Genomic DNA, 115343 nt, shown 5'->3' with positions numbered 1-115343 from the left:
GCCGACCATCATGTTAGCAAGGTCTTTCGGAGTGACGGTGCTCGTATCACAGGTATTGACGGTCTTCCCACGGCGAAGAACCTGAACCTTATGGCTGAATTCGATGACCTCATCCATCTTATGGGTAATAAAGATCGCCGATTTTCCCTCTCCAAGCATCTTCATGAGAATCTTGTTCAAATCCCGCGACTCACCGGGGGTAAGGACGGCAGTTGGTTCGTCGAGTATCAGTATATCGGCTCCTCGGTAGACGAGTTTGAGGATTTCGACACGCTGTTGCTCTCCAACGCTGAGGTCATGGATGACCGCATCGGGGTCCACTTGCAATCCATACCGTTGGGAAAGTTCGGTTATCCGAGATCGTATTTCATCAATATTGGGTACGAACGGAAGCTCTCTCAATCCTAGAACGATATTCTCCGCAACGGTCATATTTCCCACAAGCATGAATTCCTGATGGATCATGCCTATGCCGAGGGCCATGGAATCTTGGGGACTGTGGATCTCTGCGAGTTCTCCACGGATATAGATGGAGCCGCTGTCGGGACGATATAATCCGACCAGCATATTCATCAATGTGCTCTTGCCCGCTCCATTTTCACCGAGAAGCGCGAGCACCTGTCCGGGGTAGAGCTCCAGCGAGACATCGTCATTCGCAAGCACTCCAGGGAAATGCTTGGTAATATGCTCCATACGTACGACAGGAGTCTGTTGTGTCTGTTGGTTCATTGTTTGCCCATCCAGGTCGGCACCCTACGGCAATATCCGCTTTGGTGCCATGTTTGTTCGACTCTCAAAAAAGGGCAGACCGGAGTCTGCCCTTCATGAGCTTTTTCAAGCTTGTTACTTTACCGAACCGATTACGCCTTCGACGAACCAGTCCATGGTAAGCATGTCGGAATCGGCCATCTTCTCGCCAGCGTTCTGGCGGACGGTGCCCTTATTGTCCTTCAAGCTACCCCAGAATACATCCCAAGAACCGTCTTCGATCTTGTCATGTACTTTCATGACTTCAGCGACGAAATCTTCGGGAACGAGGGGACTGATCGGTGAGAGGTGGACCATACCGTCATCCAAGCCGCCCCAGTAGGATTGTGTTTCCCATGTGCCGTTGATTGCACTTTCGATAGCGGGAATCATGTAGTTTTCCCAGTTCCACATGGGGGATACGAGCACATGGTCGTCTCCAACGATCTTACGGAAATCGGCATTATAACCGACTGCATATTTGCCACGTTCGATTGCGGCTTTGGCAGGTTCGGTGGTATCTTGGTGCTGAGCGATGACATCTACACCCTGGTCAAGAAGAGCGATAGCTCCCTGACGTTCGAGTGAAGGATCATACCAAGTATTCGTCCACACGACTGTGACTGTAGCGTTGGGGTTGACGGCACGTGCACCGAGTGCGAATGCGTTAATACCACGGACGACCTCGGGAGTATTGAATGCGCCCACATAGCCGAGCTTGCCGGAGGGGCTCATCTTGGCTGCGATCATACCGGAGAGATAACGCATCTGATACATTCTACCGAAGTAGTTGGACATGTTGTCATTGGATAAGTAGCCGGAGCAGTGCTCGAAATAGACATCGGGATTCTCTTGGGCGACCTGCAACATGTAGTCTTGGTAGTTGTAGGAGTTCGCGAAGATGATTTTACATCCTGCATCTATCAATTGTTCCATTGCGCGCATCGATGAATCGTTTTCGGGGACATTTTCCATCCTAATGACTTCGATCTTGTCTCCGAAATATTCCTCAGCGGCGATAGTGCCTTGGTCGTGCATGTACGAGTAGCCCATGTCTCCAGGGCTGCTGATATAGATCACACCGACTTTGAATGGTTCGTCGGCACCAGTGGCAGCTTCTTTGCCTCCCTGTGCGAAGACGAGCGTTGTGGACAAGAGCAATAGTACCAGCAACACGATAAGTTTCTTCATAGAAATCTCCTTCCTTTTGATATCTGTGGGACCGACTGTCCCACGGGAAAAGTGTATGCCATGGACGGGGTGCTGTCAAACAAAAATTGCAACAATTTGCAACTGGTAATGTGAAAATCATCACATAAGGCCTGTTTTTTCGGGTTTCGATAAGAGTTTTATAGCTGGAAGGGATTTGTCCGGTTATCGGAATGCAACCCGGATCAAGATATCCATTATCGAAAATACTACTGTGTGGGTGCGGATGAATGGTATGCTCGCAAGCTTTCGTTGCCTACACTCGTTCGGAAAATAGAGTATTTGATGTTCCCTTTTCACTTACTTCGTTTGACAATTCCTTCGATTTTTCCTATCGGTCTCTTCGCTCGTCAATTTATGATTAGCTTTACTCATCCTGCGATGCGTGGTACTATTCGAATCGTTGAAAAATGCCATGGATTGGAAGGTGCTATGAGGACTCGAAATAGGATATTGCTCACCGTATATGCTTTGTGTGTTGCCTTGTGGATGCTCCCTGCCGCCGATAATGCGGTGATCGTTCGTTCCCCCTACTATGGTAGTGGCACTTCCATGGTAGATTCGGCTTCGATTCCCACTTCATATGCCGCCCAGTTGAATATTACGGCTGTAGAGGAAGTCACTGGTGCCGAATTGCAAACCAAACGTGTACTTTCCGCCATAGCCAATACCGGCTATCCAGTGACACCTGGAGATACCATCAACCTCTTTTATACAGAGGGTAACAATACTATCAATCTGACCCTACAGGTAGACGGTTCTTACCGCATTACAATACCCGCCATAGGTGCAGTTGATGGAAGAGGAAAGACATTCGTCGCCTTTGCGAAGGAGGTGGAACAGCTGGTGCTGACCTACCTTCCGTTCAGCATGCCCCGAGTCACACTGGTTGGTACCGGAGCCTTCTCCGTAACCGTCCGTGGTGAGGTTTTTTCAACCCAAGAGGTGCCCGCATGGGGCCTTAGTAGACTTTCAAGCGTGGTATCATCCGCTACACGTTACGCTTCAACAAGAGAGGTTCGGGTAACAGGTGCCGATGGCACAGCTAAAACGTATGACCTCTATGCTGCATTGAGGGAGGGGGACCTCACGCAAAACCCCCTTGTCCGTGCAGGAGATATTGTCACCTTGGTAGAGGCTCCCCGTCTGGTCACTTTGGTTGGAGAGGTCTCCCGTCCCGGTGTCTACCAACCGCTTACGGATGAAGGCTTGACAGAGATACTACAGCGTTACGGAAATGGAGTTCTGCCTAGTGGCGATGGTAGTGCCGTGCTTGTACGTCGCTACGGTAGTGGCGATTCGGCGAATGTAGATGTTCTCAGGGTCGATAGCGACGATTTCGATTCCTTTACACTCGAACATATGGATACGGTTTTCGTTAGTCCTCTCGCTCCGCTTTCCCGTGCAGTTACGATAGAAGGGGCTGTCAATATGGGCGATGTTCAAGTCCAATCGAGTGCACTCAGCTCCTCTGGTCGGGTCTATTACCAATTTTTCCCTGGAGAGACGATCCTAGAGATGATGCAGAGTATTACCAGTCGTTTCAGTGCTGTGAGCGATCTTTCGGAGACCTACCTGCTGCGCAGCGACCGCCTGATTCCGGTCGATGTACAGAACATACTCATGGGAGGCCCCTCCAATGTGGCGAATCTCGAACTGAAAGAGGGCGATCGTTTTGTGGTTCCCTTCAACCAACTCTTCGTAAATGTGGCCGGTGGTGTATTGAGACCGGGTACATTCCCCTATATTCCCGACAAGAGTGCCTCCTACTATATTAATCTGGCGGGCGGATTCGATCCTGCCAAGAACCGTAACGGAGCGTATACCCTCATGGACAAGGCAGGCAATGAATTGGCCAAAGATGCGGTAGTTCCTCCAGAGGCTGTGGTTACCGCAAAACTGAATACCTTCCAGGCGGTAAATGGAGCAAACCTTGCCACAACAGTGACCATTGTAGGTCTGGTGGCAACGATCCTCACCATAGTCGCGAATGTGGTGACCTTCCCCAACTGACAGAAAGACGATAGGAGAGAGCCTTGTGGAGAACATGAATATCGCACAACAGATTTCCGAAGAAGAGATGCAGGAGGGGATGAGCATAAAAGAGTTGCTCCATATCCTCAAAGTGCGCTTGCTATGGATCATTATCGCATTCGTTCTCGTGGTATCCGCGGCTATCGGATACTTGCAATATGTAACTCCGATGTACGAATCGGAAGTGACCATGCTTGTTGAATCTCTCCAGAACAGTTCCAGCTTTGAAAGTCTCATGCTCGGACAGACTACCAGCAAGATTTCCACCGAGGTGGAATTGGCACTCAGCCGCACGAATATTGAAACGGCTCTCACTAAATTAGACCTCGCACAATACACCGATGTGGAAGGTCGCAGTTATGTAGACAGGAATGTCCGTGGCGATGTTTCCAAGCGGACCACTGTCACGACAGTCAAGGATACCAATATCGTTCGGATTACCGTAACGGACCAGAATCCACAATTCGCTCGCGATTTCGCCAACGCGCTGGTTGAGAGTTACAATGAGTTGTTGGGAACTATTTCCCGAACAAGCAAAACTATCCAGAAAGAGTTTATCCAATCGCAATTACCGATCAATGAAAGACAACTTCAGGAAGCTGCCGATGCACTTGGAGCCTTCCGCGAAGAGAGTAACTATATCCAACTATCGGATAAGAGCAAACTCCTCTCGGAAAAGATAGCTTACTTCCAATTGCGCAGGGAACCTTTGGCTCTCCAGTTACGGGAGGCCGAGCTTGAAATAGAGAATTACCAGGAGACCTTGGCCTCCTATGCCATTCAGACACCCTCTTTCGAAGAGCTCATGCGGGATGTCGATATTGAATCGCTGTTGGTCGCTTATAAAGAAAATAGCCGCGAGTTGATCATGTATGAGGCGATTCAGGAGGGAATTCCCCAAAATTCCGACCGCTTGTTCGTCCTTCGCAGTGCGATAAGCCAGAACACCAAGAAATTGCTTGATCGTATTACCCTTTTGGTAGCTCCTCGTGGTTTGAGTAGCGATGGTTATGTAATGATCGCTGCCCAAGAGATGGCAAAGGCGTATCATCAGAAGATCGTTACATCGGCACAGGTGGAAATCCTTTCCCAAATAGAGGACACCTATACCGAAGAATTGTCCCAGTTGCCAACCTTGGAACGTCAGTTGCTGGACCTCCAACGTGATGTAGAGGTCTATGAGACTCTGCGGATCCGTCTTATGGAACTCCTGGAAGAGGTCAAGATAGCCGAGGCTTCCGTCGCAGGGAATGTAACATCGATCGATCCCGCCGAGATGCGGGTGAATTCAGAAGGTGAACCGGTTCCCGTCAGTCCAAATAAGATGCTCATACTAGCCGTATCCGTACTGCTCGGTGGTGCATTAGGCGTCCTGCTGGCGCTTATGATAGAGATGCTCGATGTCACTATCAAGGATGAGGCCATACTACGCAAACTCTCGGGTCCCAACCGTCCCATGCTTGGTTGGATACCACTGATGAACTTTGATAAGAGTCTAGAGATACCCTCCCTAGTGGTCTACAATGATCCGCTTTCGTTCGAATCGGAACGATATAAATTAATCGCGAACAATATTTCATTCGTTACACTCAATGGGCATCAGCGACTATTCAGTATTACCAGTCCCGGTATGGGAGAAGGAAAAAGTAGCGTTGCAGCTAATATTGCCACCAGCATGGCGATGAATGGATTGAGAGTGTTGCTGATTGATGGGGATTTGCGATTACCTCAGTTGGAAACTTTCTTCAACCTGAAAAAATCGGCTAAGGGGCTCGTCGATGTCGTTACAACAGAGATTTCCGTTGAAGAGGTTATTGTGCAACCATTGGCAAATGTTTCCACATTGCATCTTCTCCCACCGGGATTCTCTCCTCCATTACCCTCTGCTATCTTCAATTCGGTTGAATATGTTCAGATGATCGGGCATTTGATGACCGTATACGACTATATCTTGATCGATACACCACCGTTGGTGTTCGCTTCAGAACTGATGTCCATCGCCAAACACGTTGATGGAATCGCTATCAATATCCGCGCCGGAGTCACCACCAAGGGTGGGCTGAGAGAATTATTGGACAACTTGGAACTTGCCGATGTAAATGTTCTTGGCATTATTTTCAATGGTGTTATCGAATCCAAGATGGGAGGCCACTACTCCAATGGACGCTACTACTCGTATCAGGGTTCAGGGTATGCCAAGCGTTACTATAGTGCCCGCTACAATACCACCGAGGGTGAAGCCAAAAAGGCAGCCCAGAGTACCAAGGTGCGTAATGGATATCGTGCCAATTTCCTCAAGGATCTCAAGCGACGGGAAAAGAGTCGCAATACCGGTACGCGGAATGCCATTCTTCCATTCATGGAAAAACGGGAGCCATTTGAGAACGAAGATACCAAGAAGAGTACATTGAATCCTCTCGCCTCAAAAGCTTTCCGAGAGAAAGAAAAGAAGCAGGATAATCCGATGGATATCCTTGCCGCGATAGAGCATGATCCTAGGGCGAAAGGCAAATCCGAGGAGTAGACAATCGGGCGATCATCTGCTATCGTTTTGCACAGTAAATTGAGGAGGAGCTTATGCGGTTGCCAACGAACATGCGTTTTTCGACAGACCTTGGCCCCCGTGTCTCCGACTATCATACGTTTTCCAAACTACCGGTATTGCACCGGTATTTTTTTTGTACCAATGAGGAGGTTGTATGGGAACAGATGTGTTTACCGGAAGATCGCTGGCGGTCATAGATGACCTGACGATATCGGAACGCCGATATCTATTTGAAAAGACAAGGATCCTCAAGGAGGCCTTGTTGCAAGATAATCAGGATAAGCTATCCGGATTCAGGATCGATGACCCCGATTTCGGTATCTATGAGGTTTTTCTGGAGGACAGCACCCGAACGAGGGAATCTTTCAGGAATGCCGCCAAATTCCACCGCTCCAAGGTAAGCGATCTGGCTACCGACAGCTCCTCGTTTAACAAGGGAGAAAGCTATGCCGATACTTTCAACACCCTAGCAGGTTACCACAATAGCGTATTCATTATCCGCAGCAAGCTGGAAGGGGTGTGTCGATGGTTGGAAGAGGAGGCCGCCCTCTATGCTCAACGCAACGGATTGACTCGAAGACCCTCATTCATTAACGCAGGTGACGGAAAGCATGAACACCCAACCCAGGAGTTGCTCGATGAATTCACATTCCTTGAGGATAATGGATGGGATACCTCTTCAATCCACCTTGCACTCGTCGGAGACCTCTATCACGGAAGGACTGTCCACTCAAAGGCCGATGGAATGCGGATCTTCGACTCGGTAAAGATTGATTTGATCGCACCGGTTGAACTCGCGATGCCAGAATCCTACCGCCTAAGGATGGAGGAGAATGGTTATGAAGTCAGGATCTTCGATTCCATTGATGCATATCTTCAGCAGAAGGATATTGCCGACAAATGGTACTTCACCCGGCCTCAGTTAGAGAGAATGGGAGAACAGATACTCAAACGGCAGGATGAACTACGGGCTAAAGTCACCTTCCGTCGTGAATTCACCGATTCCCTGCCTAAAGGAACCAAGTTCTACCACCCCTTACCACGTCATCGGGTGCATCCCACGATCCCTACATTCCTTGATGATACTCCGCTGAATGGGTGGGAACGCCAATCTATCAATGGTATGTATGTGAGGATTATTCTACTTGCTTTGGTCGCCGGTAAGATTGGGGACGATTTCACCGGAGAGGCGAAAAGACGCGATAGAGTGGATGAAGAGTATATTGTCCAAGTGGAGAGTTCTAAGATCCACGCAAGTGAAAAGGGGGAAGCCTACTCGGAGGGTGTCCGACCGATCCTCAATGGCCTGGTGATAGATCATATCTGCAAGGGAGACGATCCTGCAACCATTCGCCGCCATATGGCCTTGATCAGCAAAGTCATGGGATTGGATGATGGAAAAGGGGGAGAATGGATATCCACCAGCAAGAAGGACTCCGGTATGTATAAGGGAATTATCTTCCGTCCCGGAAGTCATCAACTGGACCGTAAGGACCTTAAGCGACTGGCTGCTGTAGCTGCAGGTTGTACACTGAACATTATTCACGATGGTCAGGTAGTGGAAAAATACCGTACCCACTTACCACCCCGTATCTACAATTTCGACGATCTGGCTTGTAATAATAAGGCCTGTATCAGCCACCCCTCCCATAATGAGGGCGTTCCCGCACGATTCGTGCGGACCCGTGACAACCGCTACAGTTGTTCTTACTGTGGAACGGTACATACCTTCAAGGAGATTTGGAAATGAGCGATATCGCAAAACTCGTGAAACCGGTAGTAGAAGAGTTTGGACCAAAGATTGCCCAAAAGGCATTGGAAATGGAGGCTATCCGCCTCTCCCCAGGTGCCCCCTTTCAGTGGGCAAGTGGCTACCGAATGCCTATCTATAATGATAACAGACGACTATTGGCCGATTCCGAAGCACGGAAGCTGATCAGTGAGGCCTTTTCTGCTATCATGGGTAAACTACCAGTCGTATTCGACAATATTGCGGGAACCGCCACAGCTGGTATTCCCCATGCCACAACACTTGCCGACCGCCTGGGAATGCCACTCTCCTATGTCCGTTCTTCGGGCAAGGATCACGGCTTGAAGAACCTGATCGAAGGCTTGGGGGCCGATGGCTCCTACCACGGGCAGAAAGTACTGCTGATCGAGGATTTGATCTCAACCGGAGGTTCTTCCATAAAAGCAGTACAGGCTGTACGAGAGGCCAATGGTGATATCTCCTACTGTCTGGCGATCTTTACCTACGGATTGCAAGCCTCTGTGGATGCTTTTTCATCACTCGATCCGCTATGTAATGCCATAACACTACTCGATTACGATACGATGGTTGCAACTGCCCGCTCAACCGGGTATGTTGACGACAACGGTGCCGAATTGCTCCGCCAATGGCGAATGGACCCCTTCGGCTGGGGTGAAGCACATGGATTTCCACCTGTCAATAAGGAGTAGGGAATGAAAGGATATAAAGCTCTTTTGCAAAGCAGCGCGCAGAAGGTAGGCAATTGTGCCTGCATGGGACTTGACCCGCAATGGGATGTACTACCGTACCGCAGTGGTCATATACGGGAGGATCTGGGGCGATTCTTTAGCGAATTGTTCCAAGAGATGGTCTCTAGAAGCCTTTCCCCCGCAGCTTTCAAGCCCAATATCGGATACTACCATGCCCTAGATAACCCCCGTGAAGGCGATTTTTCGGGCTCTCTCGCCTTGGCCGATCTGCTTGATGCAATAGAAAGACAGTTTCCCGAAATCCCGGTAATCCTTGACTCCAAGCGAGGCGATATTGCCCGTTCGAGCGCAAACTATGCTCACGAAGCCTTCGATATCTGGCGATGCCATGCCGTTACAGCCAGCCCCTATATGGGGACCGATTCGGTAGCCCCTTTCGACGAACACCATGAAGGTAGCCGTGGAATCTACCTTCTTAACCGGACGAGCAACCCCGGTGCGAAGGATCTGCAGGGGCTTGTGGTGGTCGATGAGGTGGATGAGAAAGAGTTGTACCCACTCTATCTTGCAGTTGCCCATAGGATAGGCCGGTGGGCTGAGAAGATCGAGGGAATCGGTGCGGTGGTAGGTGCCACTAATCTCGATGAGTTGCAAGAGATCGCCCGGTACCACGGCAAGCGCTCCATCCCGCTGTTGATTCCCGGTGTGGGAAGTCAGGGAGCAAGTGCGAAAATGACGATCAAGGCTCTCAAAGAGGTCGATTATCCTATCGAACTGGCAAGAATAAACAGCAGTAGCGCACTCACACATCCCTGGAAGAAGGCTCCAGCACCCACCAATTGGCTCGATCGGTGTATTCAGAATATCGAAAGTTTGTGTGAGGAGACAGCACTGTGAGTTGGAGACAGGATCCACAGCGGGTCAAGAAGCTACTTAGCGGACAGTATCGACGGATAATCGAGGGAAAGGAGAGGGTGGCTCTGGCGACAGTCTCCGGCGTGCTCTCCACAAAGACGCCATTGATACGGTATGTCGACCGACAGTTACCAGCTTTCACTATCGTGACCACAAAGAGTTTTCAAGTGACCCCCAACCCGGGAAACCGCGAGCCGATCATCTGTGAGCCTGAGGCTGGATCGTTCGGTAATTCAGTAGGACTGAAGAATCCCGGTATGGATATCGCCCTCACTGAACTTACCGAATTACGTGCTTCTTTGGATATGCGTACTCTGCTCAATGTCTCGATCTCAGCCTCTACAATAGAGGATTTCATTACCTTGGTACGGACATTCGAGCCGGTTGCCGATATCCTTGAACTCAATTTCAGTTGTCCCCATGCTAGTGCCGGCTATGGAGCATCGATCGGTTGCTCACCTGAGATCTCCGCTCTTTATATGGAGGGAATCAGGAAGGCTTTCCCACGATGCAAAGCACTGATCTTCCCTAAACTCACCCCCAATGTTCCCGATATCGCTGTGATCGCCCGAGAGGTGATGGCAGCCGGTGCCGATGGGATTGTTGCAATCAATACGGTCGGTCCTATAGTCCACATTGAGCCAAACAGTGGAAAACCCATCCTCCAAAACAAATTGGGAGGCAAGGGCGGTAAGAGCGGATTGTGGGTCAAAGAGGAGGCTCTTGCTTGTGTCCGCAGCATCCGTGATGCAGTCGGCCCTGAAGTTCCGATCATCGGAATGGGCGGTGTCAGTACTGGATCCGATGTAGCGGCCATGGTTGCCGCCGGTGCCGATGTCGTGGGAGTAGGGTCGGCTTTCGGGAAAGTTCACCAACGCGATTGGAAAGATTTTTCCGATGCACTGGTCTCCGATGCGATGGCCGTCATAGCGGGAAAAACCGATCCCAAGTCTGCCGCCCGATACTATCGGACTGAGCGAACGATGGAGTATCGACGCCACACTATCGTAAAACGGCAAGTCCATGGTCAGGATACCGTAGTGATCACTTTGGATGGAACCTGGAATTACGATGCAGGCCAATTTGTATTCCTCTGGATTCCCCAGGTTGGGGAGAAGCCCTTTTCTATTGCCGAAGCCGATCCTCTTACCTTCGTGATAAAACGGAGAGGTGTCTTCACTGAGGCCTTATTTGCCCTTCAAGAAGGTCAAGATATCTATATTCGCGGGCTTTATGGTGCTCCCGTCGCAGTCGATGCCTCCAAGCGTGCGCTATTGGTGGCAGGGGGTACCGGAGTAGCCGTACTTCCCGCCTTAGCCAGACGATTGCATCAACAGGGAACCGTAATGGATATCTTTGTAGGCACCAGTGAAGGTGCACCAGCACAGCACGGTGAAGGTCTTTTGGAAAAGAGTCTGTCAGAGTTCGGCCCAGTTACGATCATATCCGATGACGGTAGACCCGGTCGGGTATTGGAGCAGGTTCGCTCCTATCTGGAGCACGGGGTGGAGGATCTGTCATGCTATGTGGTAGGTCCGACAGCATTCATGCGCATAGCTGCCTCCGATATGTTACTTGCGAAGATTCCTCCAGAAAAGATTCACCTTTCCCTTGAACTGAGCACCCTCTGTGGAATCGGCATGTGTGGTGAGTGTCTCTGTGGAGACAAGCTTACCTGCGCATGGGGAACGTTCGTTGACTATGCTTACTTGCAGCGGGAGGCTCCGCAGCTCTTATGATCGATGTACATGTTCATCTTCGCGATGGTGCGCTATCTGCCAAAGAGACAATTGAACACGGTTTGGAAGTTGCAGCTTCCTGTGGTATCACAGCCCTGTTCGATATGCCCAATACTGTTCCCACGCTAACAACAGCTGAGGCAATTGAAGAGCGCTTGGCCTATGGTGACAAGATTGCTCAGCGTCTTGGGAAGAAATTAGGCAAAAAGCTCTTCTATGGAGTCTATGGTGGAGTTACCGCCGATATGGACCAACTGGCGGCATTGGTGGACCTTTATGGAAAAATGCATCCATCGATGGTGGGTTTGAAGATGTTCGCAGGCCATTCGACCGGAAATATGGGGCTGGTTCAAGAGGAGCTCCAACTGGCGGTATATCGCAATCTCCACTCCTGTGGGTATCGTGGGGTATTGGCTGTCCATTGTGAGAAAGAGAGCCTCATGAGAGGATCTTTATGGGATCCGGCGAAACCGGAGACCCACGGACTAGCCCGCCCTGTGGAGGCCGAAGTTGCATCGGTTTCTGACCAGATAGCGGCTGTGCGCGAAAGTGGGTTCGAGGGAACCCTCCATATCTGCCATATTTCCACCGCAGGCGCTATAGCTTTGGTGAAAGCAGCTCGTGCAGAGGGTATGAGGATTACCTGCGGAGCAACTGCTCACCATGCCCTGCTTAATGATGAACAGGCGAAGACGCCTGGAAACCTCTGTAAGATGAATCCTCCATTACGTGGTGAAGAGGATCGCAAGGCAGTGTTCGAGGGGCTTTGCTCCGGTGATATCGATTGGATTGAAAGTGACCATGCTCCCCATACGATCTCTGACAAGCACGAGGGAGCTTCCGGTATTCCCGGATTCGCCGGAACGGCGTTGCTTCTGAGAAGCCTGTATGCCAGTGGGGTGGATGAAAAACAGATGTCCAGACTTTGTGGTGAACGGGCGAAAGAGGTCTATGGATTTGATTGGCCGATCACCATACCACCACTCGCACAGTTAGAGAGCGTATTGCCCTCACTTCGAGACGCTTATCCTTGGGACCCTTTTTCGAGCATTAATCTTTTCCACCCAATGTCATGAATCTGTCTACATCGGTACAGAAGGCGATTCCCGACCCTGGTTCGGCAAGGCACGGTACACTGCGAATAGCATCAAGAACTTTTCCAGTCAATCCTGAGCCTACCAAGATCAGCAATATCTCCTTCTCTGGTACCAATTGAACGCCGAAGAATTTGACATCCTCTTCTTTTCCGGTACCTCTGGCAGCCATGATGGTACCTCCGGTTGCCCCCGCTTTGCGTGCGGCATCCATTACCTCATCTGCAGTTCCTTTGTTTACGATACACGTGATCAGTGTGTGTGGGCTATCCATTATTTTTCTCCTCTGGTCATCGTCAGGATTTTCTCTGTTCTGGACTGATGGACTACTGTGGCGTAGCAGATGGGGTACATCGATGAGCATCGCAATGCCACAGGACAATCGTTTGTTTTTTCGGAACATGGAAAGGTTTTTCCATACCGGTTCCGTCTGTTCCTCGGTAAGGAGGGTGAGGACTATCTCCTTGTGTGAATCTCCTATACCCAGCATATGGAGGATAGCATGGTCGGCCACTCCCTTTCCCACAAGGATGGTACCGCCTCGTGCTCCCGCCAGTTTGGTCTGGTTAACCAGGGATTCGGCGACCCCATTCTGGACAATGCTGAGTAAGAGTTTCCCATGGAGATAGATTGTCTGCTGGGTCTCATTCATTGGTAGATCTCCTTTTATAGATTATACCCAAAAGCTGTATGGTGATAAGTGGTGTCATCGCGATCAAGGCCACGATACCGAATGCATCCGAAAATGGATCCCCTCCTGCCGCAGCGGATGCGCCTAAAGTGAATGCCAGAAGGAATGAGCTGGACATCGGACCGCTTGCCACACCACCAGAATCGAATGCGATTGCGGTGAAGAATGGGGGGGATAGGAACATCAACAGCATGGCGATCGCATAGCCTGGGATGAGAAATAGTGCCAACGGTAAGCCTGAGACGACTCTCAGCATAGCCAATCCTACGGCAATCGAAACACCGATGGAGAAAAATACGAGTACCATGGATCTGTTGATCGATCCACCACTGACATCACGTACTTGGTCCGTAAGGACCCAGACCGCCGGCTCCGCAAGGACTACCACCGCACCAAGAAAGAGTCCGATCGGAATTAGAACCCAAAGATGACTCGAAGCACCGATCGATGCCCCAAGCAGTCTCCCCACCGGCATGAAGGCTCCATTGACTCCCACCAAAAAGAGTACCAGTCCTACACCGGCATAGATGAGCCCTTGGATCATCCTGATCACGGTCCTTCTCTGTTGGTGCAAGAGGGTGATCTGGAAAATGACGAAAAGGAGTGCCAAAGGAGCCAAGGCTTGCACAACCTCAATTGCCGAAGATCCGAGGACTCCACTGAATCCGATTTCCACGGCAGTCTCAGTTTCACTAAAGCCCACGCTAGAGCTCTCAGTTTTTCCTCCCAACCCCATGATGAGGACTGCGGCAATTGGTCCTATGGAGGCAATCCCGACCAGACCGAAACTGTCCTGTTCGCTATTTTTCGATTTTCGTACACCTGCGACGCCGACACCCAACGCAAGGATGAATGGTACGGTCATTGGTCCAGTGGTCGCTCCTCCGGCATCGAAAGCGATTCCGAGGAAGAAAGAATCCACTAGAATAGCCAATACCATGACCATGAGATAAAAGGTGAGGATGAGATACCGATAACTTGTCGAGAAAATGATCCGGGCGAATGAAACGGCAACAAAGAGACCTACTCCCAATGAAATGGCTATGACCAGAGTGTTTTTGTTCACATGGGGCGCCAACAGCGTCACTTGACCGGCAAGGACCTGTACCTGTGGTTCAGCGATGGTGATCACTACTCCGATGATGAATCCTACGGTCAACATAAGGGGGAGATTTCGCTTTTTCACAAGGGCTGATCCGGTATTCTGTCCAACTGGCACTATACCGATCTCGGTTCCCAACAGAAAGAGGCTCAATCCCACGATGATTAGCAGACTGCCGATGGCGAACACACCTACAGCGTCCCATCCGATAGGCGCGATGGTAAGCTGGAGAACTATCACTATGAGCAGAAGGGGCACTACAGACAGGGCTGTCTCCCTGAATTTCCGTACCAGGTCCAACTCGTCTACCTCCTTGGGGTGTCCATTGAGCATACCCGGTAAATGGTTTACTAGCAAGCATAAGAAACAAACCTAGGTTCCTCTCTATGAGTGTAGGAGTGGACTACCTTTTTATCAGCCCCACGTGGAAATACGAAACACAACGAAACACACAAATGCCCTTTGGAATACCTAGTTTCGCTGCTCCACGTGGTGAGGTGGGGTTTTCACCAGGGTAATATTGTTGCCCGTTTTCCCAAGCTATGCTATATTCCATACAAAGAGGGCTGCGAATGTCAAAAACACCGCTTTTCATCAGGATAGCCCGTCCGACATACGGAAAATGGCTAAATTGGTACCATAATATAGAGACCGCCGGATATGACCTTCTGCCGAAAGAGGGTCCCTATCTCATCCTAGCCAACCACACTCACACCTACGATCCCTTCTTCATCTCCTCATCACTCAAGGTTCATGTACGCTGGGTCGCAGGAGCGTATCTGTTCAAGAACCAAGCTTTAAAACTCATGTTGGGCAAGTGGATCGGTGGTATAGCCAAACAACAGGGAAGAAGCGATCTGCAGACCATTCGCGACATATCCGGAGCCTTCAAGGCAGGGGAGATCGTCGGCCTGTTTCCGGAGGGAACGAGGACGTGGGATGGCGAGCCTCTCGGATTCGACCAGGCTACCGCCAAATTGGTGAGGATGTTCAATGTTCCGGTAGTGCTCATGCATATCGAGGGCGGATATGCTCAACGGCCTCGTTGGGCCCGTTATGGTCGCAAAGGTCCCATAACCTTGAGAGTGGTGAATGTGGTCCAACCGGATGAATTGAAACGTATGAGTGTTGTCCAGGCGCATAGTATGCTCTCCGAAGCATTGGCTTTCAGCCATACAGAATGGCAAAGAAAGCAACAGATACCCTACGAATCACCCCATCTCGCTGAGGGATTGGAGAAGATCCTCTATCTGTGTCCATCGTGCGAAGGAAAATCGACTATTGTTTCTTCAGGAAAAGGCTTTGGCTGCAGTACCTGTGATCTGAAAGGAGAGCTCGATCCCTATGATCGTCTCCACCAGGTTTCTGGTGATTTCCACGCAATCGATAGTATTCCTGCGTGGCATCGATGGGAGCGAGAACTACTTGTCCGATTGGCTGACGATGCTCCTTCGGGATCACCGTTGTTTCCCACAGATGACGGCGTATTGCTCCAGAAAGGAGTCGGTAAGAAATTGGTCACACTATCGAAATCCTTTACCGTGACACTCCAGAGCGATCGCATGGTCATTCGCTTGGCAAACGAAACTCTACTATTTGATTTTACCGATATCCAGTCTATGATCGTAAATGCCAAGAGCACCGTCGAACTTTATCACGATGACCAACTGTGGCGGATCAGGGTCTCCCAGGACCGCTCTATCTTGAAGTATGTGGAACTCTACGGTGCCTATAAAGAGGGTCGGGTCGGATTTTTGGCCAAGGAGGAATCCCTATGAATTGGAATTATGTCATCCATGTCGGCATCATCTCTCTATCGTTGTTGGTGGCTGCACTGTTGAGAGCCCGCATCTCGTTTTTTCAGAGATTCCTCATTCCCGCTCCGATCATTGCGGGAATCCTCCTTCTGGTGTTCTACAACTTTGTTGCCCCGCTGTGGGGATTGCAAAGCGATTATCTGGGTGAATTGGTCTACCATCTACTCAATTTGAGCTTCATAGCGATGATGCTTAGGGTCACCGGTAAACGGAAGGATGACCATAATGGCAAGAGGGTAGTAGCCCAGAATGTGACTGCAGTAATCGCTCAGTATGGCATACAGTGCTTCTTCGGACTTGTAGTTACGGCATTACTCATTGCTACAGTAAAGCCTGATCTCTTTCCCGCGTTCGGTTTCACTCTAGCACTCGGTTTCGAGTTAGGGCCTGGACAAGCCTTTTCCATAGGTTCGACTTGGGAGACGATGGGATTCACCGGTGGCTCTTCGGTCGGATTGACGATGGCTGCAATCGGGTTCCTGCTGGGATCTTTCGGCGGGGTGGTGCTGATTAACCAAGGACTCAAACGAGGCTGGATCGGCAAAGAGTATTTGGAGAAGATTAAGAAAAAGAGTATCCGCACCGGCTTCTTCAGCAGGGTTGAATCGGAGCGTCCGGTCGGCTCGTACCTTAGTACGGATGGCGAATCGCTCGATACCTTCAGCTACCATATTGCACTGGTGATGTTCACCTACCTGATCAGCTGGGGTTTTTTGACTCTACTATCGAAGCTGTTGGGACTTATTGGACCACTAGGCTCCGAACTCGCCGATAGTCTCTGGGGAATCAACTTCATATTCAGTGCATTCTGTGCCCTGGCTGTGAAGATGTTCATGAAACTGGTGAAGGTTGAGACTACGATAGACAATGCTACCTGTAACCGTATCAGTGGTCTGTCGGTCGATCTTACCGTGGCTGCCTCCTTGGGAGCAATCTCACTGGTTGCGGTACAAGGATATTGGATCCCGATTTTGGCACTGGTGATCACCGGTGCTCTTATTACGCTGGTACTCCTTCCGGCCTACTGTTCCCGTCTCTATGACGATCATCAGTTCTACCGCATGTTACTTATCTACGGAACCGCTACGGGAACGTTGCCCACCGGATTGGCCCTATTGAGGGTAGTTGATCCCGAATTCGAAACACTTGTCGCTACAGACTATCTCTACTCGGTGGGTATTGTATTCATTCTTGCCATTCCGATTATTCTCAGTGTCAATCTTCCAGCCTTCAGTATCACAAAAAACCGCCCAGAGCTTTTCTGGTTCGCTGTTGGTATCTCAGCAATTTACATGATAGGAGCTTTCATCGCCTACCTGCTATTGGCTAGAAAGCGTTCGTTTGCGAATCTGAACAAATTCTTCCACACGGAGGAGGCATGATCGGTTTTTCCGACAAACTAGTTGAGCGTACGAGGTCTTTCTCGGCAGAGGTCGATTCTCTGTTGTTTTCATTTGATGGTTTTGTCTACAATCCTCTCGATTATGCATGGAATGTTCATGAACGGTATCTTCGGCAGTATGTACATCCAGAGCCCAATATTCTCTTTTTAGGAATGAATCCCGGTCCTTTCGGGATGGCTCAGACGGGAGTCCCCTTTGGAGAGGTTGAGGCGGTAAGGGATTGGATGGGGCTTTCAGGTGTAGTGGAAAAACCTCCAAAAGAGCACGATAATCGACCGATTCGCGGTTTTTCAATCGAAAGGAGTGAAGTAAGCGGGAAACGGCTGTGGGCTCTTATGGCTACTAGATTCGGTAGTGCACAGAATTTTTTCTCACGTCATGCGGTGATGAACTACTGCCCTTTAGTCTTCGTAGATGGTGGAAAGACGGGTAAGAATGTGGTTCCTGAAAAGTTGCCGAAGACGGAAAGAGTTGCTCTCGATGCAGTTTGCGATGCCTATTTGGACGATATGGTCACTCTTTTAATGCCAAAAGCTTTGGTCGGGGTGGGGAAATTCGCACAGAAGCGGCTACAGGGGAGTGCGAATCGTCTCTCCCTAACGCTACCGGTGGTCTCGATTCTTCACCCCAGTCCAGGCAATCCCCAGGCAAACAGGGGCTGGCAAGAGAAAGTGGAGGTCCAACTGCGTGAGGCTAACATATGGTAAGCAAGCCCATGCAGATTAAGGCGCTGGCTCCTGCTAAGATAAATCTCCATCTCTCAATCGGAAAGAGACGAGATGATGGATTCCACTCCCTTCTCAGTATTTTCCAGATGATCGATCTTGCCGATAGCATAGCCATCCGTATTGAGTCTCAAACGTTTGTATCAATTAAAGTCGATATGGATGGTATGGAAGCGGTAGCGAACAATACCATGGAACTCGCTGCCTCACTTTTCATGAAGGAAGCAGGAATAATCGGTGATGTGAAGATCGACTGTATAAAGAGGATTCCACACAAAGCAGGACTAGGTGGTGGTTCAAGCGATGCTGCAACGGTGTTGCTGATGCTCAATCGGGCATTTGGATATCCTGTGGATACCAATCGCCTCAGGGAGATTGGTGCTCGGATTGGAAGTGATGTACCATTTTTCCTAGGAGATTCGGCTGGTGCCTGTGTTGAAGGACGGGGAGAGTACCTCACACCGCTTACCCACAGGAATGACTTGTATGGGCTAGTACTTATGCCTCATGGCGAGGGGGTCTCTACAGCGAAGGCTTTCTCCGATCTTGATGCCTATCGTGATACTACCGGTATTCCTTCTGAATTGTTGTCAAAGGATGAACTGGTTGCCATGTATGCCAATGATCCAATGGATTGGCATTTTACCAACGACTTCCGTCCTGTTATGGGAGACCTTGGTCCATGGTACGATCGTCTGGATGCTCTGGTGGCTGAGTATCCTGGATGTTTTGGAACGCTCAGCGGAAGCGGTTCGGCCTATGCCATTGTTAGTGAAAAGAGGGAAATTTTGATGGCTCTCCGAACAAAATTGGAAATAATGGTCTCCGATGTGACGATTTATGATATAAAAAGCTTGCATCGTAGTCATTCTGGTGATACCGTCATAGTATGATACAACGTAAGGGGTATTCGCATGGAAATTACCGACGTGAGGGTTCGTAAAATAACTTCTGAGGGGAAATTGCGAGCGTATGCGACCATAACGTTCGACAATCAATTTGTCATCCACAATCTCAAGGTTATCGATGGTAAATCGGGGCTTTTCGTCGCTATGCCGAGTCGCAAGACGAAGAGTGGCGAATTCAAGGATGTGGCACATCCGATTAGTAGCGATTTCAGGGCTGTAATGCAAGATGCGATCCTTGAAGCGTACGAGGATGCACCACCTCCTGGAGCAGATGAGACGTACGATGAAGGCGTCTCTGAATGAAATCTGTATCTCTCTAGCCAAACCCACTGGACAAAGCTGAAGAAAACCTGTATTTTTGTGGGCGGCGCCTTGTACTACGTCAAGGCGTTGCCATACATTGATATGTGGGCGTAGGGGTGTAGCCAAGCGGTAAGGCTCCGGTTTTTGGTGCCGGCATGCGTAGGTTCGAATCCTGCCGCCCCTGGTAAGGAAAGTACAAGGAGTTTCTCATGAAAGACACGAATTTGACCGGCATACTGAGGAAGGAAGATTTTGGATCAGCTGGTTCCAGAAGAGTGCTGGCCACGGGTCGTATCCCTGCCGTCATCTACGGTAAGAAGGACCCCGTTCACATCACACTCGATGCGAAGGATTTCCAGAATAAGATGCGGCACTTCTCCGAAGCCACGATGCTCACCATCAAGATTGGCCGCAAGAATTATCATGTATTGATGAAGGATTACCAAGAGAATGTCATGCGTGGAACTGTCCACCATGTAGACTTCTTTGAAGTCACCAAGGGTGAAACCCTTAGGGCTAACGTTCCTGTCGTTCTCCATGGAACTCCCGAAGGTGCCAAGTTTGGTGGTGTTCTCGAGCAGGTAACCCATGAGTTGGAAGTCGAATGTCTTCCCAAGGATCTTCCAGAGCACATCGAAGTCGATGTATCGCACCTCAACTTGAACGAGAGTGTTCACTTGGGTGCCTTGGTTGCTCCTGAAGGTGTCAAGTTCCTGCTTCCGGAAGAGACCACTATTGCATCCGTCAAGGGTGTCAAGGAGGTCATCACCGTTTCCGATGAAGAAGAGGAAGAGGGTGCAGAGCTTGTCGGAGAGGCTTCCGAGGAAGAATCCGAAGAATAGTTTTCCGAGAGAAGGAGGCGATCCTGCCACTTGTATTTGGGCTTGGGAACCCCGGTTCCCGCTATGCTCATAGCAGACACAATGTGGGGTTTGATGCCCTCGATAGTATGACAGCGTTTCTTCATCGCAAGATGAGGAGGCGCTGTTTACGTCTCTACAAACAATGTCTCATGACCGCTGGTGATGGGGCGGTCTCATTGTTGGTCCAACCGCTCACCTTCATGAACAGATCTGGCGAGATCGTTCACCATTTCATTCCAAACAAGTATTCGGTAGAAGATCTGCTAGTCATCTGCGATAACCTTGATCTCCCACCCGGGACTATACGGATTCGAAAAGGAGGCAGTTCGGCTGGACACAATGGTCTGAAGTCTCTTATCAAGCATCTTGGTAGTGCCGACTTCATCCGCATCTATGTGGGTATCGGTAGGCCTCAAGCCCCCACTACAGTAATAGACCATGTTCTTGGTGTACCTGAGGATCCTAGTGAGAGCGATGCTCTCGAATCGGGAATCCGAAAAGCAGCTGATGCAGCAATACGTCTCTGTAACGGGCAGACGGTAGAGGAGGTCTCGCGTGTCTACAACAAGCGAAATGGCGCTGGTTGAAGTACGTCACTTCTTCGAAGAGCAGGCTATCGATCGCGAAAGCAGGGTTCTGGTGGCCTTCAGTGGAGGTGCCGACTCACTTGCCCTTCTGATCCTCCTATCCCGTCTCTTGCCGAAAGAGCACCTTCACGCTCTCTATGTGAACCATAGATTGCGCAGCGAAGAAGAACTGATCATAGAGGAAAAGCTGAATACTTCGAACTGTGCTGCTTTGTCGATTCCTTTTTCGATCGTCAGATTGGAAGCGGACCAGGTAGCCCAACTGGCAAAAGTCAGAGGTAATGGTATTGAAGAGGCAGCCAGAGTCTTGCGCTACGATATTTTAGAGAACAAGCGGCAGGAACTGGGTTTCGACTACATTGCTACAGCCCATACCTTGGATGACCAGAGCGAGACGATCCTTATGCGCCTCATGCAGGGCTCCTCCCCAACAGCATTACAGGGTATTGCAAAGCGCCAAGGTGTTCTGATCAGACCATTATTACAACTGACAAGGGAAGATATCGAAGGCGTGGTGAAGGCTTCTGGCCTCACATGGACCGAGGATTCCACCAATAGCGATACACGGTATCTGCGTAACCGTATCCGTCATGAGTTGATACCGGTGTTTGCCCGTCTGTTTCCCCAGTACCGGCAAGCTCTAGATCAGGTAGCGAATCGTTGTTCTTTCGTGATGGATGCTTTACAGGATCAAATAGACACTGCAATAGCAGAGTCTGTAAGGGAAACAGACGATACAGTCTCGTTGAAACTTTCTGTTTTGGAGAAGGCCTCTCCCATAGTTGTTGAGCGGGTGCTCTATCATGGGTGGAATCTTCTCGGACTTCCTGAAGGGATGCGTCTGCCGTACCGCAATGTGCAGCTTATCTATAATAAAATTTCTGCTGGATGGGAAGAGAGCCAACGAATGTCTGTGAGTGGTACTATATTAGTCCGGAAAAATGACTCCCTAGTGTGGCAAATCGAGGAACCTGCACTAGCCGAAGGCTATGTATCGTGCGTATATTCAGACTGTATCGAACTTGACGGCACCTATCGTTTGCTTGTCGGTGGTGAGCCTGCGGCAATAGTACCGGTAGAAAAGAGGGCAAGGATTGCATCCGAAAGCCTCACTCCTCCGGTTTTAGTGCGTTCATACCAAAGCGGAGATGCCATCCGCCTTGTAGAGGGTACCAAGAAGGTAGTCTCATTGTTTTCCGATTGGCATATCGCGCCGGAGCAGCGATGGCGAATTCCGGTACTCGAGGATGCCAAAGGTATTTTTGCCGTCCTAGGGGGAGCCTATGGGGGTAAAGATCGTGTGGCCGTGCGTTGCCTGAGTGCTCCACTTGCCCGAAATCACGGTACATTATATAGTGTTACGGATAGAGAAGGATAGAATTGTGGATAAAGATTACGAAGAAGAAAAGAGACCGAATACTGACGGAAATGACCCTGGAAAACAGTCCGAGGGCGATAGGAAGAGCCCTGAAGGCGAAAGTCGTGACCAGAAAGGCGATCAAGGAAAGCGGGAAAACAAACCTAAAACCGATGACAGCAACTTCTGGACAGGAAGAAATACTAACCAGGATCCACGCCAGAACCAACAGAAACGATCACCTAACCAACAGGGCGGACCGAAATTCGACTTCAGTCGCAAGAACCGTGTCGCCTTGGGCTTCTTTGTATTCTTGATCGTCACATTCACCTTCATGCTTTTTAGTGAGGAGAACACGATGGGTACCCAAGAGGTCCCCTACAGTGCCTTCATCAACTATGTAGAAGGCGGGCAGGTCAGTGCTGTTGAGATTCAGGACCGCGACCTTATAACCTTCTCACTGAGAAACAATGTCATGGCATCTACCCGTATTCCGTATGACGACGATACTCTCATGGATACGCTCAAGGCGAACAATGTCCAAGTGACTGGAACCGTAAGGGGAATCTCTTTCCTTCAGGTCATTCTGCAATTGCTCCCCTGGTTAATATTCATAGGATTCACCGTAATGCTCTGGCGGCAGACTAAGGGTGCCAATGGCAACGTGATGGCCTTCAGCAAGAGTAGGGCGAAGGAATACATGGAGACCGATGTAAAGATCACCTTTGACGACGTGGCAGGCCAGAAAGAGGCCAAGTACGAGTTGGAGGAGGTCGTTGAATTCCTCAAGCATCCTATGAAATTTCAGGATATCGGGGCTAAGATCCCCAAGGGCGTACTACTGGTGGGACCTCCCGGAACCGGTAAGACTCTTCTTGCAAAGGCTGTTGCGGGAGAAGCCGGTGTGGCTTTCTTCCATATGTCAGGTAGTGATTTCGTGGAGATGTTCGTTGGTGTCGGAGCTTCCCGGGTGCGGGATCTGTTCGAACAAGGGCGTAAGAATGCCCCCTGTATCCTCTTTATAGATGAACTCGATGCCGTCGGCCGTACCCGTGGGTCAGGCCTCGGAGGAGGTCATGACGAACGCGAGCAGACGTTGAACCAAATGCTCGTGGAAATGGATGGATTCGATACCACCACCGGTGTAATCGTTATTGCAGCCACCAACCGACCCGATGTACTTGATCCCGCTTTGCTGCGTCCCGGTCGATTCGACCGTCAGGTTGTCGTGGATATGCCAGATGTCTCCGAACGTGAGGCAATCCTCAGTATCCACTGTAAGAAGATCAAGAAGGCCGATGATGTGAATCTGAATAGGATCGCACGTGCTACTCCCGGTACCAGCGGTGCAGATTTGGCTAATCTCGTAAACGAGGCGGCTCTCTTCGCAGCCCGTTCGGGACGGGCTACGGTTACGATGGATGACTTTGAGAAGGGTCGTGACAAGATCCTTCTCGGTGTCGCAAAGCACTCCAAAGTCATGACACCGGAAGAAAAGCGTGCTACAGCTTATCATGAGTCGGGACATGCATTGCTTCACTACTATTTGAAGAACCTCGATCCATTGCATAAAGTGACGATCATTCCCCATGGAAGAGCTTTAGGGCTTACCATATCGCTTCCCGAAAAGGACGCCTATACCAAGAACAAGAGTATGCTCACCGATTGGATAAAGGTATGCATGGGAGGATACGTTGCCGAGGAGATTATCTATGGTGAGACCACCACGGGAACCAGCAACGATATCAAGCAGGCGACCGATATAGCCCGTAGGATGGTTACCGAGTGGGGTATGAGCGAATTGGGATTCATTGGATTTGGAAAGGACGATGAACCATTGTTCCTTGGACGTGAAATCGCCCAGCATAAGGATTACTCGGATGATACCGCACGGAAAATCGATTCCGCGGTAGCGAAAATCCTGGAAGATGCCATGGCAGACACCCGCAAGATACTCACCGGGCATCGAGACCAGTTGGATCAGCTTACCGATGCATTGGTTGAGCATGAGACGCTCGACGATGTGCAGATCCGTGAACTACTCGGATTCGAAGCGGTGGAGCAGACCACGAAGTTCATCTAGGCAGAGACCAGAGAGAGATACATGGCTAAAAACTCACGTAACATTCGCAACTTTTGCATTATTGCCCACATAGACCACGGCAAATCGACCTTGGCAGATCGTTTTATCGATAAGGCCAAGCTGGTCAGCACCCGTGGTCCTATGCAGCAGCAGATGCTCGACAACATGGATATCGAACGGGAACGGGGAATCACCATCAAAAGTCAGGCAGTAACGATTCCCTACACCGCAGCCGACGGACAGGAGTACGAACTGAATCTGGTCGATACTCCGGGACATGTCGACTTCTCGTACGAAGTGTCGCGCGCTATAGGCTCGTGTGAAGGAGCACTGTTACTCATCGATGCAGCTCAGGGGGTAGAAGCCCAGACTTTGGCTAATATGTACATGGCCATGGAGTTGAATCTTGAGATCATCCCAGTGATCAATAAGATCGACCTTCCCAGTGCCGATATCGAATCCTGTCTTCACCAGATAGACCACGACCTGGGACTCGATCCCGATCTTGCCGCTCGAGTATCGGCAAAAACAGGTGAGGGGATCGATGAGTTGTTTGAGACCATCGTACAGTATATCCCAGCTCCCAAAGGTGACGGTAACGCACCGCTGAGGGCTTTGATCTTCGATAGCCACTACGATGCCTATCGTGGAGTTATAGTCCACTTCAGAGTATTCGACGGCTCGATCCGTGAAGGGCAGGATATTAAGTTATTCTCCACTGGTGCCGAGCATACCGTAGAAGAGGTCGGCGTATTTAAGATGGGTTTGGTACGTACCCAACGACTCGATGCCGGTGATGTCGGGTACTTCATAGCAGGTATCAAGACTATTAGGGATATCCGAGTCGGCGATACGGTCACCGATGCAAAGGTTCCGTGCAAGAATGCGCTTCCAGGTTTCAAAGAGGTCAAGCCGGTAGTATTCTCATCGATCTACCCCGTGGACTCCAACGATTATGAAGAGTTGCAGGATGCTATTGACCGTCTTAAGCTGAACGATGCCTCATTGATTTATGAGAAAGACTCCTCTGCAGCTCTGGGATTCGGATTCCGCTGTGGGTTCCTTGGGATGCTCCACCTGGAGGTAGTCCAGGAGCGCATAGAGCGCGAGTTCGACCTCTCCATCGTATTCACCAGCCCCTCGGTACGGTATATCGTGCATATGAAGGATGGTGAAGAGCTGAAGATCGACAATCCGCTTAGCTATCCCGAACCGATGGGTGTGGACTATGCGGAGGAGCCCTATATTCAGGCTGAGATCATCACACCAGCGACCTATGTGGGAAACGTAATCAGTCTCTGTATGGAAAAACGTGGAGTCCAGACTGCGATGAACTACCTCGATGAAAAGCGTGTCGAACTGATCTATGAGATGCCGCTTGCAGAGGTACTATTCGAGTTCTATGATCGTCTGAAATCGGTAAGCCGTGGGTATGCCAGCTTCGACTACCATGTCATAGGCTATAGGAAGACCGACTTGGTCCGTCTCGATATCCTCGTAAATGGTGAACCGGTGGATGCCTTGAGCCAATTGGTATTCCGCGGTAGCGCCCAAAACCGGGCTCGCCAGGTATGTGAACGGTTGAAGGATGAGATTCCACGCCAGATGTTCAAGATTCCCATTCAGGGAGCTGTCGGCGGATCGATTATCGCACGTGAGACCATAAGCGCCTTCCGTAAGGATGTCACAGCCAAATGTTACGGTGGTGATATCTCACGTAAGAGAAAGCTCCTTGAACGCCAGAAAGAGGGTAAGAAACGGATGAAGATGGTGGGCAATGTGGAAATTCCCCAGCAGGCCTTCCTCGCTGTACTCAAGACGAACGACAATTCCTAAATACAGAGACCAAAATAGTACCAAGGCGGTAGCTCAGCTGAGCACCGCCAGGTAGTAATCGTTCAATGAAGTATTTCGGTAGATGAGCGAGTAAAGCGACTTGAGTACCACGAAATCATCTTCGATCCCCTTCTCCTGTACAAGCTCTCCTAACAACTTTATCGTTCTTAACCCCTCGATTACCGTAGTACTTTTGGGATTATTAGAAAATCCTTTCCCAATAAGCAAACCTAGTGTACGGTTACGGCTCAAGTCGTTTAGGGCTGTAAGTCCAAGATCCCCCAATCCACAATAGTTGAAGATTGTCTTCTCTTCACAACCATAGAGGACCAACATCCTCCTCATCTCACCAACAGCCTTGGTCATAAGAAGGAAGTCCACATTGGGAGAGTTGTAACGACCGCTTACGATTCCGATTGCGATTGCGTACATGTTCTTCAGTACACTCAGGAATTCCACCGCCCGGATATCCTCGGAGTGGTCGAGGGTGATTCCCGTTTCTTTGAGGACTTCTCGCATGTAGGAGAAGTCTTCCGAGGTGCCTCCAAAAGTCATTCCGGAGGGATCTCCATTCATCACCTCAACGGCGAAGGTGGGGCCCTTGAGGGTACCGGTTCGCCTGAAGGGAATCTGTTCAGTAAGGAATGAGCCATCTTCGGCCAATCCCTTGGAGAGATTAACCACGAGAATATCTTTCTTTGCGTGTGGATGGATGGTGCTACAGAATGTCTCTATCACCTTGGATGGGATGGCAAGAAAGAGTACATCGGCGTTATAGGTACACGCGATATCCCCACTGGCGACGATATCGGTATGAATGTGGCGACCGGGAAAGTATTTTGTGTTCTGGTGCCGAGTATTGATATCGTTTATTACATCCTCCTCTATAGTATAGAGGGTGATGGCATTCTCTTCATTCCATGAGAGTCGCTGTGCAAGCGCTGTTCCGAAGACTCCCGCTCCGGCGACTACAATCGATCTTTTTGGCATATTAATCCTCCAGTATTCAAGGCAAGCGGTAACAAGGCATAGGAGTAGCGGTTGCCGTATGTATGACACTATGTGTATATCTGTTTTCAATAATTTTCAACAGGGTTACGAACATTCCCATAGTATTGAAAATATTTTACATGGGCAGTAACTCGATCGATGCTTGATAAGCTCAACTACATGTATATGCTGTTGCAAGTCACTAGATGAATCTCCCTGCATCCACGGAAAAGAGTGAGGAAAAGCGTTTTGCCATCTGACGACTGATCGGTTTGTAATCCCGTTCCATGTCAGAGATGAACTGTTTGGCTACTCCGGTTTTTTCGGCGAGTTGTGTTTGGGTAAGATTGTGGAGCTTACGATAAAAACGGAGATTTTTACCTGGAGAGTTCTCATTGGCAAGACTTTTATACCAGGCCATTTCAGAGACTTGCATCAGAGTCTCTTCTTGCTCAATGCAGAGGGCTTCCCCATACTGCTTCTTGAGCGATTCAATCAAATCCTTTGGAATATTTCCCTCGACACGGAAATCAATAGGGTGCTTTTTCACGACTACCAACATAATACACCTCCACGATGAACGTATCCTTTTCGTTTCGCCAACAGGCAACCCAACGATAACTTAGATGGCAATGATACGTACTGTTACCCAACTTGCTATAATTTCTATAGTAGGGTTGAACTGGCCCTGTCATCATTATATCCCATACCAGAAAGTACTACAAAAAATAGTACATATCAATAGATCATTGATACATTTGATCGAATTGCAAAAAAGAGAGGGGCATGATCATATTCAATAACCATAGAGCTTCGCGATCAATTCGTAACGGCTGCTCACATGGGCTTTCTGGTAGAGACGACGATTGTGATTCGCAACCGTCTTCACCGAGAGGTCGAGTGAGACGGCTATCTCCTTGTCACTCTTTCCAGCGAGTATCAGGCTTAATACCTGCAATTCCCTCGAGGAAAGATTGGCTTCTTTGGCAAATTGCTCGATATGAATCTTTCCCTGGCGCAGCGAACCATGAGGCTGGGGATGCTCCATCTCTTCAAATACCTCCTCAATCCTCTTTCGCATTGCTTCGATATGTGAAGCGATGGTCTCACGATCATGGGCAAGTGTGCGAGATATCGTAGCTAGAAGGACTTCCTCACTGAACGGCTTTGTGATGAAGTGGACAGCCCCTTCCTGGAGACTGCCGATCTTCTCCTCCACAGAATCGCGGGCAGTGAGGAATATCAGGGGAATCGGATGCTCCAATGAACGTTTTTTCAGCTCAGAGAGGAACTGGTGTCCATCCATCGTAGGCATCATGATATCGCAGATGATCAGTCCTATGACTTCGGTATCAATCAAATCCAGTGCCTCTTTGCCATTGTATGCACAGAGGAGGCGGTAGTGATCCTTGAGGATTGTAACGATATAGGAACACATGTCGATATTGTCATCGACCACCAGTACCAATGGTTTTGTAAGATCCTCAAGCTGGTCTTCAGGAGCTACCGATTCTGCAAATTCACTAGTGTAGAGTTTTCCCATGCCACTGGTAACCGCTTTTTGCTGAGTAGAGGATTCCCACTGTCCAACCATTGGAGAAGGAAAGGTGAGGGTGAATCTGCTTCCTTTCACCAATGTGCTTTCCACTGCTACCGAGCCACCGTAGTTCTCCATGATCGTTTTCACCAGTGCCAAACCTAAGCCCGTCTGGGAGTGGTTGCCCTCGCCAGAGATATGGTAATAACGGGTGAATATCGATTGCTTATCCGTATCGGAGATCCCAATTCCTGTATCGCTAACCGTAATCGTCAGATCCTCCTCTGATAGGAGAGCACTCGATACCGTCACTGTTCCACCAGATGGTGTGAACTTGAGGGCGTTGGAGATTAGGTTCATCACTACCGTCTCAAAATCATCTCTTGTCATAGCCAAAGAAATATGACCAGTTGCCTGTTCCTGCTCGAGAAGACAACGAATACTTCTCTCTTCTGCTATGGGAGAAAACTCGTCTACGATCATCTTTAGGGTATCAGAGACAGCAAGGGTCGATTCGTTGCTGTCGGTGTCGGTTTTTCCCATTCTCAGGATATGGTTGACCTGTTTGAGCAGACGAAGGGCATTTCTCTCTATGGTGGCAAAGGTGCGATCGTTGGATCTAATGGAATCGCCGAACTTTCCCTGGCGTAATTGTCGTACCATACCGAGTATGATAGTAAGTGGGGTACGCAGTTCATGGCTCATGTTCATGAAGAATTCGGTTTTCTCCCTATCGATCTCCCGAAGGGAATCCCTCTCTTGCATACTCTGTTGTCTTTCAAGCTTTATCCGGTTGTAACGGTTTCCCATCGCAAGGGAGAAGAGAATGGCTTGTAAAGAGAGTCCTATGGGTTGGTTGTAGGCCATTAAAAAACCGACGAATGCAGCGTAGCGGTCCATGAAGGGAAATATCTGCATCGCATTGATCGATGTGAGTAACGCAGGAGGTATGAAGGCGATAAGCAGGATGATACCTTCGGCTTTCATCCAACGGATCGAGACTATGATGGTGTAGAGGAAGATGATATTGGTGTAGAAGACGAATAGCTCCCTAATGAAATCGATTAAGGTATGAAACTCCTTGGCCTGGGGCAGCAGTGCTTTCGAGAAAAGGAAGAAGATCGTATAGGCCGCGATAACCAGAATGGAGATGCGGTTCACTTGTGAAAGCTTGGGAGCATGTTCGGCCAATCGAAAGAAATCCTCGAAAAAGAGGAGGAAGGTGATGAACAGAAGATGGGTGATTACCGTTACCCGATTGTAGGTAAGGCTGAATATAAAGCGGTCATAGGCTGCGAAGGTCTGCAGGATGGTCAACAGGAGCATGATGATAGAGAAGTAGACGAACATGACCTCACTTGTCGAAATCGCAAGGAAAATGGTGTAGGCCAACAATCCCAATAACACTCCAAGTGCTAACAGACTTATGGTGAAGGCCATATTACCGGTCGATTCATAGCGGGGAACGATCAAATCTCCAGCGAAAAGCCGGATGGGGGATATGAGCATACAGATGACGATGGCTATGGATTTCCTCTGGCACTGGGAATGGCCAAGATTGTTAGTCTGTGAAGGAGGCATGTAGCGGACCCTCCATTGTTAATCACTGTCGCAATTATAACCTATGGAAGGGAATGGTGGTAGATAATTCCACCATGGGTCAATATAAAAGAGAGAGGAGCCATAAGACTCCTCCCTCGGTGAAACGTCATGCTACAGTCTACTAGAGATTGATATCTTGTTCTGTGGTTTCTTCTGCTTCTACGACGATACCGGTATAGGTTGTCGAGTCGATTACCGTGTAGGAGCCATCTTCACCAACTCCTGCGATAACCAGATCGTAGGTGCCGGATGCCAAGAACGGTAGCATGTAGCTGCCAGTAGTGGTATCGACAGATGCACTGCTTGTTGCGTTCTCAAAAGGTATGAAATCGGGATCATCCGTTTCTGGAGGCAAGGCCTCACTATCGGAATATGCTCCGTCTTCATAAACGAAAACTGTATACGAATCATACGTTGAACCGGCGATCAGGAAATCTCCAGCTATGGAACCTGCCTGATTGTTCACAACCAGACGGATAGTCGGTTTTAGGATGTATTCGTCATTGGTTCCCCGCTTGACTACCGATTTACGGACATCGAAGTCTGCGGTAATCTCAACTTCACCATTTTTAGGAATAGTGAAACTTCCGACAGCTTTGTAGCCGGTCTGACCACCGCTGGGTACGAATAACTCCCGTTTTACATCGGAATCATCGATACCATCGGTAGCTCCTTCGGGATCGAACAGGATATAGGCACCTGGATTGGTTCTCCGAGCAGATCCCTCTTTCTGCACATCCATCATAAAACGGATCTGGGATACTTCGCCCGCAGGAATGATCGTGTGTGAAAGCGGAGCGACTACTCCACCGGTAAGATCGAGAAGATTGAATTCCTGTGGACCTTCGAAGCCCGTATCCTCAATCCATTCCCCATTGAGGTTGTATTCAATCGATGTGATGGTGATGAAAACACCTTCCACATCGTTAGCATCGGCGATAGGTGCATCGGTCAGGCTCAATCTGACGGTTCCTGTATCTTCACTTGAGAGTGAACACCCCATTACCAATGCGGTGAGAAACACGACACCCAAGATAATTATGAAAGCGCGATGTACTGGTTTTTGCATTTTCTTGCTCCTTCATGAGAAATAATTTCCCATTGGTTGATATGGAATCCGCACTTTCATGCATCGTTACGGATGCGACAGTGCAGATTGTCTTTCACCGATCACTTACGACCGGCTTACCAACCTATACGCAACAACGGGAAATCGGTTTCAGCAAAATGCAAGTTACCAGCCGGCTCCTGGGGAAAACTCTCCTTGGGGATTGTCCTCGAAGTCGATGTACCCGAAGCGGGTATCCATACCGCTACCGACAGGACTCACCCCTGTATATATCCAGGAGTTATCATCAGGGAAGGAATCGAGGGGATCACGCACATCGTTGTCCGTGTCGTTGATGTTCGTATTGATAATATTGAGGAATGCGGCATAGGTGAGGGTATCATCCTCATCTTGATCTGCCGTTATTCCTGGTGACAGGTGCAATCCATTGTAACGATTGACGGAGAAATCGGAATCGGTGTTCAAGCACATCTGGAACAGATAATATTGCGCCTCGTTCTCATCTTCGTCGAAGATGTTTATCGTATTGGGATTTTCAAGCGGGTTCGGATTCGATGGCGTTGCGTGTCCTGCAATTAAAATTGGGTCGAAAAACGACTCCCATGCATCACGTATGCCACTTGGGCCATCTTGCAAACCATCGGTGGTGATGCAGAAATAGTGTTCACCACTCGTGGAAGGTTGCATCAAATTCCCTGGGGAGACCGTTTTCCGGGAAGTTTCGACTACGAAGGTCAGATCGCCAGAGCTGAGCTTAAAGTAGGGAAATTCCCAGACCGTGCTATCTGGTGTTTTGATCAGCACATCCTTCGCAAGATAGTCACCATGGTCCTGGGTATACCAACGGAGGGAGAAATCCTCCATCTCATATTCGTAGTAGACGATATCCACCAGAACACCGTAGTAGGTTTCTCCGTATGCGGGGTTGGAAGCGGGAGTGTAGGCATCACTTGTCGATGCGGTTACCGTAGTGAAGCTGTCAATCGGCTTGAAGAACCCCTCGGTAGGAATGGTCTCACGATCTTTGATGAACAGACAGTCACCGTCGATATTCTCTTCGTTGGTATCTTCATCAACCATACTGTCGTAGGCTGTACGGGTAGGAAACCATACTTTATCGAAAGCGATCGTGATATCCTTTGGCTGGAAAAAATCCCCTGGTATGCTACTGGAATCCCCACTTGCCGGAACATACCGTGAACTGTCTGTTGCACCTCGGGCAACATCATCCTGTCCTCGGGTGACGAAAATTCTCATGCCCCTCAGACTTCCGGTAATGGGACCGCCACATCCGACACTACACATGATCAGGATTATCATCACCAGGGTAAGAAGAACAAGTCTTCGTTTACTGCCTTTAACATGTTTCATATTCTTTTCCTCCGACTACATGTTGCAGTCGCAGCAGACATATGGCTAAAGGGTATTCTTACCCAAAAGGATAGGTAATTTGCCCCAATGGATCTTTTTTCTGCAAAAGCGTGCATTTTAAGGGGTGGAAATAGTGTAAATCCGTGCAATATTTTAAGAAAAAACTTGTAAAACCGTGTAATAATGTTTATTATATACAATAGATATAAAGAATTATAGAGGTTGTTAAATATGCTTAAAAGAAAGATAGAAAACCGTATGCTTGAATGGTATGAGCTGACTACTGGAAAACCAGCACTCATGATCATGGGTGCACGGCAAGTAGGCAAGACCACCTCTATCCGTTCTTTTGCCAAGCGATACTATCCGGCGGTACTGGAAATGAATTTCGAAGCCAAACCAAGTCTGAAACAGATATTTTCTGGTGATTTGGATGCCGATACTCTTATAGAGAAGATAAGTGTTTCCGGTCTAGGTCGCATCATTCCCCATAAGACTTTGTTATTTTTGGATGAAATCCAAAGTTGCCCCCAAGCCCGTACGGCATTGAAATTTCTCGTGGAAGATGGTCGTTTGGATATCATTGCAAGTGGATCCTTGTTGGGCATCAATTATAGGGAAGTGTCCTCGTATCCCGTTGGATTCGAACATAGGATAGAGATGCATTCTTTGGATTTTGAAGAATTCCTTTGGGCCAATGGGGTACCTGAGGAGACAATAGCCTCGGTGCATCAATCGTTCCTCCTTCGCAAGCCAGTTGATGACTATATCAATACCAGACTGATGGATCTTTTCAAAAAGTATATGATTGTTGGAGGCATGCCTGCTGTAGTGATGGAATACTTGAAGAGTAGGGAGTTTGGAGGGGTTTTGATGCGGCAACGAAGTATTGTCCAGAGTTACAGGGACGATATTTCCAAATATGCCGAAAAACGGAAAGGTGAAGCAAAACGCGTATTTGATTCCATTCCAGCACAATTGATGGAGAAGAATAAAAGATTCAAATTATCGGATATCGATCCAAATGCGAGGAGTCGTACGTATCATGATGCCATTATGTGGCTCTATGATGCTGGAATCGCTACCTTTTGTTATAATGTGACAAGTCCTGAAATCCCCTTCGAATTGAATGAGAAAAGAAATATCTTCAAATTTTTCATGCGCGATACAGGTTTACTCTCATCAATGTCACTCGGTAATATTCAATCAGCGATTTTGGCTGGAGATCTTCAGATAAACGAAGGTGCGATTGTGGAAAATGCAATCGCTGATTTGTTGGTCAAGCGCGGGTATAATCTGCATTATTGGGATGTCAAGGGAAGGTTGGAAGTCGACTTCCTAATACATGAATCCCATGCGGTCTTACCCGTGGAGGTGAAATCGGGAAAAGACTACTCCAAACATCCTTCGCTTACCCACCTCATGGATTTGCATAGAGAACATATACCAGAAGCGATAGTCCTGCACAGGGGACAGGTGCATAAAGACCGTAATATCAGTTATCTACCACTATATATGGTCATGTTCCTCTAGTATTATATTCACCATTGGGGTAACGGATCGATACTCTGTCAATTCCTTCTATCCAGTACGATTGTAGAAGCCAGATAATCATGGATGGCTTGCCTTCTTGGGGTTAGCAGGATAGTGATCCAACCCATTCCGAAGAGCGCTGCAGAAACCAGAAGCGCGAGGTAGCGGATGCATGATCTTCCCACAGATAGCCGTGTTCCTGCAGTGGTTAGCACAATGATACGCATTGCGCGACATCCCAAAGTTCCCCTCAGAGTGCTCCACCCGATTACCAGATAGAGCAGTCGGATGACGAATATCCCCAGCACCAGATAAAGACTGTAACCGAGAAGATAGAGACCGCTTTGGTCGCTGAACAGTCCACGTCCATACCAAATAAATAAGGGAAGCATGAAAAGAAGGCTTACCAGGAGATCGATAAGGTAGGCACCCATGCGCCGGAGAAATGAAGCATATGTCGAACCGTTTCCTATCATGATATCATTCCCATAGACTTCCATTTTCTTTCCCATAGTAATCGATCGTAGGTTCGTAAGAACCAGATGGTATTCCCATGTAATACCTTACCCCACCGGAAACATATCTGGCAACCGTGGGTACAGGCAACTAAAGCTTGCTTGCATGTACTTTCGGCCTCCTTAGAGGATAGTTCATGATGAAGCGACTTTTTGCTCTAGGAAAGATACCAAAAGTACCTATGCCTATGGGTGTTTTTACCTAATTGGCATGTTTTCTTCTATTTTATAGTCTGGCAAATGGTATGGATTGGTAGGGGTGTGGTGATCTAGAAAAAGATTGTAAACGTTTACAAATTTTTCTTGACAACTGCCGGAACCCGTGTGAACATGGGAATATGCAAGGAGAAACGACAGTGAGAGACGTAGTGCTTTCCATGAAAGACATAGATAAGCGATTTTCTGGTGTCCATGCACTCAAGGGTGTCGATTTCGAGTTGCGCGCCGGGGAGATCCATGCTCTTGTAGGAGAAAACGGAGCAGGGAAATCGACCCTGATGAAGGCGCTGACCGGAATTTTCCCCAAAGACTCTGGCGAAATCCATTACATGGGTAAATTGTTCAATCCCCAAGGGCCGAAAGAGGCCTTGGATGCCGGAATAGCGATCGTCCACCAGGAACTGAATATGATGGAACACCTTACGGTTGCCCAGAACCTCTTTATTGGTCGAGAATCGACCAGAAGGGGTAAATGGTTCTTGGACGAGAAAGCCCAGAATCAGCGTGCGATAGAGTTGTTCGAGCGATTGCACATGAATATCGACCCTGAAGAGAAAGTAAGTGATTTGACCGTCGGTAAGCAACAAATGGTAGAGATAGCAAAAGCGGTCTCACACAATCTGAAAGTGCTCATTCTCGATGAGCCGTCAGCCGCACTTACCGAAAGGGAGATTGCCGATCTGTTCGCCATCATGCGCGATTTGGCCACCCAGGGCGTTGGGATGATCTACATAAGCCACCGCCTCGATGAGATTGGCGTGATTACCGATAGGGTAACAGTCCTTCGCGATGGAGAGTATGTGGGAACCAAAGAAACCCAGGAACTGAGCAAAGAAGAGATGATCAATATGATGGTTGGTCGTGTCATCTATGAAAAGCCAAAGAGCAAAAGTAATGTTCCCTCCGATGCTCCTGTGGTACTGAAGGTGGATAACCTGAATGCCGGTCGTCAGGTGCAGAATGTCTCATTTGAGTTGAAAAAAGGTGAGATCCTAGGGTTTGCAGGACTCATGGGTGCAGGACGGACAGAGTCCATGAGAGCATTGTTCGGAGCCGACAAGGCATCTGGCGATATCTATGTGAACGGAAAGAAAGTCATCATAGATTCTCCCATGGATGCAGTAAGAAACGGAATTGGCTACCTGAGTGAGGACCGCAAGCGTTTTGGACTGGCTGTAAAACTCTCAGTCGCCGAAAATGCCGTCATGGCATCGTATGAGGATTTGTCTCCAGGATTCTTCCTTCCCCGTAAGGAGTTGGAGGAAGTAGCCTTAGAGTACGTGAATAAGCTGAAGGTGAAGACCCCCTCGTTGGACCAATTTGTAAACAACCTCTCAGGTGGAAACCAGCAGAAAGTTGTTATTGCGAAATGGTTGATCAAGAACAGCTCCATTCTGATCTTCGATGAACCAACCAGAGGAATCGACGTAGGAGCAAAGAGTGAAATCTATCACCTGATGAACGAACTTGCCGCAGAGGGTAAGTCGATCATCATGATCAGTAGTGAATTGAATGAAGTGTTGCGGATGAGCGATAGGATTGCAGTTATGTGCGAAGGAAAGCTCACCGGATTTGTCGATATCGAAGAGGCGACCCAGGAGAAGATTATGGCCCTGGCGACCCAACGTGGATAGGAGAACCCTATATGGAAGTCAAAGATACTGTCGAGTTGAATGAGAAGCGCAAAGGGCTCAATATGCAGAAACTGCTCGCACCCCTTGCATTGGTTATCGTATATGCATTCTTTGCCCTGTTCGGAAGGAACTTCTTTTCCTATACGACGTTGGTGAATATTCTGGACTCATCCTATTACATTGGGTTCATCGCAATTGGAGTAACGTTTGTAATCATAACTGGAGGAATCGACCTCTCTTGTGGAACGGTGATGATGGCAGCCACCATTATTGGTGGAACGGCATACAAGACTTGGGGTTGGCCAATGTGGCTTTCACTCATATTGATCCTTGTAGTATCCACCTCCTTCGGTCTGTTCAACGGACTCATGGTAAGCCGACTCGGATTGCCTCCATTCATTGCTACCTTGGGAACCATGATGATCAGCTTGGGTACCGGATCGATCGTCTCGAATGTGCGTAGCGCAACATTCCCTGCCCGTGGTGCCGAGGACAGTTGGTTCAAGGGAATTTTCAAATTCATCGCAGAAGACAATTCATCGTTCCCGACAGGAGCCTTGGTCCTCTTCGGTACAGCATTCATAGCCTATGTGATCCTTACTCGAACGAAGATGGGACGCTATATCTTCGCCGTAGGATCCAATAAAGAGGCTGCACGCCTCAGTGGTGTCAATGTGGCAAAGTGGGAGATGATGGCCTATGTGGTCAGCGGTTTCCTCGCCGGTATGGGTGGTATCGCATTCGCTGCAGTCTATACCACAGTCATGCCAGCCCAAGGACAGGGCTTCGAACTCTACGCTATCGCTGGTGCGGTTATCGGTGGAACGAGTCTGAGCGGTGGTGCCGGTAGCGTTTTCGGAACAATGATCGGTGTCTATATCATGAGTGTCTTGAGGGCAGGGCTGCCATCTATGGATCTGCAGTCACAGTACCAGACATTCTTTACCGGAGTAGTAGTACTCGGTGCGGTAATGCTCGATATCTACCGGACCAAGAAGTCTACCGAAGTCCGTATTCTCTCTCCCTCGGCGAAGTACAAGGAAGAGATGATGCAGAAGATCGCAGCCGAATCGTCACCTGAGAAGGTAAACGCATTGAAGGCTGAGATGAAACAGACCTACGCAAAGATGAAGCGGGAAGAGAAGGCCGAAGCCACCGCATTGCGTAAGGCAGAGAAGGGTTTTGAAAAACGGTAACAGCTGTTGTCTGTCCGTTTGAACATACGAAAATTTCCAGGAGCGCATGCTCTTGGAACAAACAGGAGGGTATTTATGAAAAAAACCTTAGTCGTTCTTTTGGCTCTGGTTGTCTTAGCCTCGTTGACCCCGTTGTTCGCACAGGGTACACAGGAAGGCAAGCCGTATATCGCAGTTGTCTCCAAGGGAGAGCAACACGATTTCTGGCAGCAGGTAAAGTTGGGTGCCAATGCAGCCGCTGAAGAGTATGGTGTCGACATCACATTCGAAGGACCTCCTTCAGAGAGTGATGTTCAGATCCAGGTCGAAATGTTGAACAATGCAATGGCAAAGAACCCCGTGGCTATCGCCTTGGCAGCTCTCAATACCAGTGCGGTTCTCGACCAGCTCCAGCAGACCAAGAACCAGGGAATTCCCGTAATCGGTTTCGACTCCGGTGTTCCTGAAGCTCCCGAAGGCTCGATCTGGGCAAATGCATCAACGAACAACTATGCCGCAGCCGGTGTTGCAGCAGAGAAGATGTTCGAAGTCATCAAGCCGAAGATCGAAGCTGCTACCGAAGCCAGACCTGTGAAGATCGTGGTCATGAACCAGGATGCTTCCGGTGAATCGTTGCTCAGCCGTGGTAAAGGATTCCGCGACACCATGGTCAAGCTCATCGATGAGCAGTCCAAGTTGTCAAAGAGTGACATCTCTGTAATCGGTAATACCGCTTACATCGCTGCAGACAGCCCCACATCGGGTAAGAAAGTCTTCATCGAGATGGTCGTTCCCGCATCCGCAGCTATGACCGATGCAACCAATGCCGCACAGGCAGTGTTGAACAAAGTCTCTAGTGACAGAGTTCTCGGTATCTTCTGTTCTAACGAAGCTACCGTAAAGGGTCTTCTTGCCGCAACTAACGATGGTGCTACCTTGAAGAGCAGATCCGAATTGAAAGATGTGGTCGTTATCGGTTATGACGCCGGCGCTGCCCAGAAGAACGCTGTCCGCAACCAGTACTTCCTCGGTTCGATCACCCAGGATCCCTACATGATCGGTTACAAGGCTGTCGAATTGGCTTTCAAGGCCTACAAGGGCGAGTCTGTCGCTGATGTCGATACCGGTGCTAAGTTCTACACATATCAGAACATGGATGATGCCGATATCAAGGGTCTTCTCTACGATTGATGCTTGAGTGACGCCATTTCGGGCGTCCGACTGTGAAACAGACGGGGGTCCCCGGCACCAGTGCTGGTAGGACCCCCATTTTTGAAGGAAAACCATGGTGGAAGATCAAGGGCATGTGACGATAAAGGAAGTTGCGCAAGCGGCAGGTGTGTCGATAGCGACAGTTTCCCGTGTGTTGAACCATAATCTCGCGGTTACTGAGCAGACGCGAAAGCGTGTGACCGAAGTGATGCGTGAACTGGGATACAACCGCAACGAAGTCGCCCGTTCCTTGAAGGTCCGCCATACCAAGACTATCGGTATTATCGCCCCTGAGTTGAGCAACGTCTTCTTCATGGAGGTTGTAGAGGCCATGGAGCGTATACTCGCACCGATGGGATATACGATGATCATAGGATCATCAAACGACTCAGTTGCCGAAGAGAAGCGCAAGCTGCAAGTCCTCATTGAACGCAATGTAGATGGCCTGGTGGTCATGCCCGCCGGTGCCGAAGGTGATCACTTCCTTAGCAAAGCAGTCGCTAACATTCCTCTGGTGATGGTTGACCGTCGGATCCAAGGTCTGGAGGTCGACTCCGTACTCACCGACAACCGCTACGGTGTGCGGCAGATGATCCATGCCTTGAAGGCCGAAGGTCATACGAGGATCGGTTTCATTGGTGGTGATCCCGCTATCCATACCGCAGGAGAGCGTCTGTACGGTTTCTATGCTGCGATGGAGGAATTCGGTCTTTCCGTAGAAGAGAAATTCGTCCTTCACGAGGGTGCCATGGTGCAAAGTGCCGGAGGAAAACTTCTGCAACGAGCTTTGAAAGAACCCGACCACCCTAATGCCTTTTTTGTGGCGAACGATTCTCTCCACCTTGGGGCTACCTCATACGCTATGGAGCATGTACAGCAGGACATCTATGATCGACTGGTGTTCGCAAGTTTCGACTTTCTCGCATATGCTCCCTTATTGAAGCTCTGCCACTATGCTGTAGCCCAGCCACTGGAGAGGATAGGGCAGGAAGTAGCTACATTGTTGCTAAAGCGTCTCAAGGGCGATAGGGAAGGGTTTCCCGAGCATGTCATGCTCCGCCCTGAAATAAAGATTATGACAGCCAATGGCGGCCGTCCATTCGAAGTGAAGCGAGTGGTTGGTGATTGAAATGAAGCCTACTTTTTCGGTTTCCTATCGAAGAAGGCATTCTTTCCCGCTATTGAAAGCGGAATCCCATAGATAATCTTCACATCTTCTCCCAATAGCCCTAACTCAAGAACTGCCATGCCAATGGAGAACATCACGCGATTGTCAACGCGTGAATCCATAGCTACACTCACGGCACTTCCGATAGCAATGCCCAAATCTCCTGTGTTGAAGGCACAGGGGTGGCCGGGATGCAGCAGTTTTTCCTCACAATTGGCGAATCCACAAAGACCACAGGGTTCCAAGCGCATGGGATCTATCTTGGTTCCCAAGAGTATGAGAGAGTGGGATGCTTCCAGGTTATCGGCATCGCGGAGGAAGAAGGCTGCTGCACGACTCTCATTGGCCATCGTTCGCATATGCTCAGCAATAACAAGGCGTGTTTCGTTATCGGCCACAGCCGTAACCAACGTATCCTTACCCCGTGCCTTAGGTGCAGTCCGTGCCGCTGTCAGCATGCGATGGGCAACCTCTTCTGCCAAGGTATAAGTGATACTGGTATCCAATGTGATGCTCATGGTGGCCTCCTTGAATCAAGTATACCATAGATTGCGAAAATTTTGCTCCCATTGCCGATATCCCTGTGCTATAGTTTTTCCATGGCAAGAAATGGAAGAAAAGGTCGAGGGTGCCTGATTACCCTCTTGGTACTGATTATAATCGGACTTCTGCTCTGGTTCGTGGGTGTTCCACTGGCAAACAACAAAGCAGAAGATGTAGTCGATAGTGTCATCCAGGATGCGCTTTCCTCCCCTGGGATGCCGGAGCTTGGCTATCGTGATATCCAGGTCAACGCCCAGAAGGGACAAGTCGATGTTTTCGATTTGGTCTTGCCCTTGGAGGAGGGGAGTTCTATCCATGCAAGCCATATCAAGTTGACCGTGACACCAAGCGAACTCATCTCATTTGGATTGGGTCAGACCGAAGGCCTTACCAGGGCGGATGTAGATCTGCAACAATTCTCATACACAACACATGATACTAAGATTGCCATGGGAAACGCTTTGATAAAACTCGACGGACTCATCAATCTCAACGATGTGGAGAGTTCTGTCATCCGTGATGTACAGTTGACTGCAGAAAAAGTCCAGTATTCTGATCCCAAATCAAATATGGCATTCAACACAGAAACCTTGACCTTAGATGTCACCGGAAATATGACCATGGCTACCTTGGAAAAGGATATCGATGGGATACTCGATGATATTGCCTATGTGGATGTCGAGGCGACTGATGGAAAGCTTGTACCTGATGCGACAATGATGGAGCAGATCGGGATGTTCGCCATGGTTTCTCCCTGGATAGCCGAAACCAATAATTGGGGGTACGACTCTGTCTCATTGGAAGCCCGTTCAATTGCCGACTCGGTCGAGATAGATGCCTTCGCATTGTCAGCTCCCTTGATGGACGCAACTGGGAGTGCGAAGTTACCGAGAAAAAAAGATGGTCCACTCGCACTCGATGTTGACATTGCAGAGTTGAACTCTCAGGTGCGGGCGGAACTCGCACCGATTGCGATGTTCATGGGGCAACAGATTCCCGAGGGCGCCTTCAATTTGAACCTAGATTGGGCAGAAGGAGGTATGCCTTCGTTTACCCTTCGTTGACAACAAATGCGTTGTCGAACATACTGGAGGCCGATGAAGGGTAACCTTCTTATCTCTTGATTGTTTTATACTGAATATGACAAGGAACATGGTAGATACACATGGATTCTGAGAAAGATTATTCCCAATTTTTGTTGAAATTGGTGGTAGATAGTGTTGTGATCCTCCTCTCATGGTTTGGAGCGTATGTACTGCGCTTCTATGTCATACCAGGTGGAATCGGTGAACCGTTGCGTCTTTTCGCTCCTATGTCGGTTCTGGTTCTGGTGCTCTATCTCTACTTTTTGAACCATAATAAATTGTACCGGACCGGACCGAATATTACTTGGCAGACGGAGATCCAACTGCTGCTCTATAGTAGTGTTCAGGTGTTCCTGACCTTGACAGTCATCTTGTACTATCTCTACGGCCGTAGGGTGAGTCGTCTCTCAATCGCAATATTCATGGTTATCGTGACAGTCCTCCTGATTATCGAGAGGGTGATCATCAATCGCCACCTCTATAAACTACGGGCATCGGGCAAGAGGGCAAAGAGAGTCCTTCTGATAGGGTATGGAGAGGGTGTTACACGCTACATAAATGAAGTGATCAGCCATCCTGAGAATGGGTTGCATGTGGTGGGACAGTACAATGCCCATAGACATGGAGATTTGCGCTACGTGCAGTTCCATGGAGAACTGGAGGATGTCCTAGCAACAGCCCGACCTCAGATTGTAGTCATTGGATACCCCACTGCAGAAAGGGAAGAAGAGAAGCGGATGATCAGCCGGTGTTACGATCTAATCCAACGCGTAATGGTGATTCCCGATCTACCGTATTCCATGATCGGGAGCAGAATCTTTGATTTTCATTCGATTCCCGTCATGCAGCTGAACGATGTCTCCATTACCTTCTTCCAACGGATAGGTAAGCGACTGTATGACTTCATCCTTACCTTGGTGGGAACAATAGCCATAAGTCCGTTTCTATTACTTCTTGCGATTCTCGTGAAAGTAACCAGTCCCGGACCTGTCTTATATAAACAAAAGCGAGTGACCATGGATGGCAAGGAATTCATGATGCTCAAATTCCGTTCAATGACAGATCGTCCTCCTGGGGAAGAGGATGGAAAATGGACCACGAAGGATGATCCCCGGGTAACGCCACTTGGCAAGTTTATCCGTAAAACGAGCTTGGATGAGTTACCCCAGCTTTTCAATGTTCTCAAAGGAGATATGAGTCTTATCGGGCCACGCCCTGAGCGACCGGAATTGGTGAAAAAATTTGTGAAAGAGATTCCCGGTTACCAACTACGACATAAGGTGAAGGCAGGAATAACCGGTTGGGCACAAGTGAATGGCTATAGGGGCGACACTTCTTTGGAAGGTCGGATAGAATATGATCTAGCTTATATAAAAAATTGGAGTTTCCTCTTGGATTTCAAGATTTTTATCCTTACCTTTGTAAGAGGATTCGTCAACAAGAATGCCTACTGAGATTCTATCATTGAGGAGATATTCGTGATCTGTAGATTCAAACATATAAGAACCATAGTATCCATAGCAGCAATTCTATTGCTGCCAGCTGTTTTGTTCGGAGCAACCATTGAAGATTTGATGGGTGGTCTTACTGAAGATCAAGTACAAGCATTGCGCTCTGGGGAAATAGTAAAAGGGGAATCATTTGAAGATGATGTGATGCTCTTAGTCCCACAGGGCTCTATAGCGGAAAAACACTTGAGAAGTTCACTTCAGAAGCCCGATAGCTTTTCAGTAGTATCGCTAACCTATGTTCCCTATCCGGATTATATGAAAGGGATGAGTGAAGAGGAGTGGCAGGTGCAGATCTTCAACACCATGCGTGCAATCTCTACCCAAGAGGGAATTACCTACATAAGCCATAGGGCAGGAAACAAACCTAAAGTGCTGATTGAAAAGTCATGGTACCTTGAGGATGAGAAGAGCAGAAGTGGATTGCCCGATCCTGTATCAGATTCGGTTCCTCCGACTGCTGAATATGTAGTTTTCCAACGTGATTCCAGTTTCGGTAGCAATAAATACAGCCATAGTTACCAGACCTCCGATACTGAGATATTCGTGAATGTGAAGAACTTGGAGACCATGCGAGTCTTTAGCATCTTCAAGGCGGTGGAAGAGGGTAAGCTCGCGATTGCGATGGCAACCAACCAACTTGAAGATGGTCTTCTGCTCAGTGCAATGGCAACGATCGAAGGGCGAGACCCTGAAATCAAGGTCTTGGGAATCTCAGTCGACCTTCCCAGTGCCTTTACCAGACGTACTACTGCTCTGGGTGAGTGGTTTATCTCTCAATTGGAACAGAAATAACCTCAACCTTGTTTGCTGTATTTATGGAAACGTTTGAGGTAAAGCAAAAAACCAGGTGCAATTGCTAGGAGTGTCAAAGCATTCCATGAAAAGTAGTTATCTCTTCTTCGAACAATAAAGAAAGCAGAAATTAAATTGACTGCATTTAGAAATCGATGTTTTGGATTTGTAGCCAACTCCATACTTAGATTTTTCAATCTCATATAACTTCGTGGATTCTCGTAGATGACTCTGAAAATATTCTTGGTATAACCATCGCTTTGGTATCCACATATATTGATAACGCGGTCCAATACTATCATTGAATATTTTTGATCGATTTGAAGATATATGTAACTTTCAGTAATAAACTTTTCACCTTTTACAACGTCATAAGAGTAGTTCTTTAGAATTGAGGTTCTAAAAATTAAAGCAGTTTCTCCAGTGAAGCCATGTCTTTGGTATAATTCGGTCAAAGGAGTTCTGACGATGTTATTCGGTAGATTCGATCCCATAGGAGTTGATGAGTCATATCCTTTTAGGGCAATTATTCCACTTATAGAAAAATCATTCCTGTAAGGATCCCAAGTAGTAAGTATTAATTCAACAGCCTCATCAATGAGAAAATCATCTGAATCCACACAGAGAAAAAGCTCAGATTCACAAAGTTCCACCGCAGTGTTGTGAGCTCGTTGCTTGCCACCGTTTTCCTGTTTATGGTATTTGATTACAAATGGTAGTGTCGATTCTTGCCAAGTTTTTATCAATTCTTCAGTATTGTCGGTGGAACCATCATCGATAACCAACCAGAGGAAATCCTTTGAAGTTTGTTTTTTAAGGCTTTCAAACAATGCTGGCAAGATATAAGATCGATTAAAAGTTGGGGTAAATATTGTCAGTGTCGGTTCCATTATTTATTTTCCCCCATAGAAAGATTGGCATATATGGTCTCATATGATCTAACCGCTTTATCCAAATTATGATGTTTCTCGACATATCCAAATGCACCAATTTCTAGTTCATTTCTTAATTTAGTGTTATTAATAAGTTCCGTAATCCTTTCAAGGATTTTCTCAATATCAGAAGGAGTACATAAATAACCAGTTTTTCCATCTTCAATAAGATCCCTATTCCCGATTATGTCAGTCGCAATGATTGCCTTTGCAGCTGCCATGGCTTCAAGAAGCGAAACTGGCATCCCTTCCCATAGAGATGTCTGTAAATATATTTTTGAGCCTTTGACTCTTTGTATTGCTTGAATTCGTGGAACGAAACCCGTGACAGTAATATTTTTTGCAGTCAATACATTTCTTAAAGGTCCATCTCCTATCCATATGAATGAAAGGTTAGGAAGTCGCAATGCAATTTCATTGAACAGCATAGGGTTCTTCTGGGCTGAAATCCTTCCCGTCGTGCTGATATCAAATTTCTGATGATCATAAGCATCAATGGAGGCGATTGATGCAACATCGACAAAATTGTTGATGAGAGTACTATTGTTGGTAATTTTATGGGATTGTTCTAACTCCCCCTTTGAGACTGTAATAATTTTTGCAGGATTCAATTTGTCAAAAATTCTTTCAATTTGGAGGAATGTGTATCTGACTAGTGGTCTTACATCAGTTTTTAGAAATGCGAATCCATGGGGACTGTACAGGAGGTTCGTTTCATACCTTCTTGAAGCCAATCGACCGAGAACTCCCGCCTTGGATGAATGAAGGTGAATAGTGTGGGGTAGAAATGTCACTATTTCTCTTTTCATCTGAGTTATTGCTGATAGAAATTTGGAGGGGGAACTCATATCGATGAATTGGAGAGAAATATTGGAATAGGCAAAGTCAGCCGTATAGTTTTTCGGAGAATCCGCCCTCAATGAGTAGAGAATCTTCACTTCAAATTTTTCTTTATCCAAATTGCAGGCTATGTCACGGATTATGGCATATACGCCGGTTGAAAAGCTCTCGACTATATATAATACCCGTGTTTTTTGATGCAACGATTGTGATGTATCCATGGCCGTAGTATACCTATTGTTTTCTTTTCTGTACAGGAATAATAGGTTTTGGAGTAGTTCCATTTATTGACTATATGAAAAAGAATTATTATCATGAAGCAATATAAGTTTTATAGCAGTCTGTAACAATTGCAGCTCTATGCTTGTTTAGGCTTAAAAGGAATCACTAATTACGATTGTAGGAGCGTTTACGCAACTTGAAAATATTCAAACCATTTTTGGTCATCATACTTTTATTTGGTTTTGCTATTCCCAGTCTATGGGCTGTGGGGGAACAGAGCCTGTATCATATCATCGCCTATTACTCATTCGATATCAAAGGTAAGTCGAGCGAAAAGCAGATTCGCGAGATGATAGTCCCTTCACAGGGAGATGCTCCATTTACAACAGTTGAGGAAATGGAGAAGGTACTCGAGGCAAAACGGAACCAGTTGAATAACATGCGTCTTTTTGAAGAGGTCTCCTATACCTATGAAGCAGTGCATGCGGATGATACCGCAATCCGTTATAGGGTAAAATTTTTTATTGATGATGCTTTTTCATTTTTGGCGATACCCTATCCCAAGTACGACTCCAATTTTGGGTTTCGTCTTGGACTAAAGGCTTATGATAAAAACCTTTTTGGATCTTTTGCTGACCTTTATCTAGTGGTCAATACTACCCAAATTGAGGGCAGCTGGCAGGATTACGAATGGTTTTCAGAGCTCACAATAGATAATATTCCCGTAGCGGATGGTAATATTAATTTGGGAGCCGAGATAAAAGCTATCCAAAATGGGACTATACTAAAGGATGTAATGTATAAGGCGAATATCGATTGGACGGGAATACCTCTGGCACAAACCACTTTCGATTTTCATGTAGATATTGATGAAAATGCAGAGACTGAAGAAGATCTTTTTGATAAGCTCCTTACCGCGAGTATCCAGTGGGATGATCTTCCTTGGTTCAAGTCCGCCCTCCGGGTACGGCCAGCGTTTCAATTCAAACAAAGTGGAAATGACCAACCTTGGGATGTAGATAATGCTTCTTTTCATTCATCAGTCACTCCAATTCGAATCAATGGGGAAGAATATGTTTTTGCGAATACCATCAAATTAAAATTTCCCCATGAGTATGTACAATCTACTACCTCTCTGACTCTTGCGGAAGCTTATCTGTTTGGAATGCCTCTTTCGTTCTGGGTTTCGGCGAACAATTTTTTCCATATGGACAATCAAGAATTCTACGACAATACCTATGCTGTCGGAGGTTCTTTAGGATTTTCTTTACCATTCAGTACATCATACAAAGGTTCGTATGAAGTATCGCTACGCGATGGATTCAACAAGTTTGGCGAGAATTACACAGCTATCGAACATGTCCCCTATTTCTCAACCACCCAGACTGTATCATTCGGCGAGGTCAACTGGGATGGAAACTTTAGAGAAGGCCTCAGAGGAGCTTTATGGGGGAAGGCCGACTATGCATTGTTCTCCCGTGAGTGGAAGGATATCAACTACCTGAACTACAAGGCACAGGCAGAAATCGAAACATTCCTGAAGCTGGGCAACCGAATCGGATTCAGCGCGAGAGGTATGGGTTTCTACTCCCATGTACCATCTTTCAATTGGTATGAGAACCAATCCTTCCCGTCATTCCTGCCGAACAGTAGTACCAGTGCTCCAGAGAAGCTACGCGGTATTCTGGATGATACGTATGAAGAAATTGTCGGTGAGTATGATTACCAGAAGCTTGGAGCTGTAGCAAATATCGATGCCACACTCATGTTCATCAAATTCAAAGGATTTGCCGAGGGTTTCATGAGTGCATTCATGGATATCGGTGTCTTTACCAATACGGTGGATACCAGCAGTGGATCCAACTCTGTGTCACGCGACGATCTCATTGTTCTTAAGACTATTGGCGTAGAAGGATATGGAATCATGGACAAGTTCCCATCTTATCCTATACGGGGTTCCTTAGGTTTCAATCTTGACGATGTGATGGACCACCTAGAGGGCAACTTGGCGTTCTCTGAAATCGAGTTCGAGCTGTCTATTGGAATGGGTCTCCATTACTAGTTATAAAGAATATTTCAATCCAACCATAGTCTGATGGTCCATTGAATAATCATAATCGAACCATCTGTTCACTAAGTAGTAGCTTCCATGGATTGTTATGGAAGTATTTGGAATAACCATGGATCCTGCGGTTCCAACGACTAATGTGAACTCCGGAGTGGGTCCAGAAGGGGAGGGTGTATTGATGTCCTCTACTTTTTGCAAAATGACCTGCTGCTCTTTATTCTCTATAAGGAGACCTCTCTCTCCTTGGACAATAAAGCGAAGGCTTGCATCAATACTGAATTTGTTCTTGTGTGTGAATTTCGATTTTAATGCTAGAACGATTGAATCAGGCCCATACGTATAACCCAACCAGGAAACTCCACTTTTACCGTCTTCCATACTCACAGCGTGCACAAAATCCAAATTATATTCTTCATTTGCATATGTTTCGTCTCCAGATACGTAGTTATGGGTATTGTCAGCCGTTCGAAGATAAACATATGGAGATGTGTAGACTGCCTCCATATAATTCGAATTTCGCCATTCATCCATAACCTTTTCATTTCTGATTCCCACCAAGCCAGCGTATGCATTGGGAGGGATTTCAGCTGTAGTGTCTTGTTCTCCACCAGTTTGGAATTGATCAAGAAATAGTTGGGTATTGAGTAACCAACCGGGAGAAAATAACCACTCAATTTCCAATCCCATGGAATTATTGACTTCACCAAAATTTTGTAAATTATGCAAGAACATCAAAGGACTAAACATTCGCAAGTCCATACGATCGACATAGAATAACGTACCTTCCGTCAAAGAAAATCTTAACCTTGGTGATGGGTTAATTTCAAATCTGTGGGACAAGTATATGCGAGTTAGAGTTCCATGAAAAAGTGTGTGCCAAGAACCTGCAGGATTCAAATGTGGATACCAAGCTTCTCCTAGTTCAGATTCCCCTGACGGATCTATCCTATTCTCAAAAATTTCGCGTGAAATAAGTTCATTCATGGGTAGTGCAAGAAATGTGTATTTAATTTGCTTTCCGGTAACACTAGCCAATAGGAAGTCATGATATGGTGCTTGATCTCCCACCATAAGGTTACCAGTATTACCTCGTCCATAACGTATACTATCTCGACCAAAGACTAGGGTATAAGAATCTCCGCTTGTTCCCATGAAAGCAGTATGGGGAACACTGTTTTGAAGAGCTGAATCCTCGTTATTAATCAAGAATGGATTATTCGATGCAATACCAGAAAAGTCTGCCTCTCTGTAGGCTTTCTGTAAGGCGTAGGAGATCGTCCCATACACACTTTTCCCCAACACAGACTCTACTTCCCCATAAAGTAGTGGCGAGCGATCATTGTAGCGTTGTATCCAATCTGACGGAGCAGTGTCAGATTGCGTGTTCGCATAGATTCCTTGTGAAAAAAGAATTGAATAATCCCAATCCTTATCAGTAAATGGAGTTTGGATATAATCTTCAATTTCCTCATATTGTTGTTTGCTTAGTGGAGAAAGCTTCGAGTAGTCTATCAGCTGGATATGTTTTAGAAGTTCATGTCCTGATATTGGCCCCCCAGAGGATGGAGCATTTACTCCACTTTCAATGCTTAGTTGTACGATTTTTTCAAGGATTGGATCATCTATTTGATAAATACGAGAGAGTGGATTTGCCGAAACGAGAGACAAAGACAAACCCAGTAGAATTAAAACCAATAGACGTTTCATTCAAACCCTCCAAGTTAGCGCCATATGGAGACTCCAATTTGAATAGCATGTGAGTGAGTGGGAGATGACCACGATCCTGTTACTTCATACTGGATTGGGTGAATAGAATCTGGGTCACTAGGATCAGTTGCTTCGTTAGTATTATATATAACTCCACCATTTTGAGCATTAGCCTTGAAATCCCACCAGGCAATTGCTGTGGGCTGATTCCGTTTTGTTGATAATTTATAAAGATAGTTTGCATATAATGATACTGGATATTTATCCAAAGTTTTTGAGATGCCAATTGTAAGGCCAAATGTTTTCTCAAATAGAAAACCGGTAAAATCCTTGTCTTCATAAAGACCTTGACTCGCTGCTCGATAAACCATGTAATTATCTATATTGAATCCATATTGACCGCTTCTTCTCTGATATTTCGCAGTCAGATTTGCTCGAAGACCTTTTGTAAGGTTGAATTGGGTTGAAATGAGAAATTCATCTGAATTCGGTCGCAACGGATATCCTAAGTTTTCCCCTTTATTCACATACATCAATTCATAGGCATAATCATCCAGACCATCATCTTCAATATTCACCGGGTAGTGTGTATAGAAAAATGGGCTGATGTATGTATACTGGAACGTAAATTTACTAAAACTACCTATAGGAACATTGAAATCGATTCCTCCTTGCATGCTCAAAATATTCCTAGGGACCTTGAAGAACCGAGAAGGATTGATTTCATTCATTTCCGTAGTAGCGGCTGTACCATATAGCCGCAATATTCCTGGAAGTCTCCATTGGAAGTCGATTCCTGCCAGCATGTTATCGAAGTCACCGAGTATTCTTTGTTGGAACATGAGTATAGAGAATGGATTCAAGTAAGCGATTTCAAACCGTTTGCGATATACCACAGATTCGTAGATGCCCAATCGAATATTTCCAGGAAGTGCAAGCTCAACACGGTGTGCGCTGAAGTTATTGTCGAGAGTTGTTCCTTGTTGTCCATCGGAGAAAAAGTAGTTTTCGAAGAACTCCTTATTTGCAGGAGAATCCATATTTGAATTGTACTCGAACTTTCCAAGACTTCCGGTAACGAAATCAAATGTCAACCATGGAGCAAATTGCGCAGAGAGTTCGATTCCTTCGAATGATCTTGCCGATCCCGAAAGCATGAGATTGTTTTCTCCTACTCCCCAATCCCTTTTGATAGAAGCCCACCGTAAGAGCAAGTTTCCATCGAGAAAGTAAAATGATAGTTCTGGATGCAAATCCAGACCATAATAAAAAATATGGTCGTCTCCATGATCGTACAATGTATCATAGTTCCCCTCTGATGGGATCGAATAGTCATTCGGTAAAAATAGACTGGCATTGAGATGGTCTAGACGGAATCCAAAATCCATGTTGAAAGAAGCGAAATCAAGAATATCTCCTCGTATGTAAGCACGACCGACATTCCTCGATTCGTATCCTTCAGTCCTTTGGAAAGATGAAGTGAACTCCAACTCGCCTTCAATTCCAACACTGAGACTCGATCCTAACGTTTCAACCTCCGCTGTATAAACTCCTTGCCTGAGGAAGTCGTATAAATTTTCAATTTTTTCAGGAGGTAAAGAAAACTCTTTGATCAAAGATTCAATAACGAGTTTCTCTTCAGCTGTAATTTTATCACTATCTTTGATTATTGTAAGATTCTTGATAATTTCGGACTTGGGATACGGTTTTGCAAGAGGAAGCGGATCGATGATTCCTTTGAGTTCTGATGCTTCAATAATTCCATAGACTTGATGGGATAGTGGAACAGACAAATATTGGGCTGAAAAAATATTCTGAGTGATTAAAAGTAGAAGCAATATTAGTACGGAAGTGGCCTTTTTCATCTAAAGACTCCTAAAAAAATTATGATTAACACGATGATAACTACTATGGATGGAGGTATCCCTAATGTCAAGTATAGCCTATATGTGGTATTCTTATGATTAAATAAATGGGGGCTTAGCGTGGATCCAAATTATAGGCAAATCAATTTATCTTCTGTGCAAAAGATCGAGTTTGAGATCCTTCGTGAATTTTCAATTATCTGTGACAGGCATAATATTCCCTATTATCTAGCATCAGGAACTCTCTTGGGAGCAGTCAGACATAGTGGGTTTATTCCTTGGGATGATGATATCGATGTATTGGTACCTCGCCCATTTTACTATGAATTGGTTGATTTATTGCATAGCGTGATACTTCCTGAAGGCTATAGTGTAAAATCTCTTGGGGATCGAGATCATATATTGCCCTATACAAAAGTATATTTTGATAATAGTTGTGTGATTGAGAAAAAGTTAGAATCAAAATACAAATATTCCAAATTATGGATCGATGTTTTTCCGATGGATGGCCTACCGTCTTCGTCGATTGGAATTAAGTTTAAATTTTTCATAGCGAAACAACTAAGAAACCTTCTATATACTGCAATAGTTAATCCAAAAAAACTTGCTGGAGTAGAGAAAATCGGAACTATTTTATTAAAACCAATTGCAAAAATCATAGGTCCTCCGACTATTGCAAAATGGATAGATGCTTATTCTAGAAGCATTGAATATGACAAAGCAAAGATTGTTGGCAATTTGGTTTGGGGTGATGGATTTCAAGAGGCTGTCGAAAAAAATTCCTATGAGCCTATGATTGACTTACCTTTTTGTAGTGAGCTATTTCATGCACCAGCTTGTTACGATCTCCATCTGAGGAATCTATATTCAGATTATATGCAATTACCTGATGAAAAAGATAGGAATTCTCATCTTGGAGAAGAATATTATATCCTCTCGTAGATAGTAAGTTTTTACTTCTCAGCGAAAGATTTGAGCGTATTACTTAAATCTACATTCTCAGATTCAGTTTTAATTGCAATCCGAATAAACTGTCCTTCGATTCCTTGTTTTCCTGTAAGGCTTTTTATCAGTAGGTTTTTCTCGAGTAGGGCTTCGGCCAAACTTTCTGCTGTAAATGGATGAAATACTTCACACATGATGTAATTTGCTTGCGAAGGTAATGGACGGATAAAAGGAATGCTATCCAATTCCTTAAAAAATGAAGAGCGGATAACACGAAACTGATTCAAAGCATTTGTGTAGTCTGCACGATATTTTTCCCAGACTTGAAGGTAGAATTCTGCAAACGAATTGATGTTCCAAATAGATACATCTTTCTTGAGTTTCGCTATCAGTTTTCTGTCACTAGAAAATGCAACGCCTAAACGCAAGCCAGGTACTCCATACGATTTTGAAATACTTTTTATCAAGACCAAATTTTTGTTTTGTTCCATGAGGTCTCTTGAAATTATTGACATCGTCTCTGGGTAATCTGAAAAATCCATGAATGATTCATCTACAATGAGACGAATGTTATTATTGCTCGTCCAATCCAATATTTTTAACATACCTTCCAATTCAATCAGATTCCCTGATGGGTTATCAGGATTGACTAGAATCAACGTTCTTATTTGTCGATCAGAGTAATACTTTATTAGGTCTTCGGCTGTATACTGATAATCAAATTCGTTTGTGTGGAAATAGATGATATCATTTTTTGGCAATCTATTTGGATATTCTTGGAAAGTTGGGGAAATTATTCCAACCGGGTCTTGTAATAGCCCTGTAATAGCTCTAATTATTTCTGCTGCGCCATTTCCAACGATAGTCATATCTTGCGGAATGGCAAAATAGTTCGAAGCCAATAAAGCATTGATTTCCTGCCCAGAAGGATAGTCTCGAAGCAGTCTATTGAAATTTGCCTGTACCTCATCAACTAGTCTTACTGGAGGATAATGAGGATTGACTAGGTAACAGAAATCGATAAGCTTAGGATATCTCCAATAACCACCGTATCGTCTCATAAGCTTTTCATATTTTTGGTGAGAAGAATCTGTAAATATTGACTCTGCGATATCAAGGTCTTGCTTGTCATCGATTTCATACCACTTTTCGTCATCAAGTATTTTAACTTTGATTTCTGGATTTTCGAGAATAGAGATCACTTTTAGAACTTGCTCGTAATATTCATTATTTCCTAAAGCTTTACAATAAGCTTCAAGAAATGGTACATAATGGGAACTCGAAAAGCGTTTGCTGAATTTATAAATATTTACAGTTTTGTAGTAATTTTCTTTATCACAAAATTTAAATTGTTTCTTGTTTAAAAAATCAGTGATGTTATTCTGGTCATCAATTGTCAGTACTGTTCCATCCATCCAACTCTCATATTTAGCGACTAATGCAAGATTTGGATAAGAGTCCTGCAGTAATCGGTCAATTACAGCTTTCTCAAAGATCAAATCAGATTCCAAGAGAAGAGTATCTTCTTCCAATAAGTATTTTCTTGCTAAAAATAGACTATAAATATTGTTCGTCGAATCGTAAACTGAATTTTCTACTATTTGAATCGGTGTCTTAATATTCAAGGTATTGATAAAATCAACAAGTAGGTTTCCTTTGTATCCAACAACAAGAATAATCCTAGAAAGACTCTTAGAATCTAAAATTCTAACAGCTCTTTCTATTAAAGTAATTCCATTAACTTCAACCATACACTTAGTAGTTTCTGTTGTTAATTCTTTTAAGCGTTTGCCCATCCCAGCGGCGAGAATCATTGCTTGCATATGTTGATCTCCTGAAAATTAATTAATCCTATCATTAATTTTCTGGTGATGCTATGGCAGAAATGTGCCATCTTGAATAATTTCATTTCTATGTACGTAATATGCCTCGTTGTGTTCGGATGAGAACTATGCTATCTTTCCACGTGCAAATATAGCCAAATTTTGATATATAATTTCAATGAAGGGAAAGCTTGATGGGAAATCCCATTCGAATATTACACGTTCTTGGAGGCCTTGATCTCGGTGGTGCTGAAACCATAGTGATGAATTTGTACCGAAATATAGATCGGGAAAAAGTTCAATTTGATTTTGTAGTACATACCCAAAATAAATGTTTTTATGAAGATGAGATAGGCTTACTAGGTGGAAATATATATCGTGTACCGCGATTTACTGGATTCAATCTTCTAAAGTATTGGAATTCTTGGAAAATTCTCTTTAGGGGGAATGCTTCATTCGTAGCTGTCCATGGTCATTTGGGTAGCTCAGCTGCAATATATCTAAAAGTTGCGAAATCATACGGATTATATTCTATTGCCCATAGCCACGGAGCTGGAAACTCTCGTGATTTCAAAGGATTTATGTATGGGTTTTTCTCATTTCCTACTCGGTATGTTGCCGACTATTTTTTTGCGTGTTCTTTACCAGCAGGAATTTCCCGTTTTGGTAGGAGAATTGTTGATTCTACGAATTTTTCTATCTTGAAGAATGCAATCCAGATCCAGAAATTTGTATTTACTCCAAGTATTAGAGGGAAATATAGGGCCGACTTGGATCTGACAAATCAATTTGTGGTTGGACATGTCGGTCGCTTTGATCCCTTAAAGAACCATCCTTTCTTATTGAAGGTTTTTAAAGAAGTACATGATAGAATTCCTAATTCAAAACTTTTACTAGTTGGGGATGGGGAGGAACGACAAGTAATTGAAGAAATCATTAAAAAATATAACCTGAAAGAACATGTGATTCTTCTTGGTTCTAGAGCTGATGTTTCTGGATTATTGCATGCAATGGATGTCTTTCTCTTTCCATCATATGCAGAAGGATTGGGTATCAGTCTCGTTGAAGCCCAAACGACGGGTCTTCCCTGTGTAGTCTCCAGTAATGTGCCACGCGAAGTAGAAATAACAGATTTGATTGAATTTTTATCATTGGACGAATCGATAGAAAGGTGGTGTGAAACGATAGTGAAGATGAAGAGCGATATTTCACGACGAGACCATTCTCAAGAGGTAGAAGAAAAAGGATATGGAATTTTGGGCTCAGCCCAACAGATACAAGCTTTTTACTTGAATAATACGAGTGAAAGAAAAAAAGAGAGCAAAGTATGAAGATCGCTTATATAGATTTCTATGGATTTTCCAAAACAGATAAAGCCTCTAGTGGCGTTGAACGCAAAATCACAGCCCAAATAAAGGCTCTAAGCACTTTAGGAGAGGTCGATAGACATTCCTATGATACGCACACCCAAAGCCGACTGCTACGATATGTTCGAATGATAACGAGGCGACTCCCGTTTCTACCATCAAAGATAGCTTATAAATGTGATGCTTCCTATCAGGGTGTTGATACCTTATATTTCCGACGAACTACTCTCGACTCTTATGCAATTCGCTTTTTTCGAGATTTTAAAAGGCAAAATCCAAATGGAAAAGTTATCATGGAGATACCAACGTATCCTTATGATAAAGAAATGGCAAATTTAATTGAGTTTCCTCGATTGTTGAAGGATATATGGAATAGGAAAAAGCTGAAAAGGTATGTGGACCGAATAGTGACTTTCTCAGAAGATAAAGAAATCTTTGGTATTCCTACTATCCGGACAATGAATGGTCTTGATTTTGCTTCGGTTAAGATAAAGGATGTTACTACTCCATCAGATGATACTATTCAAGCGGTGATGGTCGCGAATTTCGCTCCTTGGCATGGTCTTGATCGCTTGATAGAGGGGCTTCATAGATACTACCTTGAAGGTGGGATGAGGAATATTATACTTCATATTGTCGGTGATGGAGTTGTTGTTGAGAAGGAAAAGAGGCTTATTATGGGTACTCCTCTCGAAAATAAGGTTGTGTTTCATGGTAGATTATCTCTCGATGAGATGGCTCATATATATGATCTAGTCACATTAGCTATAGATACGTGTAATGACGAATATCAAGGTGTACTACTCTCAAGTTCATTGAAAACAAGGGAATATACTGCGAAAGGATTACCTGTGGTTGGGGCAATGGAAATCGATTTGATGAGATATATGCAAGATTTTTTCCTTATCTTAAAAGGTAAAGATTATATCGATATTAACGAAGTAATTAAATTTCATGATAATGTATACCAAAGAAAGGAAGATTATTTGACTGTACCCAAGATTATCAGGGATAGAGCGCAGTCACTTTGTGATATGCAAGTTACAATGAAACCTATCTTGGATTTTTTGATTTCAGAATAACATAGGTGCAATATGAAAAATGAACTATTGGAAAAAATTTCTAACCGAGCTATCAAAGTTGGAGTAATTGGTTTGGGGTATGTAGGCTTACCCCTTGCGGTTGAAAAAGCGAAAGCAGGCTTCCACACTACTGGTTTCGATGTTCAACAAAAGAAAGTCGACATGGTTAATGATGGAATCAACTATATCGGAGATGTCGTACAGGAGGATCTTGCATCTTTAGTGAAGTCTTGCGTACTTCGAGCAACCAGCGACTTCTCATTTGTCAAAGATTGTGACTTCATTGCAATTTGTGTACCCACACCTCTTGATGAGCATCAACAACCGGATATTTCCTATGTACGCGACTCAACCATCGAAATCGCAAAATATTTAAGAAAAGGAACGATTGTTGTTTTGGAATCCACCACATATCCTGGGACAACCGAGGAGTTGGTCAAACCACTACTTGAACAGAACTCGGGATTAGTCTGCGGAAAAGATTTCTATCTTGGGTTTTCACCAGAACGTGTAGATCCAGGTAACCTTATCTATAAGACCAAGAATACACCTAAAGTGGTCGGTGGGATTGGAAAAGATGCAACCGAAGTGATATCTGCGATGTATCGCGCTGTTCTTTCCAGCGATGTTACTGAGGTTTCTAGCCCTGCGGTTGCTGAAATGGAAAAAATTTTAGAAAACACATACCGCAACATCAATATCGGGCTGGTGAATGAATTGGCAAAACTATGTCATGAGATGGGGGTCAGTATCTGGGAAGTGATCGATGCAGCAAAGACGAAACCATACGGATTCCAAGCTTTTTATCCTGGACCAGGTCTTGGTGGTCATTGTATTCCTCTGGATCCCTATTATCTGTCTTGGAAAGCTAGGGAATATGGATTTCATACTTCGATGATAGAAAGCTCTATGATGATCAACGACACAATGCCTGAATATACGGTCGAACGAGCATCGAAAATTCTCAATCGTTTCAAAAAAGCCATTAATGGTTCAACCATTTTGGTGCTTGGAGTTGCCTATAAACAAGACATTGAGGACTATCGTGAAAGCCCAGCCTTGAAGGTAATTGATATTTTGGAAAAAAGGGGAGCAAACGTCTCTTACTTCGATCCTTGGGTTGCAGAGTATCACTACAAGGGAAATTTAGTGCAAGGCTTGAAAAATTTGACAATTCAGACTTTACAGGAAGCTGATTTGGTCGTAGTCACGACAGCTCACTCAAATATTGATTACACTTTCGTGCAACAGCATTCTCGAGTGATTTTTGACACTAAGAATGTTATGAAGAAATTGTCAAATCGCGACAATATAGAGGTATTATAATGAAATATGCACTTATTGGATGTGGACGCATTTCCCCGAATCATCTTGCTGCAGCTTTGGCAAACAATCTGGAAATTGTAGCGTTATGCGATTTGGATCCTCAGAATATGGAAGACAAAGTCGTAAAGTTCGAATTGCCCCGTTCAGTTAAGCGGTATATCGATTATCACGAACTATTGGAAGAGACGAGACCCGAATTGATTTCAATCTGTACCGAAAGCGGAAAGCATGCCCAAATCGCTTTGGATTGCATTCAAGCAGGAGTGAATCTTGTAATTGAAAAGCCCATTGCCTTATCTGTGGAAGATGCAGATATGATTATTCATGCTGCACAAGAACGTAATGTAAAGGTTAGTGCATGTCATCAAAACCGCTTCAACAAATCTGTAGTCAAGATTCGTGAGGCTGTCGAAAAGCGACGATTTGGCAAAATGTTCTACGGTACAGCGCACATACGATGGAATCGTGAACGTGAATATTATGACAGGGCTTCTTGGCGAGGGACTTGGGAGCAAGATGGTGGTGCTCTGATGAACCAATGCATCCATAATATAGATCTTCTACGGTGGATGTTGGGAAATGATGTGGTTGAAGTATTTGCCTATACCGATAACCTTGATCATCCCTACATCGAAGCAGAAGACTTGGGCATAGCTTTGGTAAAGTTTGCAAACGGTGCATATGGGATCATTGAAGGGACCACGGATGTGTATCCTAGGAATCTGGAGGAGACACTCTACCTGTTTGGGGAGAAGGGAACGGTAAAGGCTGGAGGTGGATCTGTAAATATCATCGAAGAGTGGCGCTTCAGCGATATGTTGGACGACCCTGATGAGATAATGGCCAAATATCATGAGAATCCGCCTAATGTATATGGATTCGGCCATACACCGTTATTTGCAGATGTCATTGATTCTATTGAAAAGAACCGGCAGCCACTAGTAACTGCAGAGGATGGCAAGCGTGCTATGGAACTTGTCTTGGCTATCTATAAATCTGCGGCTGAGGGCAAACCGGTACGATTGCCTCTTAAAAGTTGTAAGACAACTGACTTTATGGGGAGGTTCTCCCAATGAATGATTCGTATGTGCATCCTTCTTCCTATATTGATGAGAATGTCATTATCGGAAGAGGGACAAAAATATGGCACTTTTGTCACATCCAAGATGGGGCAATGATTGGAAAGAATTGTTCGCTGGGGCAAAATGTGAATGTATCAAATAACGTGGTCATCGGAGACAATTGCAAGATTCAGAATAATGTTAGCCTTTATGAAGGAGTGACACTGGAAAAGTATGTTTTCTGTGGGCCGTCATGTGTGTTTACAAATGATCTGACTCCTAGGGCAAAATACCCGAAAGGAAGAGATGCATACCTTAGGACGTATGTAAAAGAGGGGGCGTCTATTGGTGCTAATGCTACCATAGTCTGTGGGGTGACTATAGGTAAGTGGGCACTCATTGGAAGTGGTGCGGTGGTCACCAAAGATGTTCCTGACCATGCTGTCATGGTAGGCGTTCCTGCAAGCCAACATGGGTGGGCTTGTGAATGTGGCTCAGCTTTAGATGATAAGAAGCTCTGTAGAAAATGTGGAAGAAGCTATGTTTTGAGGGCATTTGGACTTGTTGAAGTCACAAAGGAATAGACTATGGAATTTCGGGATTTAAAACATCAGTACCAAGTATTGAAGCCACGGATTGATGACTCAGTAAACCAAGTGATGACCGAGTGTAACTTTATTGGTGGATTACAAGTGAGGACACTTGAAGCAAAACTTGCGGATTATGTCGGAGTCAAGCATTGCATCAGTTGTGGTAATGGCACCGATGCTTTGACTATGATGTTGATGGCTTGGGGAATAGGGAAGGGGGATGCGGTTTTTGTCCCTGATTTTACTTTTTTTGCATCAGGAGAGGTGGTCTCCTTTCTAGGTGCGACTCCCGTATTTGTAGATGTTGACCAAAATACCTTCAATATGGACCCCAATAGTCTGGAACAAGCGATCATTGCTGTAAAGGAGGAAGGCGAGCTTAAACCAAAAGTAGTGATGCCTGTGGACCTATTCGGCCTTCCTTGTGACTATGACAGGATTAACGAAATATCTCATCGATACGGTTTGAAGGTGTTAGAGGATGCCGCGCAGGGCTTTGGAGGCGAGTATAAGGGGCGTAAAACATGCTCTCTCGGAGACGCGGCAACTACATCATTTTTTCCTGCGAAGCCCCTCGGTTGTTATGGGGATGGAGGGGCAATTTTCACTAATGATGATCAGGAAGCCGAGTATCTTTGCTCCATTGCTGTACATGGAAAGGGTACTTTCAAGTATGACAATGTGAGGATTGGTTGGAACTCCCGACTGGATACTCTCCAAGCTGCAATCCTACTGGTAAAGTTCGATGCATTGGAGGAATTTGAGCTAGAATCAATAAATACCATAGCCTCTCTGTACACGAAAGATTTACGGGATATGGTGAAGACACCTGAGATACCAAACGGCCTTTATTCGAGTTGGGCTCAATATACTATCCAGGTCAAGGATGAAATCCAACGAACCATCTTACAAAATGAATTGGCAAACCACGGTGTTCCTTCGATGATCTATTATCCAAAACCAATGCATCTGCAATCAGCTTTTCATGGAAATAAAAATTGGGTTGATCTAAGTATTTCAGAAAGTTTATGTAAGACAGTCCTCTCGCTCCCAATTCATCCCTACATGTCTAACAGTGAGCTCAACAGAGTAACTGAAATTATCGGGAAATCAAATGGATAGGCTCTTTGTTATTACTGAGAACTATCCATTTGGGCGAGGTGAAGAGTTCTTTGAGACAGAGATACATTTTCTTGCGAATAGGTTTGATGAAATTACCATCTTTTCTCTGAGTAATGAAACTACTATCACAAGGGAAACACCAAAGAATGTAGTTTTCAATAGAATCGAATTGTACAGTGGAATTCGATCTTATGTTAAATATCTCTTTCGAAAAGATTTTTATCGTGAGCTAAAATGCATAAGAAAATACTACCATAAGAAAATCACGTTCTCCATGATCAAGTTTTTATTGTGGTCACTCTTTAGGGGTGATGAAATCGCTGCAAAAATAAGTAACATTACTTCTAGAATACCAAAGGCTGATAAAGTTTATCTATATTCTTACTGGATGCATTATGGAGCCTATGCTATTGCGAAATTAAATAAATCACATAGATATAAAAAAGCGTTCTGCCGAGCGCACGGATTCGATCTATACTTTGAACGGAATGCCATGGAATATATTCCTCTAAGACATTATATTCTCAGCAATCTTGATTATATTTTTCCCATTTCCCTAGACGGAAAAAAATATCTCATGAATAAATTCCCGCAATATGAATCAAAAATGATGGTATCTAAACTAGGTATTCTTGGAAAGCAACATGAATATATGGTTTACAAAATCGACAGCAAAAAAGTAAAACTTCTGAGCATATCGAATTTCAACGAAGTCAAAAGAATCGGTTTGATAGTTGATGCACTATCTCTTGTAAAAGAGTGCTACATTGATTGGATTCATATAGGAGCTGGAGGGACTTCTGAAAAGGAATCGAAAGACTATGCCAATACCAAGTTGCAGCGAAAGAAAAATATTCGATTTGAATTTAAGGGATACCTATCCAATTCGGGTGTAATGAATTTTTATAGAAATAATACCATTGATCTATTTATTAATGTAAGTGAGTCAGAGGGAATCCCGGTTACTATGATGGAAGCACAAAGCTTCAGTATACCAATAATTGCAACGGAAGTAGGTGGTGTATCAGAAATAGTGAATTCAGGAAATGGTATTTTGTTATCTCCTGATCCCAGTCCCGAACAGATTGCTCGAAAAATTGTCGAATTTTCTTCCCTATCATCTTTTGAAGTGGGGGAAATGAGAAAAGCAGCCTTTGAAAGTTGGGATAACTATTATAATGCTGAAAAAAACTATACCGATTTTATCACCAAAATTATGGAGAGTTCATGAACAGATCTAATGTTAAAAAAGCTTTCAGTATAGTAATTCCCATTTTCAATGCAAAGCGTTTTATCAGTTCCCATTTGAACCTACTGATACAACAAGTATCTGAGGAATTCGAGATCATTCTGGTCAACGATGGTTCGACCGACGGTTCCGATGTAATATGCAATCAGTTTAGAGAAGATTATCCTGATCTGGTGCGTGTCCATCACCAAGAAAATTCAGGTGCTTTTTTTGCACGGCTTTCTGGGGTGAATATTGCTAAGGGGAACTATATTTGTTTTATTGATGCAGATGATTACTGGAATATGGATTCTGCATCCATCATTAAAGAAACTATTAGTGCCCATACTGCTGATGTGTTTCTATTCGGATACAGAGAGATAGATGAGAGTACTAATCATGAAGAACTTCGAGTTCCTTCATTTGAACCAGGTTTATATACCTCAGAATCATGTAAAGAAATACGAAGCAATATTCTAGAAAATGATTATCAAAATATGCTTTGGACCAAAGTTATTAGAAAAGAACTCTTTGATTCTACATTTTCTCAAAATATCCCCTTGAAAAATTTTTCCTATGCAGAAGATTTTTATCAAGTCTTATTAATAGTTGATTCAGCGAATTCCTTTTATGTAAGTCATGATAAAATCTATGATTATATTAAAAATCCATCAAGTACAACCTCAAAAGGAATGACAAATCAGTCATTGGAATCTCTAATCTTTGTCTACACAGAGTATCTGAAGTTTGTCAAACTGTGGAATTTCCCTTGGGAAACAGCAAAAAAAAGACTAGTTGTTCCAATAAATCACGCTTTATATGCGCTTTTATATGGTCATCAACAGCCTGGACCACTTCTGGAAGTGGTGTTTTCTAAAAATTTTTTTGAGTTATGTAAGTCTGCTTCAAAAATTGAGATGAAACTATATTATAGGATTGCTTGTTTTTTCCTCCTTCATGACATGAAGAAAATCTTGCGGTGTTATATTTTCTTTTTCTCAAAAATCAATAGAATGAGATTAAAAATTAAAAAGGTACGAGCATAATGGATCAAATCAAAGTAGGGACGTTACTTTCCTATCTAAAAATGATTATTAATGTTGCTGTTGGATTGATTTATGTTCCTTTGATCCTTAAATACCTTTCAATTTCACAGTACGGACTGTATCAATTGGTAGCCTCGTTGGTAGCATATTTGGCAATCCTTGATTTTGGCCTTTCAGGTACTATCACAAGATTTTATTCACAGAAATTAGCATTAGGTGATGTTGATGGGCAACAAAACGTTATAGCCGTATCTTTAATTATTTATTCAATCATCTCTGTAATTATTCTTCTTTTGGGTACGGGGTTCTATTTTATTATGGATTCACTTTATAGTGGACAATTAACTTCAGGTGAACTGGTTATTGCAAAACAGATGTTGATCTTATTGATCATAGATGTTGCACTTATGGTACCTTCACACGTTTTTACAGCAATAATTACAGCACATGAAAAATTTATTTTCTTACGATTATCATCTATTATTAGAAATCTTCTGCAACCTGTTCTCATAGTTTTTATATTGATGCGTTATCCAACTGCTCTAGCTATAGTGATTATTCAAATCATCCTAGATTTATTGATCATCCTCGTAACCATTCTATACGCATTAAGAGCATTTCATGTCAGAATTAAACTAAATGCTATCGACAAGTCATTGATAAAGAATATGTTATCATTTTCATTCTTTATATTTATTAATATCATTGTTGATCAAGTCTATTGGGGCACAGGACAGTTGGTCCTTGGTGCTGTAGTAGGAACCACCTCTGTTGCAATATTCTCAATAGCGATTCAGTTCAACAACTATTTTAGGCAATTTTCTACTGCTATAATTTCTGTTCTCCTACCAAAAATCACTCGGATGGCTACTGTTTCGAATCGGATGGAAGAAATCAATCAGGAATTTTTTAAAATAAGCAGAATTCAATTCATTATACTCAGTCTTCTATTGTCGGGATTTATTATTTTTGGCAAGACATTCATCAAGCTCTGGGTTGGCAACGAATTCTCTCAAGCTTATCTCATGACTTTGGTTATTATGATTCCCTTTGTCTTAGACCTTGTCACTAGTATGGGGAATTTGATTTTACAGGCAAAAAACCTCCATTCAAGGCGGTCTCTTATTTTGACTATATCTGCTACTATTAATGTTGGACTGTCAATTACACTATCATTTTACTATGGTGCACTGGGTTGTGCTATTGCTATAGGTGTATCATTATTGTTGGGTAATGGTATAACGATGTTGGTCTATTATGAAAGAATTGGGTTGCGAATTACTATGTTTTTTAAAGAATTAAAGCTATTGGTTTTAAGTGTAATTCTATCGACGATAATCGGTTGGATTGGAGTACGTTTAGTGAGAATTAACAGTTGGTTCATACTATTGGTGGGAATACTTCTTTATTGTATCATTTTTTCAATAATTACTTGGCTTATAGGATTGAATCTCTATGAGAAAAAATTATTACGTAGAATTATAAATCCCGCTTGAATTATCATTTTGGGTTCATTGTTTTCTCTTTTTTTGATCACCTGCAATAAGAATAAGCGGTATTAAAGCAAAGTCACCATATAGGAATAATGTATAAAACTCAACCATCGAATAAAGCATGAGAAGTGAGAAAATTAAAGTCAAATTGAATGATTTTGATATCAACTTTTTACAAGTGATTATTAGGACGATAAAAATCGGTAATGCACCAATAATTCCTGATGTGACCAATAATTCAATAAAGGAATTGTGCATGTGAGTGTTTGCTTTATACAAACTTGGTTCAAATCCAAATATGAGTTTCTGTACAGTCAACTCTTCAAAGTAAGATCGATAAATTGCTACCCTTCCACTAGAACTTAAACCATCATGGATCAAGCGAGAGTCCTTAATTAGATAGAACAGAATGAGGATTAAAAGTATGATACCAATAGAGATGATGATTTTTTTGTTTTTGGGAATTTGGATTTCGTGAGTCGCCAATTTAGTAGTTCTATACCTATTTATAATAAGCGTGCAAATGGTGAAAACCAAATACAATAGAGCTATCAATAATCCTGCTCTACTTTGAGTTAATGATTGGGCAAAAACTAAAATCCCTAGGTTCGTGATATCGGAAAAATTAATTTTTTCTCCTCGACTATACTTTAAAATTGTGGGAATTACGGCAAAGGTGAAAATAAACATTGCCACGGCGTTTCTATTAAGCAAGAATAGACCTGAATCACCCGTATTGCTCGTCATGTCATCATTGAATATATACACCGCCATGATTGTTGTTGCTACTGTTATATAAAAAGGAATCATAAAAATAAAAGATTTGACTTTTGTATTGAGCATCAGTAAGCCGATGGAAAATCCTATAAGACCCCAGTAAAAAGCAAAATATAAAAACCAGGGTCTATTTCTGCTCTGGGCGACTAAAACTGTTACTATTAAGTAGAGTAGAAAAAATACCAATTGGAATTTGGAGATTTTGTTTTGCAGAATTATCACGGTAATTACGAAAATTAATACCGAGGTACTTGCCATAAGCTTATTATTGTAAGGGAACTCGAATAGTGCGTTTAGAAAGACATACACTAAAAGTCCTGAAATCATTAGAGCGACACAATTGGTAATTTTGTCTTGGTCTACTTTAAATTGGCTTATATGCAGATTTCTAAACATGAAGAATCCTTTTGAAAATAAATATAATGGAAGATGTTTTATTACTTCCAACAATTATAGACGTTTGATATTTAATACTCAACGTAGAAGTGTGCTATAATTCAGCGATTATTCATGCGAGGAGTTAAAGTGAAATGGATCTTCCAAAACTCTCAATAATTGTTCCTTGTTTTAACGAAGAGCAAACAATAGTTACATTTTATCAAGAAACAGAAAAAGCGCTTGCTTCGATACAAGAGAATTATATTATAGAATATGTTTTTATAGATGATGGGTCGATTGATAAAACGCTTTCAATCTTAAAGGACCTATCGCTGCAAGATGAAAGAATCCACTATATCCAATTTTCTCGAAATTTTGGGAAAGAATCGGCTATCTATGCTGGATTGGAGAACGCTACCGGTGATTATTTAGTCACAATGGATGTGGATCTTCAAGATCCACCATCACTTATTCCCGAGATGTTGGAGGCCGTAATTGGAGGAGACATTGACTGTGCAGGGTCTCGCCGTGTTACAAGAGCTGGAGAGCCTTTGATTCGATCCTTTTTTGCAAGAAAGTTTTATAAAATAATGCGAAACTTCTCTGAGGTCGATATTGTTGATGGCGCACGTGATTTCCGAGTAATGACTAAGCTTTATGCAGACGCTATCTTGTCAGTAAAAGAGAAGAATAGATTTTCAAAGGGAATTTTCCCTTGGGTTGGCTTTAAGACCAAATGGTTTGAATATGAAAATATTCAAAGAAGCGCTGGTGAAACAAAATGGTCTTTTGGAAAACTCTTTCTCTATTCAATGGATGGGATTATTGCATTTAGTTCCAAACCATTGATAATTGCTTCTATACTTGGTTTTTTTCTCGCATTTCTTTCGATTATTATGATTATTTTCGTTATCGTGAGAAAACTTATTTACGATGATCCAGTCGCCGGTTGGGCTTCATTGGTATGTATAATCTTATTTTGTAGTGGTCTGCAGTTATCTGCCATTGGAATACTAGGGGAATACCTTTCAAAGATCTATATTGAAGTTAAAGCTCGTCCATTATATATAATTAAGGAAAAGAGATGAAAAAGAGATTTCTTTCAGCTTCTCACAACCAGTATTATTTTGTTATTATCTTTTCTTTTCTAATAATATTTATCTTAAATTCTCTTACTCCATATGTAGCTGATGACTACTCCTACGCTTTTTCAGTTGCTACCGGAGAAAGGATTGAAAGTATATCCGATATTATCAAGTCGCAATATGAACATTGGCATTCCTGGGGGGGCAGGTCTATCGCTCACTTTCTAGCACAACTATTTATTTTATTGCCGAAGTTCTATTTCAATATCTTAAACTCTCTCATGTATTGTGCCTTTATTTATCTTTGTTATCGACATGCTTTAGGAAGAACACATTCTTATAGGCCAGTTCTATTAATTCTTTTACATGTTTATTTTTGGATTTTTTTACCTGTGTATGGACAAAATCTCTTGTGGCTGACCGGTAGCTGCAATTATCTTTGGACTACGGTTCTGATTTTGCTATTTGTATTGCCTTATAGGGATAATCTGGAAAAGAACATTACAGCTCATAAATCTTTTTTGTTTATGCCCCTGTTGTTTCTAAACGGAATCTTAGCTGGTTGGTCAAATGAGAATAGTGGAGCTTCGATACTAGTGCTTTTAATATTATATTTTTTTTATAAAAAATATTTTTTGAAAGTTAAGATTGAACTTTGGGAAATAGTGGGGTTGATTGGTTTCATGGTCGGATTTTTTCTATTGATTTCCGCTCCTGGTAATTTCAATAGATTAGATGAGTATAATGTTTCGTCCTTCAATATAACAACAATGATAAATAGAATTTATAATCTATTATCCTTCTATTTTAGGATTGGTATCATTTTTCCAATAATATTTACTCTTCCACTTCTGTTTAATAAAAATGATAAGGATATATTATTAGTAGCGTACCCTCTAGGTGCGCTTGTTGCTGTATTTTCGATGATAGTATCGCCTACATTCCCAGATAGAGCGACAATGATTGCCTACACATATTCTGGAATTAGTCTTATTCGAGTACTTGAAGCCTATAAAGGAAAGCATATTTTAGGATACTTCGGATTTGATACTATGAAAATTAAATTGATCGCGCTGTTTTATATCATAATGGTCTTTTCCATTACCAGCATCTTGCCATCGTTCAAGAATATTGTGGAAGTTGGATTGAAGGCTTCATACCGCGTCGAATATATAAAACGACAGAGAGAATCAAACAATGAAAATATAAAGGTGGGATTAGTTTCTCCACATAATAAGCATGTAGGTTTTTATGGGTTGAGTGATATTCGTAGTGATGCAGAGGTTTGGCCAAATCCATATATTGCTAAATATTATTCTGTTGAGAATATTGTTGGAATTGATGATGCTTCTTGGTGGCCAAGTAACATAGAAATGATCGAGAGTTTAATAAGTGATAAATAAAATGAATTTAAGGCTAATCAAATTGTCTAGGGAGATTATTCTCTATATTCTGTTTGGTTTTCTTACAACCGTGATTAATATAGCAATATTCTGGATACTATATGAAAAGTTGGAAATGCAGAATATAGCATCCAATGCAATTGCTTGGTTTTGTGCTGTATTATTCATGTTTTTTAGTTCAAAGTTCATCATCTTTAATTCCCGTGATATTTCTGGTAAGTATATTATTGGAGAATTACTAGTTTTTTTAACAGCAAGATTGTTTACCGGAGTTTTGGATATTGGGCTTATGTATCTTTCGGTCGATATATATGAACTTGAAGCTTTGTACTGCAAGGTGATTACAAATATTATTGTGATAATACTGAATTTTATTGCCAGTAAATTTTTTGTGTTTAAGGATAAGGTGTAAGAAAGATCTCAGTTGATACTGTAAATCTGAACTATATAGGATTCAAAATGAAGTCAATCATATTGAAAAGAATTGTGTATTTTGTTATTTCCAGTTTGGGGTTTTGGCTCTTCATTACAAATTTTGGTCTAGTGAATGTTCCTATTGCCGGATGGAATAATTACTCAAGAATATCTCAAATATTATATGATCTAGGGGTGTATGGATATCGTTCCGAGCTCATTCCAACCATTTTGTTTCTACTAGTATTTTTCTTTGTATATTTTTTATATAGGATATCAGAAAATATTATTCTTGAGGCACAATACTTAAGACATATTAACGTAATTATTTTATGTTTTTCACTTCTTATTATTGTTGGGAATATTGCAGCAAAAAGTTCCTATATTTTTGCTGGTCCATTCAGATCCCTCCTATTTTTAGCAAGTCTTCTTAAGTTTTTTGGTTTATTTTCCGTTTTTGGGAAAACTTTGATAGTTATCTATAACTTCCTATTGAATAACGATCCTAGATTTAAAATTGTAAATGACGACAGGAATTCGTATGAAATACAGTATCTGAAAATTTTGGCAATAATTATTGTTGGTTGGGTTCCATACATTATTCTTAATTTCCCAGGAGTAGTGACAACGGATGGCTTTTATCAACTAAGACAAGTCACTGGTCTTGCTCAGCTTACTGATCACCATCCCGTCCTTCATACAGCATTACTAGCGTTTACATATCGCCTGTCATCTTTGTTCGATTTGGGCAATACCGCAACAATATTTTTGTATGTTCTAATTCAGACTGTTATATTGAGCAATATATATGCTTTCACGATTTACTGGTTAAAAAATAAAGGTATCAATAAAGCTATATTGGTCACCACACTTTTTTATTTTTCGGTTTTGCCTATACATGCGTATAATGCAACAGTACTTTCAAAGGACTTTCTATCTGCTGGTTTTTTGCTATTAACCGTTCTTTGGCTTTATGATTATGTTGCGAGTGGAAGAGTAAGGATGAAAAAATTTTGGAAAATTTCTGGCTTCTTCATACTTATAATCACAGGCCTCCTGAGAAATAATGTTTACTATGCAATTATATTGACTGTTTTAATTTTGTCTGTACTAGTGATTATGAAAAAATTCACATTCCCAAAAATCGATGCAGTATTTTTTATCGCAGTTTTATGTGTGCTATTATCAAAAGGAATGTTACTTGAATCTTTAGATATTCCTAAGTCGCCTCAAACAGAATCTCTATCCATCCCTGTTCAACAAATAGCTCGGACAATTGATATCAACAATGATATCCCTGAGGAGTTGCACGCCGATATAACAAAATATTTCTCATTGGAAGAAGTAAAACTACTATACGATCCCTATATTTCTGATCCAGTTAAATTCAGAATTGCAGATAGAGGTGGAGATTTCCACTCGGTTTTAAAAATATGGAGTAAGTTAGGTGTTAAGAATCCATTGATATATTTAGATTCATTTATCTTTTCCAACTTCGGGTACTGGTATCCACAAATCAATTTTAGTAGTGTCTTATTCCCTTCTGATGAATTAATATATAATGATCATGATATTGCTATACCTTTCGGAGGATATGGTGCTTATGTGAGTGCGTTCATAGTACAATTTTTTCAATTTATTCCAGGGATAAATTTGTTAACCGGGATTGGCTTCATGTTTATATTACTAATAATTGCTTTCGATATGTTATTACTAAAATATGGTATTCGTAGTGTGTTAATCGTATATATTCCTCTACTATTATCTTTTTTTACATTAATAATTGCGGCTCCAATGACAGGCTCACATAGGTATGCACACTTTCTGTTTGTAACAATGCCTGTCTTCATACTTATTCCGTTTATATATAATGATAGAGGTTAATTATACTATAGCCATTGCAATTAGTATAAGTTGTTAAAATTCAGGTTGATAGTATAGAATAATTAAAAGGAGAATCTTCAAGTTGAGTAAAGTTGCCGTATTAATACCATGCTTCAATGAAGAACTGACTATTGGTAAAGTGATAAATGATTTCAGACGGACACTTCCTGAGGCAGATATATATGTTTATGATAATAATTCGACCGATGCAACTGTCTCAATAGCACGTTCAGCCGGAGCGATAGTACGGTATGAACATAACCAAGGCAAAGGAAATGTAATGCGACGCATGTTCAGGGAGATTGAGGCTGATTGTTACGTAATAGTTGATGGAGATGATACATATCCAGCTGATAATGCAAAACAGATGGTGGATTATATTCTAAATGAAAATTACGATATGATTATCGGTGATCGATTATCCTCCACTTATTTTAGTGAAAACAAACGGGCGTTTCACAACTTTGGCAATGTTTTGGTTAGAAAAATTATCAACTATCTTTTCAAATCAGATATTCATGATGTAATGACCGGTTACAGAGCTTTTAGCAAAACATTCATCAAAGGATTTCCTATTCTTGCTAGAGGGTTCGAGATTGAAACCGAAATGACTATACATGCCGTTGATAAAAATTTTGCGATCAAAGAGATTCCTATTGAATATAGGGATAGACCTCATGGTAGTGTCTCAAAATTGCGAACGTATACCGATGGTGCAAAAGTACTTGGAACAATTTTTAATCTGTTTATGGATTATCGCCCTTTGGTATTCTTCGGAGTAACATCTTTAATATTCTTAGTAATGGCAGTCATATTGTTTTTGCCAGTTTTTATTGAGTATCTGGAAACTGGAATCGTTGAAAGGTTCCCTACACTTATCGTATCAGTGACATTTGGTATTTGCTTTCTATTGTCTATTTCGGTTGGAATAATTTTGAAAGTTATAGGTAAAAAGCATAAACAATTATACATGATTCTTATGAATAATATTAAATCAAAGCATTTGTAGCGGTATAGTATGAAAAGTTTTATGCTTTCTTATAAGAAGAATCGTATTGGCATCGTTTTAATGGTAGTTTCAGCACATCTTGTTGCTTTTGGACAATTGTTTTGGAAATTATCGGAAGGTTCCATCAATGTATCTCTTATTATTGGTTTTCTGCTGTACGGTAGTGGAGCAGTTATGATGTTGTTTGCTTATCGAAAAGGTAGTTTATCTGTTCTTCATCCAGTTCTAGCGGTGGGATATATATTGTCAATGTTCTTAGGAAATATATTTTTTGATGAATCAATTGGGATTATAAAACTATGTGGGGTAATCTTTATAATCATAGGCGTCATTTTAATTGGTGGTGGAGACAGTGTTGAATAATTATTTTCTCATCATCTTGATGACTATCATTGGCTCCTTTGCTAGTTATTTCTTAAAAAAATCTTCCCAGTCGATTAGTCAGTCAATCATTGGGATATTTCTAAAACCATCCTTGGTAATTGGTATATTACTTTATTTGATTTCTTCTTTAATAAATATTTATGTATTAAAACTACTTCCTTACAGCATAGTACTTCCATTAACTTCTCTTACATATGTTTGGACTATGATAATTTCTTATTTCCAACTTAAAGAAATAATTACTAAAAGGAAAATTATCGGTGTACTTTCCATTGGTCTCGGAGTACTTTTTCTGGCTTTTGCATAATCGTAACCTATTTACGAAGAATACAACTTACATGTTTTAGAGAGGTATTCGCCAACCGCACGGCTTCCGATTTTTTCACATGCTAATTCATAAGTTTTTTCTGGATCTGCAATTTCTTCATGCCACCATAATGGGTGGGTTAATAGTGTTATTGGATTATTATTCGTAATAGCGTTTTTCAACCGATCCTCATAAAAGAATTTTCTTCTATTACTGTCAGAGACATAGACAACGTTTGAGAAATATTCATCTGCATACGCATTTACCCAGCCTTGAACATGGAGGTTAGCTAGTAGCCCCTTCGCAGGTTTATGAAATGAAAAGGTCTTCGATAAAGGGAGTACTTTTGAGAAAAAGTCAAAGTATCTGTTCAAACCATCTGCTAAATCTTCGAATGAGGAATATTGTGATGCGTCGATATGCAAACCTATTGTATGCTCCCACTCAGAAAGTTGTTTTATGATATCTTTGATTGGATCAGAACATAGATTATATACTGGGCAATCTGGCAAAAAGTACCAAGTAGAAGTTATTTGAAGTTCATTCTCAATTCTTGCCATGGGTAATACTCCATGATAATCAATGTCGACATCGTGTCGCAAAAATAAGACTTTTTTGTTCTCTTGGAAAATTCCTATTGCCTGTGGAACATATTTGTTTTCCATAAGCATTTTTAAAATTTCATGGTATTGATTATAAGAGAATTCCATTTGTTTCACTCCACTTCTAATGACATTTTTTCAAGATATGCTGACTGTGATCATAACCCAAATTGAAAATCATATCCAAAATGGATAGATTGGGAATGAAATCACCCCATAGCTGCTTATAGACGGGATGAATAAAATTTGTATAAGCAAGATTAACATTATGTGTTTGAAATATGATAGGATCTTGATAATGAAGACCACCTTTTCCTGATAAATATGTGTCACCCCCAAATGCTTTCACAATAGATACGAGACGTTCTGTGCCGGTCTCTTGAATATGTAAATCACTTGATCGCTTAATTGAAGTGGAAACCTCCATACGCGAGAGCAACCTGAAAATGATATTTGTATTCAACTCTACTAGCAATTCAGTTTCCTCGTTGATGAGTTCTTGAATATCGTCAAATACAATGGAAAAGTATTCTGCTTTTTTATAGTTTAACTCTAAGGCAATCAAATGCTTTTCTCGCCATCTGATGTGGTTGTTGATTTTAATTTCATCACAGTTCAGAAGATGGTTGTCTCTTACGGTAGGAATTTTTAAGTATTGCGTACCTTGAGGAGTTTTAATGGAATTCCTATCAATGTAGCTATTCTTTATGAATTGGACATCATCCAATAAAACAAAGACATCACTGTGAATAATCTTATAGAAATAACCTGACCAAGGAATATAGTTGGGCTGATGTATACTGATCTCCATTTCCTTCCTCATCTGGCTATTGCTTTAGAAATAGATTTTTGTTTCTCGACTAAATAATCAACGACCTTTATTCCAGCTTCTCCTTGATTATTCCAAGCTTTTGCTTTTGCGATATTTATATTTTCGAAGAGAGTTGTATTATCTATAGTCCTGTAAATCAGATCTTTGATGTGAGAAAAATCTTCTTCTTTTAACTCTACCCCAATCTTTTGAAGTACTTCAAACTTCCAAGGAGTTTCATCAATATCCCAAGAATCGTATGGACGTGAATCGAATTCAACATTCGAATATAGAACTGGCCGTCTAAACAAGAATGTGTAGTCGAATATTACGCCAGAGAAATCAGAAATCATTAATGAAGCTCTAGATAAAGATTTAAGGTTATTTCGTTCAAAATCCCATTCTAACTTAGGTTCTGTGCGATATCTGCTGATAAGAGAGTCGATAATCTTTTGATCATTTTGCAACGTCTGGGGGTGTGGCCGTACAATAATATGGAATCCAGTTTCAATTAATGGTGTCAATAACCTTTCACCATACTTATTTAATAATGAACTATTTCCCCATGATGGAGCTACTAAGATTACCGATGTTGAATCAACAGAATTCTCGTATTCACTCAAGCTGTTATTTAATGAATCAAGATAAGTACTTCCCACAACTATTAGTTCTTTTTCCTTCAAGTTTCGTTGGTGTTCCAGTTGTCTTAAATGTTTGATTTGGTATTCTCCTGAAAGTAATACCGAATCGAAATAATCAAGTCCGAATAGTCTATAACTAGTAGCGTCGTCAACTGCGTGGAGAATATGTGAATAATGCTTTGTCCCTTTTGAACGTTTGAGTTGGTATACATCTAGTCCAGGAGTGGTCATGATACAGACATCGGCTTCTAACAGATTCAATTTAGTAAATGCCTTATTTCCTTTCCCAATATACAGTCCTTGAATATATTCAAATCTCTCATTAAAAAATGGGTCATCTTCTGATGATGTGAGATAGGTTATTTCAATCCTTCTTTTTTCAAATTCATTAATGATCGGTTCGAATACAGTCCAATATCTTTTATCCTCGGAATAAATTACGAAAGGCACATGGTGAGAGTTCTTCAAATCTACCTTTCCTCCACTAATGAAAAACTTAATTTTAATCCAAAAGGCCTTCAGCATGAAAAAAATAATGGCGACTACCCCAATGAGAATGGAGAAAAGCATGCTACCCGTACCAGGATCAATATATAGAATCATGTAAACCCTCAGTCGTAATATTTAGAATATTCACAATTGTTTCCAATTATCGCTATTAAAGATATCTTCTTTAACCTCAAACCCCCAGAACAATTCCATGGTATTACCTGAAAGATTACTAGGATTCCAAGGACCTTCGAAGATTCGAGCTGGATTTTTATTTACAAGTTCTTCCATATTAAGATTCGTAAATGGATTTATGACTGGATATATAATTTCTTTAGTAGCAAGGAGGGGAGTATCTGCGTTTGTCATAAAATTATAATTATATCGAAGAGGCCCTGAGGTATTGAAATCTTTATAAACCAATAATGAATGAAAAAGATTGTACTTCTCGCTTGCCAGAGGATATCCTTCAAAGGCGGGAGAGATTATTTTTTCTCCATGGTCAGAGACTATAATGATCCGAGTATTATCATAGACACCTTGGGATTTAAGATCTTCAAGCCAATCGCCTATCTGTAGTATTGCTGCAGCATTAGCATGATAATGAGCAATAGCTAATGTATTTGACCCAAATACATCATCCAAAGGTGTTGAGATATCTATTGGTTGTAGTTTTGGTTCATAGAGGGGAGCTTCGAGCATTATTGGTGTATGAGTAGTCTCATTGGAGAGGAGTGTAAATGTATTCCCATGTTCTTCGATATTGAATAATTCTTCGAGATAATAAAGAGAGGAATATGAATTAATGAATGATTCCAGATTTGAAGGTTGTTGATCAATAAGAAAATAATATCCATTGTCATAGAATTTGGGACGAAATACGGGAGGCAGTGATTGAAAGATTGAAAATTGATTTAACTTCTTTCTTATTATTGTGGCGATATCGGTACCGTTCGTTTGTAGGTTGTTTATTTCATTATGGTCTTTCTTGTACAACCAAGTATATCGGCCAAGTAGGTTGAATACTTCAATTTTTGGATATTGCACGAATGGCGTGAAATCTGCTTCCCAACGATAATTTGAGAAAGGTGGATTTGAAAGTTTGGTTGAATATCCATGATCTAAAAATATCCGAGGAAGCACTAGTAAGGATTCATTATGCTTTTCAAGCAAAGATAAGTCTTTTCTGCTATTCAATGATTCCGGGATATATTCATATCCTCCCAACATAGCTGGGGCTCCTGTTATTGTATGGGAACCCATTGATACGGTATTTGGATAATATTGAAATCCATCATAAATCTTACTCAATTTTGGATGTTGCTTTATTATATAAGGAAAATAAGAGCTTAGAGCTCTGTCAAGGAAGAGTATCACAACATTTTTACCTTGTCGGGATATTGTGAAGGGAGGATTAATAGAAGTCTTTGTCAGTTCTTTATTTGTATTATTTGAGAATTTGGATAGATTTTTGGTATATATGGTATATCCGTTATTTATATGCCAGATGTTTCTAACGCCAAATATTAAAAAAGATGAACAAAGTATGATTAAAAAGCCTTTAACGAATTCAGTTCGCTTCTTATAAAAAAGGAATATCAATAGAGTAGAAACAATTATAAATATAAAGAATGGAAGGATTTTTTGTAGAATCGTAAGATTTATTAATCCTGTAATATTGTCAAATTCCAAATATGGTGAAAGAGAACCTGAATTTGTTTGAAAGAAGAACACATTGAAAGTCGCATATATTGCAATGATCGAAAAAATTATAACAAGGCTTTTTTTTACACTCTCTTTTGAAAGTTGATATATTATGATTGGCCAGAAAATTAGTATCCCAAGATAAGTCAATAAGGATGAAATGACAAAGCTTGTTGGATGTGTTGATCTTTCACTGATATATGAAAATTCTGGAGGAGAAGTTTGTATCAGATTTGAGGGAATAACGAGTCCCATCAATAGCCAGAGTGTCGATACAGATAAAATGAAAAGCAATACTTGCTGTTTTTTGGGGAGTTGGATATTTCACAAGATATTTACCCAAAATTTTTGCATGTAGGTGCTATATAGAGGGGAAAAAACAAGCAGCAGCCAAATTACGAAGATTACATATTTGATGGTAGTTGATAGAAAGGATGTAAACATCACTAGTGAGAATGCAATTGAAGTAAGCGTTACTTCAAAAAGTAGCATCAATAATATTTTTGGACTTTTTAGCTTAGGAATTAGGTTTTTAACTAGAGAGAAAGTATTATTGAAGATCCAATAGATTACCAGTGCAGAAGGTGAATTATATAGTAATATAAAAAAAACGGCCGCCATTCCAACAATTTGAACCTTTTCTTCTCTCTTTTGTCCATGTGTATAAATAATTCCTGCAATGAGGTTTATTACTGTCATTATTATCGGGAGAATATTGAGATGACTATTCCCGATTTGTAGAAATTGATCAGCAAGGCTGAGATCTTTTATGAATAGAAAAGATTCTCCTTGTAAATTCGGTAAATTTGAAATAAAACTATAAGCTGCAATAAAAAATGGAATTTGAAGAAACAGGGGTAATATGGTTCTTAAACTATAAATAGGGTGATAATGATTCTGTCGATATAGGGTGTTCAACATCATATACTGTTCGTCGCCCCTGAATACAGACTTGATTCTACCAATTTGTGGTTGTAGATGGTTTTTTACATCCCTTTCTTTTTGTTGTGTCTTCTCTGCCATATTGTAAAGAGGTAACGCTAGCAAGTTGATGAAAATACTCACAAATATTATGGATATGCCTGAGGTCTCGAAAATTTTATTGAAGAACACAAATATCATTTCAATGAGCAATTCTATTGGAAATATAATTATACTATATAAAATGGAACCCAAGATCGACTCCTAAATTCACATGGAAGTTGTGTTACCAGTACTTAACACACATATTTCAAGAGATGATACCATGTTTTCCTATGAGGCAAAATAAATAATAAAGAAAAGTTATCATTCTTTATGCTGTTGGGAATTCATTCTTCTCCGATATTGGTTTCATAATTTGTGTGATATACTCAATTCGCTCGAATGATATATAGAGGTAATTGCTGTGAAGAATTCCAATAACCACATAATAATTATCGGAGCCGGGATCGCTGGGTTATCGGCGGCTTCGTATTTGGTCCGGAATGGATACAAAGTAACGGTAGTGGAGCAGCATAGCCAACCGGGAGGACTGTGTACTTCCTGGAAGAGAAAAGGCTACATCGTTGATTATTGTGTGCATTGGTTGATGGGTACAAAAGAGGGGACCGATTTCCATCGTATATGGGAAGAGCTTGGAGCTTTTACCAATGCAGATGGATCGAAGGTTCCTATTGTCAATTTCGATGATTTCACTACCGTATGGCTTTCAAATGGAGAAAAGGTTTGTCTTTATAGCGATCTGGAAAAACTGAGACATGAATTGCTACGGATTGCTCCAGAAGATGTGAAAGAAATTGACCGGTTTTGTATCTCATTGAAAAAACTGGGAAGTGCCAACATGGCGGCCATCACTGAAGAACAGACTCTTTTAAAGAGTCTAGGGAGTATGGTTCGCAATGCTAGCGGGTTTGTCACATTGATGAAACAGCTCATACCGATGGAGACTTTCGCTGAGCGGTTCAAGAACCCCCAATTGAAAGAGTTGTTTCTTACCGAAATTCCCGCCGATTGGAGCGTGGTCTCCCTGACATTGGGTCTTGCCCAGCAACCATTCAGGAGTGCCGGTTATACCATTGGAGGATCATTGAATCTTGCGAAGAATATCGAGAGGTCGGCGATCGAACGGGGTGCAGAAATTCTCTATGGAACCGCTGTTGAAAAAATTTTAGTAGAGGATAATAAAGCCAAAGGTGTGGTATTGGCGAATGGACGTACCATAGAATCCAACTATGTAATCAGTGCGGCCGATGGGTGCCAGACGCTCTATAAGATGCTCGAAGGCAAATATCTTCCCGCATCGGTTAAGAAAGCCTATGATACCTATCCACTGTTTCCGTCGACCGTAATGGTTGCGCTTGGAGTGAATCGCGATTGTACCGATTTGCCTCATGGATTCTCTCCATATTTCTCTAATGCCATCGAATTTCCCGATGGTACCGCTCATAATCGTTTCGCTGTTAATGTCTATAGCTATGATCCTACTCTGTCTCCAAAGGGTAATACGCTGATTACAGTCCTCATAAATACATGGGAAGGGGAAACGTGGGAATCATTGTTCCAAAATGATAAGAAAAAGTATGAATTGGAGAAGACCAGGATAGCCCAAGAGGTAATCGACCGATTGGACATGCTAGTTGGTGACATCTCCGGGAATATCGAGATGGTCGATATTTCAACTCCACATTCAGTTATCCGCTACACCGGTAACTGGCAGGGAAGTTTTGAAGGATTTGCACCTACAAAGGCTACTCTCAGTAAGACACTCCCGAAGACACTGGAAGGATTGGATAATTTCGCCATGATAGGGCAGTGGACAACCCCGGGTGGAGGACTTCCCACAGCTGCTAAGGATGGGCGTGATATCGCTATCCGTCTCTGTAAAGAGGATGGCAAAAAGTTCAATCCAACTCTCTGAATAACACACAGGTGATGGGATACCCCATCACCTGTAAATATTCCGAACTATATTTTTTTATTTCCCAACGAAACGAGGGTAGCGGAACAATTACAATTGGTCCATTACTGAGTGAGAGCAGGAAACGTATGGGAAGATACCCCGTCCCTTGGGGCGGCAGAGGAGGCAAAGCCTCCAGGGTCCAGGGCTTGCCCTGGGGGTAACGATACCATTCATTTAAGCTCTTCATCGAAACAGACAGCAACCTTACCACAAGCGCCGCTGGCCATAAGGCGGTATGCTTCATCTGCTTGGTCCAAACTGAATCGATGGGTGACCAGGTCTTCAGGATGGATTTCCCAACGGACCAGACGTTCCACTAGGTCCTCCATGCGCCAAATGCTAGTTACCCAAGAACCATAGATGGTCTTCTGATCATGGATGATATCGGGACTGGGGTTGAAACTCACCGTTCCGCCTTCACCAACCATGGCAATCTTACCCCATTGGCGGGTTGCCCGAATGGCTAAAGCACGTCCATCGGCATTAGCACTGGCATCCAGAGCTTTCTCAACACCCTTGCCTCCGGTGACTGCTTTGATCTGATCGAGGGTATCGGCACCAGGGGTAAATACATGGTCTACCAGATTGAGCTTCTTCGCCAGATCGATACGTTCCTGTTGGATCTCCACACCAATAAGCTTGTTGGCTCCCATGGCTTTGGCCAACATGAGGGCGGCAAGACCTACAGGACCCAGTCCAACAACCAATACGGCATCATTTCCACTAATGCCAATTTTCTCGATTGCTTCATAGACGGTGCCGAATCCACAGGCTACCTGGGCTCCATCGGTATAGGTGAGTTCATCCGGTAGGAATACCAGATCCTTCTCATCAGCAAGAATGTAAGGAGCCATTCCACCATCACGCTGCCAGCCGTATGCTGCACGATGTTCGCTGCTACAGCTGATCATATAGCCCATGCGACAGTCGTGGCATACGCCACATCCGCTAATGTGATATACGATAACACGGTCGTCCTTTTTGAATCGTTTGCATCCAGGACCAACTTCGACAACCTGTCCACAGGGTTCGTGACCAGCAATTACATTCTGGTATCCTTCGGGACCTTTGCCTAGATGTTCACGATAGATGGCCCGGATATCGGACCCACAAATGGTGGAGCTCTTGGTCTTCACGACTACTTGCCCATGTCCTGGTGTTGGAATGGGGAAATCCTTGAAAGCTACGGTACTGTTGCCGGGCAACAGAGCACCCTTCATCTTCTCGCTCATGGTTATCCTCCTTGCGCATTGGCGCATTGTTATTTTGTAATGGTCCCGTCTTCATCCCACAGGTCGTGCCAGTCATTGGCTCCTTCCCACAGGAACACATGTCCTTTGATCAATCGGCAGTTGCGATCGATTCCATCGATAGCCTGTTTTTCTTCAGATGATAGCGGGTCTGTCGACACCGCTTCCATATTCGACCTGATATTCCTCTCTTTGGTGCTGAAGGGAATGGGTACATGTCCGTTTGCAGCTGCCCACTTGAGGCAAATGGTAGCTGGATGTACACTATGGTCCTTGGCGATCTTTACGATAACCGGGTCTTCCATATCGACCGAATCATCATGTGTCCTATCGCGTTCAGGCCTTCCAGGTGAGCCCAAAGGTGAGTAACCGATTGGTACGATACCGTTTTCTTTACAGAAGGCGACCAAATCGGGTTGTTGGAAGTGTGGATGCAACTCCATCTCATTACAGGCTGGTTTAATACGGGCATCGCGAAGCAAGAGTTCCATTTTTGGTATGGTCATATTGCTCGAGCCGATATGCCGTGTCAAACCTTCATCGACCAATGACTCCAGAACCCGCCAGGTTGCCATATAGCGATCATGATCGTAGGGAATCGCATTTGGGCTGCGGCTGTCGATAGAACACTTCGGTGGATGGTAATTAGGGAATGGCCAATGGATCAGGTAGAGGTCCAAATAATCCAACTGAAGGTCTTTCAGCGATTGTTCGAAGGATGCTCGGGCATCGATAGGATCATGTTTATCGTTCCATAATTTTCCAGTTATCCAGAGATCTTCCCGTTTTACCACGCCATCGGCGAATAGTTGGGAAAGGACTTCTCCAATCTGTTTCTCATTTCCATAGACAGAGGCACAATCGATATGGCGATAGCCCATCTCTACTGCCATTCTGACTGCTTTGGCGATGGCGTCGGGTTCAACATGGTCGCTTCCGAATGTGCCCAGGCCGATTGCAGGTATCTTTGCCTTAGTTTGCGGTATGGTTATATAGGGTGTTTGCATAAGCTTGTTCTCCTTTGTATCCTACTGGCATTGTAGCAACCTCATGGCACTGTGCAATACGTGAAATACGCTACATATATATTGTTTTGCGCAAAACTATCTGATATCATTACCGTATGCCAATTATAGGTATATCATTACGGTTCCAAGATTCATTTGACTCACAAGTCGCTCGGGGTAGCGAGATCACGGAATGACGACATTTTCAACGAAAGGTAGAGATTTTGAAAGATCTGGATGCGGATGGAGTAGAAAAAAGAACCAGAGTGCTTTCATCATTGGAAAATGTGGGTTTATTGGGTATCATGTGATAAAAAATTGATTGGTACGTTAAGGAAGTGATATGGCGAATATTGCGGTGATAGGAACAGGTTATGTAGGGCTCGTATCAGGAGCATTGCTCAGTGACTTTGGTCATTCGGTGATTTGTGTTGATATCGATACAAAAAAAATCGAGCGGTTGGAAAAGGGGGAGATTCCCATTTTTGAACCAGGCTTGGAACCTATAGTTAAGAACAACACCTATTATAAACGATTGATTTTTACTACGGACCTCGCGAAGGCTGTAAAAACTTCCGAGGTAATCTTCATTGCGGTGGGAACGCCACCTGCCGACGATGGGAGTGCCGACCTGCAATATGTCCTGGCTGCCGCAAAAGGAATCGCTGAACACATGGATGACTATAAGGTGATAGTTGATAAATCAACCGTTCCCATCGGAACTGGGCAAAAGGTTAAGAACGCTATCAAAGAAGTGTTGGTAACACGCAAAGTAGATATTCCTTTCGATGTAGTTTCCAATCCTGAATTCCTTCGGGAGGGATCGGCTGTCCAAGACTTCACCCATCCGGATAGGGTAGTCATTGGCGCTGAGAGTGAAAAAGCACTCAATGTCATGAAGGATGTCTACCAAGTACTGTTCATCAATGAGACTCCGTTTGTTGAGACCGATATCGAGACAGCAGAGATGATAAAATATGCCTCCAATGCATTCCTTGCCATGAAGATTACGTTTATCAACGAACTTGCGAATGTCTGTGAAGAAGTAGGGGCAAATATTCAAAAAGTTGCCAAGGCAATGGGACAGGATGGAAGAATTTCTCCCAAGTTCCTGCATGCGGGGCCTGGGTACGGAGGAAGCTGTTTCCCCAAGGATACCAAAGCATTGGCAGAGATTGCCCGCGGTTGTGGTCAGCCAATGAGTCTTATGGATGCGACGGTAACAGCAAATGAGAGACAGAAGCTCAAGATGGTAGAGAAAATTGAAAAGGAATTGGGTAAAGATTTGAAAGGAGCTACTATCGCTATCCTTGGTGTCACCTTCAAACCCAATACCGATGATATGAGAGAAGCTCCTTCTCTAGTCATCCTTCCAGCTTTGGCAAAGAAGGGTGTCAAATTGAGGATATCCGATCCCCAAGGGTATAAGGAAGGTTCTTGGCGGTTTGGTGAAATTGCAGAAAGCATAACTTGGTGCAATGATGCCTATGAGGCTGTCGAAGGAAGTGATGCAACAGTAATTTTGACCGAGTGGAACCATTTTAGGACCTTAGACTTCTCCCGGTACGAAGAACTCGGAGCAAAGAAAATTCTTTTTGATTTGAGGAACATCTTCAAACGTCAGCAGGTTGAGGAGATGGGCTTTGTCTATCATGGAGTTGGAGTATGAGCACCGTCTTGGTTACCGGGGGAGCTGGATTCATTGGATCCCATGTGTGTGAAGCGCTTCTCAGACGTGGGGATTCGGTGGTGGCACTCGATAATTTCAACGACTTTTATGACCCAAAGATAAAGCGATCGAATGTCCATGCTATTAGGAAGACAACAGAAGAACAAAGGGGCTCTTTTGCTCTTGAAGAGGGTGATATCAGGGATAATGGATTCCTCGCAGAAGCTTTCGATAGGCACGAGATCGATGCTGTAATCCATCTTGCTGCTTATGCTGGCGTAAGACCATCGATTGAGAATCCCCAGCTCTATACCGAAGTGAATGTATTGGGAACAACGAACCTTCTCGAGATGATGAAGACGCAGGGTATCAAGAGACATGTTTTCGCATCTTCCTCATCTGTTTATGGGAACAATAGAAAGATTCCTTTCAGCGAGAAGGATCCGGTCGATAAGGCGATCTCGCCCTATGCAGCAACTAAGAAAGCTGGTGAAGTAATCTGTTACACGTATCATCATCTGTACGGTATCAATACAGCTTGTCTTCGGTTCTTCACTGTCTATGGGCCTCGTCAAAGACCTGATCTGGCAATTCATAAGTTCACCAAATTGATACTTGCAGGCCAACCTATTCCTTTCTATGGTGATGGTAGTATGAAACGGGACTTTACTTACATAGATGATATTGTCGATGGTGTCCTGAAAGCCTTGGATTGGACAAATGCAACTGATTCAAGATACAAGATTTTCAATCTTGGGAATTCTACTCCAATGGCATTGTCGGAATTGGTGAAAGCAATTGAAGAAGTTGTTGGTAAAAACGCGATTATAAAGAGACTACCACAACCTCCAGGAGATGTGGATTGCACATATGCCGATATCACCCAAGCTAAGGAAATCCTAGGATATTGTCCAAAATTCGATACAGCAAGTGGATTGAAAAATTTTTATGTTTGGCTAACTTCTACCCAAACAGGCAAATAAAACGCTTATGCCAATTATAGGTATATCATTACGGTTCCAAGATTCATTTGACTCACAAGTCGCTCGGGGGATCATCGAGTATGCGAAGGCAAAAAACGATTGGTCGTTAAGGGGATCGGGTGGAGGTCTGCGTCCTCTCAAATATACCGGTCGCGACCGATGCGATGCGGTTATCGCTAGGATAGAGAGTGCACAGGATGCCGACCGGTATGCCTCCCTTGGTATTCCTGTTGTCGATATCGCCGGAGCCCATACGAGGCATGAGATCCATCGGGTACAGAATGACGACTTCGCTACAGGAAGGAGGGCAGGCGAATATCTGAGGCGGTTAGGGGCTCGTTCATTCGCCTATTGTGGTGTACAGAAGGTGCATTGGTCACGTCAGCGACTACTCGGATTCACTGAAGCTGCTGGGATTTCTGTCGATACCATGCCCCGTTTCGAACGAAGTCTACCGTGGTGGCAACAGAGCACCCCATCGCCAGCTTTAAGATCATGGCTACGTCAGCTACCAGAACCCACAGCTATCTTCTGTTGCAACGATATCGCAGGAGTAAAAGCAATAGCCCACGCCTCGGATATTGCTCTCGATATCCCCTCCCGATTGACGCTTTTAGGAGTAGATGATGAAGATTTGCTATGTACACTATGCAATCCCAGCCTTTCCAGTGTCCGTCTCGATTGTGCGACTATAGGTTTCCGGGGTGCTGCGTTGATCGATACCATGCTTGAATCTGCTCCCATGCGTATACCGAACCAACCCCACATCGTCCTTGTTCCTCCGCAAGAGGTGGTTGAGCGTGAAAGTACCACAGTGGTCTTGGAAAAAGATCCTGTGGTAGCCCAGGCTGTCAGATACATACGGACCAATTTTTCCAAAGCTATCACCGTTGAGGATGTGGTTCATCATTGTTCGGTTTCCCGGAGGAATCTGGAAATCCGATTCAAACAAGCTAGGGGAATGACTATCCATGCCGAAATCGCACAAATGCGCCTCATTCAAGCGTGTAAACTGCTCAAACAAACCGACCTTACCATAGAGACCATCGCATCCGAGTGTGCCTTTCCCAACGTCCAACGTTTCCATGTCCTCTTTAAACGCGCCTTTGGCAGCACACCTGGTAACTGGCGTCTCAGGTAGTGAATATATGCCAAATCTATTGAGCTTATGCCGATCGAACTCTTTACCTCCATAGACATTCGGCTCCAATGAAGGTATAGTGTTGGCCGTACACAATTTGGAAGTGAAATTGAAAAGATTCAAGGAGTTATTGACCATGGAACATAGTCTCTCTTACGTGTTGGTTACCCCCTACACCATAGCCAAGAGCCGCACCGGCGGGGTGTTGTCACGCTTACTTTCTCGACTCGATATCGAACTGGTGGGTGCACAGATGTTTGCCCCGGATGAGCACTTCGTTGCTGAGTATGCGAAGGTTATCCGTCAGCATCCGGATGGCGATTTGAAGAAAACCAACGACTTGTTGGCCGATTACGTGGAGCACAATATGGTGCCTTCTCAAGGACGTCGTCACCGATCAATGTTGCTGATCTTCCGTGGTGAAGATCCCTGTCGAAAACTCAGTGAGATTGTAGGTCCAGTCAACCCCGAGCGCCGGAGTATCGATAGCCTCACCGGTGAGAATATCCGTGATACGTATGCCGACCTCATCATGGATCCAGAGGATCCCCAGAAGGTGACCTATTTCGAGCCTGCAGTCCTTACTCCTCGTTTACAAGAGACGGCCAATCTTCACATGAAGTTATTTGCCGACTGGTTGCCTGATGAGCAGAATCTGGTCGAGAATATGATTTATCCCAATCCTAAGAAGATCCAACGATCGTTGGTAATCATCAAGCCCGACAACTGGAAATATGCCTCGAGTAAGCCTGGCACGATTATCGACATGTTTAGCCGAACTGGATTGCGAATCATCGGAGTGAAGGTTCATCGGATGAGTGTAGCACAGGCATTGGAATTCTATGGTCCTGTCAAAGATGCCCTGAAAGAGAAGCTCTCTCCCGTGTTCGGAAGGAAAGCCAAGGAGCATTTGGAGACCCACTTCAACATTACTCTTACTCCTGAAACAGAGCAGGCATTGGCTGCAAGTGTGGGCGTGGAATATGCGGTAGACCAATTCGAGCAGATTATCGAGTTTATGTCGGGAATCCGACCTAGCGCTTGTCCGCTTGAGGAGCTCAACCAGCCTGGTTCGGTTAAATGTATGATCCTGATCTACGAAGGAGAAGATGCTATCGACAAGATTCGCGATGTCCTCGGGCCAACGGATCCTTTGAAGGCTCCTGGTGGCACCGTACGTCGTGAGTTCGGCAGCAATATTATGGTCAATACCGCCCACGCTTCCGATTCAGCCGAAAGTGCCCAGAGGGAGATGGGGGTAGTGAAGATTCACGACAACTCCTGTGGTGATATCATGCGTTCCTACCTGTCCATGATGCCCAAAAAATAGAGTAATTGGTACTAAAACATTTTGTTGAAAAGGTCTTCTGGGATGAACTCAGAAGACCTTTTCTATCTTAGCATTTTCGATTGTCATCTCTGCAAGAACATGCCGAAAAATGCAGCTCCACGTGGGATTACGAAACACAGCGAAACACACAAATCCCCTCTGGATATGCTGCTTTTGCAGTTCAACGTGGTGAAGTGGAACTTTTCCCAGGGTAACTTTAGACTTCAACCACCTTGATCATATTCGTCATCCCAGGACTTCCGACCGGTACACCAGCGGTAATGACGACGATTTCTCCCGGTTGGGCGAGGTTGTTATCCCGAAGATACTTTGGTGCATAGTCCAACAATTCATCGACAGAATTTAGATTGTCGATCAGCCGAGGCGTGACTCCCCAGGAAAGGGCAAGACGAGTAACAGTGGAAGCCACCGGGCTGAATGCTATGATTGGTGTTCCGGGACGGAACTTGGCAATTCGACGGGCTGTACTGCCACTATGGGTGAAGCAGGCGATCTTCGAAGCCTGTATAGCCATCGCCAATTCACGAGTTGCCAGACCGACAGCATCGGTGATCGTCCTCTTTGTCCGCAGCTCCACGTGTTCCCTGTTAAGCCCCTGATCCAGTACTAGACGCTTGAACTCGGCACTTTTTTCGGTATGGGTTACCACCCGATTCATGATCTCCACTGCCTGCAGTGGATACTTTCCCGCTGCCGTCTCGCCCGAAAGCATGACTGCACTGGTACCATCGAGTACAGCATTAGCCACATCGTTGGTTTCAGCACGGGTAGGGCGGGGGTTGACCATCATTGACTCGAGCATCTGTGTCGCGGTTATCACCGGCAGCCCTGCTTCGTGACACGAACGGATAATCGCCTTCTGTACCAGAGGTACCTCTTCAGGGAACATTTCTACTCCCAGATCGCCTCTGGCAACCATGATTACTCCCGATTCTGCTATGATCTGCTTGATGTCCTCGACAGCTTCAGGTTTTTCAACCTTACTGATGATAGGAATTTCCCTGCCATAACGAGTAAGCATGAGATTACGAAGGGCTTTAACATCGTTGGCACTACGTACGAATGAAAGTGCTACGTAATCGAGTTCGTTCTTGAAAGCGAATTCGAGATCAGCTTCATCTTTTGGAGTGAAGGAGGAGAGGTGAGCTAAGGGGATACCTGGGAGATTCACTCCTTTACGTGGTTTGACCACTCCGCCTTCACTGGCAGTGCAGTGGATATCCTTACCCTCAACCTTGTTCACCACAAGGGCAATAAGACCATCGTCTATAAGTATCCGATTGCCTGGTTTGGCCTCTTCATGCAGAAAAGGATAGTCGATACTGATCCGCTCAGCGGTTCCCAGACACTCCTCTGTAGTAAGAATGATGCTGTCTCCTCGTTGCAAGGTAAAGAAGGGTTCGGCCAATTGTCCAATACGGATCTTGGGTCCTTGCAGGTCTTGGAAAATGGCAATAGGAATCCCTAACTCCTGTGATGCCTGCCGAGCCCGATCAACGCGCACTTGTTGCTCTTGTGCACTGCCATGGCTGAAGTTCAACCGTATGACACGGGCTCCGGCCATTATTATGGAGCGGATGGTCTCGTAAGATTCTGAAGCCGGACCTATGGTCGCCACGATCTTGGTATAATTATTCAACGGTTGCATGGATTTGCCCTCCCTTTGCATAGGGCCATTTTACTGCAAAGGGGGTTCTACGTAAACGGATTTGTTGAATGCCTCTGTTTTGCTCTGTTTCTCGAAAAGGAGATCGGCTGAATACTAAATCCAGGTAATGAGAATTGTGTACCAAGCAAGAACCGAGATAATACTTACGAGGGTTCCAACGAGGAAATATTCACAGAAATCGGTTGACTCAGATAATTGTTTACTCCGAGCGAAGGCTTTTGCAGCGATTACCCAGCCTATGGCAGCTGGTTGGCCCATAAGGACAAGTGCTGCCAATACCAATCGTTCGAGGTATCCAATGGTTTTTCCAGCTCCTTCGATACTTGATATCGACCCTTGCGGTTTGAATCGACTGAAAACCATTTGGAACATGATGGAAGTTGGTTTAAGTAGGATCAATAGATAAACGGCAAGCCTGATGTACTGCGCATTTGTGGTAAAGAGAAGAGCAGTCCCCATATATATCTGAGAAACCCAATATAGTGTAGCTACATGGAGTATTTGGTCCATAACAAATAGCCTTTCGGGTTTGGTCGCCCTCTTCTCAATGGGGAATTTGATTGAATCAAACAAAAAGTGAAGTCCAACGATAATGAAGTAGGCAGATGACTCTGTCTCCATAAGAAGTGGAAGAAAAGCCATGGCATATACAATGGAATGGATCAAGACACCGGTAAACTTCTTTTTCTTATATTCGGCAAGAAGGGTAGGTTGCAGGTAGAAATCTCCGATAATATGCATCCCGAGTAGTAAAATGGTTATTGTTGACATTATGTGATTCCTCCTACGATCTCCTTGAGCGTCTTCTCAGTATACTTTTTCATGTCCAGGTATGCAAAAAACCCCATTGCTTTTATGGTACTGTTCACTTGCTGGACAGAGATCTGCATCTCTTTGGCCAATTGGGTTTGTGGTACTTCTGCATACCCATGTTGTCTAATATACCATCGGGCAAGCTCGATTTGTTTGTTCTTCCACCCAGCGACAAGAAGGTCCTGTCCAACTAATATTTGATTTACGAGTGTTTGTAACCAGCGAAGTGACGGATCTGCGATGCATATATGGATAAAATGGGTCCCATAATAATCCAAATTATCGATAGCTCCCATAGCTTCTCGTGCGCTCCAAAAGGCGGGACCATCTGCAAGTATACTTTGTTTGTAATCGATCTTGGTATGGATTTCTCCTAATCCCAATCCAAAGCGAATTTCACAGAGTCCGATTAGTGAAAAACGGATTTTATCACATATAGCCAGTATAGGAGCAGATGCAAGGAAAATTCCTTGGAATGAGTCTCCAGCATTGATCATGAGTTCGGCTGAAATATGAGAAGAGAAAGCTTCATTAATTTCTCTAATCGATGAAACTAGAGCCTCCTGCAACGCAGATCGATCCTCATGTTTCCGAGAGTGTTTGATGTCGGCTACCAATGCAAAATAATTCATGTCTCTAGTTTCTCATAGATACTGCTATAAATCAATAAAAATTCATTGAAATACTAAAAATAAATAAAACAATATTGAAAAATGATTAATCAATGAAAAAGTGTTGATTTTATGCAAGTGTGTTTTTCTGCCAATTATCTAGTATTATGTATATAGGAAAGAAGTTACATGGGACTATCGGTACCATTTTTTTTCAATAAGATCTCCAGAAGATGGTATAAAAATCGTGAAAAAATTTTGTTGACAAGTGGTTTGGTGGACCGTATCCTAAGTTCAGAGGACGAGGGACGTAGGACGTCCTAGTACATAAGCTTGGAGGAATTGGGTGAACGCAGATACTCTATCGATTTTGTTCGATAATACAGATGGTAATTCTCTCAAACGGGAATCAGTTTCATCTTCCATCGCCAATATGATTGTTGACTATATAACCGCAAAGAAACTGAAACCTGGGGACCAATTACCGACTGAACAAGAGTTTATGACACACCTTGGTGTAGGTCGGAATTCAGTGCGAGAGGCTGTGAAGATGCTCTCTTTCCTTGGCGTGGTTGAGATACGGAAGGGAATTGGCTCGTATATAACTGACAGTATTTCTTCTTCAGCATTGAATCCATTGGTATTGAGCTTAGCCTTTGAACAAGGACTTTCTATGGATCTGCTTGAATTACGTATTCTTATAGACAGCGGAGTGGGTGCTATAGTCATTGATAAGGCAGATGAAGATGGTATCGCTTTACTTGAGAAGACCAATGAACAAATAGGGGAATCAATCCGGAACTTGGACCAAGATACTATTCCCTTGAAAGAACTCGATTTTGCATTCCATCAAGCCATGTTCAGGATAGCTGGAAACTCTTTGGTGGAGAAGATAGGTATGGCTGTGTATAAGCTGTTCAATTTCGCTATGGAAAAATCGATGGTGGCCGATCCTGAACAGGCGTATCAGAATCACAAGCTGATCATTGAGGCTATCAAGGAGCGAAATAAAGCGAAACTGATAGAGAATACCCGTAAATCGTTAGCTGTTTGGAGTAAGTTTGTCTGATCATATCCGAGAATTGTCTTGGAAATAGCTATGCAACCTGAGGAGGTGTAGAATGGAAGTAGTAAAATGTTGGGAAGAACCTGGAGTTACAATTCCCGCTCCGTATGTACGACATATCAAGGTGTTCTTTGCTCCTGACAAGAACAATGTGCCGGAAATGACATTTACGCATGCGTTACTGTATCCCAATAGTAAGACCGATTATCACACACATGATAAACCGGAACTCATACAGATAATTTCTGGACATGGGATTGCTATATGTGATGGAGAAGAGACAAAGATTGGCCCCGATATGGCGCTGTATGTGCGAGCAGGAGAAATGCATCAGGTTATCAATACCGGTGAAGAGACATTGAAGCTTGCCACCGTATTTGTTCCAGGTTTCAATTCTCAAGAAAATTTCGATCGTTGTCTGAAAGCCGCTAAGGAACAGAAGGCGTAAGGAGAACAGATGAAACTGCCAGAGATTGCGGTAAACCTGTTAGTGTTCAATACCGTATCGCTTGACGACGCTTTGGATGCAGTAGGTAAGACCGACAGCCGTTTGGTAGAGTTAGCCTATACTTCTGGATATGCCGTCTTTGATGAAGCTAGTGCCTTTACCAAGGAAGCCTCTGATGGTATTCGGGAGGCGTTGGAAATACGTGGATTGAGGTGTAGATCGATAGCTGCACACATGGACTTAGGGATGGAAGACTCAATTGATCGTTTCCGCCAAAGGTTGCTATTCGCACATCGAGTCGGTGCCACAATTGTTATCAGTAACACCTCCACTATCGATCGACGCCTGCGATTTGAACACAACATTATCGAATTGTCCCACATTGCTTCTGATCTTGGTATGACAATCGGGTTGGAAAACCCAGGAGATGGGAGTGGTAACCTCTTGTCGAATGGGGTTGCTGGAGCAAAGCTCATCTCCTCTTTGGGGTTGGCTAATGTAGGGCTGAATTATGATTTCAGCAATGCCATATCCTATGCAGGGATGAAACTGGATATAGAACTTGATTGTGCCAGTGCCGTGGAGAAGTCCGTCAATCTTCACTTGAAAGATCTGAAGAGTCAGGAGAGTGGACTCGGCTGGGATTTTTGTCCTATTGGAGAAGGCGATCACGATTATGTTGTTCTATTCAAGCATGTGAAGAAACATGGAGTTCCAATTCCCATGAGTCTTGAGCTTCCACTTCACATGCAAAGGGGTCCCGATCTTCTCATGAAGCCGAGAACACATCTTTTAGATCGGGAAGAATGTATAGAGGCAATTCAACAATCAATACAGAACATCAACCGACTTTGGGAGACTGTTTGAAAGGTTGGATGTGATCTACGAAAAAACAATGAACCATAAGGAGGTATTTTATGGTTTCAAGAAAAAAGAAATTATTGTTGGTTATGAGTATCGTAGGATTACTGTTGGTAATTTCTACGACTGGGTTGTTCGCCGCAGGTGCTCAGGAAGCAACCTCGACTGAACAGAAGTCTATGACGCTACGTTTAGCACATATTTCCGATGAGGGACATCCTTCCCATAAGGCATCGATGTTGTTCAAGGAATTGGTTGAGGAAAAGACGGACGGAGTTGTAAAAGTGGAGGTCTATTCCAACTCAAGTCTCGGTTCTGCTCCTGAGTACACCGAACAACTACAATTGGGCGCACTCGAACTTGGTCTCGTGACAAGTGGCCAGTTGCAAGTATGGGTACCCGAATATGGTGCTGTAATGATTCCTTTCCTCTTCGAGGGTTATGAACACGCGCATCGTGCACTTGATGGTGAAGCGGGAGAACTGCTGGCAGATTATGCTGCGGAGCAAGGTTTTGTCGTAATTGGAAACTGGGAGTGGGGATTCCGCCAGCTCTCGAACCGCTTGTTGAAAGTCGAGAAACCAGCTGATGTTGCTCGCCTCAAGATGAGGGTTCCAAATGAAATCCAGCTTGAATCCATGTACAAAGCTTTGGGTGCAACAACTTCAATTATCAGTTTCCCTGAATTGTATATGGCTCTTGCACAAGGCGTTGTCGACGGTCAATGTAATCCATTGTCCACCATCTACTATCAGAAACTATACGAAGTGCAACCTTTCGTGACTATCTTGAACCACGTATACAATACTCAGATGTTGGTAGCAAGCGAAAAGGCATGGAATTCTCTCACAGAAGAAACCAAACAGATTGTGCTTGATGCATCGGCGCAGGCAGGAGCTCTGGCAAGGGAACTTACAGTAAATTCGGAGGAGGAGTTGATCCAAAAACTCGAAGAAGCTGATGTAACGGTGAACTATCCGGATCTCGCCCCATTTAGAGATAAGATGGGACCTGCAATCAAAACGATTGGCGATTTTGCAGGCAATGAATTCACCGACAAGTTTGTCAAGTTGGTCGAACAAGCTCGCTAAGTCAATTTTTACGGAAGACAACCTGCGGAGTATGATATTCCGCGGTTGTTTTCCATCGCATGTACCATTCGCAAAGGAGTGCAGAATTTCAGATGGATATCATACTAGTTTTTAGCGCGCTGATACTTCTCATCCTTCTTGGGATTCCCGTTGCATTCAGTATGGGAATCGCCACATTAATTGCATTTTCTCTCCACGACAGTTGGAGTATGATTGTAGTCATAGCTCAACGGATGTATTCCGGGAGTACCTCTTTTGTGCTTTTGGCGATTCCCTTCTATATCTTATCAGGGCTACTTATGAACGATGGAGGACTCACAAAACGTATTCTCCGGTCAGCAGAGATGCTGGTAGGCAGAGTCCCTGGAGGCTTAGGTCATGTGAATATTCTGGTGAGTATGCTTTTCTCCGGAATGTCGGGGTCATCAGTCGCAGATGCAAGTGGAATGGGTGTGGTTGAAATGGAAATGATGGAGAAAGGTGGGTATGACAAGAAGTTCAGTGCTGCAATAACAGCTGCTTCAGCCACCATCGGTCCCATCATACCGCCAAGCATACCATTTGTCATATATGGCGCACTTACCGGAGTCTCCGTTGGGAAGTTATTTATGGCAGGATTGATCCCTGGAGCATTCATGGGTCTCGCTCTTATGGTAACTGTCTATATCCTGGCAATTAGGAGATCGTATCCACGTTCACAAAACCGTTATAACAAGAAGGAGTTGTTCCTTGGCTTTTTGAATGCTCTGATACCGTTTGGTAGCTTTTTCATTATAATCGGAGGAATCTCCTTCGGAATCTTCACTCCAACCGAAGCTGCTATTGTAGCATGTGTATATGGTTTGCTGATTGGTTTTCTCCTGTATAAGGATATGACTTTAAAGAAACTCCCAGCCATACTCAAAGAGACCATACGTAGTTCTATTAGGGTTATCTTCATCATCGCCGTTGCAGCTGCATACGCGTACGCACTGACAATCATGCGGGTTCCGCAAAGATTGTCTACAGCGCTAGTTTCGGTAGCTGAACGACCATGGCTCTTTCTTATCTCAGTGAATGCACTGCTATTGTTACTTGGTTGTTTCATGGAAACCATCAGCATTATGACTTTGGTTGTGCCAATCTTCTTGCCCATTATACAAGCAATCGGAATAGATCCAATTCATTTTGGCGTGCTTATGACATTGAATCTGATGATTGGACAACTTACTCCTCCCATGGGAGTATGTCTATATAGTGTAGCAAGCATCACAAATTTGACAATCAAAGAGATTTTGAGCGAATTGTGGCCGTACCTTCTCGCACTATTTGTTGTCTTGCTGATTATTACGTTTGTTCCCTCGATTGTTCTGTTCTTGCCAAATCTGATGTCATGAAGGAGTTGATTGTATGATTAAGCAATTGGCGAAAATTGATGAAGCCCTGAATAAAACACTTTTTGTGCTCGTTGAAATCAGCCTCGTCGTACTGTTGATCTTATTATCGGCTCAAGTCAGTGCAAGATATTTTCGCATTCAGGCTCTGGCACCTCAGGACGAAATCATCAATCTGTTTTTCGCCTGGTTTGTGTTCGTCGGTATTGCGCTGCTTTTCCGTGAAGATGGGCATCTGAGAGTTGAGTTTGTAGATGATTTTCTCAGCTCACGTATTACCTTACTTGCATTCTACCAACTATTCTCATTACTAGTGAGGGGAGTATTCATCGCTGTCCTATTCTCAAGTAGCTTGAATCTATATATCTCCTCAGGTCCGAGGACGAGTCCCATGCTTCACTTGCCGCAGAGATTGTGGTATGGAGCGATTTTGTTCTCTGCGATGCTCATGTCGGTGCATTGCATCGTAAAGATAATCATCCAGATCAGGATAGTAGTAGAGAAATTGAAAAACAGGAAGCAAGCGAAATGAAGTTTGGAGTTTCCCCTGCCTATTTCCTCTCTAAGTACGGAGAGCATTTCAGTCCACAGCAATGCATTGCTGAAGTTCCATTGATCAAGAAGATGGGGTTCGATTCAATGCAGCTTGAAATAACGTATGTGCAACACTTGGATGACTGGAGAAGCAGCCAGGTTTCCCAGCTTCAAGCCACCTGCGAAGAATATACGGTCGATATCTCCCAACTAGTAGCCCATTTCTGGATTGAGAATTCCACTACTCCCATAGGTATTTTGAATGGGTATAGTAGGGAAGAGGTTTCTAAACTCCTTGTACTTGCTGAAAGCTTGCCCGGTTGCAGTCTCCTTACTGTTCCCTTTGGGAAATTCCATACGGAGCAACAGGTCATGACGCACGAATCGTATCGGAAAATTGAGCGGACACTTCTCGATAATCTACAGCGTCTCTGCGACATGGCGCAAGCTCATGGAGTCAAGATTGCACTGGAGCTACAGCCCGGTTCGATTATACCGGGACTTGGTGGTGTCCAACAAATTCTTTCAATTCTCCAGTCAGTAGATAATCTTGGGTATAATTTCGACACTGGTCATGCGCATGCTTTCCGCGATGTACTCGAAACCATTCCTGCCCGTTTGGGTAATCGAATTTTCGGCACCCACTTGTGCGATAACGATGGTATGGTCAATTTATCATTGACTCCTGGAGAGGGTACGATTGATTGGGAACAAGTTCTTGACGCACTTCTGTTAAACGGTTACCAGGAATCTCTTGATTTAGAGATTATGTGTCCACCAGAGGAAGTATCAAAGAAATATAAAGAGGGGCTCGACTATATAAGTCAGTACGTTGAAAAATAACGCCGATGGCGTTTGAGCCATCTGCTGTTACGGCACGAAGGAAGCTTCCCTAACTTCAGGTCAAACTTAGTACTCATGAATCGTTATCTACATAGTCGTTCCAATTACTCCAATTATCTCATCTCAGGTGCATACTTCAATACCCACCTCTTGGGTAGTCGGCTACCCATATCCTACCTTTTTTAGCGTAAGGAGTTGCCTTCTATGCTATCTTTGCTATTGGCACGCTTTGTGCATGGTGATGTTTGGTTGTTAACCGATTTCTCGTTTCCATCACGAAAAGGAGTATGTCATGAAAAGAAGTATTATCATGCTATTGGTTGTGCTGACCTTGTTTGGGAGCACATCCATGGTTTTCGCAGCTGGTGCGCAAGAAGCCGCCGATGACGGCAAAATTTCCCTATTGTTCATGCCAGGTGTAGCCGATCCATTCTATTACACTATGGAAAAGGGTGTACGGGCAAAGGCGGAAGAATTGGGTGTCGAGGTAGTCGTGGCCGAATACCCGAAATCTTGGGGTCCTGAAGCCCAGGTGCCTATCTTGGAAGCGACAGCTGCGAAGCAGGATTTCGATGCTATTTTGATAGCACCGACATCGAATGATGCACTGATCGCACCATTAAAAAAGCTCTATGACAAGGGCATGGAGATCATTACCGTAGACACCTTCCTTGGTGATGGTGATTACTCGAAGCAGAGCGATTTCAGCTTCCCGCTCTCTTACATTGGTTCTGACAACTATCTAGGCGGAAAGATGATGGCTGAGAAATTGGCTGAAATGCTTGGTGAGAAGGGCAAGGTTTTCTGTGAAGCGACCAATCCCGATGCCTCGTCTGTCGCTGACCGAGTCAAAGGATTCACCGCCGGTGTAGCACAGTTCCCGGAAATGGAGCTGGTGGGAGTCGAATGGTGTCTCGATGTCCAACAAGTAGCCCAGGAGCAAACCTTGGCAGCATTGCAGAAAGACAAGGACATTGTCGGTATCTTCGGAACAAACGTTTACAGCGCACAGGGTTCGTATCAAGCGGTTGTGAATGCCGGTCTTACCGGAGCTATAAAGATTGCATCATGGGATGCGACCCAAGAACTGATTGGTGCCTTAAAGAAGGGACAGGTCGATCTCGTACTGGCACAAAAGCCGGGTGAGATGGGAACCCTCGGAGTCGAGTGGGCAGTCAAATATCTCAAGGATAATTCTGTCGAAGTTCCCAAGAAGGTCATCCCGGGATTCGAGTTCTTCACTAAGGAGAATGTGAACGATCCCAATATGGCCCAGTTCATTTATCAGTAGAAACAAGTATCAACGACGGCTTCTCCTACTTGGAAGGAGGGAGAGGCCGTCCAATTACGAGGAGAGTTCAATTGGAGGGTGCCCGATGACAACACACACACCGTTCGTTCAGACCAAATCAGGCAGATTGTTGGGTCGCCACTGGGCGTTATTTTTTCTTCTGGGAATGGTGGTGATATTCGCATTCACCGGACCCGGATTCTTCGAAGTTGTCAACTTTCAAAACATTATACATCTGGCTACAATCTCGATACTGCTGGCGGTAGCAGAGACCTTCGTGATCATTACCGGAGGAATCGATCTGTCAATCGGATTTGTGATGGGGTTGTCTTCAACACTGGCAGCACGAATCATGGTTATACTCAGCTCTACAAGTTTGAATGAACCATTGATCATTATCTTGGGAACATTGGCTGGATTGCTGGTTGCCTTCATTCCTGGTTTCATAAGCGGAACGCTTGTGGCACGTTTCAAGGTGCCTCCGTTTATTGCGACCCTAGGAATGTGGGGAATCTGCAATGGAATCACCTTGCATATTTGCGACGGATTTCTCCCCATTGCCGGACTTCCATCGGTACTTCCCCGTCTCGGGAACGGATATCTCATCTATATCCACAAAGGCCAGTCACTCACATTGTTCAGAAAGCCCGATTACATTCCCGATGAACGGGTGAGGGAGCTCATCAGGTTAATCCCCTTCTCATTTGTTCTTATCGCAATTGTCATACTGGTATTCTGGTATGTGCTCCATAAAAGTAAATTCGGACAACATACCTACGCAATCGGAGGGAATATGGATGCAGCCATCCGATCGGGTATCGATGTCGATCGGCATTTGGTAAGGATCTATATGCTATCGGCCTTTCTTGCCGGTCTAGCCGGTGTTTTCAATGTATTTCAGACTGGAATAGGTAATTACACTACATTCAGTTCCATGTATGAACTGTTTGCCGTAGCGGCTGTGGTTATCGGAGGTGCAAGCCTGTTGGGAGGCAAGGGGAGGATCATCGGCTCCATGGTCGGAGTGCTGGTTCTTGCAGTCCTGAAGAACGGATTGGCAATCTCGGGAGTCCAGCCCTTCGTACGATACATAGCAGTCGGCGTCCTCCTTACCTTGGCTGTGATCATAGACCAACTGTTCCCCGATCTTTTCTAAACGGAGTTGCCCATGAATGCATTAGTCACGCAGCGAAAACGGAGTGCACTGGTTACCATAGGACGAAACTGGGTGTTTCTCTTTCTGTTCTTGGAATTCAGTTTCTTCGCCATCCTTACCCGTGGTTTCATGAGCCTGAACATTATCCAGATGATCCTCTTCTATGGTACCGAGGTCTTTCTCTTGGCTACCGCTGAGTTGTTCGTGATAATAACCGGAGGTATCGACCTGTCGGTCGGTTATGTGTTGGGATTCGCGACTGTAATTTCCTCCAAGCTCATGGTGGTATTCGCCTCCAGTGGACTCTCTCCCTTAGGTACCATCGTAGTGAGCATATTGATTACTCTATTCATTGGAGTCATACCGGGTTTCGTCAACGGCGTATTGGTTGCGAAGCTTCGTGTTCCTCCCTTCATTGCGACATTCAGCATGTTAGGAGTCTGCCAAGGGATTTCAGAGTTGCTTATGCAGGGAATACCGGCTAAAAACCTGCCAAGGTTAGCAGGTGCAATCGGTAATGGACATTTTCTCTATATCGCCTCTGGCGAAGGAGTCTCATTCTTACAACGGCCAGATGTAGAACGGGGAGTGAGGGTCATAGAAATTATTCCGAATGTCGTCGTATTTGCTCTCATTTTCATTATCATATTCGCTTTTATCCTCAAAAAGACACGTTTTGGTCAGCACATCTATGCAATAGGAGGGAATATCGATGCTGCTATCAGAGCCGGGATCGATGTTAAAAAACATATCATAGCAGTCTACATGTTCTCATCCTTCTTCGCATCTCTTGCAGGCATTATCTATGTTATGAAGTACATAACCGGTAAAGCCGATGCAGGAGCTGCTTCACTGTTAGATGCGATTGCAGCCGTGGTAATCGGCGGTGCAAGCATGTTCGGTGGGTCGGGCACGGTATGGCGAACCATTGTGGGTTGCCTCGTAATTGCTACATTGGAGACTGGATTACGTATGCGGGGAACTCCGACATTCGATAAATATATTCTGGTGGGAATCATTCTGATTTTCACTGTGGTCATAGAACGGTTTTTCCCCGATATGAAACGGTAGGGCAGGCAGGAGGATACCATGGGATACATCATCGAGACAAAGGGCATAACCAAAAGGTTTGGCGGTCTTACCGCAGTAGACAATGTGAGTATGGGGGTCAATGCAGGAGAGGTTGTCGCCATTCTTGGTGACAATGGAGCTGGCAAGTCCACACTTATAAAGGTTATCAGTGGTGTGCATAAACCCGATGAGGGTTCTATCCTCCTCGACGGTAAGCCCATGAAACTTGAATCCCCGATGGATGCCTTGGCAAGCGGAATAGAGACAATCTATCAGGATCTGGCTCTCGCTGAGAACCTTAATGTCTCCTCAAATATTTTTCTGGGACGTGAAAAAACGAGAAAGTCGCTGGGGATGTTCAATGTCCTTGATCACGAGTACATGCAAAAAGAGTCAAGGAGTGTGCTCGATAGGCTAGAAATCGAGATTCCTTCATTGAAGAATACCATCCGAACTCTCAGCGGAGGTCAGCGACAGGCTGTAGCGATCTCGCGTTCCATCTACTGGGAAGCGAAGGTCCTGATTATGGATGAGCCAACTGCCGCGCTGGGTATTGCCGAACAGAAGAAGGTTCTTGCTTTGGTTAATTCCTTGAAGTCACAAGGAATTGGGATTATCATTATAAGTCACCAGATGTATGATGTATTCGAGGTCGCCGATAGGATCATGGTGATGCGCCGTGGAAAGAATGTAGCGACCCGGCTGGTCTCTGAGACTACTCCCGATGAAATAGTCGGTCTCATTGTAGGATCGGAGACGGTAAAAAGGTGAACATGCACCATGAGGCTTTTCTACAAGACACTCTATCTCTTCATCACCATCATCATCCTGCTGTCCGTTTCAACAACGGTCTTCATTACCCAGGCCATCAATGAAAACCAATCCATTGACGCTTCGCGTGAACTGACAAGGGAAGCCTCGGCAATCTACGATGCATTTAACCACTGGAAACTCCTTTTGTGGCGTTATATCAATCTGTTGGCTGAGGATGAGCAGCTTAACAGCGCTGAATATGCAGAATCATTCGATGATCAGCTCATCTCACGTATTCAAAGGACTGCATCGAGATCTGGTATCGATTATGCTGTGATCCACCGTATTGCGAGCAATGAGAATCTTCAAGTGCCTATCGAGGCAGCTGAACAACCTTTTCTCGATATCGAAGTGTTCAAAAACCGTAAGGAACACCCCTATATCGAGATCATCAAATTACACAATACGCTCTATTTCACCGGTATCGTACGGTTGGGTTCGGCGGAAGCGGGTACAGCGGTGGATGTGTTCCTGATAAAGATGATAGACCGGCCTCTTTTGGAGAGACTCACCTCTAACCAGAGGATAAAGGTTCTACTTGCAAGTGCATCCGAGGTTGTGGAAGGTACCATGGATCTTGAGAGCATTCCTCCTCATTTCCCCAACGGGAGAGTGGAACATGCCTATACGCCTGTTGAACAGGTGGAGATGGGTGGACAGAACTTTCGTGGTATTATCCAGCATTCGGGAACCGTCGCTGCGGGTGAAGATACTGAGATGCTCACCTTGATGGTGTTCCTTTCGCTCTCCGACTACGAGTCGCAAGTACAGATTATCAATCAGGCAATATTGACTATTGCGCTCATCGCAGCACTGGTGACCATCATACTCAGTTCGATCTTTTCTAAGAATCTCACGTATCCGATCCATAGGGTAGTACAGTCCATGCAGAAGATCAAATCGGGTGATTATCAGGTCTCTATTGCCTCTCATCACAGAGGGGAGATAGGTGACCTCCTCGATGGATTCAATGAGATGACCGCCCAACTTGCTCTCGATAAACAGACGCGTGAAGAGAATTTGCAGCAGATCATGCGCTTGAAAGTCTATAATGAGGATATTATCGATGCCATGCCAGAAGGCCTTATCGTGGTGGATAAGGATCTAAAGGTGGAGAAGGTAAACCACGCCTATCTAAAAATGTTTTCTCTCGCACAGGATGATGTTGCCAAAGTTGCCTTGGATACGCTCCCTGGTGAAGTCATCGATGCGGCATTGGTTTCTGAGATCCGGTATGTCCTCTCTAACGGGAAAGCTAGAAAGTCTACATGCAAAAGAGCGGTAGCCGGGCGAACCTATGAATTGAATCTGTATCCGTTGACGGGTCAGGAAGACCTCCACTGTATCGTTGTGATCGAAGATATAAGTGAACGCATAGCCTACGAACAGAAGATATTCCAAGCCGAGCGGCTTGCCTCCATCAGCCTGATGACTGCAGGAATGGCACATGAGATTAACAACCCACTCAGTTCGATTCTCTCCAATACACAGAATCTCATCCACACGGAAGCTGATCTCCAACGAAAGGAGACGCTCAATCTGATCGAGATGGAGACCAAGAGGATTGCCAGGATTGTAAGGGGTTTATTGGATTTTTCAACCACGGATGGAAGCGAAACCGTTGGGGTTCAGGTGAACGAAACCATTGGGGAAATAACACGATTGATCGGTTACAGTCTACAAAAGGAACATCAGATCATACTGCGAACCGATTTCGATGCGAGTTGTCCGCTTGTGGCAATCAGTGGCGATGAGCTGAAGCAGGTGATCCTAAATCTGGTGCGTAATGCTATGCAGTCGATCAGTGGATCCGGTACGGTCTCCATTGCTACAAGGTATCTCAGTAGGTCCGAATCGGTGGAAGTATCGATCACAGACGATGGTTCGGGAATCGAGGCGCACCGGATCCAGAGAATATTCGATCCTTTCTATACGACGAAGCAGGGTGACGTAGGAAGCGGTTTGGGGTTGTCGGTAGTCTATGGTATAGTAAAGAAGTACAAGGGTGAAATATCTGTCAGTAGTACGGTAGGCGAAGGGACACGGATCGCATTCCAGTTGCCGATCGTGTAGAGGTATCCAATGGGTTGTGTACATGGATCGCATATCTTGATCGTGGATGATGAGTCTGGGATACTGAGAGGTCTCTCCGATCTCTTTGAAAGCGAAGGCTTCGTCGTTCATGCCGAACAGAGTATACCGGGTGCCCTCAGGGTAGCCGACGACTTCAATCTCGATATCGCAATCCTGGATATCCGTCTAAAACATGATGAGTCGGGGACCGATCTGTTGGCAATATTGAAAGAACGGGACCCCGAACTGCCTGTTCTGATGATTACCGGTTACGGCAGTGTCGAATCTGCGGTAGAGGCGATGCACGCAGGAGCCGCAGACTACATTCTCAAGCCTGTCGACAATTCCCATATCTTGGAAAAAGTACGCAAGAATATTGAACTGGTACGCTTGCAACAAGACAACCAATACCTGCATGGTGAACTAAGGGAAAAATACTGCTCTTCCGAAATAGTCAGTGCAGACCCCGGTATGCTCGGCCATCTGCAGATCGCAGATCGGATAAAACAGAGCAATGCTCCGGTGCTGATTTGTGGGGAGAGTGGGACCGGAAAGGAGATCATGGCAAGGTATATCCATTTCACCAGTAACCGCAAGGATCGTCCTTTCATCTGTGTAAACTGTGCAGCTCTCTCTGAGTCTCTACTACTCAGTGAGTTATTTGGACATGAGAAGGGTGCCTTTACCGGGGCATTCGAAAAACGGTTGGGCAAATTCGAACTTGCCGATACCGGAACCCTTTTTCTTGATGAGATTGGCGACATGTCACTGGAAGTACAGGCTAAATTGTTGCGCGTCTTGGAACAATCTTGTTTCGAGCGGTTGGGAGGTTCGCGCAGCGTCGCTGTCGATATCAGGATAATCTCAGCAACCAATAAGTCGGTCAAGCAGTTGGTAGAAGAGGGGGAACTACGCTCAGATCTCTACTATCGAATCAATGTGGTGGAATTAGATCTGCCCCCGTTACGTGAACGACGTTGCGACATTCCTCTTTTAGCAGACCATTTTATCCGGATATACAACCGACGATACAAGAGAAACATAAGAGGAATCTCGTCTGAAGTACTGCGCTCTTGGATGAGTTACTCTTGGCCTGGGAATGTGAGGGAATTGCAGAATGTCGTAAATCAAGGGGTGCTGCTCAGTGCATCCGACCAGATTGAATTGTTCCATGTGGATGTTCCCGGCAGTGAAGAGCCTTCCCTGCAAAGAAGACCTTTTGATCCAAGACGGGACGGTTCACTTCAGTCCTATATCAGGCAGATTACCCAAGAGGCAGAAAAGATAGCTATCGAGAAAACACTCACTGCGTGTAACTTCAACCAATCGAAGGCGGCTGCGAGACTCGGTATGACACGTAAGACCCTTGCCAAGAAAATCCAACAACTGCAGATACGAAAATTGTAAAACCCTACAATCTCACCACCTTGCCCTCTTGTGAAGCCGATAGGTAGGCACCATATACGACAGCTATAGTGTCGGCAGCAAGTTGGCTATCGGACTCGAGCGGTTCGGCGCGGGTGAATGAGCGGTAGACGAAATTCATCTCATGCTGGTAGCCGGTAAACCAATCCTCATCGGGGGATATACAGGACCATCCCTGCTTGGTGCCGATCTTCTCCACAACATAGATATCCTTGAAGTTCTCGTCCTTAGGATTGTAGGTCTGCATGGCCGTGTTGGGATTTATGGAGCAGAGTGTCCGATGGTTGTTGGCACACACTTCGAGCCAATTGTGCACCCCTCCGAGAGCTAATTCGGAGGCAAAGATGTCGGCGAAGCTACCATCGGAAAACTCCACATGGACAGCCCCGAAGTCCTCGATATCGGTATAGCTGGTACGCAGGTGTCCCTCATCGCGATACCAATCGCTGGTAGTGACTGCGTGGGTACGCGCCGATACGGCAACAGGTCTTATAGCCTTACCCTCTCGGGCACGTCCTTCGACTTTCTTCAGGTACAATGCTGCAGTGAGGGGGTGGACACCCTTTCCCATGATCGAGCCGCCACCTGAGTGTGACCATTTTCCGTAATACTCGGCGTGTGATCCGCTATGGGACTCCTCCCCGTGCATCCAGAGTACTTGGGCACCGGTTTTTTCTAACAGCTCGCGCTCTTTTTGGATTGCTGGAGCGAATACCCAATTCTCTGCATAGGCTATTGAGGCAGAACTCTCCCGTTCAGCCTCCAGAATACGCTCCACACTCTCCATTGCCTCTTTCAATGCAGAAGCGCGGTCGAACGTGCGCCCATCGAATGACTTAGCTCCATCGCCAAAATATCCAGTGAAAGGTTTTTCGATGATGCAATGTCTACCCATAGCGAGGGCAGCAACAGCAATTTCTTCGTGCGTAGCAGGAGGAGTGCAGACATGAACCACATCACAAAGACTGATCAGTTCATCGAGGCTAGTACAGGCATAAAGGCCCCGCTCTGCGGCAAAGGCCTTACGATTTTCGGCATTGGGGGAGTAGACACCGGTGATTTCCACGTGGGCCTCGTAGACCCGATTAAGGGCTTCAACATGGAAGGCTGCGGAAAAACCGGAGCCTACGATTCCTGCTCGTATATGGTGTTTGTCATTCACAGTATCTACTCCTTACGTTGGTATTATCTCCTAAGCGTGTTTTTTTCCAAACAACGATTTGATTCCCAGCCACATTCTTGCTTTAAAAAGGGAGAACCAGCGTGCCTTGCTTACCAGACTCAAGAGAATGAAGAAGATGAGCACGAGTGAGATGGGTCTGGTGAAGAATGGCTCAAGATTTCCATCGGTTACAACGAGAGCACGTCTGAGGTTTTTATCCAGAATCTCTCCTAGAATGATTCCCAATACCATGGGCGCCACAGGATATTCGAGCTCCTGCATGACATACCCGAGGATACCGAAGATCACCATAATGATGATATCGAAGTGGCGAGATTCAACCGCGTAGGAGCCTATGACGCAGAGTACGAATACGACCGGCATGAGTTTGCTGCGGGGAACCTCGAGAACCTTGACCAGGCCACGGACCATCGAGAGACCGAGTATGAACATGGCCACGGTTGCCAAGAGGAACATGGCAACTACAGAATAGACGAATTGTGGATTCTCTATCATGATCAGTGGACCGGGGCGGACCCCATGGATATACATGGCAGCCAGTAAAACTGCAGCTGGTGCCGAACCTGGAATAGCAAGCGAGAGGACAGGGATAATGGCTCCACCGACGGCTGCATTGTTACCCGTCTCACTGGCGATTAGCCCTTCAATGCTTCCATGGCCGAACTTTTCTGGTTCCTTGCTAGCGCGACGGGCGAAGTCGTAACTCACCCATGCTCCGATATCCTCTCCGACACCCGGAATGGCTCCGGCGAATGTACCGATCAGGCCACTACGAATAATGGTCTTCCAGTGTTTTGCTATAGTCTTGAATTTAGGGATGACCCGATTGATATCACTCTTGATGATCTCCACCTTTTGGTGTTTCATCATACTGATTACTTCAGAGAAACCGAATGCTCCAACCATAGCGGGTATCAGTCTGATACCACCGGAAAGTTCAACCAATCCATAGGAGAATCGGACATGGGCGTGGATTCCCTCCATACCAATCATGGCTATCATGAGACCGAAGAAGCCTGCTATCCACCCTTTGAGCGGGTCTTTCGGGGCTGTGAGTGATCCACTGATGACTACGCCGAATATTGCAAGCCAGAAGAACTCAATCGATTGGAAGTTGAGGGCGAAGTTACCGATAATAGGGGTGAAGAGAGCAAGCATGATCATTCCGATCACAGATCCTAAGAACGATCCTGTAGTAGCTATACCGATTGCCTCTCCTGCACGTCCTTGACGTGAAAGCGGGTGCCCATCTACAGCAGTTGCGGCACTTGCCGGTGTGCCGGGGATATTTAGGAGAATTGCACTCCTGCTTCCCCCATAAATCGATCCGATATACATGCAGATAAGGATTAGAACAGCCTCGTCCGCAGGCATTCGGAAGGTGAGTGTGACCAGCAGCGCGATACCCATCGTAGCTGTCAGTCCAGGTAACATGCCGACGATGATTCCCAGCTGGACTGCCCACAAGACATTGAATAGTGAACCTAAGGTAAGGAACCGGGTGAGCCCGATTCCCAGCATTTGCAGACCTTCTAACATGGTGTGACTCCTATGGCAGACGGATCAGGAAGAGATAACGGAATACCACCGATACCAATACCGCGGTAAGTAGTGCTTCAATAGCCGCGATCACATAGATGCGTATCTGTTCTTTGGCAAGTTTGCTCCTGTCATATTCGAACAGTACGATGAAAATGAATGTGAAGACGAATGTGGCTATCGGGTACCATACCCAACCAACGAGTATGATGGCATACAAGAGACAGAAACCGACGGTCAGCAAGACTCGAATGGTCTCCGGCTTCTTCCAGAAGCTGGGCTTTGCTGTAATTTCGGGTGACGGTTCATGTCTTTTGAGCATCAGGTGCCCTCCATGACGCATGGAGCGGATGAAGAGGGTGATGCTGAAGAATCCCATGATTACTCCCAAGACCGCGGGGACGAGACCGGGTATGGAGTATGGGTTGATATTCCTATGTTCCAGACGCGGCATCCTGATTGATTCTATTAAAACGAAGGCCGAGAATACCATCAATATGATGGATGTAATGAAATCGGCTTTCGGCATTCGGTTGCCGGCAGGTTGTTTCTTATTCGGTGGTGTCTTCACTGGGGACATACGAAAACTCCTCACAGGTAGGTGTGTAGAACATGGGAACCGGACATGCACTGGCATGTCCGGTATCCACAGGTATCATACAGTAATTACGGACGGGGAATACCGACAGCTTCAGGGCTCATGACCGTGTCGCCGGCAGCATGCTTTAGCCATGCGTCAATCTGGACCATGCCAAAAGACTTGTCGAATGCACTCTGGCCATAGGCTGGGTCGAAAACGACTGCGTTCTCACGTGCCCACTGGCGCAATGAGTCGCTGGTCATGACCTTCTCTTCCCAGATCTGGTCGAGGGTATCGAGTACTGCCTGAGGAACATCGGCTGGCACGAAGATGGCGAAATACTGTGCTGCACTCTTGTATTCGGGAATCCAATCCTTAATTGATGGGATAGTTCCTTCGTAGCCTTCGATCTCCAATGGAGCATCGGTAAGAACGACGAGTGGGCGGAGTTTTCCAGCCTTGATCATATCGACCTGTTCAACTGAGAGCTGAGGAACAACATCGGCTTCTCCACCGACGGTAGCGGTAACTGCTGGAGCTCCACCATCATAGGTGATATGGCGATATTTAATTCCTGTGTAGCTTGAGAGCAGTTCCATGGCGGTATGTCCGGCTGAGTTGACTCCAGCAGTTGCGACCTTTACCTGTCCTGGATTTGCCTTGAAGGCAGCCAACAGATCGTCGAATGTCTTATAGGGTGAATCTACGTTTACAGAGATGACGTTCGGCATAGCTACATTGGTGTAGATGCGCCAATCATCGAGTGTGGTGTCCAGTAGTCCCTGGATCTTGTAGACGCCAAGGTCCTTTACAGCACCGGCTGTCCAAGTATAACCATCATGCGGTGCATCCATGGTTGCCTTCGTTCCCAGAGAACCGGAGGCTCCAGCCTGGTTGACGATGACGACACTTGCTCCGAGTGCCTCTTCAACGATAGCAGCGGTTGTACGTGCGCTGCGGTCTGTCGATCCACCGGCACCCCAGGGTACGATCAAGTTGATCGGCTTTGTGGGCTGCCAGGCATAGTCGCCTGCTGCTTCTGCCGCACCTGCTGCACCAAGGGCAGAGAGCGAAAAGAGTGCGAGAATCAGGGTAATCAGTAGTACTTTCGATTTTTTCATGTTCGAATCCTCCTCTAATTTGCGATTCACCGATAGTGTATCACGGAAAAGTTACGAATACAAAACTTTCCTGTTGAAAAATACGTAAAAATTTTTTCCAAGGCTTTTTGTTGACACAGCCAATCGTTAGGGTATAATTTCTGCATGCAAAGATTATTCTCTTGCATGCAAAAGTGACGAGCGACCCCTGGGCCGCCACAGGAGGCCTTCCCATGAATATGCAGAAAACACCCGAAAAATGGAGCACTCTCTTCTCTCCTCTTTCCATTGGACAAAAACGTGCCCCGAACCGTCTGGTTGTTCAGGCGATGGAGGGAAATGACGGAGGTCCGGCAGGGGAGGTCTCCGAGAGGACTCGCAATCGGTATGTACAGCTCGCCCGTGGAAAATGGGGACTGGTAGTGGTTGAGGCTATCAGCGTAGATGAGCGCTCCAAAGCCCGCGTCAATGGCATGGTAATGAATCGAAAGAACCTCGATAGCTTTAAAAAGCTCGTTGATGCCTTCAAGACCGAAAACCCCGATGGGCTTCTGTTGTTCCAACTTACCCATAGTGGGCGCAAGTCGGGTGCTTTCTCCCGCCAGGTTGCCCTATACGATCGTGATAGAGGGAACGCTGAGCTACTTTCCTCAGCTGAGGTGGAGGAGATCCGGCAGATGATGGTAGAGGCTTCTCACCTGAGCCACGAGGCAGGAGCCGATGGAATCGACTTCAAACTTTGCCATGGTTATTTCGGAGCCGAGATGCTCCGTCCATCCAATACTAGGGATGACAAATGGGGCACCTCTTTCGAGAACCGTACCCGTTTCATCCGTGAGAGCCTCAGGGAACTCAAATCCAGTCTCGGAAAGGATGGTTTCATCCTCGGTTCACGGATTTCTATGTTCGAAGGTATCAGGGGAGGGTGTGGTACCGCTTCTCCCGACAGTTATATCGAGGATCTTACCGAGATGAAACGACTGATTGCCATGATGGCGACTGAGGGAGCCGATTATATCAATGTATCGGCGGGAATCCCCGGATGGACGAGCGAGATTACTCGTCCTACTAATCCCTCCAAGTATTTTTACCTGCATCACTTCCGTTACTGCAAGGAGGCCCGGGATGCCATCGCATCGGCAGATGTCCTTTCGGCTATGAAGATCATCGGTTCTGCCTATACGATCTTGCGTGAAGAGGCTCCTGATTATGCTGAAGAGAACCTGGAACATGGTTTGGTCGATATGATCGGTTTCGGGCGCCAAAGTTTCGCCGATCCCCTCTATCCAGAGAAACTACGCACCGGAGAGGCTATCAACTACTGCACCGCCTGTTCTGCCTGCACACGACTTATGGTGAACCAGTTACACGATGGATGTGTCGTCTACGATCCCTATTATAGGGGGATGCTCAAACAGCTGCAGGGGCGCACATGAAGCAGACCGACAAGCGGGTGACCCTACAGGATATCGCAGACGCGTGCGGTACCTCTGCCAGTACGGTAAGTCGGGTTTTGAACAACTCTGTTCTTACCACCGAGGACAAACGTGAGTTGGTACTCGAGACAGCCGAGCGCCTGGGGTATCGTAAGCGCAATATCCGCAAGCAGCAGAGTAGGGCGATCCTCAATATCGTCCTTTTCCTACCCGAGACCCGTAGCGCATCAGTCAATCTCTTTTACGATATCAATGAGTTCATAAAAGGCCTCTACCAGGGATTCGATGATGTGAAGGCCAATGTGATCGTCCGCATAAACCAGAGTGATGACAAGGGGCTCCACCATAAGAAGTTGGGCGATGTGGACGCCTGTATTTTCAGTTTTACGACACCAAAGCCCTCTCTGGTGAAACGCATCCGAGAACGGGGTATTCCCCTTCTTCTGGTAAACCGCTATGCCCCGCGTCACGATTCGGTGATCTACGATAGTGAACAGGCTATGGGAATCCTGGTGGAGAGGATGGTCGCCAAAGCCCGCCAGCGTGTGCACAAGGTGGTCCATCTCTGTTATATCGGTTTCCCACCGGTCGCCTATGTCGACAATGAGCGGCGTAACGGTCTTGCCCACGCATGTGCCCGTTTCGGTATCCCTTTCGATGTGGAAAGCGATGTCTATGAGTTCCAGTCAATCCAGGATATCCCTCACGGCTTTACCCATACCCTGCACGAGAAGGGCTATAATGCGATCGTCTGTTTCAATGACTATGTGGCGATCGATATCTATAACGATGGGATACGCTGTGGTTATTCCTTTCCTAAGGATTTCTTTTTGACCGGTTATGACGATTCCTCGGCGCTCGAGTTGATCGACCGGAGGATCGACACGATCCGTTTCGATACCCACCGCTTAGGTTTGGAATCGGCCAAGGTCCTCAAGCGCCGTATTATCGGAAGATTGGACAAGCCGGTCCATATTCGTCTGGATTGTGACTATGTATCGGGAGATACGCTATGAAGAAAACCATGGATACACGCGCGCAGCATCTGGTGGTAGATGGCATCCCACTTGAGGTCTCAGCTGTCCATACACTCGTCGTCGGTAGCGGCGCTGCAGCCCTTAAGGCGGCCTGTCGACTGAAACAACTGGGAGTGGACGACCTAGTGGTGCTCACCGAATCGGTGAAAGGGGGAACTTCCTACAACACTGGATCGGACAAACAGACCTATTACCGTCTATCGACAGGGACCAAAGAACCCGATTCACCCTATTTAATGGCTCACGATCTCTCTGGCGGTGGAGCAATGCATGGTGATACCGCTCTAGTGGAGGCAATCGGCTCTACCGAAGCATTCCATTATCTGTGTTCTTTGGGGGTACCGTTCCCTACCAACCGTTATGGTGCCTACGCCGGATACCAAACCGACCACGATATCCGTGAACGCGGCAGCTCGATTGGTCCCTACACGTCCAAGCGGATGGTGGAGGTGCTTTTGGATGAAGCCCGACTGCGCAATGTCGATATCCGCGAACAGATCGAGGTCGTCCGCCTCATAACCTGCGACAACCGTATCGTCGGAGCAGTAGCTATAGATCGCAAGCGGGTGGAAGAGTCCTCCTATGGGCTTTGTCTCTATATGGCTGACAATGTGGTCTTCGCAACTGGTGGTCCCGGTGGTATCTATGAGGATTCGGTCTACCCCTCCTGCCACAGTGGCGCGATCGGTCTTGCCTTGGAGATTGGAGCTCAGGCAAACAATCTCACCGAGTCGCAATTCGGTCTGGCTTCCACCAAATTCCGTTGGAATGTCAGCGGTAGTTACCAGCAGGTAATCCCCACCTATTTCAGTACCGACGCCGATGGGAACGATGAACGTGAGTTCCTTCAACCCTTCTTTCCCAGTACGGAGAACCTTTGCAATGCGATATTCCTCAAAGGCTATCAATGGCCGTTTGATGTGAGAAAGATTACCGACCATGGTTCCTCTTTGATCGATATCCTTGTCTACCGTGAGCGGGTTCTTCTGGGTCGACGCGTGTTCATGGATTTCCGTCGTAATCCCTCTTCCGTACATGCTTCCCAGCCTTTCAGTCTTGATGCTATCGGGGCGGTAGCAAGGAGCTACCTGGAAAAATCGGCAGCTCTTGGAGCGACTCCCTATGCACGTCTTGAGCAGATGAACAGTCAGGCAATAGGACTGTACCGTGAACATGGCATCGATTTGGCAAAGGAGCCATTGGAAGTGGCTGTCTGTGCCCAACACAACAATGGAGGTCTCTCGGTCGATACCTGGTGGGAGTCGGTGAATATTTCCCATCTCTTCCCCATTGGGGAGGTCGCCGGTACCCACGGTATAGCCCGTCCTGGTGGATCAGCCCTCAACTCGGGTCAGGTGGGGGCAGAGCGTGCATCACGAAAGATCGTGGGCTCCTATAGCACACCCACCTTAACGTGGGAGATGTTTTCAGAACCTGCATTACTTGCTGCAAAAGAGATCCTTGCCATAGCCAAGACGAGTCTCACCGAAGAAGGCAAAGATGCGGAGGATAATCTCACTGCCTTGTTGGATTATAGGGGAGCGTACCGCAAACGGATGAGCAAAGCAGGTTCCATGGTCCGTAGTAGCACGGTTTTGGCTGAAGAACTCAAAGCCGCTGCAACCCAAGTGCAGGCATTTGCCGATCTGCGAATCGGAACTGCCCATCTGCTGCCCAAGCTATTGCAGACACGCCATCTCGTACTCTCCCATCAGATTTACCTAGAGGCGATTGTCTCATACTTGGAACAGGGGGGTGGCAGTCGTGGCTCGGCACTCGTTCTAGCCCAGAAGGGAGAATCCATCCATGAACAACTGGAGAACTTCTGGTACTACACACCCGAAGATAAATCCTTGCGAAACGTTGTCTTCACCACCCGCTTTCAAAAAGGAAAGAGCATACATGAGTGTATACCATGCCGCCCGATTCCCGATGAGGATTTCTGGTTCGAGACAGTATGGCGTGACTACGTAGAAGGTAAGTACCTTACTTGAATAACAACGGCTATTGAAGTGTTTGGTACGCATTGGGTGACAAGAACGGCCCCTGTCACTCAATAAGCTCAAGATCAGAGTTGAGGAATGTGCATTCCCCCATCCGTATGGATTACCGTTCCGGTCGAATAGGCAAGTGCCCCGCCCAAGATAGCCTCAACCGCTTTTGCTGTATCTTCGCCACTGCCCCAACGGTTTTGGGGGATCAGTCCCTCAGCAATCAGCCGATCGTATTTTTCCTTCACCTTGGCTGTCATATCGGTAGCCACGATTCCTGGTCTTACCTCGTAGACTTGAATTCCTTCGGGTGCCAGACGGGCAGCCCACAGCGATGCAGCCATGGAGAGTCCTGCTTTTGAGATGCAATAATCACCTCGATTGATCGAGACCGTCTGTGCTGAAACACTGGTGACGAAGACTACCTTTCTTCCACTGGTTATCTTCGATGGTTCTTTCGTAGCCAGCCAGCGTTTGGCAAACGCTTGGGTAAGGAAGTAGGGCCCTTGGAGATTGGTCCCTATGATTTCCTCAAAAGACTCTTCGCTCGCTTCGATGATATCAGCGCGTAGGCGGGGAGCCATTCCGGCGTTGTTGACCAGGGCATCGATGGTTCCAAAGTAGTCATAAACCGCTTCTACCAATGCACTGCGACTCTCCTTGCTTCCCACATCGAGTTGGAATGCAGAGAAAGGGATATCCTCATGTGGTGCCAATGCAGAGCACTCTTTGACCGTTTCCTCGGCAGCACTCTTGTTACCCGCATAGGTGATCGCTACGGCATACCCTGCCTTCGCCAACTGCAGCGCTACTGCCTTTCCGATTCCCCGACTACTGCCGGTTACCACTACCACTGGATATCTACACGCTCCCATAGTTACCTCCACGATTCCTCTAGCCATCATACCACCAATGCCCGAAAGGGGCAATTTTTCTCTTTGTCTCGTTATGGTTGTACACGAAAGTGATCAGTTGCGCCCTTTGGCAACGACGGGTATACTTATAGTCTATAGTTGATAAAAAAGAGGTGAAACCATGAACGTAGGAATTATTGGAGCAGGAAAGATAGCCAAGAAGATGGCAACCACACTCAATGGCATGGAGAGTGCAAGTGCCTATGCGATCGGTAGCCGCTCGTTAGAGAAAGCCCAAGCCTTCGCTAGGGAGTTCGGTATGCCAAAGGCCTACGGTTCCTATGAAGAGTTGGTAGGTGATCCCGATATCGGTCTAATCTATGTTGCGACTCCCCACTCTCACCATGCTGATGTCATCAAGTTGGCCCTAGAGCATAATAAGCCGGTTCTCTGTGAGAAGGCCTTCACGGTCAACGAAAAACAGGCCAAAGATGTTCTCGATCTCGCGAAAAGCAAGAACCTTCTACTTGCCGAGGCTATCTGGACTCGCTACTTGCCCATGCGTAAGATGCTTGACGAAGTACTCTCCAGCGGAATCATCGGAGAGATCAAATCACTTACTGCGAATCTTGGATATGTGATCGACAGTGTTCCCCGCTTGGGCGACCCGAAGTTGGCCGGAGGAGCTCTGCTCGATGTCGGTGTATACACGATCAATTTCATGCTCATGGTTCTCGGTGAACACTTTGAACACTTCGAATCGACGGCTATCATGACCGATTCTGGAGTTGACGGCCATAACAGCATTACATTCAGCTACCCTAACCATGTCATGGCGATCTTACATTCGACCCAACATGCCCTTACCGACCGTCGTGGTATGATCTTTGGTACCAAGGGTTTCATAGAGGTGCAGAATATCAACAACCCGGAGGCTATCCGAGTTTATGACCTGGACTACAAATTGGTGAAGGAACTGGCACAACCGGCGCAGATCACCGGTTTCGAATACCAAGTCCAAGCCTGTATCGATGCCATCGCAGCTGGCAGCATCGAGTGTCCACAGATGCCGCATAGCGAAATCCTTCGCGTCATGCACATCATGGACGACATCAGGACACAATGGGGAATGAAGTATCCGGGAGAGTAATGTGCTCCCTGGGA

General features: G+C 44.9%; 97 protein-coding genes and 1 tRNA gene (1 of these 98 running past the window's edge). 66 read left to right on the top strand and 32 right to left on the bottom strand.

Features of this window, described 5'->3' with window-relative positions; translation table 11 throughout:
- A protein-coding gene (locus ACODJP_RS06145) for an ABC transporter ATP-binding protein (RefSeq protein WP_422479565.1) crosses the window boundary here: on the bottom strand, positions 1-729 show its 5' portion. Its footprint begins 813 nt before the window's first position; 729 of the gene's 1542 nt are visible here — the first part of the coding sequence; the start codon lies at positions 727-729; the stop codon falls past the left edge of the window.
- Between the two features lie 114 nt (positions 730-843).
- Positions 844-1938, bottom strand: coding sequence for a BMP family ABC transporter substrate-binding protein (locus tag ACODJP_RS06140; protein WP_422479563.1), 1095 nt, complete (start codon positions 1936-1938; stop codon positions 844-846).
- Between the two features lie 399 nt (positions 1939-2337).
- Here ACODJP_RS06140 and ACODJP_RS06135 point away from each other — a divergent pair, with 399 nt between their 5' ends.
- The 7 genes from ACODJP_RS06135 to ACODJP_RS06105 all read left to right on the top strand — a co-directional run bounded on the left by ACODJP_RS06135 (position 2338) and on the right by ACODJP_RS06105 (position 12725).
- Positions 2338-3969, top strand: a complete 1632-nt coding sequence (locus ACODJP_RS06135; RefSeq protein WP_422479561.1) for a sugar transporter — start codon at positions 2338-2340, stop codon at positions 3967-3969.
- Positions 3970-4003: 34 nt separating this feature from the next.
- Entirely contained in the window at positions 4004-6514 is a 2511-nt protein-coding gene (locus ACODJP_RS06130) for a GumC family protein (protein WP_422479768.1), read from the top strand.
- Positions 6515-6689: 175 nt separating this feature from the next.
- Positions 6690-8285 (top strand): bifunctional aspartate carbamoyltransferase catalytic subunit/aspartate carbamoyltransferase regulatory subunit, encoded by a 1596-nt coding sequence (locus tag ACODJP_RS06125; protein WP_422479559.1) that lies wholly within the window; start codon positions 6690-6692, stop codon positions 8283-8285.
- Positions 8282-8995 (top strand): orotate phosphoribosyltransferase, encoded by a 714-nt coding sequence (gene pyrE, locus ACODJP_RS06120; protein ID WP_422479557.1) that lies wholly within the window; start codon positions 8282-8284, stop codon positions 8993-8995. Before ACODJP_RS06125 ends, pyrE begins: the two co-directional genes overlap by 4 nt.
- 3 nt (positions 8996-8998) lie before the next feature.
- The gene (gene pyrF / locus ACODJP_RS06115; RefSeq protein ID WP_422479555.1) at positions 8999-9892 is read left to right on the top strand and encodes an orotidine-5'-phosphate decarboxylase; all 894 of its coding nucleotides are present in this window, start codon (positions 8999-9001) and stop codon (positions 9890-9892) included.
- Positions 9893-9948: 56 nt separating this feature from the next.
- A complete protein-coding gene (locus ACODJP_RS06110; protein WP_422479766.1) occupies positions 9949-11649 on the top strand; it encodes a nitronate monooxygenase in 1701 nt (566 codons plus the stop codon).
- A complete protein-coding gene (locus ACODJP_RS06105) occupies positions 11646-12725 on the top strand; it encodes a dihydroorotase (protein ID WP_422479553.1) in 1080 nt (359 codons plus the stop codon). The genes ACODJP_RS06110 and ACODJP_RS06105 overlap by 4 nt, the downstream gene beginning before the upstream one ends.
- On the opposite strand, the gene ACODJP_RS06100 is transcribed toward ACODJP_RS06105, so the two are convergent.
- Positions 12700-13395, bottom strand: a complete 696-nt coding sequence (locus ACODJP_RS06100; RefSeq protein WP_422479551.1) for a P-II family nitrogen regulator — start codon at positions 13393-13395, stop codon at positions 12700-12702. The two genes, ACODJP_RS06105 and ACODJP_RS06100, sit on opposite strands and share 26 nt — an antisense overlap.
- On the bottom strand, positions 13388-14869 hold the full coding sequence (locus ACODJP_RS06095; RefSeq protein WP_422479549.1) for a DUF1538 domain-containing protein: 1482 nt from the start codon (positions 14867-14869) through the stop codon (positions 13388-13390). Before ACODJP_RS06095 ends, ACODJP_RS06100 begins: the two co-directional genes overlap by 8 nt.
- A 239-nt stretch (positions 14870-15108) precedes the next feature.
- Between ACODJP_RS06095 and ACODJP_RS06090 the strand changes: the two genes are divergently transcribed.
- From ACODJP_RS06090 to lepA, 11 genes are all read left to right on the top strand, one after another.
- Positions 15109-16314 carry a lysophospholipid acyltransferase family protein gene (locus tag ACODJP_RS06090; protein WP_422479547.1) on the top strand — a complete coding sequence of 402 codons (1206 nt, stop codon included), beginning with the start codon at positions 15109-15111 and terminating at the stop codon, positions 16312-16314.
- Complete coding sequence (locus tag ACODJP_RS06085) at positions 16311-17735, top strand: sodium:glutamate symporter (protein WP_422479545.1); 1425 nt, start codon at positions 16311-16313, stop codon at positions 17733-17735. The genes ACODJP_RS06090 and ACODJP_RS06085 overlap by 4 nt, the downstream gene beginning before the upstream one ends.
- Positions 17732-18463: a uracil-DNA glycosylase family protein gene (locus ACODJP_RS06080; RefSeq protein ID WP_422479543.1), complete on the top strand. Its 732-nt coding sequence runs from the start codon at positions 17732-17734 to the stop codon at positions 18461-18463. Before ACODJP_RS06085 ends, ACODJP_RS06080 begins: the two co-directional genes overlap by 4 nt.
- 8 nt (positions 18464-18471) lie before the next feature.
- The gene (gene ispE / locus ACODJP_RS06075; RefSeq protein ID WP_422479541.1) at positions 18472-19374 is read left to right on the top strand and encodes a 4-(cytidine 5'-diphospho)-2-C-methyl-D-erythritol kinase; all 903 of its coding nucleotides are present in this window, start codon (positions 18472-18474) and stop codon (positions 19372-19374) included.
- 21 nt (positions 19375-19395) lie between these two features.
- Positions 19396-19692 (top strand): septation regulator SpoVG, encoded by a 297-nt coding sequence (gene spoVG / locus ACODJP_RS06070; protein WP_422479539.1) that lies wholly within the window; start codon positions 19396-19398, stop codon positions 19690-19692.
- Between the two features lie 112 nt (positions 19693-19804).
- Positions 19805-19876: transfer RNA gene (locus tag ACODJP_RS06065), tRNA-Gln, on the top strand.
- A gap of 25 nt (positions 19877-19901) precedes the next feature.
- The gene (locus ACODJP_RS06060) at positions 19902-20534 is read left to right on the top strand and encodes a 50S ribosomal protein L25 (RefSeq protein WP_422479537.1); all 633 of its coding nucleotides are present in this window, start codon (positions 19902-19904) and stop codon (positions 20532-20534) included.
- On the top strand, positions 20522-21142 hold the full coding sequence (gene pth, locus ACODJP_RS06055; protein WP_422479764.1) for an aminoacyl-tRNA hydrolase: 621 nt from the start codon (positions 20522-20524) through the stop codon (positions 21140-21142). Before ACODJP_RS06060 ends, pth begins: the two co-directional genes overlap by 13 nt.
- Positions 21111-22520 carry a tRNA lysidine(34) synthetase TilS gene (gene tilS, locus ACODJP_RS06050; protein ID WP_422479535.1) on the top strand — a complete coding sequence of 470 codons (1410 nt, stop codon included), beginning with the start codon at positions 21111-21113 and terminating at the stop codon, positions 22518-22520. The genes pth and tilS overlap by 32 nt, the downstream gene beginning before the upstream one ends.
- Positions 22521-22524: 4 nt before the next feature.
- Complete coding sequence (ftsH, locus tag ACODJP_RS06045; RefSeq protein ID WP_422479533.1) at positions 22525-24582, top strand: ATP-dependent zinc metalloprotease FtsH; 2058 nt, start codon at positions 22525-22527, stop codon at positions 24580-24582.
- A gap of 21 nt (positions 24583-24603) precedes the next feature.
- The gene (lepA, locus tag ACODJP_RS06040; RefSeq protein WP_422479531.1) at positions 24604-26418 is read left to right on the top strand and encodes a translation elongation factor 4; all 1815 of its coding nucleotides are present in this window, start codon (positions 24604-24606) and stop codon (positions 26416-26418) included.
- Positions 26419-26451: 33 nt separating this feature from the next.
- Here the strand turns inward: lepA and ACODJP_RS06035 are convergent, their stop codons facing one another.
- The 5 genes from ACODJP_RS06035 to ACODJP_RS06015 all read right to left on the bottom strand — a co-directional run bounded on the left by ACODJP_RS06035 (position 26452) and on the right by ACODJP_RS06015 (position 32987).
- Positions 26452-27408: an NAD(P)H-dependent glycerol-3-phosphate dehydrogenase gene (locus tag ACODJP_RS06035; RefSeq protein WP_422479529.1), complete on the bottom strand. Its 957-nt coding sequence runs from the start codon at positions 27406-27408 to the stop codon at positions 26452-26454.
- A 202-nt stretch (positions 27409-27610) separates the two neighbouring features.
- Complete coding sequence (locus tag ACODJP_RS06030; protein ID WP_422479527.1) at positions 27611-27970, bottom strand: helix-turn-helix domain-containing protein; 360 nt, start codon at positions 27968-27970, stop codon at positions 27611-27613.
- A gap of 234 nt (positions 27971-28204) precedes the next feature.
- Positions 28205-30526: a response regulator gene (locus tag ACODJP_RS06025; protein WP_422479525.1), complete on the bottom strand. Its 2322-nt coding sequence runs from the start codon at positions 30524-30526 to the stop codon at positions 28205-28207.
- Positions 30527-30668: 142 nt separating this feature from the next.
- Positions 30669-31616: a DUF4382 domain-containing protein gene (locus ACODJP_RS06020; RefSeq protein ID WP_422479523.1), complete on the bottom strand. Its 948-nt coding sequence runs from the start codon at positions 31614-31616 to the stop codon at positions 30669-30671.
- Positions 31617-31781: 165 nt separating this feature from the next.
- The gene (locus tag ACODJP_RS06015) at positions 31782-32987 is read right to left on the bottom strand and encodes a hypothetical protein (protein ID WP_422479521.1); all 1206 of its coding nucleotides are present in this window, start codon (positions 32985-32987) and stop codon (positions 31782-31784) included.
- A gap of 231 nt (positions 32988-33218) precedes the next feature.
- Here ACODJP_RS06015 and ACODJP_RS06010 point away from each other — a divergent pair, with 231 nt between their 5' ends.
- Positions 33219-34520: an ATP-binding protein gene (locus ACODJP_RS06010; protein WP_422479519.1), complete on the top strand. Its 1302-nt coding sequence runs from the start codon at positions 33219-33221 to the stop codon at positions 34518-34520.
- 38 nt (positions 34521-34558) lie between these two features.
- Here the strand turns inward: ACODJP_RS06010 and ACODJP_RS06005 are convergent, their stop codons facing one another.
- Entirely contained in the window at positions 34559-35032 is a 474-nt protein-coding gene (locus ACODJP_RS06005) for an RDD family protein (protein WP_422479517.1), read from the bottom strand.
- A 359-nt stretch (positions 35033-35391) separates the two neighbouring features.
- Here ACODJP_RS06005 and ACODJP_RS06000 point away from each other — a divergent pair, with 359 nt between their 5' ends.
- From ACODJP_RS06000 to ACODJP_RS05985, 4 genes are all read left to right on the top strand, one after another.
- The gene (locus tag ACODJP_RS06000; RefSeq protein WP_422479515.1) at positions 35392-36888 is read left to right on the top strand and encodes a sugar ABC transporter ATP-binding protein; all 1497 of its coding nucleotides are present in this window, start codon (positions 35392-35394) and stop codon (positions 36886-36888) included.
- A gap of 11 nt (positions 36889-36899) precedes the next feature.
- The gene (locus tag ACODJP_RS05995; protein ID WP_422479513.1) at positions 36900-38084 is read left to right on the top strand and encodes an ABC transporter permease; all 1185 of its coding nucleotides are present in this window, start codon (positions 36900-36902) and stop codon (positions 38082-38084) included.
- A 75-nt stretch (positions 38085-38159) separates the two neighbouring features.
- Positions 38160-39254 (top strand): ABC transporter substrate-binding protein, encoded by a 1095-nt coding sequence (locus ACODJP_RS05990; protein ID WP_422479511.1) that lies wholly within the window; start codon positions 38160-38162, stop codon positions 39252-39254.
- 94 nt (positions 39255-39348) lie between these two features.
- On the top strand, positions 39349-40404 hold the full coding sequence (locus ACODJP_RS05985; protein WP_422479509.1) for a LacI family DNA-binding transcriptional regulator: 1056 nt from the start codon (positions 39349-39351) through the stop codon (positions 40402-40404).
- An 8-nt stretch (positions 40405-40412) separates the two neighbouring features.
- Here ACODJP_RS05985 and ACODJP_RS05980 read toward each other — a convergent pair whose 3' ends face one another.
- Positions 40413-40961 carry a ferredoxin domain-containing protein gene (locus ACODJP_RS05980; RefSeq protein ID WP_422479507.1) on the bottom strand — a complete coding sequence of 183 codons (549 nt, stop codon included), beginning with the start codon at positions 40959-40961 and terminating at the stop codon, positions 40413-40415.
- An 81-nt stretch (positions 40962-41042) separates the two neighbouring features.
- On the opposite strand from ACODJP_RS05980, the gene ACODJP_RS05975 reads away from it, so the two are divergent.
- From ACODJP_RS05975 to ACODJP_RS05965, 3 genes are all read left to right on the top strand, one after another.
- Entirely contained in the window at positions 41043-42050 is a 1008-nt protein-coding gene (locus ACODJP_RS05975) for a hypothetical protein (protein ID WP_422479505.1), read from the top strand.
- Between the two features lie 101 nt (positions 42051-42151).
- Complete coding sequence (locus ACODJP_RS05970; protein ID WP_422479503.1) at positions 42152-43525, top strand: undecaprenyl-phosphate glucose phosphotransferase; 1374 nt, start codon at positions 42152-42154, stop codon at positions 43523-43525.
- Positions 43526-43549: 24 nt separating this feature from the next.
- On the top strand, positions 43550-44374 hold the full coding sequence (locus tag ACODJP_RS05965) for a DUF6675 family protein (protein WP_422479501.1): 825 nt from the start codon (positions 43550-43552) through the stop codon (positions 44372-44374).
- Positions 44375-44376: 2 nt separating this feature from the next.
- Here the strand turns inward: ACODJP_RS05965 and ACODJP_RS05960 are convergent, their stop codons facing one another.
- Together ACODJP_RS05960 and ACODJP_RS05955 are read right to left on the bottom strand one after the other, a co-directional pair.
- The gene (locus ACODJP_RS05960; protein ID WP_422479499.1) at positions 44377-45264 is read right to left on the bottom strand and encodes a glycosyltransferase family 2 protein; all 888 of its coding nucleotides are present in this window, start codon (positions 45262-45264) and stop codon (positions 44377-44379) included.
- Positions 45264-46367 (bottom strand): glycosyltransferase, encoded by a 1104-nt coding sequence (locus ACODJP_RS05955; RefSeq protein WP_422479497.1) that lies wholly within the window; start codon positions 46365-46367, stop codon positions 45264-45266. The genes ACODJP_RS05960 and ACODJP_RS05955 overlap by 1 nt, the downstream gene beginning before the upstream one ends.
- A 197-nt stretch (positions 46368-46564) precedes the next feature.
- On the opposite strand from ACODJP_RS05955, the gene ACODJP_RS05950 reads away from it, so the two are divergent.
- On the top strand, positions 46565-48430 hold the full coding sequence (locus ACODJP_RS05950; RefSeq protein ID WP_422479495.1) for a hypothetical protein: 1866 nt from the start codon (positions 46565-46567) through the stop codon (positions 48428-48430).
- On the opposite strand, the gene ACODJP_RS05945 is transcribed toward ACODJP_RS05950, so the two are convergent.
- Both ACODJP_RS05945 and ACODJP_RS05940 read right to left on the bottom strand, forming a co-directional pair.
- Positions 48431-50143, bottom strand: coding sequence for a hypothetical protein (locus ACODJP_RS05945; RefSeq protein WP_422479493.1), 1713 nt, complete (start codon positions 50141-50143; stop codon positions 48431-48433).
- A 14-nt stretch (positions 50144-50157) separates the two neighbouring features.
- On the bottom strand, positions 50158-52008 hold the full coding sequence (locus ACODJP_RS05940) for a hypothetical protein (protein WP_422479491.1): 1851 nt from the start codon (positions 52006-52008) through the stop codon (positions 50158-50160).
- 120 nt (positions 52009-52128) lie between these two features.
- Here ACODJP_RS05940 and ACODJP_RS05935 point away from each other — a divergent pair, with 120 nt between their 5' ends.
- The gene (locus ACODJP_RS05935) at positions 52129-52950 is read left to right on the top strand and encodes a LicD family protein (RefSeq protein ID WP_422479489.1); all 822 of its coding nucleotides are present in this window, start codon (positions 52129-52131) and stop codon (positions 52948-52950) included.
- An 11-nt stretch (positions 52951-52961) separates the two neighbouring features.
- Here the strand turns inward: ACODJP_RS05935 and ACODJP_RS05930 are convergent, their stop codons facing one another.
- Entirely contained in the window at positions 52962-54776 is a 1815-nt protein-coding gene (locus tag ACODJP_RS05930; protein ID WP_422479487.1) for an aminotransferase class I/II-fold pyridoxal phosphate-dependent enzyme, read from the bottom strand.
- 194 nt (positions 54777-54970) lie between these two features.
- On the opposite strand from ACODJP_RS05930, the gene ACODJP_RS05925 reads away from it, so the two are divergent.
- The 9 genes from ACODJP_RS05925 to ACODJP_RS05885 all read left to right on the top strand — a co-directional run bounded on the left by ACODJP_RS05925 (position 54971) and on the right by ACODJP_RS05885 (position 65094).
- Positions 54971-56107 (top strand): glycosyltransferase family 1 protein, encoded by a 1137-nt coding sequence (locus tag ACODJP_RS05925; RefSeq protein ID WP_422479485.1) that lies wholly within the window; start codon positions 54971-54973, stop codon positions 56105-56107.
- Entirely contained in the window at positions 56104-57225 is a 1122-nt protein-coding gene (locus ACODJP_RS05920) for a glycosyltransferase (RefSeq protein WP_422479483.1), read from the top strand. Before ACODJP_RS05925 ends, ACODJP_RS05920 begins: the two co-directional genes overlap by 4 nt.
- Positions 57226-57237: 12 nt before the next feature.
- Positions 57238-58551 carry a nucleotide sugar dehydrogenase gene (locus tag ACODJP_RS05915; RefSeq protein WP_422479481.1) on the top strand — a complete coding sequence of 438 codons (1314 nt, stop codon included), beginning with the start codon at positions 57238-57240 and terminating at the stop codon, positions 58549-58551.
- Positions 58551-59627, top strand: coding sequence for a Gfo/Idh/MocA family protein (locus ACODJP_RS05910; RefSeq protein ID WP_422479479.1), 1077 nt, complete (start codon positions 58551-58553; stop codon positions 59625-59627). Before ACODJP_RS05915 ends, ACODJP_RS05910 begins: the two co-directional genes overlap by 1 nt.
- Positions 59624-60196 carry a DapH/DapD/GlmU-related protein gene (locus ACODJP_RS05905; RefSeq protein ID WP_422479477.1) on the top strand — a complete coding sequence of 191 codons (573 nt, stop codon included), beginning with the start codon at positions 59624-59626 and terminating at the stop codon, positions 60194-60196. Before ACODJP_RS05910 ends, ACODJP_RS05905 begins: the two co-directional genes overlap by 4 nt.
- 3 nt (positions 60197-60199) lie before the next feature.
- On the top strand, positions 60200-61324 hold the full coding sequence (locus tag ACODJP_RS05900; protein ID WP_422479475.1) for a DegT/DnrJ/EryC1/StrS family aminotransferase: 1125 nt from the start codon (positions 60200-60202) through the stop codon (positions 61322-61324).
- Positions 61325-61598: 274 nt separating this feature from the next.
- The gene (locus ACODJP_RS05895) at positions 61599-62555 is read left to right on the top strand and encodes a glycosyltransferase (RefSeq protein ID WP_422479473.1); all 957 of its coding nucleotides are present in this window, start codon (positions 61599-61601) and stop codon (positions 62553-62555) included.
- Positions 62552-63598 (top strand): glycosyltransferase family 2 protein, encoded by a 1047-nt coding sequence (locus tag ACODJP_RS05890; RefSeq protein WP_422479471.1) that lies wholly within the window; start codon positions 62552-62554, stop codon positions 63596-63598. Before ACODJP_RS05895 ends, ACODJP_RS05890 begins: the two co-directional genes overlap by 4 nt.
- The gene (locus ACODJP_RS05885) at positions 63598-65094 is read left to right on the top strand and encodes a lipopolysaccharide biosynthesis protein (protein WP_422479469.1); all 1497 of its coding nucleotides are present in this window, start codon (positions 63598-63600) and stop codon (positions 65092-65094) included. The genes ACODJP_RS05890 and ACODJP_RS05885 overlap by 1 nt, the downstream gene beginning before the upstream one ends.
- 15 nt (positions 65095-65109) lie before the next feature.
- Here ACODJP_RS05885 and ACODJP_RS05880 read toward each other — a convergent pair whose 3' ends face one another.
- The gene (locus ACODJP_RS05880; RefSeq protein ID WP_422479467.1) at positions 65110-66264 is read right to left on the bottom strand and encodes a hypothetical protein; all 1155 of its coding nucleotides are present in this window, start codon (positions 66262-66264) and stop codon (positions 65110-65112) included.
- A 134-nt stretch (positions 66265-66398) separates the two neighbouring features.
- Here ACODJP_RS05880 and ACODJP_RS05875 point away from each other — a divergent pair, with 134 nt between their 5' ends.
- From ACODJP_RS05875 to ACODJP_RS05845, 7 genes are all read left to right on the top strand, one after another.
- Positions 66399-67334 (top strand): glycosyltransferase family 2 protein, encoded by a 936-nt coding sequence (locus ACODJP_RS05875; protein ID WP_422479465.1) that lies wholly within the window; start codon positions 66399-66401, stop codon positions 67332-67334.
- On the top strand, positions 67331-68734 hold the full coding sequence (locus ACODJP_RS05870; RefSeq protein WP_422479463.1) for a DUF3329 domain-containing protein: 1404 nt from the start codon (positions 67331-67333) through the stop codon (positions 68732-68734). Before ACODJP_RS05875 ends, ACODJP_RS05870 begins: the two co-directional genes overlap by 4 nt.
- Before the next feature lies 1 nt (position 68735).
- Complete coding sequence (locus tag ACODJP_RS05865) at positions 68736-69146, top strand: GtrA family protein (RefSeq protein WP_422479762.1); 411 nt, start codon at positions 68736-68738, stop codon at positions 69144-69146.
- 47 nt (positions 69147-69193) lie between these two features.
- The gene (locus ACODJP_RS05860) at positions 69194-71032 is read left to right on the top strand and encodes a DUF6020 family protein (RefSeq protein ID WP_422479461.1); all 1839 of its coding nucleotides are present in this window, start codon (positions 69194-69196) and stop codon (positions 71030-71032) included.
- An 82-nt stretch (positions 71033-71114) separates the two neighbouring features.
- The gene (locus tag ACODJP_RS05855; protein ID WP_422479459.1) at positions 71115-72041 is read left to right on the top strand and encodes a glycosyltransferase family 2 protein; all 927 of its coding nucleotides are present in this window, start codon (positions 71115-71117) and stop codon (positions 72039-72041) included.
- Between the two features lie 9 nt (positions 72042-72050).
- Entirely contained in the window at positions 72051-72404 is a 354-nt protein-coding gene (locus ACODJP_RS05850) for an EamA family transporter (RefSeq protein WP_422479457.1), read from the top strand.
- Positions 72405-72423: 19 nt separating this feature from the next.
- On the top strand, positions 72424-72732 hold the full coding sequence (locus ACODJP_RS05845; RefSeq protein ID WP_422479760.1) for an EamA family transporter: 309 nt from the start codon (positions 72424-72426) through the stop codon (positions 72730-72732).
- 11 nt (positions 72733-72743) lie between these two features.
- Here ACODJP_RS05845 and ACODJP_RS05840 read toward each other — a convergent pair whose 3' ends face one another.
- The 5 genes from ACODJP_RS05840 to yidC all read right to left on the bottom strand — a co-directional run bounded on the left by ACODJP_RS05840 (position 72744) and on the right by yidC (position 78101).
- Positions 72744-73442 (bottom strand): hypothetical protein, encoded by a 699-nt coding sequence (locus ACODJP_RS05840; protein WP_422479455.1) that lies wholly within the window; start codon positions 73440-73442, stop codon positions 72744-72746.
- A 16-nt stretch (positions 73443-73458) separates the two neighbouring features.
- Positions 73459-74145, bottom strand: coding sequence for a WbqC family protein (locus ACODJP_RS05835; RefSeq protein WP_422479453.1), 687 nt, complete (start codon positions 74143-74145; stop codon positions 73459-73461).
- A gap of 8 nt (positions 74146-74153) precedes the next feature.
- The gene (locus ACODJP_RS05830) at positions 74154-75389 is read right to left on the bottom strand and encodes a CDP-glycerol glycerophosphotransferase family protein (protein WP_422479451.1); all 1236 of its coding nucleotides are present in this window, start codon (positions 75387-75389) and stop codon (positions 74154-74156) included.
- 30 nt (positions 75390-75419) lie between these two features.
- Positions 75420-77234 (bottom strand): sulfatase-like hydrolase/transferase, encoded by a 1815-nt coding sequence (locus ACODJP_RS05825; RefSeq protein WP_422479449.1) that lies wholly within the window; start codon positions 77232-77234, stop codon positions 75420-75422.
- Between the two features lie 69 nt (positions 77235-77303).
- A complete protein-coding gene (gene yidC / locus ACODJP_RS05820) occupies positions 77304-78101 on the bottom strand; it encodes a membrane protein insertase YidC (RefSeq protein ID WP_422479758.1) in 798 nt (265 codons plus the stop codon).
- 265 nt (positions 78102-78366) lie between these two features.
- On the opposite strand from yidC, the gene ACODJP_RS05815 reads away from it, so the two are divergent.
- Positions 78367-79878, top strand: a complete 1512-nt coding sequence (locus ACODJP_RS05815; RefSeq protein WP_422479447.1) for a phytoene desaturase family protein — start codon at positions 78367-78369, stop codon at positions 79876-79878.
- A gap of 212 nt (positions 79879-80090) precedes the next feature.
- On the opposite strand, the gene ACODJP_RS05810 is transcribed toward ACODJP_RS05815, so the two are convergent.
- Complete coding sequence (locus ACODJP_RS05810) at positions 80091-81152, bottom strand: zinc-dependent alcohol dehydrogenase family protein (protein ID WP_422479445.1); 1062 nt, start codon at positions 81150-81152, stop codon at positions 80091-80093.
- A gap of 29 nt (positions 81153-81181) precedes the next feature.
- Positions 81182-82177: an aldo/keto reductase gene (locus tag ACODJP_RS05805; protein ID WP_422479443.1), complete on the bottom strand. Its 996-nt coding sequence runs from the start codon at positions 82175-82177 to the stop codon at positions 81182-81184.
- A 343-nt stretch (positions 82178-82520) separates the two neighbouring features.
- On the opposite strand from ACODJP_RS05805, the gene ACODJP_RS05800 reads away from it, so the two are divergent.
- The 4 genes from ACODJP_RS05800 to ACODJP_RS05785 all read left to right on the top strand — a co-directional run bounded on the left by ACODJP_RS05800 (position 82521) and on the right by ACODJP_RS05785 (position 87300).
- Positions 82521-83846 (top strand): UDP-glucose dehydrogenase family protein, encoded by a 1326-nt coding sequence (locus ACODJP_RS05800; protein ID WP_422479441.1) that lies wholly within the window; start codon positions 82521-82523, stop codon positions 83844-83846.
- Positions 83843-84829, top strand: coding sequence for a GDP-mannose 4,6-dehydratase (locus ACODJP_RS05795; RefSeq protein WP_422479439.1), 987 nt, complete (start codon positions 83843-83845; stop codon positions 84827-84829). The genes ACODJP_RS05800 and ACODJP_RS05795 overlap by 4 nt, the downstream gene beginning before the upstream one ends.
- A 7-nt stretch (positions 84830-84836) precedes the next feature.
- Positions 84837-85970, top strand: coding sequence for a substrate-binding domain-containing protein (locus tag ACODJP_RS05790; protein ID WP_422479437.1), 1134 nt, complete (start codon positions 84837-84839; stop codon positions 85968-85970).
- Positions 85971-86106: 136 nt separating this feature from the next.
- On the top strand, positions 86107-87300 hold the full coding sequence (locus ACODJP_RS05785) for a nucleoside-diphosphate kinase (protein WP_422479756.1): 1194 nt from the start codon (positions 86107-86109) through the stop codon (positions 87298-87300).
- A 217-nt stretch (positions 87301-87517) separates the two neighbouring features.
- Here ACODJP_RS05785 and pyk read toward each other — a convergent pair whose 3' ends face one another.
- The 3 genes from pyk to ACODJP_RS05770 form a co-directional block, all read right to left on the bottom strand.
- On the bottom strand, positions 87518-88969 hold the full coding sequence (pyk, locus tag ACODJP_RS05780) for a pyruvate kinase (protein ID WP_422479435.1): 1452 nt from the start codon (positions 88967-88969) through the stop codon (positions 87518-87520).
- Positions 88970-89083: 114 nt separating this feature from the next.
- Positions 89084-89761, bottom strand: a complete 678-nt coding sequence (locus ACODJP_RS05775) for a DUF3307 domain-containing protein (RefSeq protein WP_422479433.1) — start codon at positions 89759-89761, stop codon at positions 89084-89086.
- Entirely contained in the window at positions 89761-90435 is a 675-nt protein-coding gene (locus tag ACODJP_RS05770) for a SatD family protein (RefSeq protein WP_422479431.1), read from the bottom strand. The genes ACODJP_RS05775 and ACODJP_RS05770 overlap by 1 nt, the downstream gene beginning before the upstream one ends.
- Positions 90436-90760: 325 nt before the next feature.
- Here ACODJP_RS05770 and ACODJP_RS05765 point away from each other — a divergent pair, with 325 nt between their 5' ends.
- The 13 genes from ACODJP_RS05765 to ACODJP_RS05705 all read left to right on the top strand — a co-directional run bounded on the left by ACODJP_RS05765 (position 90761) and on the right by ACODJP_RS05705 (position 104441).
- Positions 90761-91483, top strand: coding sequence for a FadR/GntR family transcriptional regulator (locus tag ACODJP_RS05765; RefSeq protein ID WP_422479429.1), 723 nt, complete (start codon positions 90761-90763; stop codon positions 91481-91483).
- Positions 91484-91535: 52 nt separating this feature from the next.
- Positions 91536-91928 (top strand): cupin domain-containing protein, encoded by a 393-nt coding sequence (locus ACODJP_RS05760; RefSeq protein WP_422479427.1) that lies wholly within the window; start codon positions 91536-91538, stop codon positions 91926-91928.
- 9 nt (positions 91929-91937) lie between these two features.
- On the top strand, positions 91938-92795 hold the full coding sequence (locus ACODJP_RS05755; protein WP_422479425.1) for a sugar phosphate isomerase/epimerase family protein: 858 nt from the start codon (positions 91938-91940) through the stop codon (positions 92793-92795).
- A gap of 50 nt (positions 92796-92845) precedes the next feature.
- The gene (locus ACODJP_RS05750; RefSeq protein WP_422479423.1) at positions 92846-93880 is read left to right on the top strand and encodes a TRAP transporter substrate-binding protein; all 1035 of its coding nucleotides are present in this window, start codon (positions 92846-92848) and stop codon (positions 93878-93880) included.
- A 92-nt stretch (positions 93881-93972) separates the two neighbouring features.
- Positions 93973-95256, top strand: a complete 1284-nt coding sequence (locus tag ACODJP_RS05745) for a TRAP transporter large permease (RefSeq protein WP_422479421.1) — start codon at positions 93973-93975, stop codon at positions 95254-95256.
- Positions 95257-95269: 13 nt separating this feature from the next.
- Entirely contained in the window at positions 95270-95785 is a 516-nt protein-coding gene (locus ACODJP_RS05740) for a TRAP transporter small permease (protein WP_422479419.1), read from the top strand.
- On the top strand, positions 95782-96630 hold the full coding sequence (locus tag ACODJP_RS05735; protein ID WP_422479417.1) for a sugar phosphate isomerase/epimerase family protein: 849 nt from the start codon (positions 95782-95784) through the stop codon (positions 96628-96630). The genes ACODJP_RS05740 and ACODJP_RS05735 overlap by 4 nt, the downstream gene beginning before the upstream one ends.
- A 292-nt stretch (positions 96631-96922) precedes the next feature.
- Positions 96923-97921 carry an ABC transporter substrate-binding protein gene (locus tag ACODJP_RS05730; protein ID WP_422479415.1) on the top strand — a complete coding sequence of 333 codons (999 nt, stop codon included), beginning with the start codon at positions 96923-96925 and terminating at the stop codon, positions 97919-97921.
- An 85-nt stretch (positions 97922-98006) separates the two neighbouring features.
- Entirely contained in the window at positions 98007-99077 is a 1071-nt protein-coding gene (locus ACODJP_RS05725) for an ABC transporter permease (protein WP_422479413.1), read from the top strand.
- 12 nt (positions 99078-99089) lie between these two features.
- The gene (locus ACODJP_RS05720) at positions 99090-100148 is read left to right on the top strand and encodes an ABC transporter permease (protein WP_422479411.1); all 1059 of its coding nucleotides are present in this window, start codon (positions 99090-99092) and stop codon (positions 100146-100148) included.
- 18 nt (positions 100149-100166) lie between these two features.
- On the top strand, positions 100167-100919 hold the full coding sequence (locus tag ACODJP_RS05715; protein ID WP_422479409.1) for an ATP-binding cassette domain-containing protein: 753 nt from the start codon (positions 100167-100169) through the stop codon (positions 100917-100919).
- Positions 100920-100928: 9 nt separating this feature from the next.
- Positions 100929-103034 (top strand): sensor histidine kinase, encoded by a 2106-nt coding sequence (locus ACODJP_RS05710; RefSeq protein WP_422479407.1) that lies wholly within the window; start codon positions 100929-100931, stop codon positions 103032-103034.
- Positions 103035-103043: 9 nt separating this feature from the next.
- Complete coding sequence (locus tag ACODJP_RS05705; RefSeq protein WP_422479405.1) at positions 103044-104441, top strand: sigma-54-dependent transcriptional regulator; 1398 nt, start codon at positions 103044-103046, stop codon at positions 104439-104441.
- Between the two features lie 4 nt (positions 104442-104445).
- Here the strand turns inward: ACODJP_RS05705 and ACODJP_RS05700 are convergent, their stop codons facing one another.
- The 4 genes from ACODJP_RS05700 to ACODJP_RS05685 all read right to left on the bottom strand — a co-directional run bounded on the left by ACODJP_RS05700 (position 104446) and on the right by ACODJP_RS05685 (position 108882).
- Positions 104446-105621, bottom strand: coding sequence for a Gfo/Idh/MocA family protein (locus ACODJP_RS05700; RefSeq protein WP_422479403.1), 1176 nt, complete (start codon positions 105619-105621; stop codon positions 104446-104448).
- A 30-nt stretch (positions 105622-105651) separates the two neighbouring features.
- Positions 105652-107181, bottom strand: a complete 1530-nt coding sequence (locus tag ACODJP_RS05695; RefSeq protein ID WP_422479401.1) for a tripartite tricarboxylate transporter permease — start codon at positions 107179-107181, stop codon at positions 105652-105654.
- Positions 107182-107191: 10 nt separating this feature from the next.
- Complete coding sequence (locus ACODJP_RS05690; RefSeq protein ID WP_422479399.1) at positions 107192-107761, bottom strand: tripartite tricarboxylate transporter TctB family protein; 570 nt, start codon at positions 107759-107761, stop codon at positions 107192-107194.
- Positions 107762-107847: 86 nt separating this feature from the next.
- Entirely contained in the window at positions 107848-108882 is a 1035-nt protein-coding gene (locus tag ACODJP_RS05685; RefSeq protein ID WP_422479397.1) for a tripartite tricarboxylate transporter substrate binding protein, read from the bottom strand.
- A 212-nt stretch (positions 108883-109094) separates the two neighbouring features.
- Between ACODJP_RS05685 and ACODJP_RS05680 the strand changes: the two genes are divergently transcribed.
- From ACODJP_RS05680 to ACODJP_RS05670, 3 genes are read left to right on the top strand one after another with little or no spacing between them, the layout of a single operon-like run.
- Positions 109095-110297 carry a hypothetical protein gene (locus ACODJP_RS05680; protein ID WP_422479395.1) on the top strand — a complete coding sequence of 401 codons (1203 nt, stop codon included), beginning with the start codon at positions 109095-109097 and terminating at the stop codon, positions 110295-110297.
- Complete coding sequence (locus ACODJP_RS05675; protein WP_422479393.1) at positions 110294-111313, top strand: LacI family DNA-binding transcriptional regulator; 1020 nt, start codon at positions 110294-110296, stop codon at positions 111311-111313. Before ACODJP_RS05680 ends, ACODJP_RS05675 begins: the two co-directional genes overlap by 4 nt.
- On the top strand, positions 111310-113328 hold the full coding sequence (locus tag ACODJP_RS05670) for an FAD-binding protein (protein ID WP_422479391.1): 2019 nt from the start codon (positions 111310-111312) through the stop codon (positions 113326-113328). The genes ACODJP_RS05675 and ACODJP_RS05670 overlap by 4 nt, the downstream gene beginning before the upstream one ends.
- A gap of 74 nt (positions 113329-113402) precedes the next feature.
- Here ACODJP_RS05670 and ACODJP_RS05665 read toward each other — a convergent pair whose 3' ends face one another.
- A complete protein-coding gene (locus tag ACODJP_RS05665) occupies positions 113403-114200 on the bottom strand; it encodes a 3-ketoacyl-ACP reductase (protein WP_422479389.1) in 798 nt (265 codons plus the stop codon).
- A gap of 160 nt (positions 114201-114360) precedes the next feature.
- Here ACODJP_RS05665 and ACODJP_RS05660 point away from each other — a divergent pair, with 160 nt between their 5' ends.
- Entirely contained in the window at positions 114361-115329 is a 969-nt protein-coding gene (locus tag ACODJP_RS05660) for a Gfo/Idh/MocA family protein (RefSeq protein ID WP_422479387.1), read from the top strand.
- Positions 115330-115343: the final 14 nt, after the last annotated feature.

The organism is Pleomorphochaeta sp. DL1XJH-081 (genome assembly GCF_049310885.1).
Classification (GTDB): domain Bacteria; phylum Spirochaetota; class Spirochaetia; order Sphaerochaetales; family Sphaerochaetaceae; genus CAYZJV01.
Note: the sequence above shows the minus strand (reverse complement) of the source record. Positions and strands in the feature narration are given on the sequence as shown.

What these genes read in the sequence shown, in the direction of transcription:
- ACODJP_RS05725 (WP_422479413.1), top strand. Translation starts at nt 98,007, where the DNA reads ATGACAACACACACACCGTTCGTTCAGACCAAATCAGGCAGATTGTTG.
- pyk (WP_422479435.1), bottom strand. Translation starts at nt 88,969, where the DNA reads ATGCAACCGTTGAATAATTATACCAAGATCGTGGCGACCATAGGTCCG.
- ACODJP_RS05665 (WP_422479389.1), bottom strand. Translation starts at nt 114,200, where the DNA reads ATGGGAGCGTGTAGATATCCAGTGGTAGTGGTAACCGGCAGTAGTCGG.
- ACODJP_RS05730 (WP_422479415.1), top strand. Translation starts at nt 96,923, where the DNA reads ATGAAAAGAAGTATTATCATGCTATTGGTTGTGCTGACCTTGTTTGGG.
- ACODJP_RS06090 (WP_422479547.1), top strand. Translation starts at nt 15,109, where the DNA reads ATGTCAAAAACACCGCTTTTCATCAGGATAGCCCGTCCGACATACGGA.
- ACODJP_RS06015 (WP_422479521.1), bottom strand. Translation starts at nt 32,987, where the DNA reads ATGAAACATGTTAAAGGCAGTAAACGAAGACTTGTTCTTCTTACCCTG.
- ACODJP_RS06140 (WP_422479563.1), bottom strand. Translation starts at nt 1,938, where the DNA reads ATGAAGAAACTTATCGTGTTGCTGGTACTATTGCTCTTGTCCACAACG.
- ACODJP_RS05705 (WP_422479405.1), top strand. Translation starts at nt 103,044, where the DNA reads ATGGGTTGTGTACATGGATCGCATATCTTGATCGTGGATGATGAGTCT.
- ACODJP_RS06005 (WP_422479517.1), bottom strand. Translation starts at nt 35,032, where the DNA reads ATGGGAAAGAAAATGGAAGTCTATGGGAATGATATCATGATAGGAAAC.
- lepA (WP_422479531.1), top strand. Translation starts at nt 24,604, where the DNA reads ATGGCTAAAAACTCACGTAACATTCGCAACTTTTGCATTATTGCCCAC.
- ACODJP_RS05775 (WP_422479433.1), bottom strand. Translation starts at nt 89,761, where the DNA reads ATGTCAACAATAACCATTTTACTACTCGGGATGCATATTATCGGAGAT.
- ACODJP_RS05760 (WP_422479427.1), top strand. Translation starts at nt 91,536, where the DNA reads ATGGAAGTAGTAAAATGTTGGGAAGAACCTGGAGTTACAATTCCCGCT.
- ACODJP_RS06080 (WP_422479543.1), top strand. Translation starts at nt 17,732, where the DNA reads ATGATCGGTTTTTCCGACAAACTAGTTGAGCGTACGAGGTCTTTCTCG.
- ACODJP_RS05930 (WP_422479487.1), bottom strand. Translation starts at nt 54,776, where the DNA reads ATGCAAGCAATGATTCTCGCCGCTGGGATGGGCAAACGCTTAAAAGAA.
- ACODJP_RS05960 (WP_422479499.1), bottom strand. Translation starts at nt 45,264, where the DNA reads ATGGAACCGACACTGACAATATTTACCCCAACTTTTAATCGATCTTAT.
- ACODJP_RS06030 (WP_422479527.1), bottom strand. Translation starts at nt 27,970, where the DNA reads ATGTTGGTAGTCGTGAAAAAGCACCCTATTGATTTCCGTGTCGAGGGA.
- ACODJP_RS05920 (WP_422479483.1), top strand. Translation starts at nt 56,104, where the DNA reads ATGAAGATCGCTTATATAGATTTCTATGGATTTTCCAAAACAGATAAA.
- ACODJP_RS06100 (WP_422479551.1), bottom strand. Translation starts at nt 13,395, where the DNA reads ATGAATGAGACCCAGCAGACAATCTATCTCCATGGGAAACTCTTACTC.
- ACODJP_RS05885 (WP_422479469.1), top strand. Translation starts at nt 63,598, where the DNA reads ATGGATCAAATCAAAGTAGGGACGTTACTTTCCTATCTAAAAATGATT.
- ACODJP_RS05835 (WP_422479453.1), bottom strand. Translation starts at nt 74,145, where the DNA reads ATGGAGATCAGTATACATCAGCCCAACTATATTCCTTGGTCAGGTTAT.
- ACODJP_RS05695 (WP_422479401.1), bottom strand. Translation starts at nt 107,181, where the DNA reads ATGTTAGAAGGTCTGCAAATGCTGGGAATCGGGCTCACCCGGTTCCTT.
- pyrE (WP_422479557.1), top strand. Translation starts at nt 8,282, where the DNA reads ATGAGCGATATCGCAAAACTCGTGAAACCGGTAGTAGAAGAGTTTGGA.
- ACODJP_RS06035 (WP_422479529.1), bottom strand. Translation starts at nt 27,408, where the DNA reads ATGCCAAAAAGATCGATTGTAGTCGCCGGAGCGGGAGTCTTCGGAACA.
- ACODJP_RS05845 (WP_422479760.1), top strand. Translation starts at nt 72,424, where the DNA reads ATGACTATCATTGGCTCCTTTGCTAGTTATTTCTTAAAAAAATCTTCC.
- ACODJP_RS05990 (WP_422479511.1), top strand. Translation starts at nt 38,160, where the DNA reads ATGAAAAAAACCTTAGTCGTTCTTTTGGCTCTGGTTGTCTTAGCCTCG.
- ACODJP_RS05810 (WP_422479445.1), bottom strand. Translation starts at nt 81,152, where the DNA reads ATGAGCGAGAAGATGAAGGGTGCTCTGTTGCCCGGCAACAGTACCGTA.
- ACODJP_RS05880 (WP_422479467.1), bottom strand. Translation starts at nt 66,264, where the DNA reads ATGTTTAGAAATCTGCATATAAGCCAATTTAAAGTAGACCAAGACAAA.
- ACODJP_RS06130 (WP_422479768.1), top strand. Translation starts at nt 4,004, where the DNA reads ATGAATATCGCACAACAGATTTCCGAAGAAGAGATGCAGGAGGGGATG.
- ACODJP_RS05980 (WP_422479507.1), bottom strand. Translation starts at nt 40,961, where the DNA reads ATGAGCATCACATTGGATACCAGTATCACTTATACCTTGGCAGAAGAG.
- ACODJP_RS05800 (WP_422479441.1), top strand. Translation starts at nt 82,521, where the DNA reads ATGGCGAATATTGCGGTGATAGGAACAGGTTATGTAGGGCTCGTATCA.
- ACODJP_RS05975 (WP_422479505.1), top strand. Translation starts at nt 41,043, where the DNA reads ATGGCAAGAAATGGAAGAAAAGGTCGAGGGTGCCTGATTACCCTCTTG.
- ACODJP_RS05755 (WP_422479425.1), top strand. Translation starts at nt 91,938, where the DNA reads ATGAAACTGCCAGAGATTGCGGTAAACCTGTTAGTGTTCAATACCGTA.
- ACODJP_RS05875 (WP_422479465.1), top strand. Translation starts at nt 66,399, where the DNA reads ATGGATCTTCCAAAACTCTCAATAATTGTTCCTTGTTTTAACGAAGAG.
- ACODJP_RS06095 (WP_422479549.1), bottom strand. Translation starts at nt 14,869, where the DNA reads ATGCTCAATGGACACCCCAAGGAGGTAGACGAGTTGGACCTGGTACGG.
- ACODJP_RS05890 (WP_422479471.1), top strand. Translation starts at nt 62,552, where the DNA reads ATGAACAGATCTAATGTTAAAAAAGCTTTCAGTATAGTAATTCCCATT.
- ACODJP_RS05945 (WP_422479493.1), bottom strand. Translation starts at nt 50,143, where the DNA reads ATGAAACGTCTATTGGTTTTAATTCTACTGGGTTTGTCTTTGTCTCTC.
- ACODJP_RS05830 (WP_422479451.1), bottom strand. Translation starts at nt 75,389, where the DNA reads ATGATTCTATATATTGATCCTGGTACGGGTAGCATGCTTTTCTCCATT.
- ispE (WP_422479541.1), top strand. Translation starts at nt 18,472, where the DNA reads ATGCAGATTAAGGCGCTGGCTCCTGCTAAGATAAATCTCCATCTCTCA.
- ACODJP_RS05670 (WP_422479391.1), top strand. Translation starts at nt 111,310, where the DNA reads ATGAAGAAAACCATGGATACACGCGCGCAGCATCTGGTGGTAGATGGC.
- ACODJP_RS05715 (WP_422479409.1), top strand. Translation starts at nt 100,167, where the DNA reads ATGGGATACATCATCGAGACAAAGGGCATAACCAAAAGGTTTGGCGGT.
- ACODJP_RS05685 (WP_422479397.1), bottom strand. Translation starts at nt 108,882, where the DNA reads ATGAAAAAATCGAAAGTACTACTGATTACCCTGATTCTCGCACTCTTT.
- ACODJP_RS05860 (WP_422479461.1), top strand. Translation starts at nt 69,194, where the DNA reads ATGAAGTCAATCATATTGAAAAGAATTGTGTATTTTGTTATTTCCAGT.
- ACODJP_RS05985 (WP_422479509.1), top strand. Translation starts at nt 39,349, where the DNA reads ATGGTGGAAGATCAAGGGCATGTGACGATAAAGGAAGTTGCGCAAGCG.
- ACODJP_RS05925 (WP_422479485.1), top strand. Translation starts at nt 54,971, where the DNA reads ATGGGAAATCCCATTCGAATATTACACGTTCTTGGAGGCCTTGATCTC.
- ACODJP_RS05795 (WP_422479439.1), top strand. Translation starts at nt 83,843, where the DNA reads ATGAGCACCGTCTTGGTTACCGGGGGAGCTGGATTCATTGGATCCCAT.
- ACODJP_RS05790 (WP_422479437.1), top strand. Translation starts at nt 84,837, where the DNA reads ATGCCAATTATAGGTATATCATTACGGTTCCAAGATTCATTTGACTCA.
- ACODJP_RS06085 (WP_422479545.1), top strand. Translation starts at nt 16,311, where the DNA reads ATGAATTGGAATTATGTCATCCATGTCGGCATCATCTCTCTATCGTTG.
- ACODJP_RS05940 (WP_422479491.1), bottom strand. Translation starts at nt 52,008, where the DNA reads ATGAAAAAGGCCACTTCCGTACTAATATTGCTTCTACTTTTAATCACT.
- ACODJP_RS05995 (WP_422479513.1), top strand. Translation starts at nt 36,900, where the DNA reads ATGGAAGTCAAAGATACTGTCGAGTTGAATGAGAAGCGCAAAGGGCTC.
- ACODJP_RS06125 (WP_422479559.1), top strand. Translation starts at nt 6,690, where the DNA reads ATGGGAACAGATGTGTTTACCGGAAGATCGCTGGCGGTCATAGATGAC.
- ACODJP_RS05745 (WP_422479421.1), top strand. Translation starts at nt 93,973, where the DNA reads ATGGATATCATACTAGTTTTTAGCGCGCTGATACTTCTCATCCTTCTT.
- ACODJP_RS06020 (WP_422479523.1), bottom strand. Translation starts at nt 31,616, where the DNA reads ATGCAAAAACCAGTACATCGCGCTTTCATAATTATCTTGGGTGTCGTG.
- ACODJP_RS05675 (WP_422479393.1), top strand. Translation starts at nt 110,294, where the DNA reads ATGAAGCAGACCGACAAGCGGGTGACCCTACAGGATATCGCAGACGCG.
- ACODJP_RS05970 (WP_422479503.1), top strand. Translation starts at nt 42,152, where the DNA reads ATGGATTCTGAGAAAGATTATTCCCAATTTTTGTTGAAATTGGTGGTA.
- ACODJP_RS05905 (WP_422479477.1), top strand. Translation starts at nt 59,624, where the DNA reads ATGAATGATTCGTATGTGCATCCTTCTTCCTATATTGATGAGAATGTC.
- ACODJP_RS05870 (WP_422479463.1), top strand. Translation starts at nt 67,331, where the DNA reads ATGAAAAAGAGATTTCTTTCAGCTTCTCACAACCAGTATTATTTTGTT.
- ACODJP_RS05770 (WP_422479431.1), bottom strand. Translation starts at nt 90,435, where the DNA reads ATGAATTATTTTGCATTGGTAGCCGACATCAAACACTCTCGGAAACAT.
- yidC (WP_422479758.1), bottom strand. Translation starts at nt 78,101, where the DNA reads ATGATATTTGTGTTCTTCAATAAAATTTTCGAGACCTCAGGCATATCC.
- spoVG (WP_422479539.1), top strand. Translation starts at nt 19,396, where the DNA reads ATGGAAATTACCGACGTGAGGGTTCGTAAAATAACTTCTGAGGGGAAA.
- ACODJP_RS05680 (WP_422479395.1), top strand. Translation starts at nt 109,095, where the DNA reads ATGAATATGCAGAAAACACCCGAAAAATGGAGCACTCTCTTCTCTCCT.
- ACODJP_RS05690 (WP_422479399.1), bottom strand. Translation starts at nt 107,761, where the DNA reads ATGTCCCCAGTGAAGACACCACCGAATAAGAAACAACCTGCCGGCAAC.
- ACODJP_RS05825 (WP_422479449.1), bottom strand. Translation starts at nt 77,234, where the DNA reads ATGGGACTCGTTATTCCCTCAAATCTGATACAAACTTCTCCTCCAGAA.
- ACODJP_RS05660 (WP_422479387.1), top strand. Translation starts at nt 114,361, where the DNA reads ATGAACGTAGGAATTATTGGAGCAGGAAAGATAGCCAAGAAGATGGCA.
- ACODJP_RS05900 (WP_422479475.1), top strand. Translation starts at nt 60,200, where the DNA reads ATGGAATTTCGGGATTTAAAACATCAGTACCAAGTATTGAAGCCACGG.
- ACODJP_RS05785 (WP_422479756.1), top strand. Translation starts at nt 86,107, where the DNA reads ATGGAACATAGTCTCTCTTACGTGTTGGTTACCCCCTACACCATAGCC.
- ACODJP_RS06135 (WP_422479561.1), top strand. Translation starts at nt 2,338, where the DNA reads ATGCGTGGTACTATTCGAATCGTTGAAAAATGCCATGGATTGGAAGGT.
- ACODJP_RS05740 (WP_422479419.1), top strand. Translation starts at nt 95,270, where the DNA reads ATGATTAAGCAATTGGCGAAAATTGATGAAGCCCTGAATAAAACACTT.
- ACODJP_RS05750 (WP_422479423.1), top strand. Translation starts at nt 92,846, where the DNA reads ATGGTTTCAAGAAAAAAGAAATTATTGTTGGTTATGAGTATCGTAGGA.
- pyrF (WP_422479555.1), top strand. Translation starts at nt 8,999, where the DNA reads ATGAAAGGATATAAAGCTCTTTTGCAAAGCAGCGCGCAGAAGGTAGGC.
- ACODJP_RS05735 (WP_422479417.1), top strand. Translation starts at nt 95,782, where the DNA reads ATGAAGTTTGGAGTTTCCCCTGCCTATTTCCTCTCTAAGTACGGAGAG.
- ACODJP_RS05915 (WP_422479481.1), top strand. Translation starts at nt 57,238, where the DNA reads ATGAAAAATGAACTATTGGAAAAAATTTCTAACCGAGCTATCAAAGTT.
- ACODJP_RS06010 (WP_422479519.1), top strand. Translation starts at nt 33,219, where the DNA reads ATGCTTAAAAGAAAGATAGAAAACCGTATGCTTGAATGGTATGAGCTG.
- ACODJP_RS05720 (WP_422479411.1), top strand. Translation starts at nt 99,090, where the DNA reads ATGAATGCATTAGTCACGCAGCGAAAACGGAGTGCACTGGTTACCATA.
- ACODJP_RS06025 (WP_422479525.1), bottom strand. Translation starts at nt 30,526, where the DNA reads ATGCCTCCTTCACAGACTAACAATCTTGGCCATTCCCAGTGCCAGAGG.
- ACODJP_RS05805 (WP_422479443.1), bottom strand. Translation starts at nt 82,177, where the DNA reads ATGCAAACACCCTATATAACCATACCGCAAACTAAGGCAAAGATACCT.
- ACODJP_RS05850 (WP_422479457.1), top strand. Translation starts at nt 72,051, where the DNA reads ATGAAAAGTTTTATGCTTTCTTATAAGAAGAATCGTATTGGCATCGTT.
- ACODJP_RS05895 (WP_422479473.1), top strand. Translation starts at nt 61,599, where the DNA reads ATGATCAAGTTTTTATTGTGGTCACTCTTTAGGGGTGATGAAATCGCT.
- ACODJP_RS06105 (WP_422479553.1), top strand. Translation starts at nt 11,646, where the DNA reads ATGATCGATGTACATGTTCATCTTCGCGATGGTGCGCTATCTGCCAAA.
- ACODJP_RS06060 (WP_422479537.1), top strand. Translation starts at nt 19,902, where the DNA reads ATGAAAGACACGAATTTGACCGGCATACTGAGGAAGGAAGATTTTGGA.
- ACODJP_RS05865 (WP_422479762.1), top strand. Translation starts at nt 68,736, where the DNA reads ATGAATTTAAGGCTAATCAAATTGTCTAGGGAGATTATTCTCTATATT.
- ACODJP_RS05910 (WP_422479479.1), top strand. Translation starts at nt 58,551, where the DNA reads ATGAAATATGCACTTATTGGATGTGGACGCATTTCCCCGAATCATCTT.
- ACODJP_RS05955 (WP_422479497.1), bottom strand. Translation starts at nt 46,367, where the DNA reads ATGGATACATCACAATCGTTGCATCAAAAAACACGGGTATTATATATA.
- ACODJP_RS05840 (WP_422479455.1), bottom strand. Translation starts at nt 73,442, where the DNA reads ATGGAATTCTCTTATAATCAATACCATGAAATTTTAAAAATGCTTATG.
- ACODJP_RS05710 (WP_422479407.1), top strand. Translation starts at nt 100,929, where the DNA reads ATGAGGCTTTTCTACAAGACACTCTATCTCTTCATCACCATCATCATC.